Genomic DNA, 106,397 nt, shown 5'->3' with positions numbered 1-106,397 from the left:
AATTGCACCTTTTAAGCAGTTATCATGCGATATCTACTGTTATGCGGTATTAGCTATCGTTTCCAATAGTTATCCCCCGCTACCAGGCAGGTTACCTACGCGTTACTCACCCGTTCGCAACTCATCCGGAAAGAGCAAGCTCCTTCCTTCAGCGTTCTACTTGCATGTATTAGGCACGCCGCCAGCGTTCGTCCTGAGCCAGGATCAAACTCTCATTAAAAGTTTGAGTTCTCACTCATTTCTGTCACTGACAGATTTATTGTTTATTCATTGTTCAGTACTATAACCTTAGTTATAGTGCCCTGCACATTGGTTCGTCTTGTTCAGTTTTCAAAGGTCTTTGTCTCTCACGCCTCTCGTGAGCGACAACTATATTAGTATATCACAGCTTCCAATCCTTGTCAATAGCTTTTTCAAACTTTTTTCATCTTCTACTGCAACACACTCATAGTCCGTACGGGATTCGAACCCGTGTTACCGCCGTGAAAAGGCGGTGTCTTAACCCCTTGACCAACGGACCCGAGCTTTTTGACTCTTTCTATTATACCTACTTTTTTTGCCTTGTCAAGAACTTAGGTTTATTTTTTTAATTTTTATATTTCTCTTAATACAATATATTTAAAAAAGAGAGGATTAACGATTTCCTCTCTTTTTATATAGAAAAATTTTTATTGTTCTTCAGCCATTTTTGATTTTACTTCATCATATGATAATGCACGTGACTCTTCTTCTACTGATTCAGGCATTTTACCTGTTTCGTAAAGAGATTTGATTTGTGTACTATCTAATGTTTCATATTTCAATAAGGCTTCTGCGATTAATTTGTGCGTTTCACGGTTTGATTGAATAATCTCAGCAGCTTTATTACGGGCTTCATTCAACAATGAACGAACTTCTTCATCAATTTCGTAAGCTGTACGCTCTGAAATTGTTTTTTGTGGGGATTGAGCACCAAACATAGCATGATTACCTTCGTACTGAACTGGACCAAGTTTTTCACTCATACCATACTCAGTAACCATAGCACGCGCCATCTGTGTAGCTTGTTCAAAATCGTTGGATGCGCCTGTTGTTTGGACATTGAAGATGATTTCCTCTGCTACACGTCCACCCATTAAACCAGCTAATTGTTCTTTCATGTCTTCTTTAGATAGCAACATTTGATCCTCTTTTGGAAGAGCAATCATGTAACCACCTGCACGACCACGAGGAACAATTGTTACCTTATGAACTACACGCGCATTTGATAATACTAACCCCACGATAGTGTGTCCGGCTTCGTGATAAGCAACCATTTCACGTTCTTTTTGAGAAACAGTTTTATCTTTCTTAGAAGGTCCAGCAATAACACGATCTTCTGCTTCATCAATGTCAGAAGCATCAATCACTGATTTATTACGACGAGCAGCAACTAATGCCGCTTCGTTCAATACATTTTCTAAATCAGCACCAACAAATCCTGGTGTTTGTTGAGCAACTAATTTTAAGTCGACATCTTCAGCTAATGGTTTATTTCTAGCATGAACTTTTAGAATCGCTTCACGTCCCTTAACGTCTGGACGACCAACCAATACTTTTCTATCAAAACGACCTGGACGAAGAAGCGCTGGATCTAATACGTCAGAACGGTTTGTTGCCGCAATAACAATAATTCCTTCATTTCCTTCAAAACCATCCATCTCAATCAGCAATTGGTTCAAGGTTTGTTCACGTTCATCATTACCCCCACCAAGACCAACACCACGTTGTCGACCGACAGCATCAATTTCATCAATAAAGATAATTGCAGGGGCTGCTTTTTTAGCATCCTCAAAGAGAGAACGTACACGGCTTGCACCGACACCGACGAACATTTCTACGAAGTCAGATCCTGAAATACTAAAGAATGGTACGCCAGCTTCTCCTGCAACTGCTTTAGCAAGTAATGTTTTACCAGTTCCTGGAGGACCCTCTAAGAGAACACCAGCTGGGATACGGGCTCCCAGTTTTGTAAAGCGTTTTGGATCTTTTAAAAATTCAACAACTTCAACAAGTTCTTGTTTTTCTTCTTCAGCACCAGCAACATCTGAAAAGCGAACTTTGATATCTTCTTTATTTGCTGCTCTAGCTTTATTTCGTCCAAAGCTCATTGGGTTTCTTCCATTATTCCCTCCTACATTTCCCATCATAGAAAATAAGAAGAAAAATAGGATTGCAAATGGCACAACTGAGACTAGTATGTTAATCCACATACCACTTGAACTCTCATGTTTTACTTCAATTTGCGTCTGATGTTCACTTGCAAGTTTTTGTAAATCAGCTACAGTAGTATCTGACGGAAGAAGAATACTTGTAAATTTTTCTACTTTAGCAGAAGGAGGTGTGAAGAAACGTATACCAGTTTCTTTTTTTTCTGTTTTAGCAGTTTTATATACACCAGATACTTCAATAACACTACCACTTGGTTGATAGGTCATTTCCTTAACGTTATCATTAGTAATTTCCTGCACTAATTCTGAGTACTTAATTTCTTGACTTCTACCTGCAACTCTCCCAGCAAAAAAGTACTGGAATCCTGTTACAAGCAAAAAGATTATCAACAAATAAAGAAATGGATTTTTTATGAAACCATTATTTTGTTTTTGCATTCAACAACTTACCCTTCTATTTTGAGTAAACTTCCTCTTTTAATACACCTACATAAGGAAGATTACGGTAATTTTCATTATAGTCTAAACCATAACCTACAACAAATTCATTTGGAATTGTAAAACAAGTGTAATCTGCTTCAATCTCTACAGTACGACCTTCTGGTTTATCTAGCATAGTAACAATTTTAACAGAAGCCGCTTCTCTCGCAGTAAACATATCTCTCAAACTTTTTAAAGTCTGACCAGTATCAATAATGTCTTCTACAAAAACAATATGTCTACCTTTAATTTCTTGAGTTACATCTTGTTTAATATTGATTACCCCGCTACTCACAGTTCCACCATGATAGCTAGAAACCATCATAAAGTCCATCTCAAGATGTGTATCAATATATTTCACCAATTCTGCCATAAAAGGAATAGATCCTTTTAAAATACCAACCAGAATCGGATTTTTCCCTTCATAATCTTTTGTTAATTGAGCGCCTAATTTTTTTGCCGCTTCTGTGATTTCATCTTGAGAAATCATAATCTTCTTGATATCTTGTTCTAACATGATTTTACCTATCTATTTTTTCTATATAAAGTACAGTGTTCATTATATCATTTTTAGTTTTTTTACTCAAATCACTGATTTCAATTCCTAAAACTGAACAAATTTGTCCAAATTGCTCAATGACAATCACATTTTCCCTTTTTTCTAAAGAAATTTTCAAATCTATAAAGAGTCGTCTCAGTTTCTTTCGATGTCCATTTTTTATCAGATAGTCCCCTACTTCTCTATGTCGTAAAACGATAGATGTTTCACGGGAAACATTGATTTTTTGAACATTATCTCCTTCTAATGGAATGCCAAATGAAAAGAGATAACCTTCATAAGAGACTTGATTTAGATAGTCTAACACACATTTACTACTTATTTCATCCGACTTTGGTCTGATTTTACGAATTTGAAAGTAATTGTATTCTTTAACTAATTCATAGCCATTTTTCAAGCTATGGTGGTATTGACTTTTAGTCTTTAGAATATGATGAATTTCTTGGAATTGTTCTCTAGTTACATTTAAATTAGCAAAGCGACCCAGATACTGTTGCAATAAAACTCGTTGTGTCTCTTCTGAAAAAGCTAAAAACTGAGTTAAGTTTTCTACATCAACAGCCTGAGATAATTCATTAATGGCTGTTTGATAATCAGAAATTTCTTTTCCAAATTCTAGTATAGCTTTTCGAACTTCAGGATTTTCTTTCTCCAATTGCGGTAAATAGAGATTACGAACACGATTTCGAAAATAATGATTTTCTTGATTTGAAACATCTTCAAAATGATTTATTTCAGGAAAATCACTTTTATAGAAGCTTAGTAAGGGACGAATTAATTCACATCTATCAAACTTTTGTTTTTCTTTTATAGCTGATAAATGGTGTAATCTAACACCTCTAATCAGTCGCATAAAAATCGTCTCGACCTGATCATCTGCATGATGAGCTGTTACAAGTGCAGTTGCAGATGTTTCTCTCATTACTTCTCTAAAAAAGTCATAGCGAAATTGGCGAGCACTTGCCTCTGTAAAACGCCCAGTGAAATAATCTACATAAAATGGAGTTCCATTTTGTCTAGCTAGTTTTCTTAATGCGTCTTCTTCTTCATCAGATTCTGGTCTTTGTTTGTGGTTCACATGGGCCACAACAAGTTCAATATTAAGTTCATCTTTATAAGTAGACAAAAGGTGAAATAGAAACATCGAATCAAGTCCACCAGATAAAGCTACAACTACTTTTGAATGATTTTTGAAATAACCTTTTTTAAGAAAATGATTCAAAAAATCCCGGTCTGTCATTTTAAGACCTCATAGACATCCTTAGCAATTTTAGAAATTGTATCGTAATCTGAATTTTTGGTAAAGATAGAAATGATAAATGGTGATTCTGTATAAACAACTCCAGTATCATGTTTGAATTCATCTGCATCTCCAATTTTGTGAGCCACACTAACAGAAATATTTTTAGCAATTCTCTGGTTGTCATACGAAGTTTTTGAAAGTGATTCAAGTACAAAACCATTTTGGTTATAAATAGACTCCATGACTTGGCCAGCCATTTTTGCAGAAGCCAATTTATCTGTAACATCCCAGTTTTCGCCAGTAAGAGCTGTCATCTGCTGTTTAAATGTTTCATCAGATTTGTTTGTAATATAATAACCAAGGATATTATGTGCTACATTATCTGACTCTTTTGCTGTTTTTTCGATTAAATCTTTAACACTGTACTCTTTGTTGTCTGCTTTTTTTGGAATACTTCCACTTCCTTCAGGTTTATAGGAACCAGGATATTCATTCACTTCTGGAATATACTTAAGAGCTGTGTCTAGTTGAATATCTCCTTGATTTATCTTTTCCTGAACATAATAGAGATAAGGCAATTTCATGATACTAGCAGCGTACATTCTTTGGTTTTCATTAATACCAGCTTCTTTACCTGTGCTTAACTGTTTAACATAAATTGAAAACTGTTCATTTTGATAATTTGAAGATAATAATTCCTGTACTTTTTCAATACGGTTATCCTCTTCAGAAATATCTTCCAGCGAAATCCAACCACCTTGTTTAAGACGTAAAAACTCTCTACCTTCAGCAAACACTAACATATCCCCTTCAATCTTTTGATAAGGTGATAAAGTATGTGTTTTTTCTGTTTGATCATAAGGACTGTTATAGATCATAAACCCAGGTTTTAACCATACCTGTTTAATGGTACTATTTACAGTTGATTCATCATACACGAATCTTTTATCTGCAGCGACAAATTGGTTATTAGATAATTTAAACACTGCAATTCCTTGACTATTTAATCGCCACTCTAATACAGTTAATTTAGTTTCTGAATTAGCTTTTCCTGATTCTTTTATCAAATCTTCTGTAGAATAAAGGGGAGTTTCACCATAAAATTTTGGAGATTCAATGGCATCTTGATAATAAAAATCATATGAACCATGGGTTAGTGAATAGATTTCTTGTTTTGGAATGATAACCGGATTCTCAGTGCTAACTACTTGGACACTTTTAAAGAAAATTGGAAGTAGTAATATCACTAAAAATTTACGCATTCTTTTTTTCCTCTTCTTCCTGCAATCGCAACAGATGATTCTTCTGGGCTAATTCTTCTAATTTTTCATCTGATAAATTTAAAAATTGCTCAACTATATCTAATATATTTTCCATCTCATATTACCTAGGAAGTAAGTCCGGAATAGTATAGACTTCCTCCCACGATTTCGAATAATAATATTTTGCACGAGAATATTTAGCTGCGTACGACTCATCTTTCAACTTAGTAGCAAAACTAGCTTCTTTATCCTTTTCGTCACTCAATTCTTGGTATTGTTTTTTCAACTCAGCTAGTTGTTGACGACGTGACAGTAGTTGTTGATAACTCTGCGCTAAATTGTAAGTTGGTAAAATAAACAACAACATAATTAAAATCAAAACCCAACCCATAAAACGATTGCGTCTTTGTCGTTCTTCCATCAAGTATCTACGACGTTGATGTTCATTTTGAATAAAAGAGTTATTCATTTGGACTATTTTTTTATACATCGGCTTCTACCCTTGTTTCACTGATAATCTCAAACATTCCTGCTGCATCTTCTTTTTTAGTGCTATCTTTCATTTCCAACACTTTTACAAGCAACAATTTATTTCCAAAGCGAATTTCAACCTGATCGTTGACTTTTAAATCTGTTGAACTCTTAGCAAGGATTCCATTTACCTTAATTCGTCCCTTATCTGCTACTTCCTTAGCCACTGTGCGGCGTTTAATAATTCGTGATACTTTTAAATATTTATCTAATCTCATCTTATAATACCTCAAATTATTATTGTACCATTTTTATCCCTTTTATAGAAGAAAAAAGGTAATTCCTAATGTAACTCTTTTGAATCTTTTATCTTCGCTAATGATTCTCCAAAAGTTAAGAGTCCTTCTAAAATCTCATAATCTTTTTTATTTCGAATATCAAACACAACTTCGATTAACCCTTGGTTTTCTGAAATATTAGCCTTCAAATTTGTCTGAGAAAGAGCTTGGAAATAATCTTGAGTTAAGAATAGTTGTTTCGATATTTTTTCAAATTGAATGACAAGCTTGTTATTTCTTCTTTCAACACGACTGACAAAGACTTTATCAAGATAAGCTTTAGCTAATCCAATTTCTAAGAGATAGGCAACTACATCTGGATACTCTCCAAAGCGATCTATCAACTCATCTTGCAATTCTTCATAATTGACACGATTGTCAATCTGACGAATTCTCTTGTAAATCTCAATTTTATGTCTCTCGTCCGAAATATACTCATCTGGAAGATAGGCATCAATTTGTAGAATTAACTCAGCATTACCTTTTTCACGTTTCTTAGCAGTTCCATTTTTCTTAGCAATTGCTTCTTCCAGTAACTGAGAATACAGTTCAAAACCGACTGAATCAATAAAACCGGACTGAGAACTTCCCAAAAGATTACCCGCTCCACGGATGGACAAATCACGCATGGCAATTTTGAAACCAGAACCCAATTCGGTAAAACCTTTGATGGCTTCTAATCTCTTTTCTGAAACTTCTGTCAATGATTTATCTGGTCGATACATGAGATAGGCATAAGCGATTCGATTGCTTCGACCAACTCGACCTCTTAATTGATACAAGGTAGACAGACCCATGTGATCCGCATTTTCGATAAACAAGGTATTGGCATTTGGAATGTCTACTCCTGTTTCTATGATTGTCGTAGTTACTAAAATATCATATTCTCCTTCAATGAAATCAAGTAATGTGTTCTCCAAACGAATTTCACTCATTTGACCATGAACAAAACCAATAGAAGCTTCTGGAATCAGTTCTTGTAACTCTGAAACCTTCTTTTCAATCGTGTCAACTTTGTTATAAAGATAGTAAACCTGACCACCACGATCCATTTCTCTCAAAACAGCATCTCGAATGACACGATCATTTTGTTCAAGGACATAGGTTTGTACAGGATATCGATTGGTTGGGGGTGTTTCGATGACAGATAAATCTCGGATACCTAGCATAGACATATGGAGAGTTCGAGGAATTGGTGTAGCTGTCAAAGTTAAGACATCAACCTTCTTTTTTAATTCCTTCAAAGCTTCCTTATGTTTAACACCAAAACGTTGTTCCTCATCGATGATGATCAATCCTAAATCTGCAAATTCAACATCTTTAGACAAAACTCGATGGGTCCCTATCAAGATGTCTACTTGACCTTTTTTCAATTTTTCAAGTGTTTCAGTCTGTTCTTTTTTACTTCTAAAACGACTCAAAACATCTACATTTACAGCAAACTGTTCAAATCTTTCCTTGAAATTACTGTAATGTTGCTGCGCCAAAACTGTAGTAGGTACTAAAACAACAACCTGTTTATGATCGTTGACAGCCTTAAAAGCAGCTCGCATTGCTACTTCTGTCTTACCAAAACCAACATCTCCAACTAAAAGTCGATCCATTGGTTGAGAAGCCTGCATATCCTTTTTAATTTCATCTATGCTTCGAACTTGATCCTCGGTTTCAACATAAGGGAAAGCCGCATCAAAAGCAACTTGATTTTCATCATCTTTTGAAAATGCAAAACCTTCAAGTTGACTTCTCTCTGCATATAACTTAATTAAATCATCTGCAATATCTTCAACTTGAGTTTTGACTTTTTGTTTAGCTTTTTTAAAACGTCCATCGTTTAATTTGTTTAACTTTGGTGCCTTGCCATCACTAGAAACATACTTAGAAAGAGTCTGTATCTGCTCAACAGGGATAGAAATTCGATCTCCATTTTGATATTGGATACTCACATAATCTCGATGAATTCCTTTGAGTTCAATCGTTTCGATTCCTAAATATTGACCAATCCCATGAATTTGATGAACAACATAATCTCCTTTTTGGAGCTCATTATAGTCCTTTAATCTCTCAGCATTGCTAATATTTTGTCTTCTATATTTGCGTTTAATCTTCTTCTTAAAAATTTCATATTCAGTTATAAATACAAGATTCTCATCCACAAAATGAAAACCATGACGAAGGTTTCCTTCAACAAGATTGACAGTTCCTTTACAGATTTCACTTTGATTACTATTGTCAATTTTAATGTTATATTCATCAAGAATCGTTGACAATTTCTTTAGTTCTGTTTGGTTACTTGATTGAAGAACAATCGTATATTTTAATTTTTTATAGCGTTCAATTTCTTCTTTCAGAAAAGAAAACTGATTGAAGAATTCTTGCATAGGATACTGATTAAATTGATAAAGATGATCAAATTTTAGATTTCCAAGTCCCTTTTGAAAATTAGAAAAGAAGCTAGCTGGTAAATATTTTTTAAACTGACTTTCTACATCAGCAAAATATTGTAAACTTGATACAGCTTTACTATTATGTAAATCCTCTGTAAAGTAGCCAGCTGTTTCCTTATCAAAAATATCATACTGATTCATGATTTTTTGAAAATCATCAAAGATAATAGGCGCTTGGTTCAAATAGTCAATCAAGGTCCACTGTTTTTTATAAAAAACAGACAAAAATTTACGAATATCAGCATGAAGAACTTGCTCTTTCGCACAACTAAAAACTTCTTCTAGGTAAGACTTTACAGTTGGTGACAATGTCTTGTCAATCTCTTTTTCTAAAAATTCCTGACCACGATGATAATCTTCAGCCGTTAATAAAATATCACTAGCTGGATAAATTAAGACTTGAGACTGACTATCTTTTGATAATTGCGTTTCAGCATCAAATTCTCTTATACCATCAATTTCATCACCAAAAAATTCAATTCGATTGGGATATATTTGTGAAGTTTCAAATATATCTAAAATATCTCCTCGAAGACTAAATTCACCTTGACTTTGAACTTGCGTAACTTTTTTATAACCTAGAGAAATCAATTGATTTTTTAGTTCACTTTGTTCACATTCTTGCCCAATTTCAAGCTTTAAAATACTGTTATCAAAAACTTGAGGATCTGGTAAAAATAAACGGCTAGCTGCTAGGTTACAAACTAAAATTCCTTTTTGAGACTTATCTCTTAAAAAACGCAAGGCTTCAACTCGAGAAAAAATCTTCTCTTGGGACGATACTAAAAATTCTACCATAGGTGAGTCATCTACCAAGAATGGATAGACCATATCTGAACCCAGGATAGAGATTAAATCATTGACCAGACGTTCAGCCTCTCCATAAGTAGACGTCATCACTAAAATCTTGTTCTGGCTTTTTACACTACTTGCAATAACTAAAGACTTTGCTGAACCAGAAAGACCGAGTAATAATTGTCTTTTTTTAAGATCTAAGTGCTCATGCCAGGATTGTATCTGCTTATTTTCAATAAAGAAATCTATTAATGTCATTTCCTTACCCATTGTATTTCTGCATTGTTTTTTCAAAGTTTTTCTCTTGTAAATAGTAATTTACAGCATCGTTAACCTTGTCAATAGACTGTAAAATACCGATGTAATCTTCTTGATCAAACTTACTCAAAACATGACTAACGACTGACATTCCTTTTTTAGGTCTACCGATACCAATCTTTACACGATTGAAAACCTGGGTACCAATATGTTGGATAATCGACTTGATACCATTATGACCGCCAGCTGATCCTTTAGCGCGAAGTCGAATTTTTCCTACTTCCATGTCAAGATCATCATAAATAATCAGTAAATCTTCGATATCTAAACCATAGTAGGTTAATAAAGCATGAACTGCTTTCCCACTTTCATTCATAAAAGTTGTTGGTTTCACAAGATAAATTTTTTCACCATTGTGGAAAAATGAAGCTAAATCAGCTTGAAAAATTTTATCATGTGTAAAGGTGATATTCTGTTTTTTAGCTAGTTGGTCAATCAACATAAAACCAACATTATGCTTTGTCTCAAAATATTTATCTCCTGGATTTCCTAATCCTACAATTAATTTAGTCATGTATTTTTCCTTTCAAAAGCCAAAAGGGTTGGAATTTTTTTCCAACCTAATTGACACTATTTAAAATGTTAATTAAACGTTAAAGCGGAATTCCATGATATCGCCATCTTGAACGACATAGTCTTTTCCTTCTTCACGCAAACGTCCAGCTTCTTTTACAGCCTTTTCAGATCCGTATTTAATCAAATCATCATAAGACATAGTCACTGCACGAATAAAGCCTTTTTCGAAGTCAGAGTGGATGATACCAGCTGCTTGTGGAGCTTTCATGCCACGTTTAAAAGTCCAAGCACGAACCTCTTTTTCACCAGCTGTGAAATAAGTCCCAAGTCCAAGTAAATGGTAAGCTGCACGAGTCAACTTATCCACACCTGATTCTGTCAACCCAATGGCTTCAAGAAACTCTTTTTTATCTTCATCGTCTAATTCAGAAATTTCTTCTTCAGCACGCGCTGAAATAACTACTACTTCAGCATTTTCTGTTGCTGCGAATTCACGAATTTGTTTCACATATTCGATAGAGTCTGGCTCTCCAACGACATCCTCATCAACGTTAGCTACATAGAGAACTGGTTTAGTTGTCAAGAGGAAGAGTCCTTTGACTACTTTTTGCTCTTCATCTGTAAATTCAATAGTACGAGCTGATTTCCCATCTTCAAGGACTGGTTTAATTTTTTGAAGAACGTTAAATTCTGCAACTGATTCCTTATCTTTTTGCGTACGTGCCATCTTTTCCACACGCGCATAACGTTTATTAACAGATTCTAGGTCAGCAAGAATCAATTCTAGGTTAATGGTATCAATATCTGCTAATGGGTCTACAAAAGCATCTTCACGTCCTTGCTCACGCATGACATTCTCATCATCAAAGGCACGAACCACATGGACAATGGCATCAACTTCACGGATATTGGCCAAGAATTTATTTCCCAAACCTTCTCCTCTTGATGCTCCTTTTACAATCCCTGCAATATCTGTAAATTCAAAGGTTGTTGGAACTGTCTTCTTAGGAGTAATCATTTCAGTTAATTTTTGTAGGCGTTCATCTGGAACTTCTACCATCCCGACGTTTGGGTCGATAGTTGCAAATGGATAGTTTGCAGCCTCTGCTCCTGCTTTTGTAATTGCATTAAATAGGGTTGATTTACCAACATTTGGTAAGCCAACAATACCTGCTGTTAAAGCCATAGTTTCTCATTCTCCGTTCACATTTCAATCTTCAATATTATAACACAAAAAGGGAAAACTTGCTAACCCTCCAATTAAGTGTTACTAATCGATGATTTTACTCATTTTTCTTTCAAAATCATAACGACTCATCATGACTACATGGTCACAGTTACTGCATTTAATTTTAATATCTGCCCCTAAACGTGTTATTTCCCAACGATTTGCTTTTTTACCAGTTGACTTGATTGTACAAGCATGTGGTTTTTTCATTTCAACAAAATTTCCAACTTGATACATACTACTCTCCTTTTCATATTTCTGATTATATCATAAAAGAGGTGAGCTAGGCTCAACCTCTTTCCATTAATTTGTACGAACTGGTGTAATCAGCTGCATGAAATCTTCATCTGTATCAGCTGGTACCAAAGTAAAGGGACGAACTGCTGAGATAAAGCTGATTGTGACCTTTTCACTATTCAAGGCTTTTAGCGCTTCAATCAAGTAGGTTGGGTTAAAGCTAATGGTCAAATCTTCACCTGTTACATTTTCTGTATCGATTTCTTCGTTTACTTTACCAACTTCTGGAGAATTTACATGTGCTGTAACCACTCCTTGTTTGATTTCTAATTTTACAGTTCCGTTTTGAGTAGCACTTGATAAAAGACGTGCACGTTCCATAGATTGACGTAGATTCACAACATCAAACGTCACTGTCGTATTAAAATCTGTAGGAATTAAGCGATCTGTGTCAGGATAATTACCTTCTAAGAGGCGTGTGTAGAAGCTAATATTTTCGCTTCTAAAGAGAATTTGATTATTTGCAAAGAAAATCTCCACTGTTTCAATATCATCCGTAAAAACAGCTGAAAATTCGCGTAGAGAGCGACTTGGGATGACAACATCAAAATTATCACTATTTTTCTCAAGAGTTAACTTTTTCTGGCTGAGACGATGAGAGTCTGTTGCAACTGTTTTTAATTCTTGATGATTACTCAAAACAAAGTGAACACCAGTCAAAATAGGACGGCTTTCTTGTACACTAGCAGCAAAAGCAGTTTCATTGATAATTTTCTTAAGAAGTTTTGTTTCAAGAACTAGAGGATTACTTGCTGCAATTTCCTGAATACGTGGATACTGTTCGCTGTCTTTTCCTTTCAGAGTAATTTCTGATTTTCCACTTGTTAGTACAATTTGATGTTGTTCAATTTCTTTAAAATCAAGAGTCACATCTGGAAGACTAGAAACAACATTGATAAAGAAAGAAGCTTCTAAAAGAATTGATCCTAAAGAGTTAATCAAAAGACCTGCATTTTCATCTTTTTGAGAAATGAAATTCTCAATTGAAATTTGACCATTTGATCCAATTAATGTAATCCCTTCGTTAGTCACATCAATTTTAATAGTTGATAAAACAGGAATAGCATTTTTTGAACTAATAGCACGTTTAGTAATATTTAATGATTGCAAGAATAAATTTTTATTAATAGAAAAATGAATCATAGAATCTCCTTTATTTATTTTTATTATTAGAAGGTTAATAGTAATAGTAGGCTGTGTGAAATCTGTGGAAAACCAAGTTTAGTTTAGAAAAATCAAGAAGTTATACTTGTTTAAAAGATGTGTATAAATTAGTAAAAATTTTAACACTTATCCACAAGCTATTTAATTTTCTTTTTGATGGTTTCGATTTCTATACGTAATTTATCATCAGTTTCAATCATAGATTTGATTTTTGCATGAGCATGAATGACGGTTGTATGATCTTTTCCACCAAATTCTTTCCCGATTTTAGGAAGGCTGTTATCAGTCAATTCTCTAGCAAGATACATAGCAACTTGACGAGCTAGAACAATACTCTGAACACGTCTAGTTCCCTTCATCTCTTTAACGCTAACATCATAAAATTTTCCGACTTCCTCTTGGATTTTTTCAATTGGAATGACGATCATGGTGCTAACGCTTTGTTTTCTGGCACGTATAGCCTCAGATGCAATATCCACAGTTATAGTGTTGATTTGCTTAACTTTAGCCATGAGACTAATATCTTTAAGGGCACCTTCTAATTCACGTACATTTGAATCAAACTGTCCAGCCAAATATTCGATTGTGTCAGGTTGAAAATGATAATCTAAATCCTCTGTTTTACTATTTAGGATAGCGATACGAGTTTCGAAATCAGGTGGAGTAATATCCGTTGTTAATCCCCATGAGAAGCGCGTGACAAGACGCTCAGGTAGATTTTCCAGTTGTTCTGGCCTGCGGTCACTCGTTAAAACAATCTGTTTATTATTACTGTGAAGTTTGTTAAATGTATTGAAAAATTCATCCTGAGTTTGTACTTTATTTCCACTGAGAGATTGAATATCATCAATAAGTAGGAGATCTAGGCTTCGATAGGTTTTTTTAAAATTCTCCATATCATTGAGTCTTAGATGATCTAAAAATTCATTAATAAAGCTTTCTGCAGGAATGTATTTTACACGCGCATTAGGATTTTTTTTGAGAATTTCATTCCCCAAAGCATTGAGTAAGTGAGTTTTTCCTAGACCAGGACCACCATAAATAAACAGAGGATTATAAGTTAGTCCAGGATCTTCCGAGACGGCTAAAGCTGCAGACTTGGCCCAAATATTTCCATCACCTTGGATGAAATTATCAAAAGTATAGATGTCTCTTAATCCTGTTTCTGAATAAGGAATAGACTTTTCAGTTTGTCCCTGTTGATGATTATTGTTTTCAACATTGTTTGATATATCGAAGATATTAGAATCTTCTTTAGTCAATACATACTGAGCTTTTATTTCAGTATCATAAACTTGGAAACCTACAGCTACAATAATATCATTGAGTTTTGTGCTCCAAACCATTTCCATTTCAGATCTTGGTAAAAATATTGTCGCTACATTTCCCTCGACCTTTATTAATTCAGCAGGTGTTGCATAGAAATCAAACATTGATCGTGTCAATCTTTCTTTAGCCAATTCTAAAATCTGATTCCAAAACTGTTTCTCTTTCAACTACCAACTCCTCCTCTCCTAAAAGGTATAATCTTAAACACTATTTTATCATATAGCAAGTATTTTTTCCACAACTTGTGAAAAACAATCCACAATGTTTAAAAGATTTATCCACAAGTTGTGGATAAAATATCTTATTTTTGATTTAATCGACTTTTTCCATACTAATCCAGTGGATAACTATGTTAGTTAAGAAAAATAAAATAACAGCCTTATTTCAGGCTGTTAATAAAACGTTGATACTCTTCTTGATTATGGAAGGAAATAGTTATTTTTCCAGCATCTTTTTTTTGAAGTTTAATGTCGACATCTAACCCTAGTATTTTTTTCAAAGACTCTTCTTCTTCTTTTATGAAGTGATCTTTTTCTTTAAGTGTTTTTTTCTTTTTTTCCTGAAGTAATCGTTCTACTTGTCTTACTGATAAATCTTCTGATTGAATTCTACCAAGTAATTTCTTCTGTTCTTGATTGGATAGTTGAATTAGGAGCCTAGCATGTGCCTGTGATAATCTACCATTTTCAATTTCAGTTAAAATATCATCTGGTAAGCTTAGTAATCGAACAAGATTTGTAATATAAGGTCGAGATTTCCCCATTTTTTCAGCAATTTCTGCATGAGTGAACCCTTTATCAATCAAAGACTGGTAGGATTTGGCTTCCTCAACAGGATTTAAATCCTCTCGTTGCAAATTTTCAATGATTGAATGAAGCATCATATCTTGATCAGATAAATTTTTGACAATTACTGGGACTTCTGAGAGTCCAGCCAGAATGGATGCACGATAACGTCTTTCTCCAGCCAAAATTTCATAACCGATGACTGGAGATTGACGAACAATAATGGGTTGAATCAAGCCGTTTTCTTTAATAGATTGAGCAAGTTCCTTTATTTTTTCTTCAGGAAAATCTTTACGGGGTTGATAGGGATTTTTTTGAATATCTTTTATATGAATTACTTTTAATTCTTCCATATTTCTACAGTATCACAACTTCGATATTCTGTAAAGTAGCTTTACATTCATGTAAACTAATAATTTAAATCATTTGTACTCTTATCTAATTTGATTGTTGTTGTCTCTTCTTTACCATTACGATAGTAAGTTATCGTTATTTCATCTCCAACAGAGTGACTGTAAAGCGCATTTTGCAATTCTGTAGCAGATGCAATAGGATTACCGTCGACTTTAGTGATGACATCATATTTTTCTAAGTGTCCGTTTGCTGGCATATTAGGTTGAACAGAACGAACAGCTACTCCAGAAGTAATATTATCAGGGAGTTTTAATTTTTGAAGGTCAGTTGTGCTTAGATTTGATAAGTTGACCATTTGGATTCCAAGAGCTGGTCGAGTTACTTTTCCGTTTTTCTCCAACTGTTCTATGATTTTGATAGCATCATTTGAAGGGATAGCAAATCCTAGACCTTCTACAGAAGTTCCACCATTGGTAGCAATTTTACTTGATGTAATTCCAATAACTTGTCCTTGAATATTGATTAAAGGACCACCTGAGTTACCAGGGTTGATAGCTGTATCAGTTTGTATAGCTTTAGTAGAAATAGCTTGACCATCTTCAGATTTTAAAGAAACAGTTCTATTCAAACTAGATACAATTCCTTGAGTAACAGTATTTGCATACTCTGAACCTAAAGGACTACCGATTGCGATAGCTGTCTCTCCAACAGTTAATTGACTTGAGTCTCCGAATTCAGCTACTGCAGAAACCTTTTCTGAAGAAATTTTAACAACGGCTATATCAGAATAAGTATCAGTTCCTACAATTTCTCCTGGTACTTTTGTTCCGTCAGCCAAACGAATATCAACTTTGTTAGCTCCATTAATAACGTGAGTATTAGTAACGATATAGGCGTATTCTCCATCTTTTTTATAGATAACACCAGATCCTTGACTGGAAACTTGTTCAGTATTTGTGTCTGTATCAGATTCACCATATCCAAACAGACTATTTTGAGAGTTTGCTGAGTAGGTGATAATCGATACCACAGCATCTTTAACTTTATCTACTGCCTTAGTAGTTGAATTCTCATTTTTAACTGAAGTTTGAGTGATTGTTGTACTATTCTGTGTATTAGTTTCCTGTTTTTGGTTTAGCTGAAGAATAGTCAAACTACCCAATACACCACTAAAAAAGCTAATGAGAATAATTAGTAAAAGTTGTCCGATTTTTTTTGAAACATTTTGTATTGTTTTCATATATTCCTCCATATTTTAATCATTGTTTAAAGTATAAAATTGTTAACTTAATTCAAACTTAAAAAAAATTATATTTTCAACAATCTGTGGATAACTGTGGGAAATATGTGAATTTCTTGAAGATTTTAGTTCTTTTACTTGTGTATAAGATGTGAAATATGATTTGAATGTGGTAGAATATAAGAATGAAAATTAAAATTGTAACAGTAGGAAAACTGAAAGAAAAATACCTTAAAGACGGGATTGCTGAATATTCAAAAAGACTTTCGCGATTTGCGAATTTAGAAATGATTGAACTTGCTGATGAAAAAACACCAGATCGTGCAAGTGATTCTGAAAATCAGAAGATTTTAGAGTTAGAAGGAACTAGAATTCTTTCTAAAATTGGTGAGCGAGATTTTGTTATTGTACTAGCTATAGAAGGGAAAACTCTCTCTTCAGAAGAGTTTAGTAAACAATTGGAACAAGCACCTATCAATGGTTTTTCTACTTTAACCTTTGTCATTGGTGGGAGTTTAGGTCTCTCTCCTCAAGTAAAAAAGCGTGCTAATCTATCTATTAGCTTTGGCCGTTTGACTCTTCCCCATCAATTAATGAGATTAGTCTTGGTTGAACAAATTTACCGTGCCTTTACTATCCAGCAAGGCTCTCCCTATCATAAATAGGATTGACTAACCTAGATTTTTCTGATAATATAGACTAGTGAGGTCTCATAGCTCAGCTGGATAGAGCATTCGCCTTCTAAGCGAACGGTCGCAGGTTCGAATCCTGCTGGGATCAATACATACAATTTTAAGCTGGGTTTTCCCAGCTTTTTTTGTAAAAAATACATTTCAGGCACAAAAAAGTGCAGTTGAGAATGAATGGTTCTAAAATAGAATTCATTTTGTATAATAGATTTGTAAGTTCATTTACAAGTAAAAATAGAAAACATTATAGGGAGATATAATGGATTTATTGAAAATACTTATAGTTATTCTTCATATTCTTATTCTGTCAAATAGCTATGAACTCATTTGTAAGGCAACAAAAAAAGAAAAATATCTGTTTGTTTTTGGAGTATTTATAGCACAGTCTATAGTTGAAATTCTATTCTATTTCTTTTCCTTTCATGGATTAGGAATGGAAAAAATTTCATTTACTTGTATGATATTTGTTTATCTAATAGGATTCAAGAAATATCATAAGTACAAGGCTATTTTTATCGGCCTACTACTGTCTTTACTATATCAAAGCACTCATACTTTTATAGCAGTAATCATATCCTCTATAACAGGTGTTTCTTTCGTAACCAAATATGAAGATTTCTTTTTTGTAGTAGTTTTATTACTGACTTATTTTGTAGTAAAAAAAATTATTATTTATTTCCACTTGGAGCTCAATTATTTTGATAAAGATTACCTCTATTCATTTTTTAAAAAGGTCATCTTTGCTTTCTTTGCTTTACATATTCTACTATTCATTTCAGATATGGTGAATATTCATGAACATTTTAATAGTTTTAGTAGTATTCTAGCAACAATTGTCTTTATTTGTTTATTACTAATTTTCTTTGCAATGAATGCCAATAAGGTTCAAGTTGAGAGGGAAATTGCTCTAAATCAGAAAAAATTTGAACAGGAATATTTACAGAATTATACTGATGAAATTGTTTCACTTTACAATGAGATTCGAGGGTTTAGACATGACTATGCAGGAATGATGGTTAGTATGCAAACTGCAATTGACAGTAAAGATTTACAAGAAATTGACAGGATTTACAACGAAGTATTTGTTAAAGCCAACCATAAACTTAGATCAGATAAGTATACTTATTTTGATCTAAATAATCTTGAAGATTCTGCTCTTAGAAGTGTAATTGCTCAGTCTATTGCCAATGCAAGAGTTCATGATATAGAGTATACTCTGGAGGTAAAAGATATCATTTCACCACTAGCAATGGAATTATTAGATTTAGTTCGTGTCATGAGTATTTTACTTAATAATGCTGTTGAAGGTGCACTAGAAAGCTATAGAAAACAAATGGAAGTAGCTGTCATTAAATTAGACTCTGAAATATTGATTGTTATCCAAAATTCTCGCAAAAATAGATCAATCAAGCCGGAAGAAATATTTAACATTGGATATTCTACAAAAGGTATAAATAGAGGAATAGGTCTTAATAATGTTAAGGAAATACTAGAAAAATATGACGATGTTATTTTAGAAACAGAAATTGATGATGAACGATTTAAACAAATTATTAGATTTAAGAGGAATATAATATGAAAGTATTAATTTTAGAAGACATTATAGAACATCAGGTAAGATTGGAAAAAACTTTGAATGAGATTTCCAAAGAAATGAATATTCCTATATCATATAAAACAACAGGAAAAGTTAGAGAATTTATGGAATATGTTGAAAACGAAGAAGTGAATCAGCTGTATTTTTTAGATATCGATATTAATGGAATTGAGAAAAAAGGATTTGAAGTAGCCCAGTTTATTCGTCATCGTAACCCTTATGCGATTATCGTTTTTATAACGAGTCGCTCTGAATTTGCAACACTAACTTACAAATACAAAGTATCTGCTTTAGATTTTATTGATAAGGACATCAATGATCGTTTATTTAAAGAACGAGTTGCGGAGTGTATTGTGTATACTAAAAGTACACTATTAGAGAATCAATCCGTAGTTGATTATTTTGAATATAGTTTTAAAGGAAATGACATTTGTCTTCCTTACCATGATATTTTATATATCGAAACAACCGGGACTTCCCATAAATTAAGGATTATTGGTAAGAATTTTTCAAAAGAGTTTTATGGAACAATAACAGATATTCAAGAAAAAGATAAGGAATCTCAACGTTTCTATTTAGCTCATAAATCATTTTTAGTGAATGTTGGAAATATTAAAGATATAGATCGTAAGACTATGGAAGTTGTTTTTTACGAAGAACATCGTTGTCCTATTTCACGTTTAAAAACGAAAAAACTCAAACAGATTTTAACTGAAAAGACTAAAAAATAATTGACAATTTTTCATTTATTGATATAATGGTTATATCTGTTAAAGATAAATGGTCCGTTGGTCAAGGGGTTAAGACACCGCCTTTTCACGGCGGTAACACGGGTTCGAATCCCGTACGGACTATTTTATCCGCCATAGCTCAGTTGGTAGTAGCGCATGACTGTTAATCATGATGTCGTAGGTTCGAGTCCTACTGGCGGAGTTAAACAAAAAGAACACCATTGGTGTTCTTTTTTTGTCTCTAATTTGCATCTCCCAACATTTTCATAAGAAAGTTTGTCATTTCTTGAGGACTTTCTTTTTTTCCATGAGCAATCCAGGTTTGGCATACACCAAATAGTGCGTTTGTTAGATAAATACTGCTATACTCTAACTCAATATTGTTTAAATTTAATTGCATAAAGCGTTTTTGGAGGTCAGTGCTAAGCATAATGTGAAGTTTATTTCTCAGGAAGTTTTGTATCTCTTTTGTACCATTTTCAGATAGAAGAGCAGCTAGTAAAGGTTCAGACTCTAAGTATTCAAACACTTCTAGAATAGCATCTCTTTTATGATTTGCGTGTTTTTGAAAAATGTACTCAAAAGTATGAAATAGCTTACTTTGGTAGTGTTCAATCATGTCATACTTATCTTTGTAATGAGTATAAAAACTAGAACGACTAATTCCGGCTTTTTCTGCCAGTTTAATGGTGCTAATTTGATCAAATGGTTGTTCCATTAATAATTGAACCATGGCGTTCTCGATAGTACGTTTGGTTTTTAAGCGTTTGTTGCTCTCTTTCATAGTTCCTCCTTTTGAACAAAAATAGACGTAGTGTCTAAAAATGATGATTTTGACTTGTAAATCAGATTTTTTAATGTATAATCTATTATATCAAAATTTTAGACAATATGTTTAAAAAAGGAGACAATATGTTTAAAGAATGGAAAGCAATTTTTAAAAAACCAACCTTTATCATTGTAATGATAGGGATTTCTCTTATTCCTGCCTTATACAACATCATATTTTTATCATCTATGTGGGATCCATATGGCCAATTATCTGAGTTGCCTGTAGCGGTCGTTAATAATGATAAAGAAGCGTCTTACAATGGAAATACAATGAGCATTGGAAAAGACATGGTGTCTAATTTAGAAAACAATAAATCCTTGGATTTTCATTTTGTAAATGAGGAAGAAGGAAAAAAAGGACTAGAGAATGGCGATTACTATATGGTAGTGACTTTGCCAAGTGATTTGTCTGAAAAGGCTGCTTCTATTTTAACAGATCACCCAGAACAAATGAATATTGACTATCAAACTTCTAGTGGACATAGCTTCATTGCAAGTAAGATGAGTGATTCTGCCATGACACAGTTGAAACAGAATGTTTCTGCTAATGTAACCGAATCCTATACGAAAGCTTTATTTCAAAAGATGGGTGATTTAAAATCCGGTTTAACGAAGGCAGCCGATGGAAGTGAACAATTGGCTAACGGGGCCAGTCAGTTAGCTGTAGGAAGTCAGACATTGACTACTAACCTACACTCTTTAGCAGATTCAAGTTTAACATTTTCAAATGGAACGGAGCAGTTTACTAAAGGATTATCCTCTTATGTTTCTGGTGTTGAACAACTTCATCTTAGCTTAGGGACTTTTAATAGTGGTTTAGTTACATATACTGGTGCAGTAAGTAAATTAGATAGCGGATTAGGTCAATTAGCTTCTAAAAGTCCTGAATTAGTAGGAGGAATCAATCAATTATATACTGGTGTAGAGGCCTATACTGGCGGTGTTTCTCAGCTCAATACTGGTCTTAATCAATTTTCATCTGGTGTTAGTGCCTATACAAATGGAGTGGAAAATCTTGCAACAGGTGCAAATCAGTTATCTAGTCAATCAGCTACACTTCGAATGGGTGTGGAGCAATTAAGTGAAGGGATTCAACAACTTTCTAGCAAGTTAGATACTTCGTCTGAGCAAAAAGATCAAATTAATCAATTATCTTCTGGTCTAAATCAGTTAAATCAAGCCATTCAAAATATTGATGTTGGAGATACAGAACAATTATCTTCTGTTTTATCAAGTATGGTTTCTCTTTCTAATCAAATGCTAGCAAGTGCTCAGTCTGAAAAAGCAACTACATTAGCCAATATTCAATCGACAGCAGCTTATCAATCATTGACAAGTGAGCAACAAGCTGAGATAAGCGCTTCTGTATCTCAAAATTCGACTGATAGTATTCAATCGGCTCAGTCAATTATAGCTTTAGTACAAGGTTTACAGGGAAGTTTAGAAAACTTACAAAATCAATCTTCAAATCTTTCGACATTAAAAAATCAAGCCAATCAAGTATTACCGCTTGCTTCTAGTTCTTTGACAGGATTGTCAAGTGGATTAACAGAAATGCAGGGAGCAGTGACGAGTAAATTAGTTCCTGCTAGTCAGTCTATTGCATCAGGTGTAAATGCATATACTGCAGGTGTTGATAAAGTTTCTCAGGGCGCAAGTCAACTAAGTGAAAAAAATTCCACCTTGACAGGTAGTTTGGATCAACTAGTTTCAGGCTCAACTACCTTGACACAAAAATCTTCTAGCTTGACAGCAGGAGTTGGTCAATTAGTTGAAAAAACTCCAGAATTAGTATCTGGTATTGAAAAATTATCAACTGGCTCTAACCAATTGAATCAAAAGAGTCAAGAATTAATGGCAGGAGTTGATAAATTACAATCAGGATCTGGTCAATTAGCAGACAAATCCAGTCAGTTACTTTCAGGTGCTTCTCAATTAGAGAATGGAGCTAATAAATTGGCAGATGGATCTGAGAAACTTGCAGAAGGTGGAACAAAGTTAACTTCTGGATTGGAAGATTTACAGGCAGGAGTTGCTTCTTTAGGACAAGGACTAGCTAATGCTAGTGATCAACTCAAATCAGCATCAACAGAGTCAAAAAATGCAGAAACATTAGCGGAACCCTTAAGTCTTTCAAAGACAGATAATGATCAGGTTCCTGTAAATGGGATTGCAATGGCTCCTTACATGATATCAGTTGCACTTTTTGTTGCAGCATTATCAACAAATATGATTTTTGCTAAGTTACCTTCAGGTCGTCATCCTGAAAGTCGCTGGGCTTGGTTCAAATCTCGCTTTGAGATAAATGGAGTTATAGCTGTTTTAGCCGCTGTCTTAGTCTATGGTGGCGTTCATCTTATTGGTCTAACAGCAAATCATGAAATGAGAACCTTGTTCTTAATTATTATCGCAAGCTTAACATTTATGTCTATGGTAACTGCATTAACAACATGGAATAGTCGTTTGGGTGCTTTCTTCTCTCTAATATTGCTATTATTACAATTAGCTTCGAGTGCAGGAACCTATCCACTTGCTTTGACAAATGATTTCTTTAAAGCTGTTAATCCTTGGTTACCAATGAGTTATTCAGTTTCAGGATTGAGACAAACCATTTCTATGACAGGAAATATTCATCATCAGATAATTTTCCTTCTCGTAACTTTGGTTTTATTCATAGGATTAGGCATGCTAGCTTATCAACCTAAAAAAATGGATGAAGATTAAAAAAATCGACCAATTTGGTCGATTTTTTATGTGCATGAATCTTGTCAAGAATTTATAAATCTAATAATAGAATGTTTCACGTGAAACAATGAATATGTTGAATAGAATCAGATTGACAGAACTATCAACTAAAAATTCATAAGAAATAAAAAAACTCAGTTGGGAGCCCAACTGAGTTTTTTTAAATTCTACCTAATCTTTCCAAAGTTCTTTGACTTTTGCTTGAACTTCAGCATTTTCTAAGAATTCATCATAGGTTTCATCAATACGATCGATGACGCCGTTTTTAGATAAGACAATAATGTGGTTAGCCAAAGTTTGAATAAACTCATGGTCGTGACTGGCAAAGATGATGGACTCTTTAAAGTTTTTCAATCCATCGTTCAAGCTTGAGATTGATTCCAAGTCTAAGTGATTTGTAGGATCGTCAAGTACAAGAACGTTTGATTTTAAAAGCATGAGTTTTGAGAGCATCACGCGCACTTTTTCTCCCCCTGACAAGACGTTTACAGGTTTGTTAACTTCGTCTCCAGAGAAGAGCATACGGCCTAGGAAACCACGTAGGAAGGTATTGTCATCTTCTTCTTTACTTGCAAATTGACGTAACCAGTCAAGGATAGATTCACTGCCAGCAAAATCAGCTGAATTGTCTTTTGGCAAGTAAGAGCGACTAGTTGTAACTCCCCACTTGACAGTCCCTTCATAGTCAATTTCACCCATAATGGCGCGGATCAAAGCAGTGGTTTGGATGTCGTTTTGTCCGATAAGAGCTGTTTTATCACCTGGACGCAAGATAAAGCTGATGTTGTCAAGAATAGTTTCACCGTCAATCTTTACAGATAAGTTCTCTACTGTCAAGAGATCATTACCAATTTCACGTTCTGCTTTAAAGTTGATAAATGGATATTTACGACTTGACGGAATAATTTCTTCTAAGACAATCTTGTCAAGCATCTTTTTACGTGAAGTAGCCTGTTTAGATTTAGATGCGTTAGCAGAGAACCGAGCAACGAATTCTTGGAGTTGTTTAATTTTCTCTTCTGCTTTAGCATTTCTGTCTGCTAGCAATTTAGCAGCGAGCTCAGAAGATTCCTTCCAGAAGTCGTAGTTTCCGACATAGAGTTTAATTTTACCAAAGTCAAGGTCAGCCATGTGGGTACATACTTTATTTAAGAAGTGACGGTCATGGGATACGACAATAACTGTGTTATCAAAATCAATTAGGAAATCTTCTAGCCAGGTAATAGATTGAATATCAAGACCGTTGGTTGGCTCGTCCAAAAGAAGGACGTCTGGTTTACCAAATAGGGCTTTAGCAAGGAGAACCTTCACCTTGTCACCATTAGTAAGTTCGCTCATATTTTGGTAATGAAGTTCTTCTGGGATGTTAAGGTTTTGTAGGAGTTGTGAAGCTTCACTTTCTGCTTCCCAACCCCCTAGTTCAGCAAATTCTCCCTCAAGTTCAGCTGCGCGTACTCCATCTTCATCGGAAAAATCTTCCTTCATGTAGATAGCATCTTTTTCTTTCATAATGTTGTATAGTTTTTCATTTCCCATGATAACAACATCAATCGCACGCTCATCTTCGTAGTCGAAGTGGTTCTGACGAAGAACTGAGAGACGTTCGTTTGGTCCAAGAGAGATATGACCTGTTGTTGGTTCGATATCACCAGCTAAGATTTTTAAAAATGTTGATTTTCCCGCACCGTTAGCACCGATCAAACCATATGTATTTCCCTCTGTAAATTTGATGTTGACATCATCAAAAAGTTTGCGGTCACTAAAACGTAGTGAGACATTCGATACTGTAAGCAATGTTTTTCTCCTATAATATGTAATATATTTATTCTACTAGAAAAGGGAGAAATATTCAAATTTTTGTTTGTCAATTTTATGTCAATTAAGTTTACAGATTCATTGACACAAACCTAGTTGTTTGATTTTAAAATTTATCTGTCTTTTTATTAAAAAAATGCTATAATTGAAAGGACCATATCAAAGGAGAATAAGATGAATAAACCCATTATTTTAACAGGAGATCGACCAACTGGGAGATTACATATTGGGCACTACGTTGGGAGCTTAAAGAACCGTGTCTTACTACAAGAAGAAAATAAATATGACATGTTTGTATTTTTAGCTGATCAGCAAGCTTTAACTGACCATGCAAAGGATCCACAAACAATTGTAGAGTCTATTGGGAATGTGGCCTTGGACTATCTTGCAGTGGGATTAGATCCTAAGAAATCAACAATTTTTATTCAGAGTCAGATACCAGAATTAGCAGAACTTTCTATGTATTATATGAATTTGGTGTCTTTAGCTCGTTTGGAACGAAACCCAACCGTCAAGACTGAAATTGCTCAGAAAGGCTTTGGAGAAAGTATTCCAACTGGATTTTTAGTTTATCCAGTTGCGCAAGCAGCAGATATTACAGCATTTAAGGCTAACTTGGTTCCAGTAGGGAATGATCAAAAGCCGATGATTGAACAAACACGTGAAATTGTGCGTTCTTTCAACCATGCCTATAACTGTGATGTTTTAGTAGAACCAGAAGGAATTTACCCTGAGCACGAAGGTGCGGGACGTTTACCAGGTCTTGATGGTAATGCCAAAATGTCGAAATCACTTAATAATGGAATTTATCTAGCTGATGATGCAGATACTTTGCGTAAAAAAGTAATGAGTATGTATACAGATCCAGACCATATTCGTGTTGAGGATCCAGGTAAGATTGAAGGAAATATGGTTTTCCATTACTTGGACGTATTCGGTCGACCTGAGGATGCTCAAGAAATTGCTGAAATGAAGGAACATTATCAACGTGGAGGCCTTGGTGATGTTAAGACTAAACGTTACCTACTTGAAATCCTAGAACGTGAACTTGGTCCAATCCGTGAACGTCGCCTAGAATATGCTAAAGATATGGGTGAGGTTTATAGTATGCTCCAAAAAGGTAGTGAAAAAGCTCGAGAAGTTGCTGGGCAAACACTATCAGAAGTAAAAGCTGCAATGGGTCTAAATTACTTTCACTAATGGATAAAATATGAATTATAAAACTATTTCTTCTTTAAAATAAGAGGGATAGTTTTTTATTTATTCTCTTATAAATTTAATTGACAAATTTTCATAGAATGGTATGATAGATACAATACAAAAAGCGTCTAGCTCAATAAAGAAAGAAAAGAGGAAACTTCAATGTCTAATTGGGACACTAAATTTTTGAAAAAAGGTTTTACCTTTGATGATGTATTGCTAATTCCAGCAGAGAGTCATGTGTTGCCTAATGATGCGGATTTAACAACAAAATTAGCAGATAATTTGACTTTAAATATCCCAATTATTACAGCTGCAATGGACACTGTAACAGAAAGCCAAATGGCCATTGCAATCGCGCGTGCAGGTGGACTCGGAGTTATCCATAAAAATATGTCTATCGAACAACAGGCAGATGAAGTTCGTAAGGTAAAACGTTCTGAAAATGGTGTTATCATTGATCCATTCTTCTTGACTCCGAAACATACAATCGCTGAAGCAGATGAACTCATGGGCCGTTACCGTATCAGTGGTGTTCCAGTGGTTGAAACTCTTGAAAATCGTAAGTTAATTGGTATTTTGACCAACCGAGATCTGCGTTTTATTTCTGACTACAATCAACCAATTTCAAAACACATGACTAGTGAAAACTTAGTTACTGCTCCGGTTGGTACAGACTTAAAAACTGCAGAGAGTATTCTTCAAGAACACCGTATTGAGAAATTACCTCTAGTTGATGATGAAGGACGTCTATCAGGTTTAATCACCATTAAAGATATTGAAAAAGTGATTGAGTTCCCAAATGCGGCAAAAGATGAATTCGGTCGTCTTTTAGTTGCTGGTGCGGTAGGTGTTACTTCTGACACATTTGAACGTGCAGAAGCCCTCTTTGAAGCAGGGGCGGATGCCATTGTCATCGATACAGCACACGGACACTCTGCAGGGGTTCTCCGTAAAATCGCTGAAATTCGTGCGCACTTTCCAGACCGTACATTGATTGCTGGGAACATCGCTACTGCTGAAGGAGCACGTGCTCTTTATGATGCAGGTGTTGACGTTGTTAAAGTCGGTATTGGCCCAGGTTCAATCTGTACAACTCGTGTTATTGCTGGTGTAGGAGTTCCTCAAGTAACAGCAATTTACGATGCAGCAGCAGTTGCGCGTGAATACGGAAAAACTATCATTGCTGACGGTGGTATTAAGTATTCTGGAGATATTGTAAAAGCTCTTGCGGCTGGCGGCAATGCAGTTATGCTAGGTTCAATGTTTGCAGGAACTGATGAAGCTCCTGGTGAGACTGAAATTTATCAGGGACGTAAGTTCAAGACATACCGTGGTATGGGTTCAATTGCAGCTATGAAAAAAGGGTCAAGTGATCGCTACTTCCAAGGTGCTGTAAATGAAGCTAACAAACTAGTTCCAGAAGGAATTGAAGGTCGTGTTGCTTATAAAGGTGCAGCAGCTGACATCGTCTTCCAAATGGTTGGTGGTATTCGCTCTGGTATGGGCTATTGTGGTGCAGCAAACCTTAAGGAGTTACATGACAATGCTCAGTTTATCGAAATGTCAGGGGCTGGCCTCAAAGAAAGTCATCCACATGATGTTCAAATTACTAATGAGGCACCAAATTACTCGTTATAGTAAAAAATTAAAAAATCTCCTAACTAAAATAGGAGATTTTTTGTTTATTTACAGATATGTAAATTTTAATTTACAGAGACTTGACCATTATTTACTTTAAAGATGCTAAGGTTGTCAGGTAAATTTTGAAGATGCTCTAAACTAGTAGTGGTAATAAAGGTTTGAATGTTGTGTGAAATGGTTTCTAATAATTTAAGTTGACGGTTGTTGTCAAGTTCGCTCATGACATCGTCAAGTAATAAAATAGGAGATTCCTGAGTGATACTTTCCATTAGTTCAATTTCTGCAAGTTTGATGGAAAGAACAAGACTACGGTGTTGTCCTTGACTACCGAAACTTGCTTCCATTCTATTAATGAAAAAAATCATGTCATCTCTATGAGGACCAACCCCAGTGTTCTTTTTAAAGATATCCCTTGATCTACTTTTCTTCAAACTTGATGTAAAACTGTCAACTAAGTCCACCTTGTCAATAAAGTTTACAGAAGATTGATACTTGATTGACAACTCTTCTAGCTGGTCTGATATTTCAAAATGTTTTTTTCGACCAAATGATTCAAGCTTTTTGATAAAGTCTAATCGATGAAGCATCACGCGACAACCATATTCTACTAACTGATCATCAAGAACTGATAGAAAGGTTTCGTCAATATTTTGTGTTGATTTTAAATAAGTATTTCTCTGTTTAAGTACATGATTATAACTTGACAAGTCTGACAAGTATATCGGTTTGATTTGACCCAGCTCCATATCTATAAATCTACGTCTAATGGCTGGTGCTCCTTTTACAAGCTGTAAATCTTCTGGTGCAAATAAGACAACATTCATATGTCCGATATAATCAGAAAGACGAGCTTGTTTTAAGTGATTCACTTTAGTGATGCGTCCTTTTGGAGTTAAGTCAATTTCAAGTGGTACTGTTGTAGTCCTTTTTTGTAGGATTCCAGACACCTGAAGATTCTCTTCTTCAAATTGGATGAGATTTTTGTCTGAATTGGTTCGATGACTACGTGTCAGGGATAGGAAGTAAATACTTTCAAGAAGATTCGTTTTTCCTTGAGCGTTTCGACCAACAAAAACGTTTAATTTAGGGTTAAACTCTATATTGGTATTATTGTAATTTCTAAATTGTTTGATGGATAAGTTTTTGAGCCACATACTTATCTACCTGGGAAACGTGGAGCAGTTTTATTTTGGGTTGGGTTAGTCTTTTTCGTTTTGACCTTCTTGTTCATTTCTTTGACAAGTTTAGCTACACGTTCTTTCTCAAGTTTTTCTAGTTTATACTCTTCTATTTCATCAATGCTAGGTTGGACTATACTGATGTGGAGTTGCATTTTGGGAATCTCGATAGAATCTCCAATTCGTATTTTTTTCCCTCGACGATTTTCTAATTCTCCGTTAAAATAAACGATATTCTCAGCTAAAAAGGATTTAATAGCCCCGCCACTTTGTATAATACCAAGCTCTTTCAAAAGTGCTTGGAGAGTGATAAATTCTTCAAATAATTTGTATTCCATAGTACACCTCGATCTTTGGTATTATATCATATTTTACTATAAATAACAGAGCGTGACCTTTTCTAAATTGAAATGGAATTTTATTGAAAAAGAAATAAAGAGAATAAGAAAATTTTCCTGTTTCGTGGTATAATAGAACTCTATGTATAAGGAGGTAAAATATGGAGTTGGTTCCAGGAATTGCAGTGCGTTTTATCCAATCTAAACAATTTAAAACTAATAAAATAACAGTGCGTTTCACAGCTCCATTGTCTCTTGAAACAATTTCAAGTCGCATGTTAATTGCAAGCATGTTGGAAACTGCCAATAAGTCTTTTCCAACTGCTCAACTTTTTAGAAAACATTTAGCAGGCTTGTATGGAACAGATTTGTCTTCTCATGCATACAGGAGAGGACAAAGTCATCTTGTAGATGTTAGTTTCACTTATGTAAGGGATGAATTTTTAAGCAAGAAAAATGTCTTAACTTCACAAATTTTAGATTTATTAAGTCAGATTCTATTTTCTCCCTTGACAGACGATGAAGGATTTGAAAAAAACACATTTGAGATTGAGAAAAAGCAGGTTTTAGCTAGATTAGAGTCAGAATTTGAAGATCCATTTTTCTTTGCTCACAAAGAACTAGATCATTTATATTTTGAAGATCCTTCTATGCAATTAGTTCCTGAGGATTTGATTACTAGAATATCAGAAGAATCTCCAAACACGAGTTTTACTAGCTTTCAAAAGATGCTTCAAGAAGATCGAATTGATATTTTCTTCTTAGGTGATTTTAATGAAATTGAGATTTTAGAATATATAAAACAAACACCCTTTACAGATCGTCAACGAACTGTAAATATTCAGTACCAGCAACCTTATTCGAACGTGATAAAAGAGAATCTTGTTCGAAAAAGTTTAGGACAATCAATCATAGAAATGGCTTATCATTGTTCTGTAGGGTACGGGGATGAACAACAGATGGCTATGATTGTTGTTAATGGTTTACTAGGAGCTTTTCCTCATTCTAAAATGTTTACGGTGATTCGAGAAAAAGAGGCTCTAGCTTATACTATTTCTAGCCATATAGATTTTTTTAGTGGATGTTTACGTTTATATGCTGGAATTGATCGTAATAATCGAAACAGAGTAAGAAAACTGATGAACCAACAATTGCAAGATATTAAAAATGGGAAATTTACAGATTTAGAGATTGATCAAACGAAAAAAATGATTAAGCGATCTTTGATGTTGGCTCAAGACAATCAAGATTCAATTTTAGATCGCACCTATTTGCGTCATTATTTTGGGAAAAAAGCTTTGGATATCCCTACCATGCTAGAGAAATTAGAGTTGATCGGAAAAAATGAGATTTGTGAGGCTGCAAGTAATCTAAAATTACAGGCCATTTACTTTATGGAAGGAGTAGAATGACAAAAGTTGAGTTTAACAAAAAATACTACCCTGCTATTAAGGAGACTCTATATCAAGTAACTTTAGAAAATGGATTGACAGTTTCTTTGTTACCTAAGAAGGATTACAAAGAGATTTACGGCGTTGTAAATGTTCATGTCGGATCGATTGACACAGAGTTTACAACACCTAGTAAAGAGTTTAAAACTTTTCCTCACGGAGTTGCACATTTTTTAGAGCACAAGTTATTTGAAAGAGAAAATGCGGGAGATATTATGGCGGCATTTACAGCATTGGGAGCTGAAAGCAACGCCTTTACAAGTTTTACACATACAAGTTATTTATTTTCTGCTACTGATCATGTTATTGAGTGTTTGGAATTACTCAAGGAGCTTGTAACTAAAATTAATATATCTGAAGAATCTGTTGAGCGAGAGAAAGATATTATTGAGCAAGAAAGAGAAATGTATTTAGATGATCCTGACTCATGTTTATTCTTTAGAACTTTGGCAAATCTTTATCCAGAAACACCTTTAGCAGCTGATATAGTTGGTACGGAAATGTCTATTCAGGAAATTTCGGTAAGTGATTTAGAGGAAAATTTCAGGTGGTTTTACACCCCTGTAAATACAAATATTTTTCTGGTAGGTAATTTTGAACTTGAAATCTTGAAAGAATATTTTCTTAAAAATTATAGAACTAGTGAAAGATTTGAAAAGATTGTTAAAAACAAGGTTGCTTTACACCCTGTAAATAAGATCGACAGCATTCGAATGGATGTTACCTCTCCAAAATTAGCAATTGGGCTACGTAGCAATTTAGATTTTGACAATAAAGATTGTTATCGTTATAGTATCTTGTTGAGAGCTCTATTTACAATGATGTTTGGCTGGACTTCACAAAGGTACCAAAATTTATATGAAACTGGTAAGATCGATTCGTCTTTATCTTTAGAAATTGAGATTAATAAACGTTTTAACTTCCTAATATTAACTATGGAAACCAAGGAACCTCTCGCCCTTTCTCATCTTTTTCGTAAAGCTATTCAGGAATTTGAAAGAGATAATGATATCTCAGAGGATCATTTAGATTTAGTTAAAAGTGAATTATATGGGGAATTTATTCATAATTTAAACTCTTTAGATTTTATTGCGACTCAGTATCAACCTTCTAAAGAGGGTTCAACCCTATTTGATTTACCTAAAATTATACAAGAAATGACTTTGGAAGATGTTCTTGAGGTTGGGCATCATTTTATTGATAATAGTGATATGGTAGATTTTACAATTTTACCATTATAGTAAACAATAAGAATATACTTGAAAGTAGGAGTGTTAAGTATGAGAAAAAAAACGATTGGTGAAGTCTTGCGGTTAGCTAGAATTAGCCAAGGTTTGAGTTTAGAGGAATTACAAAGAAAGACAGATATTCAACTAGATTTGTTAGAGGCATTGGAAACAGATAATTTTGATAAGTTACCAAATCTTTTTTATACGCGATCATTTTTAAGGAAATATGCTTGGGCTGTTGAACTTGACGAAAATATTATTCTAGATGCCTATGATTCTGGTAGCATGATTACATATGAAGAAGTCGATGTTGATGAGATTGAACTTTCAGGACGTAGACGTTCAAATCGAAAAAAACAATCTTATCTTCCTTTGTTCTATTTCCTTGTCTTTTCATTATCTATAATAGCTTTTGTGGTCTATTATGTCTGGAATTACATCCAAACACAACCCATAAAAACATCTGAAGCTAGTTATAGTGTTATTACAACGACTGTACCTGATTCTACTAGTGAAGTGACAAGTAGTAGTCAATCTACTACTGAAACAAGTGTTAATAAAACGTCTGCAGTGACGGTTTCTGGAGAAGGTGATACAATCTCAGTAGTATATAAAACTTCTAAAGAAACTGCCGAGCTTCAACTTTCTGTAAAAGATACTCAAAGTTGGGTGAGTGTTTCGGATACTGACTTGGCAGGAGGTGTTACTCTTGCTCCAGGTAACCAGACAGCCACAACTACAATTTCTAAAAAAACTCCCGTAACAATAACTTTAGGTGTTGTTAAAGGAGTAAGCTTGAAAATAGATAATCAAGAAATAGATACATCAAAATTAACCGGACAGACAGGATGGATAAGTTTGACTATTAGTCCAAATTAAGAAAGGTAAACATGAAAAAAGAGAATATTTCTAACATACTTACGATAGGTAGAATTTTATTTATACCCATTTTTATTCTTCTTCTATCATTTGGTGAGTCTCATTTATTACATGGAATAGCGGCCATTATTTTTTCAATCGCGAGTATAACGGATTATTTAGATGGGTATTTGGCTAGAAAATGGGGAGTTGTTAGCAATTTTGGCAAGTTTGCGGATCCTATGGCTGATAAATTATTGGTGATGTCTGCATTTATCATGTTGGTTGGTTTAAATATGGCTCCTGCTTGGGTTGTTGCTATAATTATTTGTCGAGAGCTTGCAGTTACAGGACTACGCTTGCTGCTGGTCGAGACAGGTGGTACAGTTCTAGCTGCTGCAATGCCAGGTAAAATTAAGACATTTAGTCAGATGTTTGCGATTATTTTCTTATTGTTTCATTGGAATTTTCTAGGGCAACTGACGCTGTATATAGCACTATTCTTTACAATCTATTCAGGATATGATTACTTTAAAGGAAGTGCCTATTTATTTAAAGGAACCTTTCGTTAAAAATGGAAAACATTATTGAAATTAAAGATTTAGCTTTTCGTTACCAAACGAACCAAGATTATTATGATGTTAATCATATATCGTTTCACGTGAAACGTGGAGAGTGGCTATCTATTGTTGGTCACAATGGAAGCGGGAAGTCGACAACAGTTCGCTTGATTGATGGCTTACTCGAGTCTGAATCAGGAGAGATTTGGATAGACGGGGATCTTTTAACTCCTGAAAATGTTTGGGAAAAGAGACGTAAAATTGGGATGGTTTTTCAAAATCCAGATAACCAATTTGTTGGAGCTACCGTGGAAGACGACGTTGCTTTTGGATTGGAAAATCAAGGAATCCCGCTAGACCAAATGAAAGAGCGAGTAACAGAGGCGCTTTCTTTAGTAGGAATGGAAGAATTTCATAAAAAAGAACCTGCTCGTTTGTCTGGTGGGCAAAAACAAAGAGTAGCGATTGCTGGTGTGGTAGCTTTACGCCCTGATATATTGATTTTAGATGAATCAACAAGTATGCTTGATCCAGAGGGTCGATTAGAACTAATCAAAATCGTCCAAGAAATTCGAAATGATCATCAAATGACTGTCATTTCTATTACTCATGATTTGGAAGAAGTCGCCATGAGCGATCGTGTTCTGGTTATGAAAAAGGGTCAAGTCGAGTCAACAAGTAGCCCGAGAGAATTGTTTTCTCGAAGTGATATTGACAAAATTGGCTTAGATCAACCGTTTGTGAACCAATTGAGACAGTCATTACGCGAGAGCGGCTTGAATTTACCCGATTCGTACATGACTGAGGATGAGCTAGAGGAGGCGTTATGGGAATTACTCTAGAAAATGTTAGTTATATTTATCAGAATGGAACGCCGTTTGCCTCTACAGCTCTATCTGATGTTAGTTTAACAATCAAGGATGGTTCTTACACGGCCCTGATTGGACATACAGGGAGTGGAAAGTCGACAATACTACAATTACTGAACGGTTTGTTAGTTCCAACAGATGGGGAAGTTCGTGTCTTTGATACGCTGATTACCCCCACATCGGTAAATAAAGAAATTCGACAAATTCGTAAGCAAGTTGGCTTAGTTTTTCAGTTTGCTGAAAACCAAATTTTTGAAGAGACTGTTCTCAAAGATGTGGCCTTTGGCCCTCAAAACTTTGGAGTTTCTAGAGAAGAAGCAGAGACTATTGCGCGTGAAAAATTAGCCTTGGTCGGGATTGATGAATCCCTCTTTGAACGTAGTCCCTTTGAATTATCAGGTGGACAGATGAGACGTGTAGCAATTGCTGGAATTTTGGCTATGGAGCCTAGAATCTTAGTGTTGGATGAGCCAACAGCGGGACTGGATCCTATAGGTAGAAAAGAGTTGATGAACTTGTTTAAAAAACTCCATCTAGATGGAATAACAATCGTCTTGGTGACACATCTTATGGATGATGTGGCAGAATATGCTGATCAAGTTTATGTAATGGAAAAAGGAAGATTAGTCAAAAGTGGAGAACCAAGCTTTGTTTTTCAAGATATTAATTTTATGGAGAAAATACAGTTAGGTGTTCCCAAAATCACAAGATTTGCACAAAAATTAATTAAACGAGGTGCTACTTTTAAGCAATTACCTATAACGATAGAGGAGTTCAAGGAGTTCATAAATGGATAATATGATTTTAGGTCGATACATACCTGGGGACTCGATTATTCATCGTTTGGATCCTCGAAGTAAGTTATTGGCAATGTTTTTGCTGATTGTTATAAGTTTTTGGGCTAATAATCCTATTACAAATTTGATTCTGTTTGTTGTTACTGGCATTTTTGTTAGTTTATCAGGAGTACCTTTGTCCTTTTTTATAAAAGGTTTGCGTTCAATGTTCTTTCTGATAGCTTTCACAACTATTTTCCAGTTGTTCTTCATATCAGGTGGTCAGGTATTATGGGAAATAGGTTTTATTAAGATTACCAGTCAAGGAGTTGAACAAGCAGGAGTAATCTTTTGTAGGTTTGTATTGATTATCTTTTTCTCGACTTTACTAACCTTGACTACTATGCCACTAAGCTTAGCAACGGCTGTTGAATCCTTGTTAAGTCCTTTGAAGAGATTCAAAGTCCCAGTTCATGAGATAGGGCTCATGCTGTCAATGAGCTTGCGTTTTGTACCAACCTTGATGGATGATACTATTCGAATCATGAATGCTCAAAAGGCGCGTGGAGTTGATTTTGGTGAAGGAAGTATTATTCAAAAGGTAAAAGCAATGATTCCTATTTTGATTCCATTGTTTGCAACTAGTTTGAAACGTGCAGATTCTCTAGCGACTGCTATGGAGGCTAGAGGCTATCAGGGTGGTGTTGGAAGAAGTCAATATCGACAATTAAGTTGGATGAGAAAAGATAGTATTGCCCTCATTTTGATAAGTCTATTGGGAATATTATTATTTATATTAAAATCCTGAAGTAAAGTAAAAAATATAAGGTAGATGTATGAATCGTTTTAAAAAATCAAAGTATATCATCGTCCTATTTTCCGTAGTGATAATTGTTGGAGTATTTTTAGTAACAACAAAATCAAGTACATTTGTGACAAAAGCGAGTGATGGCCTTTCGCTTATTGACAGAATAGTGGAAAAACCATTTCAGTGGTTGTCTTCTGTAAAATCTGATTTAGGACATTTAACAAGAACCTACAATGAAAATGAGACTCTCAAAAGCGAATTCTATCGTATGAAAAAAGAGTCTAATGAATCAGAAAGTCTAAAAGAAGAGAATGAGCAACTACGCCAATTGTTAGAAATGAAGTCAAAATTAAATGCCACCAAGTTGATTGCTACGGATGTGATTATGAGAACTCCCGCTACTTGGAAGCAAGAATTGACAGTTGACGCAGGATCTACAACAGGCGTTACTAACAATATGCTTGTTGTAGCTGGCGGTGGACTTATTGGGAGTGTTGAGAAGGTTGAAGAACATTCAACCATCGTCAATTTATTAACCAATGCTGAAAACACTGAGAAAATTTCAGTAAAAATTCAGCATGAATCTAGTAGCATTTACGGAATTATCGTTGGCTATGATAAGGAAAACGAGTTGCTTAAGATTAGCCAGCTAAATAGCAGTGGTGATATTAGTCAAGGGGACAAGGTAACGACCAGTGGCTTAGGCAACTTTAATGCAGCAGACATTCCTGTTGGGGAAGTAGTTTCTGTGACTCATAGTAGCGATTTTCTAACAAGAGAAGTTATGGTTAAGCTTTATGCTGACTCAATGAATGTGAAGGCTGTAGAGCTAGTGGGGAACCTATCATGAGACAGTTAAAACAGATAGGGATGTTTATTCTTTTACCCCTCATTTTGTTAATAGATAGTCATTTAGGACAATTTGTGAACAGTTTTTTCCCTCATTTTCATATTATTAGTCACTTTATTTTTATATTTCTGTTATTTGAAACGATTGAAGTCTCTGAGTATTTATTTTTGGCCTACTGTTTGGTTCTCGGTGTCATATACGATATTTATTTCTTTCATTTAATAGGATTAGCAAGTCTTCTTTTTATTATTGTAGGTGCTATAGTTTATAAAAATAATTCTGTCATATTGGCAAATAGATGGACTAGAATGTTAGCAATACTAGTGATGACTTTCTTATTTGAATTTGGTGGCTTTATGCTTGCGCAGGCTATTGGATTAACTGCTGAAAGTCTACCATTTTTTATGATCTATAGCTTGGTGCCGACCATGATCTTAAATTTTATTTGGATGTTAGTTTTTCAATTTATTTTTGAAAAAATATATCTATAATAAAGAAATAAAACTGTAATAAAGGCGTAATATTTATTAAGCCTTTTTTTGATATACTAGTAATGTCTTAAAAGAAGGAGTATATACCAATATGAAGAAAAAAATCTTAGCGTCACTTTTATTAAGTACAGTTTTAGTTTCACAAGGAGCAATCCTTTCAACAGTAAAAGCTGACAATACAGATGATAAAATTGCTGCTCAAGATAGCAAAATTAGTTCTTTAACAGCGCAACAAGCAGAAGCCCAAAAGCAAGTTGATCAAATTCAAGAGCAAGTTTCAGCAATTCAAACTGAACAAGAAAAATTACAAGCTGAAAATGAAACTCTACAAGCAGAATCTAAGCAACTTGAAGGAGAAATCACTGAGTTATCAAAAAATATCGTAGCTCGCAATGCTTCTCTTGAAAACCAAGCTCGTAGCGCACAAACTAATGGAACTGCTACAAGTTATATCAACACAATTATTAACTCAAACTCAATCACAGAAGCTATTTCTCGTGTTGCTGCAATGAGTGAAATTGTATCTGCTAACAACAAAATGTTGGAACAACAAAAAGAAGATAAAAAAGCTATTGCTGAAAAACAAGTGGCAAACAACGAAGCCATCAATACAGTTATTGCTAACCAACAAACACTTGCTGACGATGCTCAAGTTTTGACAACAAAACAAGCAGAACTAAAAGTTGCTGAATTGAACCTTGCAGCTGAGAAAGCAACAGCCGAGAGTGAAAAAGCTAGTCTCTTAGAGAAAAAAGCAGCGGCAGAAGCTGAAGCAAAAGCAGCAGCTGAAGCAGAAGCGGCTTACAAAGCTCAACAAGCTAGTCAACGTCAATCTGTAGTCGCGTCTGCTAATACTACACTAGTAGCACAAGTACAAGCTACAGCGGTATCTTCTTCGTCTGCATCATCTGAGGAAGAAGCACCAACACCTGTTGCAACACCAGCACCAGCAAAACAACGTCCTACGTACAGCACCAACGCTTCAAGCTATCCAGTTGGAGAATGTACATGGGGAGCTAAAACATTAGCCCCTTGGGCTGGAGACTACTGGGGTAACGGAGGACAGTGGGCTGCAAGTGCAGCAGCTGCAGGCTTCCGTACAGGTTCTACACCGCAAGTAGGAGCTATCGCTTGTTGGAATGATGGTGGTTATGGACACGTTGCAGTCGTTACAGCTGTCGAATCTGCATCACGTATCCAAGTATCAGAATCAAACTACGGTGGAAACCGTACAATCGGAAATCACCGTGGATGGTTTAATCCAGGTGCAGTAACATACATCTATCCAAACTAAAAAATACTGAGACTCGTATTGAGTCTCTTTTTTATTTTTATCTGGCAAAGATGACCATATTAATAGAAAATAATCTAAAAAACTTGAAAAATAGGATAAACTATGGTAGAATGAAACTTGTCGTGTAAACGATAATACTCATTCTTGATGAATTGTGAAACTGTTGCCTTTGGGTTGTTTTGCAAGTTGAAATCGAGGAGAGGAAAAAAACAAAAAAGGAGAAATACTCATGGCAGTAATTTCAATGAAACAACTTCTTGAGGCTGGTGTACACTTTGGTCACCAAACTCGTCGCTGGAACCCTAAGATGGCTAAGTACATCTTCACTGAACGTAACGGAATCCACGTTATCGACTTGCAACAAACTGTAAAATATGCTGACCAAGCATACGACTTTATGCGTGATGCTGCAGCTAACGATGCAGTTGTATTGTTTGTTGGTACTAAGAAACAAGCCGCTGATGCAGTTGCAGAAGAAGCTGTTCGTGCTGGTCAATACTTCATCAACCACCGTTGGTTGGGTGGAACTCTTACAAACTGGGGAACAATCCAAAAACGTATCGCTCGTTTGAAAGAAATCAAACGTATGGAAGAAGAAGGAATCTTTGATGTTCTTCCTAAGAAAGAAGTTGCACTTCTTAACAAACAACGTGCACGTCTTGAAAAATTCTTGGGAGGTATCGAAGACATGCCTCGTATCCCAGACGTAATGTACGTAGTTGACCCACATAAAGAGCAAATCGCTGTTAAAGAAGCTAAAAAATTGGGTATCCCAGTTGTTGCGATGGTTGACACAAACACTGATCCAGACGATATCGATGTAATCATCCCAGCTAACGATGATGCTATCCGCGCAGTTAAGTTGATTACAGCTAAATTGGCAGACGCTATCATCGAAGGTCGTCAAGGTGAAGATGCTGTAGCAGCAGTTGAAGCGGAATTTGCAGCTTCAGAAGCTCAAGCAGACTCAATCGAAGAAATCGTTGAAGTTGTTGAAGGCGACAACGCTTAATTTAGATAAATAGTAATTACCTAGGAGGGCGGGGCTTAGCCCGGCTCTCCTATTTTTAAAAAATATAGGAGAATCAAAATGGCAGAAATTACAGCTAAACTTGTTAAAGAGTTGCGTGAAAAATCTGGTGCTGGTGTTATGGACGCTAAAAAAGCATTGGTTGAAGTGGAAGGCGATATCGAAAAAGCGATTGAATTGCTTCGAGAAAAAGGTATGGCAAAAGCAGCTAAGAAAGCTGACCGTGTTGCTGCAGAAGGTTTGACTGGTGTTTATGTTGACGGTAACGTTGCAGCAGTTGTTGAAGTAAATGCTGAAACTGACTTCGTTGCGAAAAACGCTCAATTCGTTGAATTGGTAAATGTAACTGCAAAAGTAATTGCTGAAGGAAAACCAGCTAACAACGAAGAGGCTCTTGCTTTGACAATGCCTTCAGGTGAAACTCTTGAAGCAGCTTATGTGTCTGCAACAGCAACTATCGGAGAAAAAATCTCATTCCGCCGCTTTGCTTTGATTGAAAAAACAGATGCACAACACTTCGGTGCTTACCAACACAACGGCGGACGTATCGGTGTTATCTCTGTAATCGAAGGTGGAGACGAAGCACTTGCTAAACAAATCTCAATGCATATTGCTGCAATGAAACCAACAGTTCTTTCATACAAAGAATTGGATCCTCAATTCGTTAAAGATGAGTTGGCACAATTGAACCACGTAATCGATCAAGATAACGAAAGCCGCGCTATGGTTAACAAACCAGCACTTCCACACTTGGCATATGGATCTAAAGCTCAATTGACTGATGAAGTTATTGCTAAAGCTGAAGAAGATATCAAAGCTGAGTTGGCTGCAGAAGGTAAACCAGAAAAAATCTGGGATAAAATCATTCCAGGTAAAATGGATCGCTTCATGCTTGACAACACTAAAGTTGACCAAGCATACACACTTCTTGCACAAGTCTACATCATGGATGACAGCAAGACAGTTGAAGCATACCTTGAATCAGTTAACGCTTCAGTAGTTGAGTTCGCTCGCTTTGAAGTTGGTGAAGGTATCGAGAAAGCTGCAAATGACTTTGAAGCTGAAGTTGCAGCTACGATGGCAGCAGCTTTGAATAACTAATAATAAAAAGAGGAAGCAGATTTGCTTCCTTTTTCTTTTATAAAAAAATTAAAAAGCCCTTTAACAAGGGCTTGGTGTATTTAGGAGACTAGACTTCAAACTCATAGAGTGCTGTAGATAGGTAACGCTCTCCATTATCTGGTGCAAGTGCTAGAACTTTTTTACCTGCCCCAAGTTTTTTAGCAACTTCGATTGCTGCATAGATAGCTGCGGCAGAAGAAATACCTACCAAGAAACCTTCTTTTCCACCGATTTCACGGCCAAGGGCTAAAGCATTGTCTGATGTTACGCGAACGATACCATCGTAAGCTTTCGTATCAAGTGTTTCTGGAATGAATCCTGCAGATATACCTTGAATTTTGTGAGGTCCTGGTTTTTCACCTGATAAGATTGCTGACTCGTCTGCCTCAACTGCAAAAACTTGAATGTCTGAATTAGCCGATTTAAGAGCATGGGAGACACCAGAAATAGTTCCTCCAGTACCAACACCAGCAACAAAGGCATCTAAACCATCACCTCCGAAAGCAGCTAGAATTTCAGCTCCTGTTGTTCTTTCGTGGACAGCTGGATTAGCTGGGTTGTTAAATTGTAACGGAAGGAAACCATCGCGCTCAGCAGCAATTTCCTGTGCTTTTGCAATCGCACCTTTCATTCCTTCGCTACCTGGAGTGAGGACTAGTTCAGCACCATAAGCTTGGATGATTTTACGGCGTTCAACACTCATTGTTTCAGGCATAACGATGACAACTTTGTAACCTTTAGCAGCACCGACCCATGAAAGACCGATACCAGTGTTACCACTTGTTGCTTCCACAATGGTAGAACCTGGTTTGAGTTTACCCTCTTGTTCTGCTTTTTCAATCATGCTAAGAGCAATGCGGTCTTTAACTGAGGAACCAGGATTAAAGGCCTCCAGTTTTACATAAACATCTGCAGCGCCTTCTGGTACGATATGATTTAGTTTGACAATAGGAGTCTGTCCCACTAGTTCAGTAATATTATTGTATATAGCCATGTGAATACCTCTTTTTGTAAGTTGTACCTAGTATAACCCTATCTAGACTATTTGTAAAATATAGAAATCCTATCGAAGTGATAGGATTTTTTTATATCAATGATCTAAACCGTTAATTCTCAGACGGTTTTGGTAAGCTAGTTCTAACAAATAAGTATAGAGTGGAACAAGATCGGATTTCTTTGGAAATTCAAATTTGAGAGAGTTCGAGTGCTCACGATGAGCTTTTAGGAAGACGTTTTCTAGATAAGTAATAGTCATTTCACTGTCATCGATCCCAACACCAGCGGTTTCCAATTCAACATTGACAATGTTCATGAGGAAGATGGATTTGACAGATACTTTTTTCCCAGTAGCACCCTGTTTGTCTGTAAAAATAATACGAATGTTTGTAAAGATGATTGCATCACGAATGAGCTTATACCCAATCTGGATTTCTTCATTTTCTAGTAGATATTGACCATACTCTTTCGTTAGAGTTTCTTTGTTTTGTTCGCTAAAATTTCCAGCAAGTCCATTGATTAATTTTCCGAATACCATATTTTTCTCCTTTTTAAGCTAAGTCAACAGGAACTTCGATTTCTCGTAAACCTTGGTCAGTTAAGGTGACTTTTCCATTGAAAAACTCGATAAGGGCAACTTTGATGCCTTCTTTCTCTTCTTTATCAACAAAAATTATCGTTTCAACTTGATCCGTAAAGCTTGTCTCCAGCTCCATAAGGTTATGTTCTTTAAGAAAATTTCCATATTCTTGATATTGAGCATAAGTCATTTGAATCTGAATTCCTGCTTGCTCTTTGATTTCAATGATGCTAATTTCTTTGACAGCCAAGGCGACACTTCCTGCATAAGCGCGAATGAGGCCTCCGGCACCCAACTTAATACCACCAAAATATCGGGTAACAACTACACAGATATTAGTAAGATTGTGGTTTTCTAGAACTCCTAGCATAGGGACACCGGCAGTGCCGCTTGGTTCTCCGTCGTCACTGGTTCGTTTGATTTCACTTCGTTCGCCGATTATAAAGGCAGAGCAGTTATGAGTAGCCTTGTAGTGTTCTTTTTTGATAGCAGTAATAAAGTCACGCGCCTCTTCCTCACTATAGACACGCTTTGCATGGCAAATAAAGCGAGACTTTTTGATTTCTTCTTGGACTTGTCCGTCCTCTTTAATTGTTCTAAATTCCATGGTTTTATTGTACTAAAAAATAGTATAAATCGCTAGTTTTTCCGAACATATAAGTATGAAAGTTAATCCAAATTACCTTGGTCGTCTATTTACTGAACAAGAATTGAGTATCGAAGAGCGGCAACTGGCTAGACTGCTTCCTTCTATGAGAAGAGAGAAAGGACAACTAGTTTGTCAGCGTTGTGGCAGCATGGTTGAGGAAGAGTGGCATCTGCCTGTTGGAGCCTTTTATTGTCGAGAGTGTTTGATTATGAAGAGAGTTAGAAGTGATGAGTCCCTTTATTATTTCCCTCAAGAAGATTTTCCGAGACAAGATGTTCTCAACTGGTCTGGACAATTAACGCCTTTTCAAGAACAGGTGTCAAAGGGTTTGCTCCAAGCAGTAGATAAGAAGGAACCTAGCTTAGTTCATGCAGTTACGGGCGCTGGAAAGACAGAGATGATCTACCAAGTTGTTGCTAAAGTAATTAATAGGGGTGGAGCAGTCTGTCTGGCAAGTCCAAGAATAGATGTCTGCTTGGAGTTATATAAGCGGCTACAGAGTGATTTTACCTGTAAAATTTCTCTACTACATGGTGAATCAGAGCCCTACTTTCGGACTCCCTTAGTGGTTGCTACAACACATCAGTTACTAAAATTCTATCAAGCTTTTGATTTATTAATAGTTGATGAAGTGGATGCTTTTCCTTATGTAGACAATCCCATACTGTATCATGCTGTCAATAACTGTGTAAAAGAGAGTGGTTTGAAAATTTTTTTGACGGCTACTTCTACAGATGAGTTGGATAAGAAGGTCAAGCAAGGGGAATTAAAGCGTCTTAGTCTACCACGCCGTTTTCATGGCAATCCTTTAGTTATTCCAAAGCCAGTTTGGTTATCTAACTTCGATAAACATTTACAAAAAAATCGTTTAGTATCCAAATTAAGGCGTTATATTGAGAAACAAAGAGAGACGGCTTATCCTTTACTGATTTTTGCATCAGAGATTGAAAAAGGAGAAAGGCTAAAGGAAATCTTACAGCGTGCCTTTCCCAATGAGAAAATTGGTTTTGTTTCTTCTGCTACAGAGGACCGTTTGCAACAAGTACAAGCCTTTCGAGATAGAGAGCTGACTATTTTGATAAGTACAACCATCCTAGAACGCGGGGTTACTTTCCCGTGTGTGGATGTTTTTGTAGTAGAAGCTAATCACCAACTCTTTACCAAGTCTAGTTTAATCCAAATTGGAGGACGAGTGGGGAGAAGTATGGATCGTCCTACAGGTCAACTTATCTTCTTTCATGATGGGATAAATAGATCTATCAAGAAAGCTATAAAGGAAGTCAAAGAGATGAATCAGGAGGCAAGTCTATGAAATGTCTAATATGTGGAAAAGATTTAGAAACTGAGTTATCATTCACAAGTTTATTGCTTCTCAAAAAAGAAGAGACATATACCTGCTCCGCTTGTTTTAATCATTTTGAAAGAATTAGTCCTGAACACTGCCCAACGTGTTTTAAGGAGGGGGAGACAAGTCCCTGTCAGGATTGTCAGTATTGGTATAAAGAAGGGACTCAAGTAGAGCATGAAGCTGTTTTTACCTATAATGAAGCCATGAAGGATTATTTTCATAGATATAAATTTGATGGAGATTATCTATTAAGGAAGGTATTTACAAAAGTTCTTTACCAAAAATTTCAAAAATATAAAGATTATCAGCTTGTGCTTATTCCTCTAAGCAAGGAGAGATTACAGCAAAGGGGGTTTAATCAAGTAGAAGGTTTAATTGAGGGAACAGGGCTTTCTTATTACAATATTATTGACAAAAAAGAAGTTAAAGCCAGTTCATCTATGAACCGAGCAGACCGTTTGCAAGTAGAAAACCCCTTTGTAATCAAAGAGGGAGTAAAGATTCCAGAAAAGATTTTATTATTTGATGATATTTATACAACAGGTGCTACAATAAATCGTATTAAAAAAATGTTGATAGAAGCTGGTTGTCAGAAAATTAAAACATTTTCCCTCGTAAGATGAGGAAAAAGATTGCAAAAAAAATATGAAAGCGTTATAATAAATGTAGAAAAACAAATATGTTTAGAAAGAAGGTACTTATATGATTAAATATAGTATCCGTGGTGAAAACCTAGAAGTAACTGAAGCAATTCGTGATTATGTAGTTTCTAAACTCGAAAAGATCGAAAAATACTTCCAAGCAGATCAAGAATTAGATGCGCGTGTCAACTTGAAAGTCTATCGTGAAAAAACTGCTAAGGTAGAAGTAACGATTCCACTTGGTTCTATTACCCTTCGTGCAGAAGATGTTTCTCAGGATATGTATGGATCTATCGACCTAGTGACAGATAAGATTGAACGTCAAATCCGTAAAAACAAAACAAAGATTGAGCGTAAAAACAGAAATAAAGTATCTACAAGCCAACTCTTCACAGATGCCTTGGTTGAAGATACAGATACATCACAACCAAAAGTTGTTCGTTCAAAACAAATTGATTTGAAACCAATGGACTTAGAAGAAGCCATTCTACAAATGGACTTGCTAGGGCATGATTTCTTCATCTACGTAGATGTTGAAGATGAATCAACAAATGTAATCTATCGTCGTGAAGATGGAGATATCGGTCTTCTCGAAGTAAAAGAATCATAAGATATTATCGTGTAAATATATAAGTGGGCTGTTGAAAACAGCCCACTTATTTGATTTTACAAAGATATAAGTTAGAGTATTAACTCAACTTATAGGGACATTTACTTTAATTAAGTAGACAAAAGAAAGCGCTTTAAGTTAAAATAGTCATGTCAACAAATATTGAGCGCAAAAATGTAAGCGCTCTAAAATTAATTTATTACAAAGGAGTCCACAGATGGCAACTAAAGAAGAAATCTTGCGCGAATTATATCCAGAGGATCTATTCCACTATGCAGATGGTTTAACATTGGGAGAAGCAGAAGTTTTACAAGAAACTCGTCGTTTGATTGAAAAACACCTTCGTCCTGTAATTAATGAATATTGGGAAGCACCTGATTTCCCATTCGAACAATTTTACGCTGTAGCAAAAGGCGCACAAATCATGAACAACCCTAAATTGTTCGAAGGAAGAGAAGGAAGCTACAAACCATCAGAACTTTACATCGCATTCTTGTACCTTGAATTAGGTCGTTTCGATGCTTCTATGGCAACATTCTTCACAGTACATGGTGGACTTTGCTACAACACAATCTTGCTTGGTGGTGATGAGCGTCAACAAAAAGAATTCCTTCCTAAATTGGCTGCATTTGACTGGCAAGGATGTTTCGCTTTGACTGAGCCATTGTCAGGTTCTGACATCGCTGGTGGTCTTGCTACAACAGCTGAGCGCGTTGGAGATAAATGGATCTTGAACGGTGAAAAACGTTGGATCGGTGGATCAGACACAGCTGACGTTGTTCCAGTATTCGCTCGCGACGTTGAAGATGGACGCGTGAAATGTTTCATCGTTCGTAAAGGTGCTCCAGGATACCACGCTGAGCCAATTCCTCACAAAGCTGCTCTTCGTTGCGTACGTAATGGTCACATTACTATGAAGAATGTTGAAGTTCCAGATTCAGACCGTTTGGTAAACATTAACGGTTTTGCTGATGTAGCTCGTATCTTGACATTTACTCGTGCTGACGTTGCTCACATTGCAACTGCAATCACTTGTGGTTCATTTGTTGCAGCTCTTAAATATGCTAAAGACCGTCAACAATTCAAACGTCCAATCGCTTCATTCCAGATCGTTCAAGAAAAATTGGCTAGAATGCAAGCTAACGCTGTAGCAGCACTTTCTTACTCAGCACGTATCGCAGAAATGCAAGAAGCTGGTAACGAATTGATGCTTAACTCTGCACTTGCTAAAATGCATAACTCATTGGTAATGCGTGAAACAGTTGCTCTTGCACGTGAAACATGTGGTGGTAACGGAATCACTCTTGAAACTGACGTAGCTCGCTTCTTCGCAGATGCTGAAGCAATTTACACTTACGAAGGTTCTCACGAAGTGAACGCATTGATCGTTGGTCGTGAACTCACTGGTATCGGTGCATTCGTATAATTCGTATAATAATGAATTTGGAACGGTTGCTTAGCATTTGCTGAAAGACCGTTCCGATTCTTTCTTTATAAACTTTATATATTAAAATTAAGAGGAGAAAATAATGAGTATTTCTAAAGTAATGATCATTGGTTCTGGTCAAATGGGAGGCGGAATCGCGCAAGTATTCGCTCAATCTGGTTTTACAGTATACCTTAATGACATTAAAGAAGAATTTGTACAAAGAGGGATTGATAACATCTCTAAACAATTGGCTCGTTCAGTAGAAAAAGGACGTATGTCAGAAGAAGAAAAAGGAAAAATCTTGGGTAACTTGATCCCTTCAACTTCTTACGAAGATGCTAAAAACGTTCAATTGGTTATTGAAGCAGCTACAGAAAACAGAGATATCAAACTCAGCATCTTTAAACAATTGGATGAAATCACTGCTCCTGAAACAATTTTGGCTTCTAACACATCATCTCTATCTATTACTGATATTGCTGCGGCTACAGTTCATCAAGAACGTGTAATTGGTATGCACTTCTTCAACCCAGCACCAGTTATGAAGTTGGTTGAAGTCATTCGTGCTCTTCAAACTTCAGATGAAGTTGTAAAAGCAGTTCGTGAATTGACTGAAAAAATTGGTAAAACTGCAGTTGATGTTAAAGACTCTTATGGATTCGTTGTTAACCGTGTGTTGATCCCAATGATTAATGAAGCTATCTTTATCCTTGGTGAAGGTGTTGCTTCTGCAGAAGAAATTGATGAAGCTATGAAATTGGGTGCAAACCATCCAATTGGCCCATTGGCACTTGCTGACTTGATCGGATTGGATGTATGTTTGGCAATCATGGGAGTATTGAATAACGGCTTCGGTGATCCTAAATACCGTCCAGCACCACTATTGAAGAAAATGGTTGAAGCTGGTAAACTAGGTCGTAAGACTAAAGAAGGATTCTTTAAATACTAAGATTATAAGGAGCAAATAATGAAAGAAGCAGTTATTGTTGCAGCGGTTCGTACACCTCTAGGTGCTTTCGGTGGAAGCTTGAAAGATGTTTCTGCTGTTGATCTAGGAAGTTTAGTTATCAAAAGCGCAATCGAAAGAGCTAACTTGAAACCAGAACAAGTTGATGAAGTTATCATGGGTAACGTTCTTGGCGCAGGCCTTGGACAAAACGTTGCACGTCAAATGAGTGTTAACGCGGGTATCCCAGTTGCTTCTCCAGCATTCACTATTAACAAAGTTTGTGGATCTGGTTTGAAAGCAGTTCAGTTGGCAGCTCAAGCAGTATTGTGCGGAGATGCAGATATTGTTGTAGCCGGTGGTGCAGAAAACATGAGTCAAGCTCCTTACGTTGTTCAAAACCAACGTTGGGGATCTCGTATGGGAGACTCTAAAGTAGTAGATACTATGCTTCGCGATGGTTTGACAGATGGTTTCGAAGGTTTCCACATGGGTATTACAGCTGAAAACGTTGCTGAACAATACGGAATCACTCGTGAAGATCAAGATAACTTTGCTGTACAATCACAACAACGTGCAGTTGCTGCAATCGAAGCTGGACGCTTTAAAGAAGAAATCGTTCCAGTTGAAATTCCACAACGCCGTGGAGAGCCTATTGTATTTGATACAGATGAGTTCCCAAGAAAAGACGCTTCATTTGAAGGGCTTTCTAAACTTCGTCCAGTATTCAAGAAAGATGGTACTGTAACAGCTGGTAATGCTTCAGGTATCAATGATGGTGCAGCAGCAGTCGTAGTTATGAGTGCTGAAAAAGCTAAAGAATTGGGAGTTCCAGTATTGGCAACTATCAAATCTTACGCAAGCGCTGGTCTTGATCCAAAAGTTATGGGTTGTGGTCCAATCTATGCATCTCGTAAAGCACTTGAAAAAGGTGGATTTACAGTTGCAGATCTTGACTTGGTAGAATCAAACGAAGCATTTGCGGCTCAAGCATGTGCAGTTGGTAAAGAACTAGGTCTTGACCCAGAAAAAGTAAACGTTAACGGTGGAGCTATCGCTCTTGGACACCCAATCGGTGCTTCAGGATGCCGTATCTTGGTTACTCTTCTTCACGAAATGGAAAAACGTGATGCAAAACGTGGTCTTGCTACACTTTGTATCGGTGGAGGAATGGGTACTGCAGTTATCGTAGAACGTTAATTCCTACTTTATTCGATTGACTAAAATGTATTATATCTTACCTGAAATCTCCTCGGAGAATTTCGGGTAAGATATTTTTTATTCTAAATAATTAGAAGTCTAAAGTATCAAAATAAAAGCGCTTTCCTATAAGATAAACTTATAGTTCCAAGCATAAATACTAAGTGGACGGTTGTTAATAAATAAGGTATTATTATAATGTAAGCACTTACATTGGTATCAGTATTTGTTGACGCAGTACTCTATACTCAAAATAACTTAAAGTAGGAGGAGAATAATGAGTAATACAGTTTTATTAGAGGTTAAAGATGGTATCGGTTATATCACCATTAACCGCCCAGCAGCTTTGAACGCGTTGAGTTCAGAGGTTTTGACGGATTTAAATCTTGTTTTGGATGAAGTAGAAAAACATGAAGACATCCGTGTTGTTATTTTGACTGGCCAAGGTGATAAAGCATTTGTTGCAGGGGCTGATATTAAGGAAATGGACCAAATGTCTCCAATTCAAGCCTTCGAATACATGACATATGCCAATGATACATTTACCCGTCTGTCTGATCTTACTCAACCGACTATTGCAGTTCTTAATGGATATGCTTTGGGAGGCGGTTTGGAGCTTGCACTCTCAACGGATATTAGAATTGGCTTTGAAAAGACGATGGTAGGATTCCCTGAAGTTGGCTTGGGTATCATTCCTGGTTTCGCAGGAACACAAAGAATGTCTCGTTTGATCGGTACTAGCAAGACAAAAGAATTGATCTACACTGCTAGAATCGTCAAAGGAAATGAAGCCTATGACCTAGGAATTTTGAACAAACTTGTTCCAGCTGAGGAATTATTGTCATCTGCTGAAGAACTAGCTAAAAGTATCATGAAAAATGCTCCGTTGGCTGTTGAAAAAGCTAAGCATGTCATTCAAGTTGGTTCAGAACTTCCTCTTAAGAATGCAATTCGTTTAGAGACAGAAGCTGAAGCTCTTCTCTTCTCTACTGAAGACAAAGTTGAAGGAATGCGTGCTTTTGTTGAAAAACGTAAAGCCGTGTTCAACCGTAAATAAAAATTGAGGTGTTAGTATGAAAGCTGTTTTATCATTACAAGAAGCTATTTCTAAAGTAAAACCTGGTGATGTCGTAGGGATTTCAGGATTCCTTGCTGTTGGTGAACCTTTGGAGTTAATCGAAGAGTTGGTTAGACAAAATCAACAAGATTTGACTTTGGTTTCAGTTGTTACTTCACATCCAGGTAAAGAAGTGGGTGTTGGACGCCTTTGTGAAAACCACCAAGTTAAAAAATATATTGCTGCCCACGTTGGTACATCTCCTGCTGCTCAAAAAGCATACTTTAGTGGAGAAATGGAAGTGGAATTCACTCCAATGGGTACTGTTGTTGAACGTCTTCACGCTGGTGGAGCAGGTCTTGGAGGAGTTTTGACACCGACAGGAGTTGGTACTATTTTAGAAAATGAACATGAAAAAGTAGTTCGCAATGGTCGCGAGTACCTCATTTATGACCCGCTAAAACTTGACGTAGCATTGATTAAAGCTACAAAAGCTGATAAGTACGGAAACTTGTACATTGATGGTACAACTAAGAACATTTCATTGCAACTAGCTCTTGCAGCAGATACAGTTATCGTTGAAACAAATGAAATTGTTGAAGTTGGTGAAATTAAACCGGATGACATCTATATTCCAGGTATCCTTGTTGACTATGTAGTCCAAGGCTTAACTCCAGAAGAACACCACAAGATGATGGGTGACCTCTGGACAGAGACTAATAAATTAGCGGGGGTAAAGTAATATGAAACCAAAAGAAATTATTGCAAGACGTGTTGCTCTTGAATTTAAAGATGGTGATGTTGTAAACCTTGGATTTGGTATTCCAAATGCTTCTGCAGACTTCATCCCAGAAGGTGTTAACGTAATCCTTCAAGCAGAAAATGGTGCCCTTCGCTTTGGTGAAACACCAACTAAAGATAATTACAATCCAAACCTAGCAAACTCAGGTGGTGCGCCAATTACTCTCCTTCCAGGTGCTGCTTTGTTTGATTTGCAAACATCATTTGCAATTATTCGTGGTGGTCACGTTGATGCGACTGTCCTTGGAGCTCTTGAAGTAAGCCAAGACGGAAGCATTGCAAACTGGATTATCCCAGGAAAATTTGCACCAGGTATGGGTGGAGCGATGGACCTTTTGGTAGGTGCTAAACGCGTTATTGGAGCAATCCAACATACTACAGGTGGCGAATCTAAACTTTTGAAAGAGTGCACATTGCCTCTATCAGCTAAAGGAGTTTTAGATCTTGTCATTACAGAACTAGCTGTTTTTGGATTCAAAGATGGTAAATTCTTGTTGAAAGAAGTTGCACCAGGTGTAACTGTAGAAGAAGTTCTTGAAAAAACAGCCGGTGACGTTATTGTTGCAGAAGATGTGAAGACAATGCCTATCTAGGCTAATATTGGCTATTTTCTTCTGAACATGATATTATATATGTAAACGATACTATCGCCTTTTTAGGCGGTAGTATCAATTGGTATCTAAGTGAAAAAATAAATGGAAGTAGGGTGATAGCTAAGTGGATATTATACAAATGAACTATTTCATTAATATAGTCGAATGTGGTTGCAATCTATCGATTGCAGCAAAGAAGATCCATATTAGTCAGTCAGCCTTAAGTCAATTTGTAACAAATTTTGAAGCAGCTGAGGGGATCCAATTATTCAATCGAAAGAATGGTAGATTGGAAAGTTTGACTGAGGCAGGACGAAAGATTTATCGTTTTGCCACAGAAATTGTTAATCGTCACGAAGAGATGCTTTCAATGATTCATATTGAATCACAAAAGCAGAGAGGGACTATTAATCTTGGTATTCCTTCTTTGATATTAAGAACGTTCTTCTCAAACGCTCTACCGCATTTTTTGAGAAACAACCCTCACATCTATATTCAAGTTATAGAGGGTGGAGGGAAAGAAATTCACCAAAAAATGAGTGACGGTGATTTAAACCTAGCATTTTTAATTGAGCCAACGAACTTAGATGCACAAAAATTTGAACAACATATTATTCATTTAGACGAGTATGTTGCTTATATGGATAAACATCATCCATTAGCACAGAAAGAAGCGCTAGATTGGTCTGATCTTGCTGATTATGATTTAGCAATCTTTAATAAAACATTTACGACTTATGATTTGGTGGTTGAGAAACTTCGTTCACAACGCATAAATACTAAATTTGCTTATTTATCATCTACTTGGGACTTTTTAATTGAGTCTACTTATCAAACAGATTTGATTACAATTTTACCAAAATCTGTTGAAACTCTTGTAGATAGTAGTCGCTTCCAAACTGTTCGATTTAATGACCCGATTCCTTTTAATGTTTGGTTCTGTAGACCGTACAAGGATTCCTACAACGAGGTCGAATCCTATGTGTATGAAGAATTGTTAAAAGGGTATTATCAACCCTTGTCTGAGAATTAGCTTGGGGTGAAGAGTGATGGTCTACAATGATAACCTTGCTAAAAGGTATAATGCAGAAATAAGCAGTCTAATTGCAAGCTATTTTGAGCATAGAACAGATAAAAATCAATTTCCAAGAGAATTGTTCGATAAGTTTATTGAATCTTTTGATATATTTTCATCCATCGTAAGGGATGAAGATTCGATTTTAAGTGAAGAATTCATGACTTTTATTCGTATAATCTCAAAAGAATTTGCTGCTTTTTCGACAGTTTTATTAACGCAGGCTTGCTATGGGATTTATCCTATTAATCGATACGGTAGTCCCAAACAAAAAAGTCTATATCTTGAAAAATTAATTAAAGGAGAGATATTGGCTGGTCTAGGTTTTTCTGAGGGATATCTTGGCGAAAATCTAGAATTAGTGAATACAACTGCGACTAAAACAAGTAATGGATGGCGTCTTTCAGGTAAGAAATCGATTGTTTCAAATTGCCGTTTTACGGATATACTTTTTATATTTGCCAAAGTAGAAAATGATGAAAAGAAACCGTCGTTTGGATTTTTTATCGTAGACACTAAGGATCCAGGTGTTTATTTTGGAGAAGATATCCCTAAACAAGGACTAAAAGGTTTACCAATCAGTTCAGTTACTTTTGATAATATTGAATTATCAGAGGATAGTTTATTAGGGATGACTTTAGCTGGTCAAGAACAGTTAAGTGACTTTGTTCGAAAGCTTCAATTAGGTTTAAGCGCAGTTTCTATTGGAATTTCCGAAGGAGCTTTTGAAAAAGGTTTATCTTTTCTAAAGGTGAAACGTGGTTTTGGTAAGAGGTTGATTGATGCGACGATTTATCAACATCAATTTGCTGATTTATATACAAAACTATGTGCAGCAGAAGCGTATTTTAATTCATATAAAAATCAAATGTTAGATGATTCTTTGTATGTTTCACAGATTAAATTATTTACTACAAAAGTAGCTATTGAAATTTCTGAAGAGATTATCAGATTAATAGGTCCGCTACAAGCACAGGATAAAACCCCGATTGATCGTTATTTAAAAGATGCTAAAACTATTGAAAGTTACGGGAAATCTGGAGACTCAATTCGAAAAAGAATAGCACACCAGTGGCTAAAGGAGTAATAAAATGACAGAACTCAAGTTGCAAGAGTATCAATTTCACGATATGAAATTGACATGGCTACGAGGAGCTGATAAATTAACTGATGCAGGGACATTATTTGGTCCTGTTCCAAAAGTTGTGTGGTCACGTTACTACCCAACTAATGAAGCGAATATGATGTCAGAGTTGACAGATCCAATCCTCATTCAATATCAAGGGAAGAATTACCTGATGGATGCAAGTTTCGATACGGCAAAATTGTCTGAGAAACAAAGACGCAATCTTGGAATTTTATCTGAAAGTAAAATTGAAGAGAGTTTAGAGCTTTTAGGCTTGTCTCCAGAGAAGATTGATTATGTATTGATGACACATATGCACCATGACCATTCAGGTGGTTTGACACGCGTTAATTCTGAGGGCAATCTTGTTTCTAAGTTTCCTAATGCAAAGATTATTGTCAATGATATAGAATGGTACGAGATGAGAAATCCTAACAATCGTACTCGTGGAACTTATCTGAAAGAGAATTGGGAACCAATTCAGGACCAAGTTACAACTTTCTCTGATTCTGTTGAGATTATTCCAGAAATTCAAATGATTCATACAAGCGGACATAGTAATGGTCACTGTATTATTTTGCTTAAACAAGGTGAAGATACAATGATTCACATGGGTGATTTGATGTTAACACACGCTCATCGAAATCCACTGTGGGTTCCGGCTGTAGATGATTATCCAATGAAGTCTATTTCAGCAAAAGAAAAATGGCTTAAGCAAGCCTTTGAAAATGGTTATAAGTTCTTCTTCTATCATGATCAATTTTTTGCAGTTGCAGAATTTGATAAAGAAGGTAAAGAATTTGTGAACTATGTTTTACGCTCACGTCCACCAGTGATTCCATTTACAGAACAGCAAGATCGTAGACCAGACTTTTTATAATAGTTGCGTATAAGGAGACAAATGACTAAATTCTCTTGTTTGATAGATACAGGAAAATAGCCTGTTGAATTTCAAACAAAACTGAACCGAAAATAAAGGAGTAAACATATGTCTATTACTAAACTTTTGCAAATTAAATACCCTATTTTCCAAGGAGCTATGGCTCAAATTTCTCACTATCAACTTGCTGCTGCTGTTTCAGAAGCTGGAGGACTAGGAATTATTGCCTCTGGTGGTATGACAGGAGAACAACTTCGCGAAGAAATTCGTGAATTGAGAAAATTAACTGACAAACCTTTTGGTGTTAATATCATGTTAATGATGAAAAACATCAAGGATATTGTAACAGTTATTATCGAAGAAAAAGTTCCGGTTGTTACTACTGGTGCAGGAACTCCAAAACATATCATGCCATATTTGAAAGAAGCTGGCGTTAAAGTGATTCCTGTGGTTGCTAGTGTAAAACATGCTCAAAAAATGCAAGAACTTGGGGTTGATGCAGTTGTTGCTGAAGGTTCAGAAGCCGGAGGACACATTGGTGACACCAACACTATGGCTTTGATTCCACAAATTGTAGACGCTGTTGATATTCCTGTTATCGCTGCGGGTGGTATTGCTGATGGTCGTGGATTGGCTGCTGCCTTTACACTTGGAGCTCAAGGTGTACAAATGGGTACTATCTTCTTGGCTTCAAACGAATGTCCAATTGCTGATGCTTATAAAGAAGCTGTCCTTGCAGCAAATGATACAGCAACTGCTGTTACTGGACGTATTGCAGGAGCTCCTGTTCGTTGTATTCGCAATGAAATGACAGACCACTACATCGAATTAGAACAAAAAGGTACAAACCGTGAAGAGCTTGAGGAAATTACTATCGGTTCACTTTCTAAAGCTGTTTACGAAGGTGATACTGTGCATGGTTCAATGATGAGTGGACAAATAGCAGGTATGGTAAAAGAAATTAAACCATGTAAAGAAATCATCGAAACAATTGTGGCAGAAGCACAAGAACGTCTTAAACAGGTTGAAATCTCAGTAGGCGAATAATCTATTTTACAGAATAAATTCATAAGGCAAATATAGAAGTATATCTATAGGAGGGCGACTTAATCGCCCTCCTTTTTCTTTAAAAGCTTGATGCAACACTTGTCTAGCATGTCTATAAACTTCCTTAAGTTCGCTTTTTGCCTCTATTTATGGTATAATAATGCGCAAGAGGTTTCGAATGAAAAAAAATGAAAAAAATCCCTTTTTAATATACCTATTTGCTATGACGGCATTTTTAGTCGTGTCTGTATTGGTTATTTTCTTGAAAGATGATTTTGTCACAATAGCAAGCCTATTTTTCTTTATTGTAGCATTTTTAGTGTTATTTAATTTTCAGAGAAAATGCTATCAGAAAACTGAAATTGAGCAAATTCAATATGTAAACCACCAAGCTGAAGATAGTCTAAGTACACTATTAGAACGGATGCCGGTTGGAGTAATCAAACTCAACATGGATAGTATTGAAATTGAATGGTTTAATCCCTATGCCGAGCTAATTCTAACAACTGAAGATGGGGAGATTGATATTTCCCAAGTTCAAGAAATCATAAAAGCGTCTATATCTTCTCCTGGTGTTTATGCCAATATTGGAGAGAAGCGTTACGCTGTTCATCTTGACAGAAATTCTGGAGTTTTATACTTTTTTGATGTGTCAGGAGAGTATGAAGCGACAGTTGAACTGGCTACTAGTCGTCCAGTTATTGGTGTTATCTCAGTTGACAACTATGATGATTTAGAAAATGAAACGTCTGAATCTGATATCAGCCAGATCAATAGCTTTGTTGCCAATTTTGTTGAGGAATTTACAAGACAGCATAAGATGTTTTCACGCCGCGTTGGCATGGATCGCTTTTACCTGTTTACAGACTATATCGTTCTTGAACATTTGATGAAGGATAAGTTCTCTGTCATTGATACCTTCCGTGAGGAAGCTAAACAAAGGAATCTACCTTTAACGATTAGTATGGGACTTTCATATGGAGACGGTGATCACGAGAGCATTGGTAAGGTTGCTTTATCCAACCTTAACTTAGCTGAAGTTCGTGGCGGAGATCAGGTTGTCGTACGAGAAAATGATGAGACTAAGAATCCAGTCTACTTTGGTGGAGGCTCTGTTGCGTCTGTTAAACGTACAAGAACTCGTACGAGAGCAATGATGACTGCAATTTCTGAAAAGCTGAAAAGTGTTGATCGTGTATTCATCGTTGGGCATAAAAACTTAGACATGGATGCTTTAGGTTCGGCTGTCGGTATGCAGTTATTCTCTAGCAATGTAATGGACGAGTCCTATGTTGTTTATGATGCTGAGCAAATGTCTCCTGATATTCATAGAGCTATAGAATTTTTAGAAAACGAGGGAGTGACAAAACTTCTTCCTCTAACTGAAGCAATGGATATGGTGACGACATGTTCATTATTAGTCATGGTTGACCATTCTAAGACAGCTTTGACACTCTCAAAAGAGTTTTATGACTTGTTTACTCAAACCATTGTCATCGACCATCATCGACGAGATCAGGACTTCCCTGACAATGCAGCTATTACCTATATTGAAAGCGGAGCTAGCAGTGCAAGTGAATTAGTGACTGAGTTAATTCAGTTCCAAAATTCTAAGAAGATTCGATTGAGTCGTATTCAAGCAAGCCTACTGATGGGTGGTATGATGCTTGATACTAAGAATTTCACGTCTCGTGTGACTAGTCGAACTTTTGATGTGGCTAGCTATTTACGAATACGTGGAAGTGATAGTGTTGTAATTCAAGATATATCAGCGACTGATTTTGAAGAGTACCGTTTAGTAAATGAATTAATTTTACAAGGCCAAATGGTGCAACCATCTATTCTGGTAGCCCAAGCTTTAGAGAATAAGGAATATGATACGGTTGTCATTAGTAAAGCGGCAGACGCTATGCTTGCTATGTCAGGTATAGAAGCTAGTTTTGTAGTTGCAAGAAATCTCCAGGGAGATATTTCTATTTCTGCTCGTAGTCGCAGTAAGATTAACGTTCAACGTATTATGGAAGAGTTAGGCGGTGGTGGTCACTTTAACTTAGCAGCAGCGCGTTTGAGTGATATGACCCTACAGGAAGCCGGAGATAAATTAAAGAAAGTAATCTCTAATGATATAACAAATAAGGAGACAGAAGAATGAAGGTAATCTTTTTAGCAGATGTTAAAGGAAAAGGAAAAAAAGGTGAAATTAAGGAAGTTCCTACAGGTTATGCACAAAACTTCTTAATCAAGAAAAATCTTGCGAAAGAAGCAACAGCTCAAGCTATTGGAGAGTTGCGCGGTAAGCAGAAATCAGAAGAAAAAGCGCATGCTGAACTTCTAGCTGAAGCACAAGAAATCAAAGCAAAACTTGAAGCTGAAGAAACGATTGTTGAGTTTGTAGAGAAGGTAGGTCCAGATGGACGTACTTTTGGTTCTATTACCAATAAGAAAATTGCTGAAGAACTCCAAAAACAATTTGGAATTAAAATTGATAAACGTCACATCCAAGTGCAAGCGCCAATTCGAGCAGTTGGTTTGATTGATGTACCTGTAAAGATTTATCAAGATGTAACTAGCGTCATCAATCTTCGTGTAAGAGAAGGTTAAGCTAGATTTGAGTAACGTTTTTGTAAGAGGAAGGAAAGTCTGATGGCAGAAGTAGCAGAACTACGAGTTCAGCCCCAGGATATTTTGGCAGAACAATCTGTGTTGGGAGCTATATTTATTGATGAAAGCAAGCTCGTATTTGTCCGAGAATATATTGATTCTCAGGACTTCTTTAAGTATGCTCACCGTTTGATTTTTCAGGCTATGGTGGATCTGTCTGATCGTGGTGAAGCAATTGATGCAACAACTGTTCGTACCATTTTAGATAATCAGAATGATTTACAAAATATTGGTGGCCTGTCCTACCTTGTTGAAATCATCAACTCTGTTCCAACCTCTGCCAATGCTGAGTATTATGCAAAAATTGTGGCAGAAAAAGCCATGCTTCGTCGCTTGATAGCTAAATTAACAGATTCTGTTAATCAAGCTTATGAAGCATCTAGTCCTGTGGATGAAATTATTGCTCAGGCAGAAAAGGGCTTGATTGATGTTAGCGAAAATGCCAATCGTAGTGGGTTTAGAAATATTCGTGATATCCTAAACCTGAACTTTGGAAATTTGGAAACTCGCTCACAACAAACATCGGATATTACAGGAATTGCTACTGGTTATCAAGATTTGGATCATATGACTACAGGTTTACACGAGGAAGAGTTGATTATTATAGCAGCTCGTCCTGCTGTTGGTAAGACGGCCTTTGCTTTAAATATTGCTCAAAACATTGGAACCAAGTTAGATAAAACAGTTGCTATCTTCTCGCTAGAGATGGGGGCAGAGAGCTTAGTCGACCGTATGTTGGCTGCTGAAGGTTTGGTAGAGTCTCACTCTATCCGTACAGGGCAATTGACTGAGGAAGAGTGGCGCAAATATACGATTGCTCAAGGTAATCTTGCAAAAGCAAGTATCTATATCGATGATACACCAGGGATTCGAATCACAGAGATTCGTTCTCGTGCGAGAAAATTGTCACAGGAAACAGGTAATCTTGGTTTAATTTTGATTGACTACCTACAGCTAATCACAGGAACTGGTCGAGAAAATCGACAGCAAGAAGTTTCTGAAATTTCTCGTCAGTTGAAGATTCTAGCAAAGGAACTCAAAGTTCCAGTCATTGCCCTTAGTCAGTTATCTCGTGGAGTTGAGCAACGCCAAGATAAAAGACCAGTTTTATCCGATATTCGTGAATCGGGATCTATCGAGCAAGATGCGGATATTGTAGCCTTTCTTTACCGTGAAGACTACTATGATAGAACTGGTGGAGAAGAGGAAGGTCTTCCGAATAATAAGGTAGAAGTCATTATTGAGAAAAACCGTAGCGGTGCTCGTGGGACAGTTGAGTTGATTTTCCAAAAAGAATATAACAAATTTTCAAGTATTTCAAAGAGAGAGGAACAAAGATGACAGATGCATTTACAGATGTAGCTAAGATGAAAAAAATCAAAGAAGAAATCAAGGCGCATGAAGGACAAGTCGTTGAGATGACCCTAGAAAATGGTCGTAAACGTCAAAAAAATAAGTTAGGAAAATTGATAGAAGTGTATCCGTCACTCTTTATCGTTGAGTTTGGTAATGTTGAAGGAGATAAACAAGCTAATGTCTATGTTGAATCCTTTACTTACTCAGATATCTTAACTGAAAAGAATTTGATTCGATACTTGGACGAGGAATAATTATCTAAAAGTGGGAAATTTCCCACTTTTTTCTTTTTCTCCCGAATAAGTTATTTGAGGATAACCTCAAAAATTTATATCACTAAAGGAGAATGAATGACATTTACTAAAGCAGGAAATAAAAAGGCTATTACTCTAAAAAAAGCTACTGTAGGAACAGCTTCCCTATTGCTGGCAGGTGCTTTTTTATTTGGAGCTGGATCTGTTCAGGCTGATCAATTGGCTCAAGCCTCTAGAGCACGAGGGGATGATTACCCTCATTACTATAAAAATGGAAGCCAAGATATTGACAAATGGCGTCTATACTCTAGACAATGCACTTCTTTCGCTGCTTTTCGTTTAAGTAACGCCAATGGATTTGAGCTACCTCCAGCATACGGAAATGCTAGGGAGTGGGGCTATCGTGCTCAACGAGAAGGTTATCGTGTGGATAAGACTCCGACAATTGGTTCAATTGCTTGGGACGGAAGCGGAGACTATGGCCACGTTGCATGGGTTTCAAATGTTTTTGGTGATATGATTGAAATTGAAGAATACAACTATGGATATACAGGTAAGTATAATCGTCGAACGATAAAAGCAAGTTCTATGACAGGCTTCATTCACTTTAAGGATCTGGGAGTTACGAGTAAAGCTCCTATTGTACCTGTAACTCCATCCCTTGGGACTCCTGGGACTCATTTGTTTACAGAAAAAGCTGCTATTATGAACCAGCCATCACAACAGGCTGCGATTATTGACTATTATTACCCTGGAGAAAGTGTTCATTACGATCAGACTCTTGAAAAAGATGGCTATAAATGGCTTTCTTATCTATCCCGAACTGGTAGTAGAAGATATGTCCAGCTAACTAAAATAGCCGCCTCTAAGAGTGGATGGGAAAAACAGGGGACAACTTGGTACTATTATGAAAATGGGAAAGTCGCTCTTGGTTGGAAAAAGATAAACGGCAGTTGGTACTATTTCCAAACAAGTGGTGCCATGAGAACAGGTTGGCTAAAAGACGGTTCCAAGTGGTATTACCTGAAATCGTCTGGAGAAATGCAGACGGGTTGGTTGAAGGACAAAGGCATTTGGTATTATTTTGAAAGCTCAGGAGCTATGAAAACAGATCAGTGGTTCCAGGTTTCAGGGAAATATTATTACGTGAATGCATCTGGAGAATTGGCAGTAGATACGACAATCGATGGATTCCAAGTTGATAGCAATGGTGCGCGAGTTGAAAAAACATCCCAATAAGCCTTCTCCTTTAATCTAACTCTTAGCAATGGTATTTTTCCCTGCTTTCCTATATAATGGGTGTATGGACAAGAAAAAATTATTATTGATTGATGGTTCTTCGGTTGCTTTCCGAGCATTCTTTGCACTTTATCAGCAACTGGATCGTTTTAAAAATGACAATGGACTTCATACCAATGCAATCTACGGATTTCATCTGATGCTAAATCACCTATTGGAACGTGTCCAACCGAGTCATATCTTGGTTGCTTTTGATGCAGGAAAGACAACTTTCCGTACAGAGATGTATGCAGATTATAAGGGTGGTCGTGCCAAGACTCCAGATGAGTTTCGTGAGCAATTTCCTTTTATACGTGAGTTGCTAGATCATCTTGGAATTCGTCATTATGAGTTGGCCCAGTATGAGGCGGATGATATCATTGGTACCCTGGGCCGCTTGGCTGAGAAAGAGTCTTTTGATGTGACCATTGTCAGCGGAGACAAGGACTTGATCCAGTTGACAGATGAGCATACCGTGGTTGAGATTTCTAAGAAAGGTGTGACTGAGTTTGAGGCCTTTACACCAGAATATCTCATGGAAAAGATGGGAATCACACCAGCTCAGTTTATTGACCTCAAGGCACTCATGGGGGATAAGTCAGATAATATCCCTGGGGTCACTAAGATTGGTGAGAAGACTGGTATCAAGCTTTTGTTAGAATACGGATCGCTGGAAGGCATTTATGAAAATATTGATAGCATGAAGGCCTCTAAGATGAAGGAAAATCTTGTCAATGATAAGGAACAAGCCTTCCTGTCAAAAACACTAGCTACCATCGACACGAAAGCGCCAATCGAGATAGGTCTAGATGATTTGGTCTATAGTGGACCAAATGTGGAAAACCTTGGGAAATTCTACGATGAGATGGGCTTTAAACAGCTCAAGCAAGCCTTGAATGCTTCTCAGACTAACCAAGCTGAGACTTTGAATTTCACTATGGTGGATAAAGTGAGTCAAGATATGCTGAGTGAAGACTCCATCTTCCACTTTGAACTTTTTGGAGAAAACTATCATATAGATGATTTAGTTGGCTTTGCCTGGTCTTGTGGAGACAAACTCTACGCTACAGATAAGCTGGAACTTCTGCAGAATCCGATTTTTAAGGATTTTCTAGAAAAAACACCTCTGAAAGTGTATGACTTTAAGAAAGCAAAAGTCCTTTTAAATCGCTTTGGTTTGAATTTGCAGGCTCCTGCTTTTGACAGTCGTTTAGCTAAGTATCTTCTCTCAACAGTAGAGAATAATGAAATTTCAACCATTGCTAGTCTCTATGGCCAAACTTACCTAGTCGATGATGAAACTTTCTATGGTAAGGGTGTCAAGAAAGCTATCCCTGAGCGAGAGAAATTCTTGGAACACTTAGCTCGTAAGGTTGCTGTATTGGTTGAGACAGAGCCTGTATTGCTTGAAAAGTTAAGTGAAAACGGTCAATTAGACCTCCTCTATGAGATGGAGCAGCCTTTGGCCTTTGTTCTTGCTAAGATGGAAATCGCTGGGATTAAGGTTAAAAAAGAAACTCTACTCGAGATGCAAGCTGAAAATGAGCTTGTCATTGAGAAACTGACTCAAGAGATTTATGAATTGGCTGGTGAGGAATTTAATATCAACTCGCCTAAACAACTTGGTGAATTGCTTTTTGAAAAGCTAGGTCTCCCTCTCGAATACACTAAGAAAACCAAGACCGGTTACTCGACAGCAGTAGATGTCTTGGAGCGTCTAGCTCCTATTGCACCAATCGTCAAGAAAATTCTCGATTACCGTCAGATTGCTAAGATTCAATCCACTTACGTGATTGGCTTACAGGACTGGATTTTAGCGGATGGTAAGATTCACACGCGCTATGTGCAAGATTTGACTCAGACAGGGCGTCTGTCTAGTGTAGATCCAAACTTGCAAAATATCCCTGTTCGATTGGAACAAGGGCGCCTCATTCGTAAGGCTTTTGTACCAGAATGGGAGGATAGTGTCCTTCTCAGCTCGGATTACTCACAGATTGAATTGCGCGTTTTGGCGCATATCTCTAAGGATGAGCACTTGATTAAGGCCTTCCAAGAAGGGGCAGATATCCATACCTCGACAGCCATGCGTGTCTTTGGGATTGAACGTCCTGAGGATGTGACGCCAAACGACCGTCGCAATGCCAAGGCTGTCAACTTTGGAGTGGTTTACGGAATTTCAGACTTTGGTTTATCCAATAATCTAGGTATCAGCCGTAAAGAAGCGAAGGCTTACATCGACACCTACTTTGAACGCTTCCCAGGTATTAAAAACTACATGGATGAAGTGGTTCGTGAGGCGCGTGATAAGGGTTACGTAGAGACTCTCTTCAAACGTCGTCGTGAGTTGCCAGATATCAATTCGCGTAACTTTAACATTCGTGGTTTTGCAGAGCGTACAGCGATCAATTCACCTATCCAAGGTTCGGCAGCAGATATTCTCAAAATCGCTATGATTCAGCTGGATAAAGCATTGGTAGAAGGTGGTTATCAAACCAAGATGCTTTTACAAGTGCACGATGAAATTGTTCTTGAAGTGCCTAAATCAGAATTAGTTGCTATCAAAAAACTCGTCAAACAAACCATGGAAGAAGCCATTCAACTCAGTGTGCCATTGATTGCTGATGAGAATGAAGGTGTGACTTGGTATGAAGCCAAGTAAAAAATACATTAGTAGACAAAAAAATCCCCTTGAACGTTACTGTTCAAGGGGATTTTTGCTGAGAAAACTCTTTCAAGCAAAGATAAAATCAATTTTATCTAGCTAGTAGTAGACTTACTTGATTTGTTTCTTTTGTTCTTTTTTGGCAAGTACTGGTAGAATCACACCTAATCCAATCAGAATAATTGGAGTCAAGATGTTTGTAAGAAGAGAGAATTGCCAAGCAGTTGGATTTTCAGCATAGCTAATTTTTGGAACCATACCAAGGATACAAGCAAAAGCAGTGAAGAGGAAGCACCAAGTACCGATAACAAAGCCAAGCTTAGGATTGTTAACAAACTTGTATTCGGCATTTTTGTATGTTTTCCAAGCACGGTTGAGCATCATATAGGCAAGGAATACCCAGAGATAACGCATTGGCATTACGATAGAATTGAGGTTGGTCATCCATTTTACAAGTCCGTCAATTTCTTGAATACCAAAAATTGGAAGGATGATGATAAGGCTAACGAGGACGCCTGTAAGGAGGTAACCGTTAATGAGGACACCTTTTTCAGTACGTTTACGAAGCCAGCTTGGGATGTAGTTTTCGTCAGCGTTATTGAGTAGGATTTGTAATGGTGCATCAATAGAGAAGGCAAGTGCCGCGATTTGTCCGACCATATTTGTAAGAGCGTAAATCACAACGAAAAGGTTTCCAACTCCCCAAGAATTTCCTAACATCTGGAAGGCTTGGTAGGCACCATTACGCATGAGGTCTTCAGGGATATTATTGCCATCAAATAGCATTCCCATTGCAACTGATCCGAGGATAGCAGAGAGCCCAACCATGATTGCCATTACAATCATACCTTTTGGAAATTCTTTTGCAGGGTTGCGAGTTTGATTCACATAAGGGGAAATTTTTTCACAACCACCAACTGCAAAGACTAGTAGTGAAATCGTTGTAAAATAAGAAAAATCAAAGTTTGGAATGTAGGTGCTCAGTTGATCCATGTGTGGTGTCGCAAATTGGATGTCTGGTTTAATGAAAGGCAGACCGACAGCCAAAAGCACAAAGAGTAAAGACATAATCAGCATAGCACTTCCTGCCAAGCTACCGATGACTTTTAGAGTTGTCAATCCCTTTGTAGAAAGGTAGAGGAAAAGTCCAAAGATCAGTAAGCAGAGAATAACAATCCAGTGGATGTCGATTTGTTTAAGAAATTGTCCGTTACCTTGTAAGGCCCAACCAAGCGGAATTAGAATTCCTTGAGGTTTTTGTGCGAGATAAGGGATATGCACAACCCAGTAGGTCCAAGCAGCAAAGTAGGCGAGACGTTTGGTTGATGTTTTTTCAACCCAGTCACTAACACCACTTCCGCTTTCCTTAAAGGTAGAACCTAGTTGTCCGACAATGAGGGAATAAGGGATGAAGTAGAGTGCGAGGATTAAAACCCAAGATACGACGACGGAAATTCCCTGTTGAGAATAGTTGTTGACGACGTTTCCTAGCCCCCAAACCATGTTGAAAGCGATCAGAGAAACCATCAGCCAATTAAGTTGGTGTTGATCTTTTTTCATAATGTCTCCTTTTCTGATAATTTCAGTATATCATGTTTTTTTGAAAGCGCCTAACAAAATTTGAAATTTACTATAAAAAAAAGTAAAACCTAGCTAACGGATAGAGAGTGGAGCTTGTTGGTTAAGAAAAAGGTTATCCACAACTTGTGGATAACTCGACACTAGCCTATTATAAATATTTTTATAGCTATCGTTTGTAAAGGGGACAAGAAATTTAGGAATTATAAGATAAGATAAACTAGTATAAATCCTGATAGGACAAGGATTCTAACAGAATTTCTATTGTAAATCATAGATACTTGGATTGGAAATATGTTTTGGAAAATCTTGAAAATATTTTCCGAAGAAAAGTTGAAGGTTATTCACAGTTTGTGGATAACATTGTAGAAATAAAAAGCCCCTTTGCACGTGACAAAGGGGTTAGGTTATTAATGCTTTGGTAACCAACTGAGATTAAAGTCAAGGGTTTGAGCATTAAGCAGTTCCTGATGACTGATGGTTTGTTTTTCTTTCCCGTCCAATCGACAGTCTTGGACAAAGTGGAAGTGTTCATGATTTTGCTGAGTACGAATATCCAACCACTGTTCTTTTTCTGCAAGATAGACACGAAGGTGGTCAAAGAGTGGAATTCCAAGGTCATAGTTTGCTTTTCCTGGGCAGGTCGGGTAAAGCCCAAGAGCAGACCAGACATACCAAGCTGATAGACTACCGTTATCCTCATCTCCTGGATAAGCATCCCAGTCAGATCGAAAGGCTTTTTGACGAAGGGTCTTGATTAAGAGACTGGTATACTGAGGATAATTACTATATCGGAAAAGATAAGGGATATGGAAACTTGGTTGGTTTGAAATGGCTAGTTGACCAAATGACGCTGTTGCCATTTCGCTCATCTCATGGATTTCATAACCATAGCCGGTCGTTTCAAAGAGTGGGAGACTTTGGCAAGTTTTCAAAAGATAGTCGCTAAAGGCTTCTTTTCCCCCCATTAGTTGGCTCAGCCCAGAAATGTCATGTAAGACACCGAGACTGGCTTGAATAGCTGAGCATTCGGCATAGTCCCGCCCCCAACTATAAGGAGAAAAGTCAGGACGGAAGTTGCCATCTACATCACGCGCCCTCATGTAGCCTGTTTCAGGGTCAAATAGATTTTGATAATTCTTAGAATAGTGAGCATAGGTTTGGGCTAGCTCTTCTTGACCTAATTTTGCTGCGCAAGTAGAGATACAAAAATCACTGTAAGCATAGTCTAGGGTATGGCTGACACTTTCATGATAATCTGTGGATAGGTAGCCAAGTTCTTGATATTGGGCTAGGCCGTGTCGCCCGTTGATAGCTTTTGGATCTGCCTTAGTAGCAGTTTCAATCATGGCTTTGAGAAATTCTTCTTCAAACTCAGGCGCCATGCCTTTACAAGCACTATCAGCAATAAGGCCATCAATCAAGGTGCCAGGCATCATGCCTCGTTCGTCAGGAGCCAGCCATTTAGGGAGATAACCAGTATCTCGATAGCTATTAAGGAAGCCCTCAAGAAATTGGCGATAGTATTCCGGAATAATCAAGGCAAAGAGTGGGAATGAAGTGCGGAAGGTATCCCAAAAACCATTATTGGTAAAGAGTAGACCAGGCTTGATCGTTCCTGAAGCAAGGTCTATATGAATAGTCTCGCCTTGCTCACTTACCTCATAGAAGGTTTGTGGGAAAAGAAAGAGTCTATAAAGACAGTGATCAAAAAATGTTCGGTCTACAGAGCCAGTTTCCACGACATCAAAACGACCTAGAAGGTTTTCCCAACTTGCTTTAGCCTCTAATTTCGTTTCTTCAAAGTCTTTTCTAGGCAGATTAAAGAGGGCCTGTTCTTTAGAAATAAAAGAAGTAGCTAGTTGAACTAGAGCTTCTGCTCCAGCCAAGTCGATCCGCCAGTCTTGCCCCTCTTGATTGATAGATTCAATATCCGTAGAGAATGCGAGAGCAGTAAACATGACGAGAGGACTTTTATTGGTTTCGGTTTCGCCTGTTTGTCTCAGGACAAGAGTTCGCTTATCGACTAGTTCGACTGTCAGTTCATCAGATGCATGAACATAGAGCGAGAGGTTCTTGCCTTGAGTTTGTCTTAGTTGAACAGAAGCTCCATAGCAAGTAGGACTCAACTGGGTTTCAATCTGATAGCGCAAAGAGAAAATCTTTAGAAAATGAGGATTAAAAATAGCACAATCAAGGTTATAGGAGGACTGACGGTGGAAGAGAGTATCGCCGCTGATTTCTCCTGTAATTGGTGTCAGTAAGAGCCAGGAGTAATCACCAATCCAAGGACTAGGCTGGTGGGTTAGTCGAACACCCTGAAAGATAGGAAGATGGGGATCAAAAAACCAAGATCCTTCCTGGTCACTAGTTTGTGGAACAAAGTAATTCATCCCAAAAGGAACCCCCGTGTAAGGTAGGGTATTCCCCCGAGAAAAGGCATGCTTGCTAGCGGTGCCAAAGCGGGTATCGATGGTTTCAAGTATCGGTTTCATAGAATATCCTTTAGCTGTTTTCTACATTATATCAGAAAAAATGGTCTTTAGAAAAGGAGTTTCAAATATAACAATTTTGTAGAAAAATGACTATCATTTGTGTATATATTTTCTGGGCTAAAAGCTATATACTGAAAATGAATCTTGTTTGAATGAGGTAAAAGTTTATGGTATATTCTAAAGAAATTGTTAGAGAATGGCTAGATGAAGTAGCAGAACGTGCCAAGGAACATCCTGAATGGGTTGATGTCTTTGAACGTTGCTACACAGATACTTTAGACAATACAGTTGAAATCTTAGAAGACGGCTCAACTTTTGTACTAACTGGAGATATCCCAGCTATGTGGCTCCGTGATTCAACTGCTCAGCTGAGACCATATCTTCATGTGGCAAAAAGAGACCCTCGTTTGCGCCAGACCATTGCTGGTTTGGTTAAACGTCAGATGACCTTGATTCTCAAGGATCCCTATGCCAACTCTTTCAATATTGAGGAGAACTGGAAGGGTCATCACGAGACAGACCATACAGACCTCAATGGCTGGATTTGGGAGCGTAAGTATGAAGTGGATTCGCTTTGCTACCCCTTGCAGTTGGCTTATCTCCTTTGGAAAGAAACTGGTGAGACTAGCCAGTTTGATGAGACTTTTGTTACAGCGACCAAGGAAATCCTCCATCTCTGGACAGTGGAACAAGACCACAACAATTCACCTTATCGCTTTGTTCGTGACACCGATCGTAAGGAAGACACTCTGGTGAATGATGGCTTTGGTCCTGACTTTGCCGTTACAGGAATGACCTGGTCAGCCTTCCGTCCAAGCGATGACTGCTGTCAGTATAGCTACTTGATTCCATCCAATATGTTTGCAGTGGTTGTTTTGAGTTATGTTCAAGAAATATTTGCAACACTAGACTTAGCTGATAGCGAGAGTATTATTGCTGATGCCAAACGTCTCCAAGCCGAGATTCAAGAAGGAATCGAAAACTATGCCTACACTACCAACAGCAAGGGTGAAAAAATTTATGCCTTCGAAGTAGACGGTTTAGGAAATGCTAGCATCATGGACGACCCTAACGTACCAAGTTTGTTAGCTGCTCCATATCTTGGTTACTGTGATGTCAATGACGAAGTGTATCAAGCAACTCGTCGCACCATTCTCAGCCCTGAAAATCCCTACTTCTATGAAGGAGAGTACGCAAGTGGGCTTGGAAGTTCTCATACCTTCTATCGTTATATCTGGCCGATTGCTCTATCTATCCAAGGCTTAACTGCTACAGATAAAGCTGAGAAAAAATACTTGCTAGACCAGCTAGTTGCCTGCGATGGCGGAACAGGTGTGATGCATGAAAGCTTCCACGTAGATGACCCGACTCTCTACTCTCGTGAATGGTTCTCATGGGCCAATATGATGTTCTGTGAGTTGGTCTTGGACTACTTGGATATTCGATAATGAGTTTTAGCTCGATAGATTCTTGTACAGAATCACAAATATATTTTTAAATTTAAGTTAGAATGAGGTTTTACTTCATGGAAAATGTTGTTGTACATATCATCTCTCACAGTCACTGGGATCGTGAGTGGTATCTACCTTTTGAAAGTCACCGCATGCAATTGGTGGAACTTTTTGACAATCTTTTTGATCTTTTTGAAAATGATCCTGAGTTCAAGAGTTTCCACCTAGATGGACAAACCATTGTCCTCGATGACTATTTAGAAATTCGCCCTGAAAATCGTGACAAGGTGCAGCGTTATATCGATGAAGGGAAACTCAAGATTGGTCCTTTCTACATCTTGCAGGATGATTACTTAATCTCCAGTGAAGCCAATGTCCGCAATACCTTGATTGGCCAAGCTGAATGTGCTAAATGGGGCAAATCTACTCAAATCGGTTACTTCCCTGATACCTTTGGGAATATGGGACAAGCTCCTCAAATCCTTCAAAAATCAGGCATTCACGTAGCGGCCTTTGGTCGTGGTGTCAAACCAATTGGATTTGACAACCAAGTCCTCGAAGATGAGCAATTTACCTCTCAATTTTCTGAGATGTACTGGCAGGGTGCGGATGGTAGCCGTGTACTCGGCATTCTCTTTGCTAACTGGTACAGTAACGGGAACGAGATTCCAGTGGATAAAGATGAAGCCTTGACCTTCTGGAAACAAAAATTGGCAGACGTTCGTGACTATGCATCGACCAACCAATGGTTGATGATGAACGGCTGTGACCATCAGCCTGTACAGAGAAATATTAGCGAAGCGATTCGTGTGGCAAACGAACTCTTCCCAGACGTGACCTTTATTCATAGCTCCTTTGACGAATATGTGCAAGCAGTGGAAAGTGCGCTTCCTGAACATCTATCAACGGTCACAGGTGAGTTGACTAGTCAAGAAACAGATGGTTGGTACACCCTTGCCAATACCTCTTCTTCACGTATTTACCTCAAACAAGCCTTCCAAGAAAATAGCAACTTGTTAGAGCAGGTCGTGGAACCGTTGACCATTATCACTGGAGGACATAACCACAAAGATCAATTGACCTATGCTTGGAAGGTACTTCTGCAAAATGCACCTCACGATAGCATCTGTGGATGTAGTATCGACGAAGTTCACCGTGAAATGGAAACTCGTTTTGCCAAGGTCAACCAGGTTGGGAACTTTGTCAAGACCAACCTTCTTAATGAATGGAAGGGGAAATTGGCAACTCAAAATGCTGAGAGTGATCACCTCTTTACTGTCATCAACACGAGTCTGCATGACAAGGTAGATACTGTTAGCACGGTACTCGACGTCGTTACTTGTGAGTTCAAAGAATTACACCCAACTGAAGGCTACAAAAAGATGGCAGCCTTGACCTTGCCAACCTACCATGTAAAAGATTTGGATGGCCGTGTGGTCGAAGCTAAAATTGAAGACTTGGGAGCAAACTTTGAGTATGACCTTCCAAAAGACAAATTCCGTCAACCTCGTATCGCTCGTCAAGTGCGCGTGACACTTCCAGTTCACCTAGCCGCTCTTTCTTGGGCAAGCTTCCAGTTGGTTGAAGGCGAGAGAGAAGGCCACGATGGTATCTACCAAAACGGTGTGATTGACACACCATTTGTAACTGTCAGTGTAGACCAAGGAATCATTGTCTATGACAAGACGACCCATGAAGCATACGAAGACTTCATCCAATTTGAGGACCGTGGAGATATTGGTAACGAATATATCTACTTCCAGCCAAAAGGAACTGAGCCAATCTACGCTCAACTGAAAGGCTATGAAGTCTTAGAAAACAATGCTCGCTATGCCAAAGTACTTCTCAAACATGACTTGACTATTCCAGTCAGTGCAGATGAACAATTGGATGCGGAGCAAAGAGGAATCATCGAGTTTATGAAACGTGATGCAGGTCGTTCAGAAGAATTGACAGCTATTTCTCTTGAAACTGAGATGACTGTCTTTGTGGACAATCCACAGATTCGTTTCAAGACTCGCTTTACCAATACTGCCAAAGACCACCGCATCCGTCTCTTGGTTAAAACCCACAATACTCGACCAAGCAATGATTCTGAAAGTATTTATGAGGTTGTGACACGACCAAACAAACCAGCAGCTTCTTGGGAAAATCCTGAAAACCCGCAACACCAACAAGCCTTTGTCAGCCTTTATGATGATGAAAAAGGTGTAACTGTAGCCAACAAAGGATTGCACGAGTATGAAATCCTTGGAGATGACACCATTGCAGTGACTCTTCTTCGTGCTTCAGGTGAACTTGGAGACTGGGGCTACTTCCCTACTCCAGAAGCCCAGTGCTTGCGTGATGTAGAGGTTGAGTTTGCAGTAGAGTGCCACCAAGCAGGCGAACGCTTCTCGGTCTTTCGCCGTGCCAAGGCCTTCCAAGTGCCATTTACAGCCCTTCAAGTTACAAAACAAGAAGGAAGTGTTGCAGCTACGGGTAGTCTCTTCAACCATCCGGCTTTGAGCTTGCCACAAGTCTGCCCGACAGCCTTTAAGGTGGCTGAAAATGAAGAAGGCTATGTCCTTCGTTACTACAATATGAGTCAAGAAAATGTCCGCATATCTGAAAAACAACAGACCATTCTTGACTTGCTGGAACGCCCATATCCAGTTCACTCAGGATTATTGGCACCACATGAAATTCGTACAGAATTGATTAAAAAAGAAGAAATCTGATTTCAAAAAGTAAACATAAACAGAAAGGAGGAGCGAAAAAGTAAGAATCAACTACTGACTCGCTCCTTTTTACAGGTGAAAGCCATGACCCTTGCAACCATTGATATCGGAGGAACTGGGATTAAGTTTGCTAGTCTAACTCCTGATGGAAAGATTTTGGATAAGACCAGTACTCCAACTCCGGAGACTCTGGAAGAGTTACTAGCTTGGTTGGACCAACGCTTGTCAGAAAAGGACTACAGCGGGATTGCCATGAGTGTACCAGGTGCAGTTAATCAAGAGACAGGTGTTATTGAGGGAATTAGTGCTATTCCTTATATTCATGGATTTTCTTGGTATGAAGCTCTTGCTCATCATCAACTCCCTATCCATCTAGAAAATGATGCTAACTGTGTTGGGCTCAGTGAACTGCTAGCTCACCCAGAGATTGAAAATGCAGCTTGTGTCGTGATTGGGACTGGAATCGGCGGTGCCATGATTATCAATGGGAAACTTCACAGAGGTCGTCATGGCTTGGGAGGAGAGTTTGGTTATATGACAACCATTGAACCCGCAGAAAAACTCAACAACTGGTCGCTACTAGCTTCTACAGGAAATATGGTTCGTTATGTGATTGAAAAATCAGGTCAGTCTGACTGGGATGGCCGTAAGATTTATCAAGAGGCTGCGGCAGGAAATGCCCTTTGCCAAGAAGCCATTGAACGCATGAATCGTAACTTAGCTCAAGGCCTGCTCAATATCCAGTACCTCATCGACCCAGATGTCATTAGCCTAGGTGGCTCTATCAGTCAGAACCCTGATTTTATCAAAGGTGTGCAAAAAGCGGTGGATGCCTTTGTAGAAACTTATGAAGAATATACAATTGCTCCAGTTATTCAAGCTTGCACTTATCACGCAGATGCTAATCTCTACGGTGCCCTTGTCAACTGGTTACAGGAGGAAAACCTATGGTAATTTCTACAGGACTTAGTTCCAAACAAGCGCAAGCTATCGAAGTATTAAAAAATCACATTTCCCTACCGGATGTAGAAGTGGCAGTTGCTCAATCTGACCAAGCGTCTATCTCTATCAAGGGTGAGAGTGGACAGTATCATTTGACCTACCGCCAACCTCATCAACTTTACCGTGCCTTATCCGTGCTAGCAACAGCTTTAGCAGAAGGTGATAAGGTCGAGATTGAAGAACAAGCTGCCTATGAAGATTTAGCTTACATGGCAGACTGTTCGCGAAATGCCGTGATCAATGTAGCGTCTGCTAAGCAGATGATTGAACTTCTGGCTCTCATGGGCTACTCAACCTTTGAGCTCTATATGGAGGACACCTATCAGATTGAGGGGCAGCCATACTTTGGCTATTTCCGTGGGGCTTATGCTGCTGAAGAGTTACAAGAAATTGAAGCCTACGCCCAGCAGTTTGACATGACCTTTGTGCCATGTATCCAAACTTTGGCTCACTTATCAGCCTTTGTCAAATGGGGCGTCAAAGAAGTACAAGAACTCCGTGATGTAGAAGACATTCTCCTCATTGGCGAAGAAAAAGTCTATGACCTGATTGATGGCATGTTTGCGACGTTGTCTAAACTACAAACTCGCAAGGTCAATATCGGAATGGACGAAGCCCACTTGGTTGGTTTGGGACGTTACCTTATCCTAAACGGTGTGGTGGATCGTAGTCTTCTCATGTGCCAACACTTGGAGCGCGTGCTGGATATTGCGGACAAGTATGGTTTCCACTGCCAGATGTGGAGCGATATGTTCTTCAAGCTCATGTCAGCAGATGGCCAGTACGACCGTGAGGTAGAAATTCCAGAAGAAACTCGTGTTTACTTAGACAGTCTAAAAGACCGTGTGACCTTGGTTTACTGGGATTATTACCAAGATAGCGAGGAAAAATACAACCGAAACTTCCGTAATCACCACAAGATTAGTCAGGATATCGCCTTTGCAGGTGGTGCTTGGAAATGGATTGGTTTTACACCACACAACCATTTCAGTCGTCTCATTGCAGTAGAAGCCAATAAAGCTTGCCGTGCCAACCAGATCAAGGAAGTCATCGTGACGGGTTGGGGGGACAATGGTGGTGAAACAGCCCAGTTCTCGATTTTACCAAGTTTGCAAATCTGGGCAGAGCTCAGCTATCGCAATGATTTAGAACGTTTATCTGCCCATTTCAAGACCAATACAGGCCTATCCGTTGAGGACTTTATGCAGCTGGATCTGGCCAATCTCTTGCCAGACCTACCAGACAATCTTAGTGGTATCAATCCCAATCGCTATGTCTTTTATCAGGATGTTCTTTGCCCAATTCTTGACAAGCACATGACTCCTGAACAGGATAGACCTCACTTTGCCCAAGCAGCTGAGACTCTTGCTACTATTAAAGAAAAAGCAGGCGCTTATGCTTATCTTTTTGAAACTCAGGCACAGTTGAATGTCATTTTAAGTGATAAAGTTGATGTAGGCCGACGCATTCGTCAAGCCTATCAAGCAGATGATAAAGAAAGCTTGCAACAAATTGCCAGAGAGGAATTACCAAAACTCAGAAGTGAGATTGAACACTTCCACAAGCTCTTTAGCCAGCAATGGCTGAAAGAAAACAAGGTCTTTGGCTTGGATACCGTGGATATCCGCATGGGTGGACTCTTACAACGTATCAAGCGAGCAGAAAATCGTATTGAAAACTACCTAGCAGGTGACATTTCTCGTATTGATGAACTAGAAGTAGACATCTTGCCATTTAATGATTTCTATGCAGATAAGGACTTCGCAGCGACGACTGCCAACCAATGGCATACCATTGCAACAGCTTCGACAATCTATACAACATAAAGATTAGAACACCCTGCATGAATCAGAGCGTTTCTCGTGAAACATACTTTTATAAACAAAATTTCTCCACAAAAAATAATTTGTGGAGTTTTTTCTATAATTTGTAGTTTAAACTGTCCTAAAAATAAGAGTATACTATTTTTGTAAACGTTATCAAGTTTAAAATGTGAGATTTTGAAGTTTTAGAAAATAAAAAGGGAGGAAATTATGAACAAGTTTTCAAAAACTTTAAGAGATAATTGGATTTTTCTCTTAATGGTTCTACCAGGAACAATTTGGTTGATTTTATTCTTCTACATTCCAGTTTTTGGGAATGTGGTTGCCTTCAAAGACTACCATATGACTGGTGAAGGATTCGTCCACAGTATTATAAATAGTAGATGGGTCGGACTAGATAACTTTAAATTCTTGTTTAGTTCCAAGGATGCCTTTGTAATCACTCGAAACACTGTCCTTTACAACCTTGGATTTATCTTTATCGGTTTAATTGTATCAGTTGGTATCGCCATTATCCTTAGTGAACTTCGCTCTAAGCAAATGGTTAAAATATTCCAGACTTCTATGCTATTCCCTTACTTCCTATCATGGGTTATCATCAGTTTCTTTACAGATGCTTTCCTTAACATCGATAAAGGGGTCATCAACCGATTCTTGCAAACTATCGGTATGAAGGGAATTAACTTCTACGCTGACTTAGGCATCTGGCCATATCTCCTACTTTTCCTAGGTATCTGGAAAGGTTTTGGATATAGTAGTGTTATGTACTACGCAACCATTATGGGGATTGACCCAACCTATTACGAGGCGGCGACAGTGGACGGGGCTAGCAAATGGCAACGTATCCGTAACGTAACCATTCCTCAGTTGACACCGCTTGTGACAGTATTGACCATTCTGGCAGTCGGAAACATCTTCCGTGCAGACTTCGGTCTCTTCTATCAAATTCCTCACAACGCTGGACAGCTTTATAGTGTAACAAACGTATTAGACGTCTATGTCTTTAACGGATTGACTCAAACAGCAGATATCGGTATGGCTTCAGCAGCTGGTCTCTATCAGTCAGTTGTAGGTTTGATTCTGGTTATCCTATCAAACTTACTTGCAAGACGTGTTGATCCTAACTCGGCACTATTCTAGAAAGGAGGAGCATATGGCAAAAAACATTCAAAAAGGAAAAATTGATAATGTCGGCATACACTCCTTCGGAAAAAAAGCAAACATATTCTTCAGTATTATATCAGGTTTGCTGGCCTTCTCTTGTATATTGCCCTTTATCTTCGTAATCATTATCTCGATTACGGATGAAACCAGTATCATCCAAAACGGATACAGTTTCTTCCCTTCTAAATTTGGGTTAGATGGGTTTGAGTTTTTGACTCAGTTTCAAGATAAGATTTTACAAGCGCTCTTTATCTCTGTCTTTGTAACGGTCGTTGGTACATTGACAAACGTCTTCATCACAACAACTTATGCCTATGCCATCTCACGTTCAACATTTAAGTATCGTAAATTCTTTACAATCTTCGCTCTTCTTAGTATGTTGTTCAATGCTGGTTTGGTACCAGGCTACATCGTGGTGACTCAATTGCTTCACCTTGGTGATACCATTTGGGCTTTGATTATTCCAATGCTGCTATCTCCATTCAACATCATGTTGATGCGTTCCTTCTTCAAGAAGACTATCCCAGAAGCAATTCTCGAATCAGCTCGTATCGATGGTGCCAGCGAGGCTCGGATCTTCTTCCAGATCTGTTTGCCGCTTTCATTACCAGGTATAGCAACCATCACGCTTCTGACAGCTCTTGGCTTTTGGAATGACTGGTTTAACGCTCTTCTTTACATCAAGAGTGACAACTTGTATCCATTGCAATATTTGCTCATGCAGATTCAACAAAATATGGACTACATTGCTAAGTCAGTTGGTTTGTCAGGTCAACTTGCAGTTGCCCTTCCAAAAGAGACAGGACGTATGGCAATGGTTGTAGTTGCAACCCTTCCTATTGCGATTTTATATCCATTCTTCCAACGCTACTTTGTAAAAGGTTTGACCATCGGTGGTGTTAAAGAATAGTGCTAGTTGAGAAATACAGTTTCTCTATCTCTAACTTCGTCATTGTGATAGAAGTTAAATATCATTACATTGTTTATAATTAAAAATAAAAAAAGGAGTTTTTATCATGAAAAACTGGAAAAAATATGCTTTTACTTCAGCTAGCCTTCTAGCTTTGGCTGCTGGACTTGCAGCTTGTGGTAACCTTAAAGGAAACAACCAAAAAGCTGCTGAATCATCATCATCGTCATCAGGTGATAAGACTGTTATCAAAATGTACCAAATCGGTGACAAACCAGATAACTTGGATGAATTGCTAGAAAATGCAAACAAAATCATCGGAGAAAAAGTTGGTGCTAAATTGGATATCCAATACCTTGGATGGGGTGACTACGGTAAGAAAATGTCAGTTATCACATCATCAGGTGAAAACTATGATATCGCATTTGCAGATAACTACATTGTAAACGCTCAAAAAGGTGCTTATGCTGACTTGACAGAATTGTACAAGAAAGAAGGAGCAGAACTCTACAAAGCGCTTGATCCAGCTTACATCAAAGGTAATACTGTAAACGGCAAGATCTATGCAGTTCCAGTTGCAGCTAACGTTGCATCTTCACAAAACTTTGCTTTCAACGGCACTCTTCTTGAAAAATATGGAATCGACATCTCAGGTGTAACTTCATACGAAACACTTGAACCAGTCTTGAAACAAATTAAAGAAAAAGCTCCAGATGTAGTTCCATTTGCAGTTACTAAGAACTTTATCCCATCTGAAAACTTCGACTACCCAGTAGCAAACGGTCTTCCATTCGTAATCGACCTTGAAGGAGATACTACTAAGATCGTTAACCGTTACGAAGTTCCTCGTTTCGTAGAGCATTTGAAGACTCTTCACAAATTCTACGAAGAAGGATACATTCCAAAAGACGTAGCAACAAGCGATACTTCATTTGACCTTCAACAAGATACTTGGTTCGTACGTGAAGAAACAGTAGGACCAGCTGACTACGGTAACAGCTTGCTTTCTCGTGTTGCTAACAAAGACATCCAAATCAAACCATTTACTAACTTCATCAAGAAAAACCAAACAACTCAAGTTGCTAACTTTGTAATCTCAAACAACTCTAAGAACAAAGAAAAAGCTATGGAAGTGTTGAACCTCTTGAACACTAACCCAGAACTCTTGAACGGTCTTGTTTACGGTCCAGAAGGCAAGAACTGGGAGAAAATTCAAGGTAAAGAAAACCGTGTTCGTGTCCTTGATGGATACAAAGGAAACACTCACATGGGTGGATGGAACACTGGTAACAACTGGATCCTTTACATCAACGAAAACGTAACAGACGAGCAAATTGCACAATCTAAGAAAGACTTGGAAACTGCAAAAGAATCTCCAGCGCTTGGATTCATCTTTAACACTGACAGCGTGAAATCTGAAATCTCAGCAATCACTAATACTATGCAACAATTCGATACAGCTATCAACACTGGTACTGTAGACCCAGAAAAAGCTATTCCAGAATTGATGGAAAAACTTAAATCTGAAGGTGCATACCAAAAAGTATTGGATGAAATGCAAAAACAATACGATGAATTCTTGAAAAACAAATAATTCATAAATCCTCATTGATTTCGTGTATTCATTCCTAAAAAGAGCAATCACTATCTTGTCTGGGTATTTCCAGATGGGGTAGTGATTTTTTTTGTATTTGGTGCGAAAAGGCTAAAGAGAGCAACTAGAAAAGCTTTTTAAATACAATATGATAGTATATGAATAGGGCTTAATTGAGCTAATACCCCTATTAGTTTAATTAAGTAGCTTTTTGATATAAAGTAGATTATAATAAGAGTGTAAGACAATGAAAGCGCTTAACATTGTGAAAATTACTTTATTTGCTTGGTGATTTCTAGACTAGCTATCTAGGCTGAGTAAATGAAAAATCGACAATTTTTGTCAACAATTCCCTTTGGGGATAAGAATTTTACATGAGGTTATTCATATGAAAAAAACACCCAATCGTTGGTTAATTTTGGCAGCAGCCATTTTAACGAATCTCTCTCTAGGTGCTGGTTACGCCTGGTCAGTCTTTCAAAAGGCACTGCTAGAAACCAATGCTAGTCAAGGATGGGTTCAAGCCCAAACTTCTTTGGCCTTTAGTATTTCTTTTGCAATGGTACCTGTTGGTATGATTATTTTTGGTCCTAAAATCGATTCAGAAGGACCTAAGAAATTTGTATTCCTAGGTGGTATTCTCTTCGGTGCTGGTATGTTCGCTACTGGATTTGCTACCACTCTTCCAGTCCTTTATCTCACTTACGGGGTTGTCCTAGGACTTGGTATTGGTTCAGCTTATGGAGCATCTACTTCAGTTGCTACTAAGTGGTTCCCAGATAAAAAAGGTCTAGCTGGTGGTTTGACAGCAGCAGGTTTCGGGTTAGGTCCCCTTATTATCGGTCCAGTTGCCAAATCTTTGATTGCTTCTATGGGTGTTTACTCAACATTCAAAGTATTAGGTATCATTCTTCTAATTGTTATTTGTACTTCTTCATTGGTAATGGAGAAAGCTCCTGCAGCTGCACCGGCAGCTGGAGCATCTCAACCAGAAGGTAAAACTTACAAAGAAATGCTTCGTGACGGAAATTACTGGCTTCTATGGTTGATTTACGTTCTTGGTGCTACTGGTGGAATGATGATCATCGGTACTGCAGCATCAATTTCTGACCAGTATCAACTTGTAGGAGAAGCTACACTCTTCGTTATGTTAGTATCTATCGCTAATACATTTGGACGTATCTTCTGGGGTTCAGTATCTGATAAGATTGGTCGCTACCCTACAGTTATCGCTATGTTTGGAGCAATTGCTGTTGGATTATTGCTTACAGCCTTGTTCAAAGGTCCAGGAAGCATCTTGGCTATCCTTGGAGTTATGATGGTTGCCTTGTCATTCGGTGGATTCCTAGGTTTATTCCCAGGTATCACTGCTGAAAACTGGGGAGTAACTTATGTAGGAACAAACTACGGTTGGATGTTTACTGCATACGGTGTGGCTGCGATTGCTGGTCCACAGCTTGGTTCACGTCTTGCACAAGCAAACCAAGGAGACTACACAATGGCCTTCTTCATCGTTATCGGTATGGCTATCGTTGGTATTCTTCTCCAACTCTTCTACATGTCTAAAGCTAAAAAAGCATAAACATTAATCCTTGGAATTTTCCAAGGATTTTTTTATTATTTTGAATTAGATGTAGGATTGCAAATCAAAACTAGCTCCTGCCAGAGGAGGTTAATTTTCAGTCAAATAAATTGCAATCGCTTTTCTTTATCGGTATACTAATATAGTTAGATGAAAAATTCTGAAAATTTAAGAATAGAAAAGAGAACAAATCTTATGGCAAAAGATATTCGTGTCTTACTTTACTACCTCTATACTCCAATTGAGAATGCGGAACAATTCGCTGCAGATCATTTGGCCTTCTGTAAATCTATCGGTCTAAAAGGTCGTATCCTTGTGGCTGATGAGGGTATTAACGGAACAGTTTCAGGTGACTACGAAACAACACAAAAATATATGGACTATGTTCACAGTCTCCCAGGAATGGAGAACTTATGGTTCAAGATTGATGAAGAAAACGAGCAAGCCTTCAAGAAGATGTTTGTTCGCTACAAAAAAGAAATTGTTCACCTTGGTCTTGAGGACAATGACTTTGATAGCGACATTAATCCATTAGAAACAACTGGTGCTTACCTATCTCCAAAAGAGTTTAAAGAAGCCCTTCTTGACGAAGATACTGTTGTCTTAGATACACGTAACGACTATGAATATGATCTAGGTCATTTCCGAGGAGCTATCCGTCCAGAAATCCGTAACTTCCGCGAGTTACCACAATGGGTTCGTGACAATAAGGAAAAATTCATGGATAAACGTGTCGTGGTTTACTGTACAGGTGGAGTACGTTGTGAAAAATTCTCTGGTTGGATGGTTCGTGAAGGTTATAAAGATGTTGGTCAATTGCACGGAGGTATTGCAACATACGGTAAAGACCCAGAAGTTCAAGGTGAGCTTTGGGATGGGAAAATGTATGTTTTTGATGAGCGTATCGCAGTGGATATCAACCATGTGAATCCAACCGTTGTTGGTAAGGACTGGTTTGATGGAACACCATGTGAGCGCTACGTTAACTGTGGCAATCCATTCTGTAACCGTCGTATCTTAACGTCAGAAGAAAATGAAGATAAATACCTTCGCGGGTGCTCACATGAGTGCCGTGTTCATCCACGCAATCGTTATGTCTTAGAACATGAATTAACAGAAGCTGATGTAATTGAGCGTTTAGCAGTACTTGGTGAGAGTTTAGATCCAGCTACAGCAGTATAAAAAGCAAACAGTCCTGACGGGCTGTTTTTCTATGCTTTTTACCCAAAAATCTAAAATTTGTTTCTGCATCTTTCAGGAAAATAGTGTATACTATATGTAAACGATTTCAAAGGAGCCCATGTATGGTGAAAGCATTTTTTATTCCAAATAAACAAAGTGTCCTGGGACAACAGGAGATTTTAACAGCAAAATCAATCTTAGCCCTTGTAGATGGCTTGGAATCTCATAGTTATGACGCTATCTATCTCCGTCAGCCTCTCAATCGTCTTGAGTATATCGAGTGTGCTGTTGTGGGTAAGTCTCAATTTCTCTTTAAAGTTAGCTATGAAGATAGCAAGAAAGGCTATCAAGTTGTTATTCCCGATTTTATCACAAGAGCTGACTGGGAAATTGTAGCAGATCTTTTGCGAGCATTGTCTAGTAAGATAGGAGAAGCAGTTGAAGGTTTTGAGGACTTTGACTTAAATGCTTATTTCCAAGAAACAGTTAAGAACTATCTGGCTGATAAAGCTGCTAGCCTATATTTCTGTCAAGGAATTCTTTCACCTATTTATTTTAATAAGACGGATTTGGAAGCTTTCTTAGAACAAGATGGTTTGACACGTTTTGAAACTCTGGTCAAAAAGGTTCAAGAGTCTGATGCTTATCTTGCAACCCTCAGATTTTACCCAGATGGCCAAGGCAAGATTCACGGCATCTACCATTTAGCCCAGGGAGTTAAGACTATCTTACCGAAGGGGCCTGTTGTTCCTGCTCCTTACATTGAGCAGTTGGCAGGTAAAGATGTTATCTGGGAGATTGACTTGGTGAAAATATCTGGAGATGGTTCTAAGCCTGAAGACTATGAAGCAGTAGCCAGATTAGATTACAAAGCCTTTTTAGAAGCTCTTCCAAAAGAACTTTATCAGGACTTGGATGCTAATCAAATAGTGGTAGGACCTGTTTTAGGGGAAGATTTTGAAGCATTAGTAAATAGTGAACTAGAGAAATAAACGAAAGATAGTAGTTCTAAAAATAAGAAAAGGCAGATTTTTGGTCTGCTTTTTGTGTACAAAAAATCCTGTCAGAGTGACAGGATTTTATCTTACATAAAGGCTAGGATTCGAAGATAATCGAAAACCAGTGCCATTTCTGCTAGGAAAAAGAGAAATAGGATGCTTCCGTTGACTAGAAAGGCCAAGAGAAGGCGATAGAAGGGGTCGGTTTGACTATCTTTACTAGGTTTTGAGATGATGTAGAGGTTAGCAAGAAGTACCAGACCAATGCTAATGAGGCAAAGAAGAGCTGCAAAACGTAGACTATTAAAGAAGGCAAAGAAACTCGCAATACCCGTGAGCAGGATAGGAAGAGCGAAGAGTCTGCTATACTCTTGCAAGGCTTTTTCTAGTGTCCAGTTACGGTCTTGGTCGACAAAGCGTTTGACTACAAATCCACCCATGAGGATTGAAAAGAAGAAGAGACTTGTTGCTACCAAGATGGAGAAGATAGAAAAGAGATTTAGTGAAGGGAGATGCTGGAGAGCTTTAGAGTCGATGGCTGCCATATGGCCGTAGTAGGATTGCTTGGCGTGATAAACTGTAAAGAGGAAACTCGTAGCAGAAAAGATAGTTAGGAGCGCAAAGGCGTTATAACTATGTTTTTTATCTGTATCAATGCTTGCTGTTGGCTCTTTGAGAGCACCTTGTAACCAGATCCAAAAATCAGCCAATTCTTCTTTGAAGATTGCAGTTTTTGTAGGGACAGGGTCTGGGACAAATGGACTTTCTAAGGATTTGTTGGTCAAAGGTTTGCTTGTCTGAGAAACTTCTTTAACAGGTTCTTCTGACTTGTCTATCTTTTCTGTATTTTCCACGATCTCTTCGTGTTCGCCATTCTCTACTTTTTCTAGGTCAGTTTCTTGTTCTTCAGGATTGACCTGAAGATTTTCTTCAGCCACTGGCGCCTCTTCTTTTTCTTTCAGTTCTTCCTCGGGAATGACTGGATCAGATGGGTTTTCTTTTTTCTCATTGTTGGCTGTTTTCTCAAAATCAGCACTTTCGAACCATTCTTGAGTCATGATGAGACCTCCTTTTTTTGATTAATTTTTGAGTAGTAACTACTAGTTATCTTTATTCATGATTTCTATAAGAAAGCAAGCGATCTTATTATGGGAAATAGATACTTTGATTCGATTTTGCGACGAGGAGATCTTGCGTATCTTTTTTTTCTGTTTTGTAAGGGTTCGCTAATGCTTCACCTTTACTACCTCCCGTATGTATGTCACGTCTGTCTCGATGCCAGCGATAGATATCACCATGTTCAGCAGAAAACTCAACATTGATTCGCTCAAGTTCCTTTTGGGATAACTCGAGTGAGATATCTTTTCTTGCCTCGAATTCTACCTTACCGTGCACTTGGATGTCGTCAGCAGAGATATGTTGATGTTCTGCTTGGATACGGCTATCTGTTAGACTGGTTTCAAATACATTGACGATTCCAGCTGTGGTCAGTTGGCTATTTTTAATCTCGCTATCAGTGATACGAAGGAGATAGCCATTTGACTGAATCTTGGCATTGCTGAGTTTTACATCGGCAATCGAAAGGACACCGTGGTCGACCTGGGCGGTTAGATCTTTTAATTCTCTTCTTTTTGGCAACGATAGAACGACCTCATCATTGCGGCTGGAAATTCCGCTTGCGATAAAGAGGATACCTTCGATACTAGAACCTACAAAGCGGTGTGTCGTTGACTTGGTGTCAGAAATCTCAAGAGTTTTTTCTTTGATAGAATGCTGGAGGTTTTCTTTTTCAGAGATGGTCGGGTGATACTGAAGGTGAATCTTGTCATCGCTAGATTCTCTAATGACTAACGAATGTTCTGTTAGTGACATGTTAAGATTTTCAATATCTTGATCAAAAACGAGCTCTTCCATTCGGCTCTCAAAGACTGGTTTTTGTGACATTGCAAGGAGGCCTCTGACACCGTCTGTTTGGATGCCGATAATCATCATTGAAAAACCGATGATACTGGTAACAACACCAAAGATAAGAAATCCTTTTGTCCATTTACGCATGTCTTTCACCTCTCTTTCCTCTATTAAGGATCCATTGGATAAGTCGAAGGACTAGTAATCCAAAGAAACGTGCTACATAGGAAGTTGCTAGTAAGACTAGAGACGAAGCTCCGATAGCTAGTAAGCCTCCACCAAAAATCAGTATAAAAGCAGATGTCGATTCAGCCAGAACGTAGAAGCTTTCAAATAGGAGAACGCCTCCTAGGATTAGTCCAGCTACAGATACAGCAAAGAAGGCTATAAGTACGCTGACAGCAGCGATAAAAATCCCGATGATAGCCATGAGAAGAGCAATTCCGACTGGAATTCCGATAGGAGCTGCAAGAAGGGCTAGTAGAGCGATGCGTAAAATATGGCGGTCGTTCTTGCTGGAATTTTCTTCGTTGATTTTCTTGTCAAGAAGTGTAGTCAGGACATCATGGGCAGCTTCTTTTGGACTTCCCAGGCTAGCGATAAGCTCCTCCTCACCTTCTGGACCCGCATCATCAAAGAGTTCTTTGAAGTAATCCATGGCTTCAATGCGATCAGATTGAGGCAGTTTCATCAGATAGGCTTCAAGCTGATTCAAATATTCAGTTCTTGTCATGGCGAATGCTCCCTTCTATGATGCCATTGATAGTGTCAGTGTAGAGTGTCCATTCTTCTCTGAGTACAAATAGTTGCTCCTCCCCAATCTCTGTTAAGGAGTAGTATTTCCGCATCCGACCTTGGTATTCGCGAGAGTATGTAGTCAGATAGCGGTTGGTATCCAGTTTTTTCAAGATGGGGTAAAGGGTAGATTCCTTGATTTTGGCAATGAGTTTAATGGTTTGACTAATTTCATAACCATAGGAATCCCCTTGTTCTAGGATGGCCAAGATGAGAAATTCAATCAAGGCCGCTGATGTTGGAAAATACATGGGGCACCTCCTTTATAGTATGTAAAAATTTTATATATAATTATTCTACACATACATCATACATCTAAATGTAAGCCCTGTCAAGTAATATGTATAAAATTTTTACATATAAAAAATCTTCTAGTAAAAACTAGAAGATTAGAGGATTTTATCCGATCTATCAACCATAAAGAGTGAGATCGTCATGATGATATCAATAACTAGAAGAGCCAGTACAGCTGGGATCCACGAATGGAAAAAGTTAAAACTATAACCAAAGAGAGTTGGTCCGATAGCTGCCAGAATGTAGCCTCCGGTCTGGGCAAGCCCAGACAATTGGGCTGTCTTTTCAGGGGAGCTAGTTTTGACGGAGAAGCAAACCATGAGATAAGGGAAAAGAGCGCTACAGGCAGTACCAATCAAGAGATGCGCTACTAACCAGTAGAGGAAACTCTTGCTCGGGTATAAGAGCATGGCAATTCCAAGCAATCCAGCGATAGAGATGACTGTCAGCATGATTTGACGGTGACGATTGGACAAACGAGTCGTTAAACTTGGAATAGTCATCGAGAAGGGGATACTAGTCAGAGAAAAGATAGAAGCTAAAAGACCGGCATCTGTGTGAGATAAGCCAGCGCTGATTGCCATGGTTGGCAACCAGGTCATACTGGTATAGAAGAGTAAGGACTGAAGTCCACCGAATACAATAATAGCCCAAACTTTCTTGTTTTTTAGGATATTCTCTTTCTCTTGTTTTTCCTCATTTTCTTTTAGAAAATGATTGTGACTATAGTTGGGGAACCAGACCACTAAAGTTAGTAGGCAGACCAAGGATAGGCAGAGGATCAAGCCTTTCCAAGATGTCGCCTGAGTAATGGATACAGAGAGATAGGAAGCAAGAGCCGTTGTAATCCCCATAGAGGTCACATAGATGGTTGTTAGAAAGCCAATCTTTTGTGGGTGATTGGCCTGAATGGCGCTAGGAAGAAGCACGTTAAAGATTGCAATGCTTGCTCCGATGAGTAGGGTTCCCAGATAAAGTAATGGGAGATTAAAGATACGAATCACGGAGCCTACAGTCAATACGATAAGACTATAGGTGAAAAGGTGCTCGAGTCCAATCTTTTGAGCTAAACGAGTCGCAAAAGAGGAGAAGAGGGCAAACATCAAGAGAGGGAGACTGGTCAAAATACCAAGTGAACTAACTTCCACGCCTAAACCTTGAGCAATATCTCCCAAAACAGTTGGTAAAGCTGTGAAAGGAGCTCTTAAGACCGCTCCGATTAAGATAATTCCTAGAATAAAAAAGAGTGATCGTTTTTTCATGTGAACCTCAATAAGACGATTTTAATAACAGCTTATTTTAAATTTTTTTCCTATAGATGTCAAGATAAGGGACAAAAAGCTATGCTATGAAAGGATTCAGCTACTCCCAAAAACTAGATTAGCTTTACTAGTTTTTTTCTGGCATTCAAATAAAAATAGGAAAAGTCAGAGAAATTGTGATAAAATAGTGAAAGAAAATCTATAAATTGGAGAAAAACTGTGTCAGAAAATCGGAAATTTAGTGTCTTGATGTCAGTCTACGTAAAAGAAAATCCAGTCTTTTTAGAAGAGGCAGTAGAGAGCATCTTAAACCAGACGCTTAAACCTAGCGAAGTCATTCTCGTAGAGGATGGTCCACTGACACCTGAACTGTATCAAGTTTTGGAGAAATTGGAAGCACAGTCAAGTATTCCAATCAAACGTTGTCCACTTGAACAAAATCGCGGCTTAGGTCTAGCGCTTCAGTACGGTGTTTTACAGTGCCAATTTGATGTCATTGCACGTATGGATACAGATGATATTGCTGTTAGAGATCGCTTTGAGCAGCAGTTCAATTTGATGGAAGAAGAAAACTTGGATCTGCTAGGTGGTCATATTGCAGAATTTATCGACCGACCTGATGAGATTGTGTCTTACCGCCGTGTGCCGATTAAGCATGAGGATATTGTTGTCTACCAACGTATGAGAAGTGCCTTTAACCACATGACTGTTATGTTCAAAAAAGAGATGGTGCTCAAGGCTGGTAACTATGAGGATGGTCTTTATATGGAAGACGATCTCCTCTGGCTCAATATGATTAGTGCTGGAGCTCGAACTGGAAATGTGGATCAAATCCTATGTAAGGTGCGCGTGGGAGCGGGAATGTTTGAACGCCGTGGAGGGCTTCGCTATCTCAAGCTCTATCGTCAGGCACGTCAAAGAATGCACGCGCGTGGACAGATTTCCTATGGAGAATATCTGAAAAGTGTCTTAATCCAGGTTGTCGTTGCCCTATGTCCAGGATTTGTGCGACAGTTTATATTTTTAAAACTTCTAAGAAAAAGCAAGTAATTGAAGCCAATTAGATTTTAAAAATTTATCTGAAGATTACTAGAAAATGTGATTTTGCGTAGGAGGATACCATTCACATGAATAAAAAAATGACAGATTATGTAATTGATCTGGTTGAAGTATTAAATAAACAACAAAAACAAGTATTCTGGGGATTTTTTGACATTACCAGTATGGTTTTATCAATCATTGTTTCCTATATCTTGTTCTATGGATTGATTAATCCCACACCAGCAGACTATGTAATTTACACAGCTCTAACCTTCCTTTTCTATCAGATTATGATTGGATTTTGGGGTCTAAATGCAAGTATTAGTCGTTATAGTAAAATTACAGATTTTATGAAGATTTTCTTTGGTGTGACGATTAGTAGTATTTTATCTTACATTATCTGCTATACCTTTCTTCCGCTCTTCTCTGTTCGTTTTATTGTACTCTTTATCTTACTGACAACATTCTTGATTCTACTTCCTCGTATTACTTGGCAGTCGATCTATTCTAGACGTAAGAAGGGGAACGGAGATGGCGAGCATCGTCGAACTTTCTTGATTGGTGCAGGAGATGGTGGAGCTCTTTTTATGGATAGCTACCAACATCCTACTAGTGATTTAGAGTTGGTTGGTATTTTGGATGACGACGAAAAGAAAAAAGGCCAGAAACTTGGGAAGATTCCGGTATTAGGTTCTTACAATGAGCTCCCTGAACTTGCTAAACGTTACAGGGTTGAAAAGGTGATTGTTGCGATTCCTTCCTTGGATCCATCTGAGTACGAACGCATTTTGCAGATGTGTAACCAGCTTAATATCAAATGTTTCAAGATGCCCAAAGTCGAATCTGTCGTACAGGGCCTTCATCCGTCTGTTAGTAGTTTCCAAAAACTGGACCTTGCAGACTTGTTGGGAAGACAGGAAATTCGTTTAGATGAGTCACGTATCGGAGACGAGATACATGGTAAGACGATTTTAGTTACTGGTGCAGGCGGATCAATCGGTTCGGAAATTTGCCGTCAGGTTAGTCGTTTCAATCCAGAGCGAGTTGTCTTGCTTGGACATGGAGAAAACTCCATTTATTTGATTTATCATGAATTAATTCGTAGTTTCCAAGGAATTGATTATGTTCCTGTCATTGCGGATATTCAAGATTATGAGCGCTTGCTTCAAGTTTTTGAACAGTATGAACCAGCCATTGTTTACCATGCCGCAGCCCACAAACATGTTCCTATGATGGAGCGTAATCCAAAAGAGGCCTTTAAGAATAATATCCTTGGGACTTATAATGTTGCTAAGGCAGTTGACGTTGCTCGAGTTCCAAAAATGGTCATGATTTCAACTGATAAGGCCGTCAATCCACCAAACGTAATGGGAGCAACTAAACGTGTGGCTGAGTTGATTGTCACTGGATTTAATCAACGTAGCCAATCTACCTACTGTGCGGTTCGTTTCGGTAACGTACTCGGTAGCCGTGGTAGTGTAATTCCTGTCTTTGAACGCCAGATTGCTGAAGGTGGGCCTGTAACGGTGACGGATTTCCGAATGACTCGTTACTTTATGACCATTCCAGAAGCTAGTCGCTTGGTGATTCATGCGGGCGCTTATGCAAAGGATGGAGAAGTCTTTATCCTTGATATGGGCAAACCAGTACGCATTTACGATTTGGCTAAGAAAATGGTTCTACTCAGTGGTCATACTGAAAATGAAATTCCAATCGTAGAAGTTGGAATTAGACCAGGTGAGAAGCTTTATGAAGAGTTGCTTGTATCTACTGAGTTAGTTGAAAACCAAGTTATGGATAAGATTTTTGTTGGTAAGGTTAATGTTATGCCTCTAGACAGAATCGATCAAAAAATTGAGGAATTCCGAGCTTTACGCGGTGCGGAATTGAAGAGAGCTATTATTAGCTTTGCTAACGAAACGACACATGTTGATTAAGATGAACTGCACTCTTAAAAAGAGTGCAGTTTTTATGTGAGTATTATCCTATGTAGTCGCTTTATTTATTCTCAATTATGGACAGACTTGTCAATAATGACTATGTGTGATAAACTGATACTAAATAAAAAATATATAGGGAGTCTATTATGATTAACGCTTATAAAAATTTCTTTAAAGGCTATGTAGATTTTGCAGGCCGTTCAACACGTTCCGACTATTGGTGGGTTTTTCTTGGAAATATGATTCTTTGTATTCCTTTCTATTTAGCATACGGGAATGCTCTGGCTAACTCGCGAAACGAGGGTGCTCTTATAACTTTGGGCTTTATCGCTATTATCTATTTTATTTTTGGCCTAGCACTTTTCTTGCCGTCACTTGCTTTGATGGTCCGTCGCCTTCGTGATGCTGGTTTCCACTGGGCGCTCATCTTCGTTGGATTTGTTCCATTTGTTGGAAGTATCGCTCTTTTGGTACTTCTAGCTATGCCGACTAAGGAAGAAGCAACTCCTGCAATTAGTGAGGCTCAAGAAGTTCGAGTTGAAGAAGTTATCGAAGCTTCACCTTTTGAAGAGACAGACAATAAATAAAGGTAACTAAGCTCTATTGTCATATCTTATTTACTAGTCTCTTAATCCTGGTAAACAAGTCTAAAAGACTCCCAAATCTTCATTTGGGAGTCTTTTTATTAGTTTTTCTTCTGAAGATGAGATAAAAGGTCTGTTGACTGACGGGCAACCCAATCAGGTTGGTAGCTTATCAACTCTTCTTCTTCACCGAATCCCCAGGTTACGGCCAATGTTTTTATCCCTGTTTCCTGGGCTCCAATCATATCATATTTGGTATCTCCAATAATGACAACTCTATCTGGGGCTAGGTTATGAGTTTGCAGAGCTTGGCGAATGACATCCGCCTTGTGTAAAGCCTGAGGACTTGAACCATAGATGCCGTCAAAGAAGTGGTCAATACCAAAATTACGAACCATATTTTCTGCTATTGGAGTGTTTTTGGTAGTTGTTATATAGAGGGGATAATCCTTAGCTAATTCTGAGAGTACACTTTTGATGTTTGGGAAAAGCTTAGCTTCGTAAACTCCCTTATCCTTATAGTAGAAACGATAAAGCTGGACAGCTAGTTCGATCTGATTCTTTGGTAAACAACTAGCAAAACTTGTTTCAAGTGGAGGTCCCATAAAACCTCTGATAGTCTTGGCATCTGGACTAGGGACTCCCAGTTGTTCGAAAGTATAGGTGAACCCATTGTGAATACCGATTGAGCTGTCTACAAGGGTTCCATCTAGATCAAAAAAAATGGCTGATAGGGATGACATTGATTCTCCTAGTAATCTTGAAATTATTCACCGAAGATTTCTTTTTGAAGGCGACGACCTGTCGGTGTGGCAGCGAGCCCTCCCTCTGCAGTTTCACGGAAGGCAGTTGGAAGACTAGATCCTACTTGGTACATGGCATCAATGACTTCATCAACTGGGATTTTTGATTCGATACCAGCCAGAGCCATATCGGCTGCGATGAAGGCAAAGCTTGCTCCCATAGCGTTACGCTTGACACAAGGAACTTCAACCAAGCCTGCAACTGGGTCACAGATAAGACCCAGCATATTTTTAATAACAAAGGCCAAGGCTTGACTCGCTTGATAAGGGGTCCCTCCAGCAGCTAAGGTTAGAGCAGCAGCACTCATGGCAGAGGCAGAACCGACCTCGGCTTGACACCCTCCTTCAGCCCCTGAAATAGAGGCATTATTGGCAATGACGAGACCAAAAGCTCCTGCTGCAAATAGAAAATCTAGTTGTTGTTCATGCGTTAAATCTAACTTTTGAATTGCAGAAGTGAGAACTGCTGGGAGGCAACCTGCACTTCCTGCAGTAGGTGTTGCACAGACGAGGCCCATCTTGGCATTGTGTTCATTAACTGCAATAGCGTTACGAGCAGCAGATAAGACTGTTAGGTCCGATAGCGTATTTCCTTTTTGGATATAGTGATCAAGCTTAGCTGCGTCACCACCTGTCAAACCACTACGAGATTTCTTTTCACTGAGACCGAGCACGACAGAAGCTTTCATGACCTCGAGATTGCGTTCCATGAGGAGGAGAACTTCTTCGCGCTCTCTTCCCGTTAGCTCATACTCAGTCGTAATCATGAGTTCAGCAACATTTCCTTGGAAGTCAAGTTCGGCTTGTTCGACTAATTCTTTGATAGAGTAAAACATATTTTCTCCTATTGAAAGAAATTGACATTGTGCAGATGAGGAATTTTACGAATTTCTTCGATAGATTCTTCACAGTTACGACTATCAACTTCGATAATCATGATGGCTTTTTCACCGGCCTTTTCTCGGGTCACATTCATTTGGGCGATGTTAATGTCAAAGCGAGAAAGTGCTTCTGTCACATGAGCAATCATACCAGGAACATCCTGATGGACGATAATGATGGTAGGGGTGTTCATATTAAGGGATACTGCAAAACCATTAAGCTCTGTTACCTGGATATTTCCACCACCGATAGAAATACCAGTAACACTAATGCTCTTATGAGCATTTTTAACAGTAATTTTAGTGGTGTTAGGGTGAGGGGCGTTACTGTCCTTTTGAATCGTCCAAACAATCTTAATCCCACGCTTATGAGCAATTTCTAAGCTGTTTGGAATTTCCGGATCATCTGTATCCATTCCTAGGATCCCAGCTACGAGGGCAAGGTCAGTCCCGTGTCCACGATAGGTTTTTGCAAAAGAGTTAAAAAGCTGGAATTCGACTTCGGTTGGAGTATCATCAAAGATAGAAGAGACGATTTTACCGATACGAACAGCTCCGGCCGTGTGACTACTAGATGGCCCAATCATGACTGGTCCAATGATATCAAAGACAGATTGAAAACGAAGTGATTGCATCTGTTTCCCCTTAAAAAGATTCTTGCTTCTATTATATCAAAGATTGCTTTCCTTAGCTTGAATCCATCACGAAATATCTTTTCCTCACTTAAATGGTGTAAATTAGGGCCTTTTGTGACAAAAAATGTCTTTTAGGGGTAAATAAAACACAGTCTTGTAACATTTCTACACAAAAATGTTAAGAAATAGTAATATTTCTAGAGTATCATAGAATTATAAGAAAGAAGGAGAAACTTTTTTAAATGAAATCAAATATTAGAACAAAATTTGCTGGATTAGCAGTTGTACTTGCTTTCCTTGCACCATCACTAACTTTTGCACAAGAAACAAAAACTTATGTTGTTAAACCTGGAGATACTCTTTCAGAGATTGCTGAAACTCACAACACAACAGTTGAAAAATTGGCTAAATTGAACAACATTAAAAACATTCACCTCATCTATGTTGACCAAGTATTGGTTATTGACGGCGAAGCTCCAGTAGTTGCTGCAACACCAGCGACGACAAAACCAGCAGCACCTGCTACAACTGAGGCATCTGCTACTACTGAAGCAGTTGCTGCTACTGAAGCTCCAGCCCCAGCAGCTACAACAGCAGCTCCAGCAGTAGAAGAGACTCCTGCACCCGCAGCTGCAACACCAGCGCCTGCAGTAGAAGAGAGCGCACCAGCAGCAACTGTGAGCGGCTCTGAAGCAGAAGCGAAAGAATGGATTGCTCAAAAAGAATCAGGTGGTAGCTACACAGCTACAAACGGACGTTACATCGGACGTTATCAATTGACAGATTCTTACTTGAACGGTGACTACTCAGCTGAAAACCAAGAACGTGTAGCAGACGCTTATGTTGCTGGACGTTACGGTTCATGGACAGCTGCTAAGAACTTCTGGCTTAACAACGGTTGGTACTAAGAAATAAAAAAAGAGTCTTGAAAGACTCTTTTTTTTTTTAACTTTTATTTGATGACAGATACTTTTTAAAGATTAGTGATAGCAAATTTATTAAGGTTGATGATTTAAATGAATTGTTCCACCTAACTTAGTAAGATGAACTACTTGTATGCAAACTTCAACCTATTCACTATGGCTATTAGCCTCTGGCTGAGAACCTGAAGAATCAGCAACTTGATTGCCTGAACTGCCAGCACTATCAGATGAATGTTGCTCAGCTGCAGGTGCTTGGGAGTTATTTATGCTTTCATATGATTCAGTATAGGCTGGAATGTAGTTGCTATCTTCGGAATTGTAGGCTTCTACTCTCTGAACGCTAGTAGTTGTTTCTGTTTGGTTAGATTTTTGTTCCTCTTTTTTGGCCAAGTCTTCAACTTGTTTTTGGAATTTAGAGATTAGTTCTTGAATCGGTCTTATTTTTTCTTCGATAGAGATTTGTTGGTTAGCAGAGTTGATAGTTTCGATGATTCCTAGTATTTTTTGTAAGGAAGCGATGGCTGTTTCAAGTGCTTGTTTATCTTGAAACTGGCTATCAGAATCCTTTATATCTAATTTCAAAGCTTTTTCACTATAGTGGTTTGCGACTTTAGTAATAAAGTCTGCTAGTGTCTTTTTGCCCGCATCAGTGGTTGGTTTCAATTCCTGAATCTTTTTCCAATCGTCTAAAACGGTTTCAGAATCGATATTGAAATCTTTGATAGCGTTTTTTACTTGTTCAACATCTTGTTGATTTTGTTGTTGTTTGATGAGAGCGATACTTCCTCTCTCTGCTTGAACACGTTCTTGATGAATGACTAAGCCTGCCAAAAGTCCAAAACCTGCAACAATTATAATAGCAAAAATAGTATTTTTTGATTTTAGTATGTCTTTGTAGTTGTTCACAATAGTTCTACGCACATGGGTAATGGTATATGTAAGGAATCATGTGCGCATTCCTCCTTATTACAGTATATCATTTTTAGTTGATTTTAAAAATAAGTTTTTAAAGAGAATAGAGGTTTAGGGATGAATTAATTTCTTTTGTATTCTATCTTCATGTATTTATGGAAGATCTTGATAGATTATCAGCCTCTTTCTTGTCTTCTCTATTTAAGCATGTTATAATGAAAACTGCTCAAACGACCTTCAATCGTAGTAGCAAACACGACCTTCAATCGTGAATAAACGAATAGATGGGAGAACTACCATGAGTGATAACTCTAAAACACGTGTTGTCGTGGGGATGAGTGGTGGTGTTGATTCGTCGGTGACGGCTCTCTTGCTTAAAGAGCAGGGCTACGACGTAATTGGGATCTTCATGAAGAACTGGGATGATACAGATGAAAACGGCGTCTGTACGGCGACCGAAGATTACAAGGACGTGGCTGCAGTGGCAGACCAACTGGGCATTCCTTACTACTCTGTCAACTTTGAAAAAGAGTATTGGGACCGCGTTTTTGAGTATTTCCTAGCGGAATACCGTGCAGGACGTACACCAAATCCCGATGTTATGTGCAACAAGGAAATCAAGTTTAAGGCCTTTTTGGACTATGCTATGACCTTAGGCGCAGACTATGTAGCGACTGGGCACTATGCCCGTGTGGCGCGTGATGAGGATGGCATCGTTCATATGCTTCGTGGCGTGGACAATGGCAAGGACCAGACCTATTTCCTCAGTCAACTTTCGCAAGAACAACTTCAAAAAACCATGTTCCCATTGGGACATTTGGAAAAGCCTGAGGTTCGCCGTCTAGCTGAAGAAGCAGGTCTTGCGACTGCTAAGAAGAAAGACTCGACAGGGATTTGCTTTATCGGAGAAAAGAACTTTAAAGAATTTCTCAGCAACTACCTACCAGCCCAACCTGGTCGTATGATGACTGTAGATGGTCGCGATATGGGTGAGCATGCAGGTCTTATGTATTATACGATTGGTCAGCGTGGAGGACTCGGTATCGGTGGTCAACACGGTGGCGACAATGCACCTTGGTTCGTTGTTGGAAAAGATTTGAGCCAAAATATCCTCTATGTAGGACAAGGTTTCTATCATGAAGCGCTCATGTCAACAAGCTTGGAAGCTAGCCAGGTTCACTTTACTCGTGACATGCCAGAGGAATTTACGCTCGAATGTACGGCAAAATTCCGCTACCGTCAGCCTGATTCTAAGGTGGCAGTGCATGTCAAAGGAGACAAGGCGGAGGTCATTTTCGCGGAACCGCAACGCGCCATTACACCAGGACAGGCAGTTGTCTTTTATGATGGCGAAGAATGTCTCGGTGGTGGTTTGATTGACAATGCCTACCGTGATGGCAAGGTTTGTCAGTACATTTAGATTGACAAATGTTCTCAATTTGCTACAATAATAAAAGCAATAGAAATGATGGTCAAAGCTCATGGATGTTGCAGGCTTTTTTGTCCTGCACTTCTTTGGAGTTTTGACTGTTTTTGTGTCGTTTAAAGGAAAGGGCAAAAATGACTCAACAAGACTTTCGGACAAAAGTGGGAAATACTGTTTTTGGTGTTCGGGCGACAGCCTTGATTCTCCAAAATCGTAAGCTTCTAGTCACCAAAGATAAGGACAAGTATTACACCATCGGCGGTGCGATTCAAGTCAACGAAAGAACAGAAGATGCGGTAGTCCGTGAGGTGAGGGAAGAACTGGGTGTCAAAGCTCAAGTTGGACAGCTAGCTTTCGTGGTTGAAAATCGTTTTGAAGAAGACGGTGTTCACTATCACAATATCGAGTTTCATTATTTGGTGGACTTACTTGAGGATGCCCCATTGACCATGCAGGAAGACGAAAAAACGCAGCCCTGTGAGTGGATTGACTTGGACAAGCTTGGGGATATTCAGCTGGTTCCAGCCTTTTTAAAGACAGCCCTACCAGATTGGGACGGCCGACTAAGACACATTCATCTTGAGGAATAGGAGAGAAAATGATGGTTAAGCTTATTGCCCATGTGCTTGTTCATAGTGGTGGTGATTTTTTGCTTATTCAGCGTTCGGAAATTAAAAGAGGACAACCCAACGTTTATCCAACTTACTGGGATATTCCTGGTGGTGGGGTTGAAAAGGGTGAACTTCCGCGAGATGGAGCTCTTAGAGAATGTGTTGAAGAAGCGGGAGTTAGGCTAGATAGAGGTTCGCTCAAACTTCTTTACGAAGATAGTCAACTGGATACCTCTAAGGATACTGTCTTTACTCGCTTAGTTTATAAAGCAGAGTGGGTTGGAGAGAAGCCGATTATCATATTAGATTCTGAAGAGCATACGCACTTTAAATGGGTTACTATGGATCAAGCTCTAGAGGAGGAGAAGTTGGTTCCTTATTTGCAAGAAATTTTTGAAAGGTTAAGAAATGACTTATAATTTTACAGAAGAATACGATATTATTGTAATTGGTGCTGGGCATGCCGGGGTGGAAGCTTCCCTAGCTGCTAGCCGTATGGGTTGCAAGGTCTTGCTTGCGACTATTAACATTGAAATGTTGGCTTTCATGCCTTGTAATCCCTCTATCGGTGGTTCTGCCAAGGGGATTGTCGTGCGTGAAGTGGATGCCCTTGGTGGCGAAATGGCCAAGACCATTGATAAGACTTACATCCAGATGAAGATGCTTAACACTGGGAAAGGTCCAGCTGTTCGTGCCCTTCGTGCGCAAGCTGACAAGGATCTCTACTCTAAGGAAATGCGCAAGACAGTTGAAAATCAAGAAAATCTGACCCTTCGTCAAACCATGATTGATGAGATTCTGGTAGAAGATGACAAGGTAGTTGGTGTGCGTACTGCGACTCATCAAGAGTATGCTGCAAAGGCTGTTATTGTGACTACAGGAACGGCTCTCCGTGGGGAAATCATCATCGGAGACCTCAAGTACTCGTCAGGCCCTAACCACAGCCTAGCTTCGATTAACCTAGCTGATAATCTCAAAGAACTGGGCCTCGAAATCGGTCGTTTTAAGACAGGAACGCCTCCACGTGTTAAGGCTTCCTCTATCAACTATGATGTGACAGAGATTCAGCCAGGAGATGAAACACCAAATCACTTCTCTTACACTTCACGTGATGAGGACTATGTCAAGGATCAAGTGCCGTGCTGGTTGACCTACACAAATGGTACCAGTCATGAGATTATCCAAAACAACCTCCATCGTGCGCCTATGTTTACAGGTGTGGTTAAGGGAGTGGGACCTCGCTATTGTCCGTCAATTGAGGACAAGATTGTGCGTTTTGCAGACAAGGAACGTCACCAGCTTTTCCTTGAGCCAGAAGGACGAAACACAGAAGAAGTTTATGTCCAAGGACTTTCAACCAGTCTTCCTGAGGATGTCCAGCGTGATCTGGTTCATTCTATCAAAGGTTTGGAAAATGCAGAGATGATGCGTACAGGTTATGCTATTGAGTATGACATGATTTTGCCTCATCAGTTGCGTGCAACTCTGGAAACCAAGAAAATCTCAGGGCTTTTCACAGCTGGTCAGACAAATGGAACGTCAGGTTACGAAGAAGCTGCTGGTCAAGGGATTATTGCTGGTATCAATGCGGCTCTGAAAATCCAAGGTAAGCCTGAGTTGATTTTGAAACGAAGTGACGGTTATATCGGGGTGATGATTGACGACTTGGTGACCAAGGGAACCATTGAACCCTACCGTCTCTTGACCAGTCGTGCTGAATACCGCCTCATCCTTCGTCATGACAATGCTGATATGCGTTTGACTGAGATGGGACGTGAGATTGGTCTTGTGGATGATGAACGCTGGTCTCGTTTTGAAATCAAGAAAAATCAATTTGAAAATGAAATGAAGCGTTTAGACAGCATCAAACTTAAGCCAATCAAGGAAACAAATGCTAAGGTTGAGGAGATGGGGTTCAAGCCCTTGACAGATGCGGTGACAGCCAAGGAATTCCTTCGTCGCCCAGAAGTCTCTTACCAAGATGTGGTGGCTTTCATCGGACCTGCTGCTGAAGAGTTAGATGACAAGATTATCGAATTGATTGAAACAGAAATCAAGTACGAAGGCTACATTTCAAAAGCCATGGATCAGGTTGCCAAGATGAAACGCATGGAAGAAAAACGTATTCCAGCCAACATCGACTGGGATGACATTGACTCTATTGCGACAGAAGCTCGCCAGAAGTTCAAACTCATCAATCCAGAAACCATCGGCCAAGCCAGCCGTATCTCTGGGGTAAATCCAGCAGATATCTCCATTCTGATGGTGTATCTGGAAGGTAAAAATCGAAGCATTTCAAAAAATTTAGAAAAGAAAGCTGACTAAAAATAAAAAGCTGAATTCTCTATTGAGAGATTCAGCTTTTTTAGTTTTTTCTTCATTTTTCGAATTAAGAGAAAAGGGGAAATGACTATGCTAACAGTAGAAGAAAAAAATTTTTTAGACCGCTATAAAAGAGTTTCATATCATCGTTTTTATGAGATTGAACGCTTTGTCTATCTATGTGATAAGCTGAACAAGTGTCAACCACAAGCTGACAAGCACTAGAGTTTTTGATATACTAGAACAAATCAGATTGTAGGAGAGAGAAAATGAATGTACATGATAACTTAGAAGATACTCCGACACCGTCTTGGGCAGAAGTGGAGGATTATCAAGGAGAAGAAGTGGTGGGATTAGAGGGAAATTCACAACAATCATCTCCGATTCCATATTTAAGAATTATTATCTGGACTACCTTGATTACTCTTTTGTCAGCAATTGCTCCAGTGCTATTAGGGGTAACAAGCCTGCAGTATTCAGCTGACTCATACGTTGGCTGGGCTTTGCATCAAGGTGGGGATATTTACACAGACTTTTTTGGAACTGAAGGTTTGTTATATTACTTGCTCCAGTATATTGTTAAAGGCAGTATAGTATTTGCTGCCCTCTACTGGTTGGCTTTGCTGGGTTCGGGCATCTTCCTTTTCAGAGCAGCAACAGCTATATCTAAGAGAGATAAACAGGTCCATCAATTGTTAGTAGGATTCTACCTTCTTGCAGGAGGTTTGAGTTTTGGTGGGGGCTATGCAACTATTCTTGCCTTGCCATTCTTGTTTTTTGGGCTTGATTTGGCTCTAGCTTATATGGTAGATTCCGAAAATGACAAAGGTTTTTTACGAATTGGGATGAGCATGGCTCTAGCATTTTTCTTAGCTCCTTTGCCAACCGCTTTGTATTCTTTGGTCCTATTTTTGGCTTTATCAGCCTTCAATATTGTTCGCCGTCGCTTAAGTCACGGTATTTATCAATTTTTGGCTGCTGGGCTTGGATTTTCACTTTTCTTCTACCCAATTGGCTACTATACAGTTTACAAGGGAAGTTTTGGGAGTGCCATTAGTCAAATTCTCTATCCAATAGATAGTTTGAATATATTTTCAAACCTTGCTTTATTAGATAACCTTTTCTTTTATGGTTTACTAACACTTTCTCTCGGTACTTTAGTACTTATTTTTACAGGATTTTTCCAGTCTAAGCCGGTTGAAATAGAATATGTTGCTATCTTTTCAGGTATTGCGTTAATACTCCTGGTTGTTTTATTGATATTCTCTACAGAACCGATTCATGGGAGTCGTTTAGTAGTGTATCTGCCCTTTATGACAATCCTCCTATTAGCAAGAATCGGAGAGAAGGAATTAAAGGGAGCAGATCGCCGTAGAAGATATAGAAGAGAATCGACTCTGTTGGGAGACTTTCTTAGAATTAATGCCTATTTACCGATTTTTGCCCTCATTTATTTAGTGGTTGCCCCCCTTGTTGGTCGATATGTCCTCCATCAAGATCTTTATCAAGAACGTGGACGTATAGAATCAATAGTGAAAGAACAAACTAAGGTAAGTGATTCTATTTATATTTGGGACAATCAGATTGATATGTATCAGTCTAGTGAGCGTCTATCAGCCAGTCATTTGTTGGCCCCGAATCTACATACAAGTCTAGCTGAGAATCAGACCATACTTCTTAATGATCTGCGTGAAAATAAGCCGAAGATGATTGTAGTCAATACAAAACTGAATCTTTGGAAAGAAGTAGAGCAGTTGTTGACTCAAAATTATCAGCAGGTTCAAAGTGATTTTACAGACTTCAAACTTTATAAATTGAAATAAAATAATCAATATCTTGTGTAAAAAAATCATTTTTTCAAAAAAACACACAAGATATTGATTTTTATTTTTTAAGTGATATAATACTTCTTAGATATTACATTTTAGAAAAGAGTCTGGATATGATTGTATTGGAAGAAAAAACTGCTCCTAGTCCGACTTTATTTGTAGAAAAGCGTGACGGGAGACGAGTAGTCTTTGATGTAGAAAAAATAGATAAGGCACTTCGTAAGGCTGCAGAAAAGGTTATGGATGTGACTCCCTTGGTAGAAAAGCGTTTGAATAGCTTGGTTGAACGGATTGTTGCTGAGATTCATAGCCGTTTTCCCAAAGATGTTAAAATCTATGAAATTCAAAATATCGTAGAACATGAATTGCTTGAGGCTAGAGAGTATGCTCTGGCAGAGGAGTATATTACCTATCGGACCCAAAGGGATTTTGAGCGCTCAAAAGCGACAGATATCAACTTCAGCATTCATAAGCTTCTCAGTAAAGATCAGGCGGTTGTCAATGAAAATGCCAACAAGGATAGTAATGTTTTTAACACGCAACGTGACTTGACTGCGGGGATTGTTGGGAAGTCGATTGGACTCCAAATGCTTCCTAAACATGTGGCTAATGCCCATCAAAAAGGTGAGATTCATTATCATGATTTGGATTATAGCCCCTACACACCAATGACCAACTGTTGTTTGATTGATTTCAAGGGCATGTTGAAAAATGGCTTTAAGATTGGGAATGCGGAGGTAGAGAGTCCTAAGTCTATCCAAACAGCGACGGCGCAGATTTCGCAAATCATCGCCAATGTTGCATCGAGTCAGTATGGAGGCTGTTCAGCAGACCGTATTGATGAAGTTCTGGCTCCTTACGCAGAGAAAAATTACCAAAAGCACCTCAAAGATGCGGAGGAATGGGTTCTGCCTGATAAACGCGAAGAATATGCCTGGAAGAAAACCCAAAAAGATATCTACGATGCTATGCAATCCCTTGAGTATGAAATAAATACGCTCTTTACATCAAATGGGCAAACGCCATTTACCTCTCTTGGTTTCGGTCTAGGTACCAGTCGTTTTGAACGCGAAATTCAAAAGGCAATCCTGAACATTCGTATCAAGGGGCTTGGATCAGAACACCGTACAGCAATCTTTCCTAAACTCATTTTCACCCTTAAAAGAGGTCTTAACTTAGAGGAAGGCTCTCCTAACTACGACATTAAGCAATTGGCTCTCGAATGCGCAACTAAACGGATGTACCCAGATGTCTTGTCTTATGATAAGATTGTCGAGTTGACAGGTTCTTTCAAGGTACCGATGGGATGCCGTTCATTCCTTCAAGGATGGAAGGATGAAAATGGAGTAGAAGTCAATTCGGGCCGTATGAACCTAGGAGTTGTGACAGTCAATCTTCCTCGTATCGCTCTTGAATCTGAAGGCGACCTGAACAAGTTCTGGGAAATCTTCAATGAGCGTATGAATATCGCAGAAGATGCACTGGTTTACCGTGTGGAAAGAACCAAGGAAGCCACTCCAGCTAATGCACCAATTCTTTATCAATATGGAGCCTTCGGACGCCGTCTTGGAAAAGAAGAAAGTGTTGATCAACTCTTTAAGAATCGTCGTGCAACTATTTCTCTGGGCTATATCGGCTTGTATGAAGTGGCGACTGTCTTCTTTGGTAATCATTGGGAACGCAATCCAGAAGCCAAAGAGTTCACCCTTGATATTATTCGCGATATGAAACGTCGTGTAGAAGAGTGGTCTGACCAATATGGTTATCACTTTTCTATCTACTCTACACCGTCTGAAAGTTTGACAGACCGTTTCTGTCGTTTGGATACAGAGAAATTCGGTTCTATTCCAGACATCACAGATAAGGAATACTACACAAATTCCTTCCATTATGATGTCCGTAAAAATCCAACTCCTTTTGAAAAATTGGACTTCGAGAAGGTTTATCCAGAAGCGGGAGCATCAGGTGGATTTATCCACTACTGTGAGTATCCGGTTCTTCAACAAAATCCCAAGGCCTTGGAAGCTGTTTGGGATTATGCTTATGATCGTGTAGGTTATCTAGGGACTAATACTCCGATTGATCGTTGCTACAAGTGTGATTTCGAAGGAGACTTTGATCCAACTGAGAGAGGATTTGCGTGTCCTAACTGTGGCAATAGTGACCCTAAAACAGTCGATGTTGTTAAACGGACCTGTGGCTATCTTGGAAATCCGCAAGCGCGTCCGATGGTGAATGGTCGTCACAAGGAAATTGCTGCGCGTGTCAAACACATGAACGGTTCAACCATTAAAACAGCAGGGCATGAAGTAACAAATTAGAAAGAGATAGCATGGGAAAATATCAATTAGACGATAAGGGGAAGGCCTTGGTTCAACGATTCCACGAAAAGCATTCAAAGGGTGGAGTCAATAAAAAAGATCGAGTAGCCAGCCTTAGAGAACAATTTTTAAATAAGAACAAGAAAAAGTGAGAGTCCCCTCTCACTTTTCTCATAGCGGGAGGTAAAGATGATATTACGCAGACCAACATTGGCAGATAAAGAAACAGTTTTGGAGATGATGGCAGAGTTTGAACAGACTCAATCAGCCCACGATGGTGGCTTTTGGAATGCTGAGGGTTTTATTTACGAAGAGTGGTTGGAAAGTAACCAGAATCATGAAATGGGAATTAATTTGCCTGAAGGGTGGGTGCCTGATATTCAGTTAGTTGCTTTTGCAAAAGATGGTAAAGCAGTTGGATTCCTCAACCTTCGATTGCGTCTCAATGACTTCTTATTGGAAGAAGGTGGTCATATTGGCTATTCCATCCGACCGTCTGAAAGAGGCAAAGGTTATGCTAAGGAAGCTCTCCGTCAGGGCTTGCAAGTTGCTAAGGAAAAGAACATCCATCGTGCTCTGGTGACTTGTAGCACGGAAAATCCAGCCAGCCGAGCTGTTATCTTAGCTAATGGTGGGGAGTTGGAGGATGTTCGGAATGGAACGGAGCGCTATTGGATAGAGTTGGAGTAGAAAGCATGACATGGAATACACCAAAACCAGGCGAGTGGAAGAGCGAAGAGCTTAGTCAGGGACGTATCATTGACTACAAAGCTTTTAATTTTGTGGATGGAGAAGGGGTGCGCAACTCCCTTTACGTAGCAGGTTGTATGTTTCACTGTGAGGGCTGTTACAATGTAGCGACCTGGGCCTTTAATGCCGGGATTCCTTATACGCTAGAATTAGAAGAACAAATCATGGCAGACTTGGCTCAGCCTTATGTTCAAGGTTTGACTCTACTCGGTGGAGAGCCATTCCTCAATACAGGTATTCTTTTGCCCCTAGTCAAACGCATTCGAAAAGAATTGCCAGATAAAGATATCTGGTCTTGGACAGGATATACCTGGGAAGAAATGCTGTTAGAAACTCCAGATAAACTAGAACTTTTATCCATGATTGATATCTTAGTCGATGGTCGGTATGACAAAAGCAAGCGTAATCTCATGCTCCAGTTCCGCGGCTCTTCCAATCAACGAATTATCGATGTACAAAAATCCCTCAAAAGTGGGCAAGTGGTGATTTGGGACAAGCTTAATGACGGAAAAGAAAGCTATGAACAGGTCAAGAGAGAATGAAGAAAAAAGACTTAATAGAGCAACTGGTCTCAAAAATAGACTCAGGAAGAATTAGGACGCTAGGGATCTACGGTCATGGTGCTTCAGGTAAATCAACTTTTGCCCAAGACTTATACCAAGTACTGGATGCTGAAAAGGTAAATTTACTAGAAACAGATCCCTATATTACATCTGAACGTCATCTGGTAGTACCAAAGCAAGCGCCAGACCAAAAGGTAACAGCCTGTTTGCCAGTGGCGCATGAACTGGCAAGTTTACAGAGAGATATTCTGGCCCTGCAGGCAGGTATGGATGTCTTGACAATCGAAGAACCTTGGAAGGCTAGTGAGGTCTTATCGGGGGCAAAACCAATTCTGATAGTCGAAGGGATGTCTGTGGGTTTTCTTCCAAAGGAACTCTTTGACAAAACCATTTGTTTCTACACGGATGAAGAGACAGAATTAAAGAGGCGTCTAGCTCGAGATACGGCTGTGAGAAATGGCGATGCATCCTTTATATTGGCTAGTAAGCAAATGAGACGAGAGCAGTATCTGCAATACTATAAAGAAACCGAGTCAAAAGCGGATATCTTGATAAATCAATCAAATGATAAATTTCAGATCAAAACAAATATTATGAATATTATATAGAAGCAAAATCAAAAATTAATACTTTTGAATAGGTTTGCCTTAGTAATTGAATCGAGGAAAACAGTTTCATTCGAAAAATTTAAAAAATCCTGTCAAATCCCTTGCAATCGCAGGGGCTTTGTGTTATTCTATTATGGTGCTGTAAATTACAGCCTTAGCTTTGATGCAAGAGGTTGCGACACGCTCGGTTGCATTGCCACGCAACGCGCGTCGGTTTTCTTGTGGAGCTAGCCTATTATCTTAAATAGACGAAAAGGAGAAAAAGATGGCAAACAAAAAAATCCGTATCCGTTTGAAAGCTTACGAACACCGTACGCTTGACACAGCGGCTGCAAAAATCGTAGAATCAGCTACTCGTACAGGTGCACAAGTTGCGGGTCCAATCCCACTTCCAACTGAGCGTAGCCTCTACACAATCATTCGTGCGACTCACAAATATAAAGATTCTCGCGAACAATTCGAAATGCGTACACACAAACGTTTGATCGATATCATCAATCCAACTCAAAAAACAGTTGACGCTTTGATGAAATTGGATCTTCCAAGTGGTGTAAACGTAGAAATCAAACTTTAATCTAAAGTTTGAAACCTTGAGCATAAAAAACGCTCGTTAAAAACTTTTTGAATAAAAAAATATAGAAAAGGAACTATTTTCTCATGACAAAAGGAATCTTAGGGAAAAAAGTGGGAATGACTCAAATCTTCACTGAAGCTGGCGAATTGATCCCTGTAACAGTTATCGAAGCAACTCCAAACGTTGTTCTTCAAGTTAAAACTGTTGAAACAGATGGTTACAACGCTATTCAAGTTGGTTTCGATGACAAACGCGAAGTATTGAGCAACAAACCTGCTAAAGGACATGTAGCAAAAGCTAACACGGCTCCTAAGCGCTTCATTCGTGAATTCAAAAACGTTGAAGGCTTGGAAGTTGGTGCTGAAATCACAGTTGAAACTTTCGCAGCTGGAGACATTGTTGATGTAACTGGTACATCTAAAGGTAAAGGCTTCCAAGGTGTTATCAAACGCCACGGACAATCACGTGGACCTATGGCTCACGGTTCTCGTTACCACCGTCGTCCAGGTTCTATGGGACCTGTTGCACCTAACCGCGTATTCAAAGGTAAAAACCTTGCAGGACGTATGGGTGGTGACCGCGTAACAATTCAAAACCTTGAAGTTGTAC

General features: G+C 38.2%; 97 protein-coding genes, 4 tRNA genes and 1 rRNA gene. 67 read left to right on the top strand and 35 right to left on the bottom strand.

Translation table 11 applies throughout. The annotated features are described in order from the left end of the window. The 17 genes from PAN07_RS10365 to PAN07_RS10285 all read right to left on the bottom strand — a co-directional run. Positions 1-220: ribosomal RNA gene (locus tag PAN07_RS10365) — 16S ribosomal RNA — on the bottom strand; the annotation flags it as partial. Between the two features lie 228 nt (positions 221-448). Beyond that, positions 449-520 (bottom strand) — tRNA-Glu (locus PAN07_RS10360). A 148-nt stretch (positions 521-668) separates the two neighbouring features. Beyond that, positions 669-2,627 carry an ATP-dependent zinc metalloprotease FtsH gene (gene ftsH / locus PAN07_RS10355; RefSeq protein WP_269797910.1) on the bottom strand — a complete coding sequence of 653 codons (1,959 nt, stop codon included), beginning with the start codon at positions 2,625-2,627 and terminating at the stop codon, positions 669-671. 16 nt (positions 2,628-2,643) lie between these two features. Continuing rightward, complete coding sequence (gene hpt / locus PAN07_RS10350) at positions 2,644-3,186, bottom strand: hypoxanthine phosphoribosyltransferase (protein WP_269797909.1); 543 nt, start codon at positions 3,184-3,186, stop codon at positions 2,644-2,646. 4 nt (positions 3,187-3,190) lie between these two features. Next, entirely contained in the window at positions 3,191-4,468 is a 1,278-nt protein-coding gene (tilS, locus tag PAN07_RS10345; RefSeq protein WP_269797908.1) for a tRNA lysidine(34) synthetase TilS, read from the bottom strand. After that, entirely contained in the window at positions 4,465-5,733 is a 1,269-nt protein-coding gene (locus PAN07_RS10340; RefSeq protein WP_269797907.1) for a serine hydrolase, read from the bottom strand. The genes tilS and PAN07_RS10340 overlap by 4 nt, the downstream gene beginning before the upstream one ends. Continuing rightward, positions 5,726-5,848, bottom strand: a complete 123-nt coding sequence (locus tag PAN07_RS10335; RefSeq protein ID WP_262362248.1) for an SP_0009 family protein — start codon at positions 5,846-5,848, stop codon at positions 5,726-5,728. The genes PAN07_RS10340 and PAN07_RS10335 overlap by 8 nt, the downstream gene beginning before the upstream one ends. 6 nt (positions 5,849-5,854) lie before the next feature. Then, positions 5,855-6,223, bottom strand: coding sequence for a septum formation initiator family protein (locus tag PAN07_RS10330; RefSeq protein ID WP_269797906.1), 369 nt, complete (start codon positions 6,221-6,223; stop codon positions 5,855-5,857). After that, on the bottom strand, positions 6,216-6,482 hold the full coding sequence (locus PAN07_RS10325; protein WP_269797905.1) for an RNA-binding S4 domain-containing protein: 267 nt from the start codon (positions 6,480-6,482) through the stop codon (positions 6,216-6,218). Before PAN07_RS10325 ends, PAN07_RS10330 begins: the two co-directional genes overlap by 8 nt. Positions 6,483-6,547: 65 nt before the next feature. After that, the gene (gene mfd, locus PAN07_RS10320) at positions 6,548-10,051 is read right to left on the bottom strand and encodes a transcription-repair coupling factor (RefSeq protein WP_269797904.1); all 3,504 of its coding nucleotides are present in this window, start codon (positions 10,049-10,051) and stop codon (positions 6,548-6,550) included. Further along, positions 10,044-10,613 (bottom strand): aminoacyl-tRNA hydrolase, encoded by a 570-nt coding sequence (pth, locus tag PAN07_RS10315; RefSeq protein WP_269797903.1) that lies wholly within the window; start codon positions 10,611-10,613, stop codon positions 10,044-10,046. Before pth ends, mfd begins: the two co-directional genes overlap by 8 nt. Positions 10,614-10,685: 72 nt before the next feature. Beyond that, positions 10,686-11,801, bottom strand: coding sequence for a redox-regulated ATPase YchF (gene ychF, locus PAN07_RS10310; RefSeq protein ID WP_269797902.1), 1,116 nt, complete (start codon positions 11,799-11,801; stop codon positions 10,686-10,688). Positions 11,802-11,885: 84 nt separating this feature from the next. Next, positions 11,886-12,080 carry a DUF951 family protein gene (locus tag PAN07_RS10305; RefSeq protein ID WP_004250933.1) on the bottom strand — a complete coding sequence of 65 codons (195 nt, stop codon included), beginning with the start codon at positions 12,078-12,080 and terminating at the stop codon, positions 11,886-11,888. Between the two features lie 66 nt (positions 12,081-12,146). Further along, on the bottom strand, positions 12,147-13,283 hold the full coding sequence (gene dnaN, locus PAN07_RS10300) for a DNA polymerase III subunit beta (protein WP_269797901.1): 1,137 nt from the start codon (positions 13,281-13,283) through the stop codon (positions 12,147-12,149). A gap of 158 nt (positions 13,284-13,441) precedes the next feature. Then, complete coding sequence (gene dnaA, locus PAN07_RS10295) at positions 13,442-14,800, bottom strand: chromosomal replication initiator protein DnaA (protein WP_269797900.1); 1,359 nt, start codon at positions 14,798-14,800, stop codon at positions 13,442-13,444. 212 nt (positions 14,801-15,012) lie between these two features. Beyond that, a complete protein-coding gene (locus PAN07_RS10290; RefSeq protein WP_269797899.1) occupies positions 15,013-15,771 on the bottom strand; it encodes a ParB/RepB/Spo0J family partition protein in 759 nt (252 codons plus the stop codon). Positions 15,772-15,827: 56 nt separating this feature from the next. After that, positions 15,828-17,012: a trypsin-like peptidase domain-containing protein gene (locus PAN07_RS10285; protein ID WP_269797898.1), complete on the bottom strand. Its 1,185-nt coding sequence runs from the start codon at positions 17,010-17,012 to the stop codon at positions 15,828-15,830. Positions 17,013-17,197: 185 nt separating this feature from the next. Between PAN07_RS10285 and rlmH the strand changes: the two genes are divergently transcribed. The 6 genes from rlmH to PAN07_RS10255 all read left to right on the top strand — a co-directional run bounded on the left by rlmH (position 17,198) and on the right by PAN07_RS10255 (position 20,231). Continuing rightward, a complete protein-coding gene (rlmH, locus tag PAN07_RS10280; RefSeq protein ID WP_269797897.1) occupies positions 17,198-17,677 on the top strand; it encodes a 23S rRNA (pseudouridine(1915)-N(3))-methyltransferase RlmH in 480 nt (159 codons plus the stop codon). A gap of 41 nt (positions 17,678-17,718) precedes the next feature. Next, positions 17,719-17,792: transfer RNA gene (locus tag PAN07_RS10275), tRNA-Arg, on the top strand. Positions 17,793-17,960: 168 nt separating this feature from the next. Continuing rightward, the gene (locus PAN07_RS10270; RefSeq protein WP_269797896.1) at positions 17,961-19,280 is read left to right on the top strand and encodes a GHKL domain-containing protein; all 1,320 of its coding nucleotides are present in this window, start codon (positions 17,961-17,963) and stop codon (positions 19,278-19,280) included. Further along, positions 19,277-20,029: a competence system response regulator transcription factor ComE gene (comE, locus tag PAN07_RS10265; protein ID WP_075565225.1), complete on the top strand. Its 753-nt coding sequence runs from the start codon at positions 19,277-19,279 to the stop codon at positions 20,027-20,029. Before PAN07_RS10270 ends, comE begins: the two co-directional genes overlap by 4 nt. A gap of 51 nt (positions 20,030-20,080) precedes the next feature. Beyond that, positions 20,081-20,152: transfer RNA gene (locus PAN07_RS10260), tRNA-Glu, on the top strand. Positions 20,153-20,157: 5 nt separating this feature from the next. Then, a tRNA-Asn gene (locus tag PAN07_RS10255) sits at positions 20,158-20,231 on the top strand. 39 nt (positions 20,232-20,270) lie between these two features. On the opposite strand, the gene PAN07_RS10250 is transcribed toward PAN07_RS10255, so the two are convergent. After that, positions 20,271-20,813, bottom strand: a complete 543-nt coding sequence (locus PAN07_RS10250; protein WP_269797895.1) for a TetR/AcrR family transcriptional regulator — start codon at positions 20,811-20,813, stop codon at positions 20,271-20,273. A gap of 128 nt (positions 20,814-20,941) precedes the next feature. Here PAN07_RS10250 and PAN07_RS10245 point away from each other — a divergent pair, with 128 nt between their 5' ends. Continuing rightward, the gene (locus tag PAN07_RS10245; RefSeq protein ID WP_269797894.1) at positions 20,942-23,584 is read left to right on the top strand and encodes a YhgE/Pip domain-containing protein; all 2,643 of its coding nucleotides are present in this window, start codon (positions 20,942-20,944) and stop codon (positions 23,582-23,584) included. A gap of 192 nt (positions 23,585-23,776) precedes the next feature. Here the strand turns inward: PAN07_RS10245 and PAN07_RS10240 are convergent, their stop codons facing one another. Further along, the gene (locus PAN07_RS10240) at positions 23,777-25,399 is read right to left on the bottom strand and encodes an ATP-binding cassette domain-containing protein (RefSeq protein WP_269797893.1); all 1,623 of its coding nucleotides are present in this window, start codon (positions 25,397-25,399) and stop codon (positions 23,777-23,779) included. A gap of 195 nt (positions 25,400-25,594) precedes the next feature. Here PAN07_RS10240 and trpS point away from each other — a divergent pair, with 195 nt between their 5' ends. Both trpS and guaB read left to right on the top strand, forming a co-directional pair. Continuing rightward, positions 25,595-26,620: a tryptophan--tRNA ligase gene (gene trpS, locus PAN07_RS10235; protein WP_269797892.1), complete on the top strand. Its 1,026-nt coding sequence runs from the start codon at positions 25,595-25,597 to the stop codon at positions 26,618-26,620. A 162-nt stretch (positions 26,621-26,782) separates the two neighbouring features. Beyond that, positions 26,783-28,261, top strand: coding sequence for an IMP dehydrogenase (gene guaB, locus PAN07_RS10230; protein WP_269797891.1), 1,479 nt, complete (start codon positions 26,783-26,785; stop codon positions 28,259-28,261). Positions 28,262-28,326: 65 nt separating this feature from the next. Here guaB and recF read toward each other — a convergent pair whose 3' ends face one another. Together recF and yaaA are read right to left on the bottom strand one after the other, a co-directional pair. After that, complete coding sequence (gene recF, locus PAN07_RS10225; RefSeq protein ID WP_269797890.1) at positions 28,327-29,418, bottom strand: DNA replication/repair protein RecF; 1,092 nt, start codon at positions 29,416-29,418, stop codon at positions 28,327-28,329. Positions 29,419-29,420: 2 nt separating this feature from the next. Further along, a complete protein-coding gene (yaaA, locus tag PAN07_RS10220; RefSeq protein ID WP_269797889.1) occupies positions 29,421-29,780 on the bottom strand; it encodes a S4 domain-containing protein YaaA in 360 nt (119 codons plus the stop codon). A gap of 161 nt (positions 29,781-29,941) precedes the next feature. On the opposite strand from yaaA, the gene PAN07_RS10215 reads away from it, so the two are divergent. The 12 genes from PAN07_RS10215 (at position 29,942) to tsf (ending at position 41,097) form a co-directional block, all read left to right on the top strand. Continuing rightward, positions 29,942-31,192: a pitrilysin family protein gene (locus PAN07_RS10215; protein ID WP_269797888.1), complete on the top strand. Its 1,251-nt coding sequence runs from the start codon at positions 29,942-29,944 to the stop codon at positions 31,190-31,192. Next, positions 31,189-32,472 (top strand): pitrilysin family protein, encoded by a 1,284-nt coding sequence (locus PAN07_RS10210; RefSeq protein ID WP_269797887.1) that lies wholly within the window; start codon positions 31,189-31,191, stop codon positions 32,470-32,472. Before PAN07_RS10215 ends, PAN07_RS10210 begins: the two co-directional genes overlap by 4 nt. A gap of 39 nt (positions 32,473-32,511) precedes the next feature. Then, a complete protein-coding gene (gene rodZ / locus PAN07_RS10205; protein WP_269797886.1) occupies positions 32,512-33,339 on the top strand; it encodes a cytoskeleton protein RodZ in 828 nt (275 codons plus the stop codon). Between the two features lie 11 nt (positions 33,340-33,350). After that, positions 33,351-33,890: a CDP-diacylglycerol--glycerol-3-phosphate 3-phosphatidyltransferase gene (pgsA, locus tag PAN07_RS10200; protein WP_269797885.1), complete on the top strand. Its 540-nt coding sequence runs from the start codon at positions 33,351-33,353 to the stop codon at positions 33,888-33,890. 2 nt (positions 33,891-33,892) lie between these two features. Beyond that, positions 33,893-34,720, top strand: coding sequence for an energy-coupling factor ABC transporter ATP-binding protein (locus tag PAN07_RS10195; RefSeq protein WP_269797884.1), 828 nt, complete (start codon positions 33,893-33,895; stop codon positions 34,718-34,720). Beyond that, the gene (locus tag PAN07_RS10190) at positions 34,705-35,544 is read left to right on the top strand and encodes an energy-coupling factor transporter ATPase (protein WP_269797883.1); all 840 of its coding nucleotides are present in this window, start codon (positions 34,705-34,707) and stop codon (positions 35,542-35,544) included. The genes PAN07_RS10195 and PAN07_RS10190 overlap by 16 nt, the downstream gene beginning before the upstream one ends. Next, entirely contained in the window at positions 35,537-36,331 is a 795-nt protein-coding gene (locus tag PAN07_RS10185) for an energy-coupling factor transporter transmembrane component T (RefSeq protein WP_269797882.1), read from the top strand. The genes PAN07_RS10190 and PAN07_RS10185 overlap by 8 nt, the downstream gene beginning before the upstream one ends. Before the next feature lie 28 nt (positions 36,332-36,359). Continuing rightward, positions 36,360-37,181, top strand: a complete 822-nt coding sequence (gene mreC, locus PAN07_RS10180) for a rod shape-determining protein MreC (protein WP_269797881.1) — start codon at positions 36,360-36,362, stop codon at positions 37,179-37,181. Further along, a complete protein-coding gene (gene mreD / locus PAN07_RS10175; protein ID WP_269797880.1) occupies positions 37,178-37,672 on the top strand; it encodes a rod shape-determining protein MreD in 495 nt (164 codons plus the stop codon). Before mreC ends, mreD begins: the two co-directional genes overlap by 4 nt. Positions 37,673-37,763: 91 nt before the next feature. Beyond that, positions 37,764-38,966: a CHAP domain-containing protein gene (locus PAN07_RS10170; protein ID WP_269797879.1), complete on the top strand. Its 1,203-nt coding sequence runs from the start codon at positions 37,764-37,766 to the stop codon at positions 38,964-38,966. 229 nt (positions 38,967-39,195) lie between these two features. Then, a complete protein-coding gene (rpsB, locus tag PAN07_RS10165; protein ID WP_269797878.1) occupies positions 39,196-39,978 on the top strand; it encodes a 30S ribosomal protein S2 in 783 nt (260 codons plus the stop codon). A gap of 78 nt (positions 39,979-40,056) precedes the next feature. After that, a complete protein-coding gene (gene tsf, locus PAN07_RS10160) occupies positions 40,057-41,097 on the top strand; it encodes a translation elongation factor Ts (RefSeq protein ID WP_269797877.1) in 1,041 nt (346 codons plus the stop codon). 88 nt (positions 41,098-41,185) lie between these two features. Here tsf and cysK read toward each other — a convergent pair whose 3' ends face one another. The 3 genes from cysK to PAN07_RS10145 all read right to left on the bottom strand — a co-directional run bounded on the left by cysK (position 41,186) and on the right by PAN07_RS10145 (position 43,301). Continuing rightward, the gene (gene cysK / locus PAN07_RS10155) at positions 41,186-42,112 is read right to left on the bottom strand and encodes a cysteine synthase A (RefSeq protein WP_269797876.1); all 927 of its coding nucleotides are present in this window, start codon (positions 42,110-42,112) and stop codon (positions 41,186-41,188) included. A 96-nt stretch (positions 42,113-42,208) separates the two neighbouring features. Continuing rightward, positions 42,209-42,652, bottom strand: coding sequence for a PH domain-containing protein (locus PAN07_RS10150; RefSeq protein WP_250307860.1), 444 nt, complete (start codon positions 42,650-42,652; stop codon positions 42,209-42,211). A gap of 13 nt (positions 42,653-42,665) precedes the next feature. After that, entirely contained in the window at positions 42,666-43,301 is a 636-nt protein-coding gene (locus PAN07_RS10145) for a YigZ family protein (protein WP_269797875.1), read from the bottom strand. 55 nt (positions 43,302-43,356) lie between these two features. Between PAN07_RS10145 and PAN07_RS10140 the strand changes: the two genes are divergently transcribed. From PAN07_RS10140 to polA, 19 genes are all read left to right on the top strand, one after another. Then, on the top strand, positions 43,357-44,655 hold the full coding sequence (locus PAN07_RS10140; protein ID WP_269797874.1) for a DEAD/DEAH box helicase: 1,299 nt from the start codon (positions 43,357-43,359) through the stop codon (positions 44,653-44,655). Beyond that, positions 44,652-45,314 carry a ComF family protein gene (locus PAN07_RS10135; protein ID WP_269797873.1) on the top strand — a complete coding sequence of 221 codons (663 nt, stop codon included), beginning with the start codon at positions 44,652-44,654 and terminating at the stop codon, positions 45,312-45,314. The genes PAN07_RS10140 and PAN07_RS10135 overlap by 4 nt, the downstream gene beginning before the upstream one ends. A 79-nt stretch (positions 45,315-45,393) precedes the next feature. Continuing rightward, positions 45,394-45,942 carry a ribosome-associated translation inhibitor RaiA gene (gene raiA / locus PAN07_RS10130; protein WP_269797872.1) on the top strand — a complete coding sequence of 183 codons (549 nt, stop codon included), beginning with the start codon at positions 45,394-45,396 and terminating at the stop codon, positions 45,940-45,942. 217 nt (positions 45,943-46,159) lie between these two features. Next, positions 46,160-47,368, top strand: coding sequence for an acyl-CoA dehydrogenase family protein (locus PAN07_RS10125; protein WP_269797871.1), 1,209 nt, complete (start codon positions 46,160-46,162; stop codon positions 47,366-47,368). 103 nt (positions 47,369-47,471) lie between these two features. Further along, positions 47,472-48,320: a 3-hydroxybutyryl-CoA dehydrogenase gene (locus PAN07_RS10120; protein ID WP_075565162.1), complete on the top strand. Its 849-nt coding sequence runs from the start codon at positions 47,472-47,474 to the stop codon at positions 48,318-48,320. 18 nt (positions 48,321-48,338) lie between these two features. Further along, entirely contained in the window at positions 48,339-49,517 is a 1,179-nt protein-coding gene (locus PAN07_RS10115) for an acetyl-CoA C-acetyltransferase (protein WP_269797870.1), read from the top strand. Positions 49,518-49,794: 277 nt separating this feature from the next. Next, positions 49,795-50,574: an enoyl-CoA hydratase-related protein gene (locus tag PAN07_RS10110; protein WP_269797869.1), complete on the top strand. Its 780-nt coding sequence runs from the start codon at positions 49,795-49,797 to the stop codon at positions 50,572-50,574. 16 nt (positions 50,575-50,590) lie between these two features. Next, positions 50,591-51,316, top strand: coding sequence for a 3-oxoacid CoA-transferase subunit A (locus PAN07_RS10105; RefSeq protein WP_269797868.1), 726 nt, complete (start codon positions 50,591-50,593; stop codon positions 51,314-51,316). 1 nt (position 51,317) lies between these two features. Then, positions 51,318-51,968 carry a 3-oxoacid CoA-transferase subunit B gene (locus tag PAN07_RS10100; RefSeq protein WP_075565155.1) on the top strand — a complete coding sequence of 217 codons (651 nt, stop codon included), beginning with the start codon at positions 51,318-51,320 and terminating at the stop codon, positions 51,966-51,968. A 124-nt stretch (positions 51,969-52,092) separates the two neighbouring features. Next, positions 52,093-53,001 (top strand): LysR family transcriptional regulator, encoded by a 909-nt coding sequence (locus PAN07_RS10095; RefSeq protein ID WP_269797867.1) that lies wholly within the window; start codon positions 52,093-52,095, stop codon positions 52,999-53,001. A 16-nt stretch (positions 53,002-53,017) separates the two neighbouring features. Continuing rightward, positions 53,018-54,130, top strand: a complete 1,113-nt coding sequence (locus PAN07_RS10090) for an acyl-CoA dehydrogenase (protein WP_269797866.1) — start codon at positions 53,018-53,020, stop codon at positions 54,128-54,130. Between the two features lie 4 nt (positions 54,131-54,134). Next, a complete protein-coding gene (locus tag PAN07_RS10085; protein ID WP_269797865.1) occupies positions 54,135-55,049 on the top strand; it encodes an MBL fold metallo-hydrolase in 915 nt (304 codons plus the stop codon). Between the two features lie 108 nt (positions 55,050-55,157). Next, positions 55,158-56,096, top strand: a complete 939-nt coding sequence (locus PAN07_RS10080) for a DUF561 domain-containing protein (RefSeq protein ID WP_269797864.1) — start codon at positions 55,158-55,160, stop codon at positions 56,094-56,096. A gap of 178 nt (positions 56,097-56,274) precedes the next feature. Then, positions 56,275-58,248, top strand: coding sequence for a DHH family phosphoesterase (locus PAN07_RS10075; protein ID WP_269797863.1), 1,974 nt, complete (start codon positions 56,275-56,277; stop codon positions 58,246-58,248). Continuing rightward, positions 58,245-58,697: a 50S ribosomal protein L9 gene (gene rplI, locus PAN07_RS10070; protein WP_269797862.1), complete on the top strand. Its 453-nt coding sequence runs from the start codon at positions 58,245-58,247 to the stop codon at positions 58,695-58,697. Before PAN07_RS10075 ends, rplI begins: the two co-directional genes overlap by 4 nt. Before the next feature lie 42 nt (positions 58,698-58,739). Then, positions 58,740-60,098, top strand: coding sequence for a replicative DNA helicase (dnaB, locus tag PAN07_RS10065; protein ID WP_269797861.1), 1,359 nt, complete (start codon positions 58,740-58,742; stop codon positions 60,096-60,098). Beyond that, positions 60,095-60,367 carry a Veg family protein gene (locus PAN07_RS10060; RefSeq protein ID WP_075565140.1) on the top strand — a complete coding sequence of 91 codons (273 nt, stop codon included), beginning with the start codon at positions 60,095-60,097 and terminating at the stop codon, positions 60,365-60,367. Before dnaB ends, PAN07_RS10060 begins: the two co-directional genes overlap by 4 nt. A 96-nt stretch (positions 60,368-60,463) precedes the next feature. Next, positions 60,464-61,606, top strand: a complete 1,143-nt coding sequence (locus PAN07_RS10055) for an SH3 domain-containing protein (RefSeq protein ID WP_269797860.1) — start codon at positions 60,464-60,466, stop codon at positions 61,604-61,606. Positions 61,607-61,670: 64 nt separating this feature from the next. Next, the gene (gene polA, locus PAN07_RS10050) at positions 61,671-64,304 is read left to right on the top strand and encodes a DNA polymerase I (RefSeq protein ID WP_269797859.1); all 2,634 of its coding nucleotides are present in this window, start codon (positions 61,671-61,673) and stop codon (positions 64,302-64,304) included. Between the two features lie 114 nt (positions 64,305-64,418). On the opposite strand, the gene PAN07_RS10045 is transcribed toward polA, so the two are convergent. Together PAN07_RS10045 and PAN07_RS10040 are read right to left on the bottom strand one after the other, a co-directional pair. Next, on the bottom strand, positions 64,419-65,867 hold the full coding sequence (locus PAN07_RS10045; RefSeq protein WP_269797858.1) for an amino acid permease: 1,449 nt from the start codon (positions 65,865-65,867) through the stop codon (positions 64,419-64,421). 428 nt (positions 65,868-66,295) lie between these two features. Next, on the bottom strand, positions 66,296-68,380 hold the full coding sequence (locus PAN07_RS10040; protein ID WP_269797857.1) for a GH92 family glycosyl hydrolase: 2,085 nt from the start codon (positions 68,378-68,380) through the stop codon (positions 66,296-66,298). A gap of 167 nt (positions 68,381-68,547) precedes the next feature. Between PAN07_RS10040 and PAN07_RS10035 the strand changes: the two genes are divergently transcribed. The 10 genes from PAN07_RS10035 to PAN07_RS09990 all read left to right on the top strand — a co-directional run bounded on the left by PAN07_RS10035 (position 68,548) and on the right by PAN07_RS09990 (position 82,800). Next, positions 68,548-69,828: a glycoside hydrolase family 125 protein gene (locus PAN07_RS10035; RefSeq protein ID WP_269797856.1), complete on the top strand. Its 1,281-nt coding sequence runs from the start codon at positions 68,548-68,550 to the stop codon at positions 69,826-69,828. A 77-nt stretch (positions 69,829-69,905) separates the two neighbouring features. Beyond that, the gene (locus PAN07_RS10030; protein ID WP_269797855.1) at positions 69,906-72,551 is read left to right on the top strand and encodes an alpha-mannosidase; all 2,646 of its coding nucleotides are present in this window, start codon (positions 69,906-69,908) and stop codon (positions 72,549-72,551) included. 84 nt (positions 72,552-72,635) lie between these two features. After that, positions 72,636-73,505, top strand: a complete 870-nt coding sequence (locus PAN07_RS10025) for an ROK family protein (RefSeq protein ID WP_269797854.1) — start codon at positions 72,636-72,638, stop codon at positions 73,503-73,505. Then, entirely contained in the window at positions 73,499-75,379 is a 1,881-nt protein-coding gene (locus PAN07_RS10020) for a beta-N-acetylhexosaminidase (RefSeq protein WP_269797853.1), read from the top strand. Before PAN07_RS10025 ends, PAN07_RS10020 begins: the two co-directional genes overlap by 7 nt. Before the next feature lie 207 nt (positions 75,380-75,586). After that, positions 75,587-76,516: a sugar ABC transporter permease gene (locus PAN07_RS10015; protein WP_269797852.1), complete on the top strand. Its 930-nt coding sequence runs from the start codon at positions 75,587-75,589 to the stop codon at positions 76,514-76,516. Between the two features lie 13 nt (positions 76,517-76,529). Next, positions 76,530-77,450, top strand: a complete 921-nt coding sequence (locus tag PAN07_RS10010; RefSeq protein WP_269797851.1) for a carbohydrate ABC transporter permease — start codon at positions 76,530-76,532, stop codon at positions 77,448-77,450. Positions 77,451-77,556: 106 nt separating this feature from the next. Beyond that, positions 77,557-79,044, top strand: a complete 1,488-nt coding sequence (locus tag PAN07_RS10005) for an ABC transporter substrate-binding protein (protein WP_269797850.1) — start codon at positions 77,557-77,559, stop codon at positions 79,042-79,044. A 388-nt stretch (positions 79,045-79,432) separates the two neighbouring features. Further along, complete coding sequence (locus tag PAN07_RS10000; RefSeq protein WP_269797849.1) at positions 79,433-80,626, top strand: OFA family MFS transporter; 1,194 nt, start codon at positions 79,433-79,435, stop codon at positions 80,624-80,626. Between the two features lie 195 nt (positions 80,627-80,821). After that, positions 80,822-81,808: a rhodanese-related sulfurtransferase gene (locus PAN07_RS09995; RefSeq protein ID WP_269797848.1), complete on the top strand. Its 987-nt coding sequence runs from the start codon at positions 80,822-80,824 to the stop codon at positions 81,806-81,808. Positions 81,809-81,930: 122 nt separating this feature from the next. Continuing rightward, entirely contained in the window at positions 81,931-82,800 is an 870-nt protein-coding gene (locus PAN07_RS09990; protein ID WP_269797847.1) for a DUF4299 family protein, read from the top strand. Positions 82,801-82,892: 92 nt separating this feature from the next. Here the strand turns inward: PAN07_RS09990 and PAN07_RS09985 are convergent, their stop codons facing one another. From PAN07_RS09985 to PAN07_RS09965, 5 genes are all read right to left on the bottom strand, one after another. After that, positions 82,893-83,864: a DUF6574 domain-containing protein gene (locus tag PAN07_RS09985; RefSeq protein ID WP_269797846.1), complete on the bottom strand. Its 972-nt coding sequence runs from the start codon at positions 83,862-83,864 to the stop codon at positions 82,893-82,895. An 88-nt stretch (positions 83,865-83,952) separates the two neighbouring features. After that, a complete protein-coding gene (locus PAN07_RS09980) occupies positions 83,953-84,861 on the bottom strand; it encodes a DUF4097 family beta strand repeat-containing protein (protein ID WP_269797845.1) in 909 nt (302 codons plus the stop codon). Then, the gene (locus PAN07_RS09975) at positions 84,854-85,447 is read right to left on the bottom strand and encodes a DUF1700 domain-containing protein (protein ID WP_269797844.1); all 594 of its coding nucleotides are present in this window, start codon (positions 85,445-85,447) and stop codon (positions 84,854-84,856) included. Before PAN07_RS09975 ends, PAN07_RS09980 begins: the two co-directional genes overlap by 8 nt. Then, entirely contained in the window at positions 85,434-85,760 is a 327-nt protein-coding gene (locus PAN07_RS09970; RefSeq protein ID WP_006149048.1) for a PadR family transcriptional regulator, read from the bottom strand. The genes PAN07_RS09975 and PAN07_RS09970 overlap by 14 nt, the downstream gene beginning before the upstream one ends. 138 nt (positions 85,761-85,898) lie before the next feature. After that, positions 85,899-87,065: an MFS transporter gene (locus PAN07_RS09965; protein ID WP_269797843.1), complete on the bottom strand. Its 1,167-nt coding sequence runs from the start codon at positions 87,063-87,065 to the stop codon at positions 85,899-85,901. Positions 87,066-87,284: 219 nt separating this feature from the next. Between PAN07_RS09965 and PAN07_RS09960 the strand changes: the two genes are divergently transcribed. From PAN07_RS09960 to PAN07_RS09950, 3 genes are all read left to right on the top strand, one after another. After that, a complete protein-coding gene (locus PAN07_RS09960) occupies positions 87,285-88,115 on the top strand; it encodes a glycosyltransferase (RefSeq protein ID WP_269797842.1) in 831 nt (276 codons plus the stop codon). 77 nt (positions 88,116-88,192) lie between these two features. Then, a complete protein-coding gene (locus PAN07_RS09955) occupies positions 88,193-90,043 on the top strand; it encodes a nucleoside-diphosphate sugar epimerase/dehydratase (RefSeq protein WP_269797841.1) in 1,851 nt (616 codons plus the stop codon). A 149-nt stretch (positions 90,044-90,192) separates the two neighbouring features. Then, entirely contained in the window at positions 90,193-90,633 is a 441-nt protein-coding gene (locus tag PAN07_RS09950; protein ID WP_269797840.1) for a DUF805 domain-containing protein, read from the top strand. A gap of 98 nt (positions 90,634-90,731) precedes the next feature. Here PAN07_RS09950 and PAN07_RS09945 read toward each other — a convergent pair whose 3' ends face one another. Genes PAN07_RS09945 through sdaAB form a run of 3 tightly spaced genes read right to left on the bottom strand, consistent with a single transcriptional unit; the run spans position 90,732 to position 92,949 of the window. Next, the gene (locus PAN07_RS09945; protein ID WP_269797839.1) at positions 90,732-91,373 is read right to left on the bottom strand and encodes an HAD hydrolase-like protein; all 642 of its coding nucleotides are present in this window, start codon (positions 91,371-91,373) and stop codon (positions 90,732-90,734) included. Between the two features lie 23 nt (positions 91,374-91,396). Beyond that, positions 91,397-92,269, bottom strand: a complete 873-nt coding sequence (gene sdaAA, locus PAN07_RS09940) for an L-serine ammonia-lyase, iron-sulfur-dependent, subunit alpha (RefSeq protein ID WP_269797838.1) — start codon at positions 92,267-92,269, stop codon at positions 91,397-91,399. Positions 92,270-92,277: 8 nt separating this feature from the next. Beyond that, on the bottom strand, positions 92,278-92,949 hold the full coding sequence (sdaAB, locus tag PAN07_RS09935; protein ID WP_269797837.1) for an L-serine ammonia-lyase, iron-sulfur-dependent subunit beta: 672 nt from the start codon (positions 92,947-92,949) through the stop codon (positions 92,278-92,280). Between the two features lie 242 nt (positions 92,950-93,191). On the opposite strand from sdaAB, the gene PAN07_RS09930 reads away from it, so the two are divergent. Continuing rightward, complete coding sequence (locus PAN07_RS09930; protein ID WP_269797836.1) at positions 93,192-93,857, top strand: LysM peptidoglycan-binding domain-containing protein; 666 nt, start codon at positions 93,192-93,194, stop codon at positions 93,855-93,857. A gap of 162 nt (positions 93,858-94,019) precedes the next feature. Here the strand turns inward: PAN07_RS09930 and PAN07_RS09925 are convergent, their stop codons facing one another. Next, positions 94,020-94,778 (bottom strand): hypothetical protein, encoded by a 759-nt coding sequence (locus tag PAN07_RS09925; protein ID WP_269797835.1) that lies wholly within the window; start codon positions 94,776-94,778, stop codon positions 94,020-94,022. Positions 94,779-95,082: 304 nt separating this feature from the next. Here PAN07_RS09925 and mnmA point away from each other — a divergent pair, with 304 nt between their 5' ends. From mnmA to rplC, 13 genes are all read left to right on the top strand, one after another. Beyond that, positions 95,083-96,204, top strand: coding sequence for a tRNA 2-thiouridine(34) synthase MnmA (gene mnmA / locus PAN07_RS09920; RefSeq protein WP_269797834.1), 1,122 nt, complete (start codon positions 95,083-95,085; stop codon positions 96,202-96,204). Between the two features lie 140 nt (positions 96,205-96,344). After that, positions 96,345-96,800: an NUDIX hydrolase gene (locus PAN07_RS09915; RefSeq protein ID WP_269797833.1), complete on the top strand. Its 456-nt coding sequence runs from the start codon at positions 96,345-96,347 to the stop codon at positions 96,798-96,800. Positions 96,801-96,808: 8 nt separating this feature from the next. After that, positions 96,809-97,240, top strand: a complete 432-nt coding sequence (locus PAN07_RS09910; protein ID WP_269797832.1) for an NUDIX hydrolase — start codon at positions 96,809-96,811, stop codon at positions 97,238-97,240. Beyond that, complete coding sequence (gene mnmG / locus PAN07_RS09905; protein WP_269797831.1) at positions 97,230-99,146, top strand: tRNA uridine-5-carboxymethylaminomethyl(34) synthesis enzyme MnmG; 1,917 nt, start codon at positions 97,230-97,232, stop codon at positions 99,144-99,146. Before PAN07_RS09910 ends, mnmG begins: the two co-directional genes overlap by 11 nt. An 87-nt stretch (positions 99,147-99,233) precedes the next feature. Further along, the gene (locus PAN07_RS09900) at positions 99,234-99,368 is read left to right on the top strand and encodes a hypothetical protein (RefSeq protein WP_269797830.1); all 135 of its coding nucleotides are present in this window, start codon (positions 99,234-99,236) and stop codon (positions 99,366-99,368) included. A 44-nt stretch (positions 99,369-99,412) separates the two neighbouring features. Further along, complete coding sequence (locus tag PAN07_RS09895) at positions 99,413-100,966, top strand: damage-inducible protein CinA (RefSeq protein ID WP_269797829.1); 1,554 nt, start codon at positions 99,413-99,415, stop codon at positions 100,964-100,966. Positions 100,967-101,085: 119 nt separating this feature from the next. Beyond that, positions 101,086-103,293, top strand: a complete 2,208-nt coding sequence (gene nrdD, locus PAN07_RS09890) for an anaerobic ribonucleoside-triphosphate reductase (protein ID WP_269797828.1) — start codon at positions 101,086-101,088, stop codon at positions 103,291-103,293. An 11-nt stretch (positions 103,294-103,304) separates the two neighbouring features. Then, a complete protein-coding gene (locus PAN07_RS09885; protein WP_000521611.1) occupies positions 103,305-103,445 on the top strand; it encodes a hypothetical protein in 141 nt (46 codons plus the stop codon). A gap of 37 nt (positions 103,446-103,482) precedes the next feature. Continuing rightward, positions 103,483-103,983, top strand: coding sequence for a GNAT family N-acetyltransferase (locus PAN07_RS09880; protein WP_269797827.1), 501 nt, complete (start codon positions 103,483-103,485; stop codon positions 103,981-103,983). Between the two features lie 5 nt (positions 103,984-103,988). Continuing rightward, positions 103,989-104,585, top strand: a complete 597-nt coding sequence (gene nrdG / locus PAN07_RS09875; RefSeq protein ID WP_269797826.1) for an anaerobic ribonucleoside-triphosphate reductase activating protein — start codon at positions 103,989-103,991, stop codon at positions 104,583-104,585. Next, entirely contained in the window at positions 104,582-105,214 is a 633-nt protein-coding gene (locus tag PAN07_RS09870) for a phosphoribulokinase (RefSeq protein ID WP_269797825.1), read from the top strand. The genes nrdG and PAN07_RS09870 overlap by 4 nt, the downstream gene beginning before the upstream one ends. 265 nt (positions 105,215-105,479) lie before the next feature. Beyond that, positions 105,480-105,788, top strand: a complete 309-nt coding sequence (gene rpsJ, locus PAN07_RS09865; protein WP_003009585.1) for a 30S ribosomal protein S10 — start codon at positions 105,480-105,482, stop codon at positions 105,786-105,788. Between the two features lie 83 nt (positions 105,789-105,871). Further along, positions 105,872-106,397 (top strand): 50S ribosomal protein L3 (rplC, locus tag PAN07_RS09860; RefSeq protein WP_269797824.1); only part of this gene is annotated, 526 nt, incomplete at its 3' end.

Source organism: Streptococcus sp. SM5, from assembly GCF_027497975.1.
This window is presented reverse-complemented; position numbering and strand designations above follow the sequence as displayed.

Excerpts from the sequence above, each read along its gene's own strand:
- nrdG (WP_269797826.1), top strand. The coding sequence starts at position 103,989 with ATGACATGGAATACACCAAAACCAGGCGAGTGGAAGAGCGAAGAGCTT.
- PAN07_RS10045 (WP_269797858.1), bottom strand. The coding sequence starts at position 65,867 with ATGAAAAAAGATCAACACCAACTTAATTGGCTGATGGTTTCTCTGATC.
- guaB (WP_269797891.1), top strand. The coding sequence starts at position 26,783 with ATGTCTAATTGGGACACTAAATTTTTGAAAAAAGGTTTTACCTTTGAT.
- rodZ (WP_269797886.1), top strand. The coding sequence starts at position 32,512 with ATGAGAAAAAAAACGATTGGTGAAGTCTTGCGGTTAGCTAGAATTAGC.
- PAN07_RS10305 (WP_004250933.1), bottom strand. The coding sequence starts at position 12,080 with ATGTATCAAGTTGGAAATTTTGTTGAAATGAAAAAACCACATGCTTGT.
- PAN07_RS10105 (WP_269797868.1), top strand. The coding sequence starts at position 50,591 with ATGAAAGCTGTTTTATCATTACAAGAAGCTATTTCTAAAGTAAAACCT.
- PAN07_RS10115 (WP_269797870.1), top strand. The coding sequence starts at position 48,339 with ATGAAAGAAGCAGTTATTGTTGCAGCGGTTCGTACACCTCTAGGTGCT.
- PAN07_RS10325 (WP_269797905.1), bottom strand. The coding sequence starts at position 6,482 with ATGAGATTAGATAAATATTTAAAAGTATCACGAATTATTAAACGCCGC.
- PAN07_RS10100 (WP_075565155.1), top strand. The coding sequence starts at position 51,318 with ATGAAACCAAAAGAAATTATTGCAAGACGTGTTGCTCTTGAATTTAAA.
- PAN07_RS10020 (WP_269797853.1), top strand. The coding sequence starts at position 73,499 with ATGGTAATTTCTACAGGACTTAGTTCCAAACAAGCGCAAGCTATCGAA.
- PAN07_RS10055 (WP_269797860.1), top strand. The coding sequence starts at position 60,464 with ATGACATTTACTAAAGCAGGAAATAAAAAGGCTATTACTCTAAAAAAA.
- comE (WP_075565225.1), top strand. The coding sequence starts at position 19,277 with ATGAAAGTATTAATTTTAGAAGACATTATAGAACATCAGGTAAGATTG.
- sdaAB (WP_269797837.1), bottom strand. The coding sequence starts at position 92,949 with ATGCAATCACTTCGTTTTCAATCTGTCTTTGATATCATTGGACCAGTC.
- PAN07_RS09945 (WP_269797839.1), bottom strand. The coding sequence starts at position 91,373 with ATGTCATCCCTATCAGCCATTTTTTTTGATCTAGATGGAACCCTTGTA.
- PAN07_RS10035 (WP_269797856.1), top strand. The coding sequence starts at position 68,548 with ATGGTATATTCTAAAGAAATTGTTAGAGAATGGCTAGATGAAGTAGCA.
- mfd (WP_269797904.1), bottom strand. The coding sequence starts at position 10,051 with ATGGGTAAGGAAATGACATTAATAGATTTCTTTATTGAAAATAAGCAG.
- tilS (WP_269797908.1), bottom strand. The coding sequence starts at position 4,468 with ATGACAGACCGGGATTTTTTGAATCATTTTCTTAAAAAAGGTTATTTC.
- PAN07_RS10270 (WP_269797896.1), top strand. The coding sequence starts at position 17,961 with ATGGATTTATTGAAAATACTTATAGTTATTCTTCATATTCTTATTCTG.
- PAN07_RS10195 (WP_269797884.1), top strand. The coding sequence starts at position 33,893 with ATGGAAAACATTATTGAAATTAAAGATTTAGCTTTTCGTTACCAAACG.
- PAN07_RS10015 (WP_269797852.1), top strand. The coding sequence starts at position 75,587 with ATGAACAAGTTTTCAAAAACTTTAAGAGATAATTGGATTTTTCTCTTA.
- PAN07_RS10025 (WP_269797854.1), top strand. The coding sequence starts at position 72,636 with ATGACCCTTGCAACCATTGATATCGGAGGAACTGGGATTAAGTTTGCT.
- PAN07_RS10125 (WP_269797871.1), top strand. The coding sequence starts at position 46,160 with ATGGCAACTAAAGAAGAAATCTTGCGCGAATTATATCCAGAGGATCTA.
- PAN07_RS10010 (WP_269797851.1), top strand. The coding sequence starts at position 76,530 with ATGGCAAAAAACATTCAAAAAGGAAAAATTGATAATGTCGGCATACAC.
- PAN07_RS10215 (WP_269797888.1), top strand. The coding sequence starts at position 29,942 with ATGGAGTTGGTTCCAGGAATTGCAGTGCGTTTTATCCAATCTAAACAA.
- PAN07_RS10030 (WP_269797855.1), top strand. The coding sequence starts at position 69,906 with ATGGAAAATGTTGTTGTACATATCATCTCTCACAGTCACTGGGATCGT.
- rlmH (WP_269797897.1), top strand. The coding sequence starts at position 17,198 with ATGAAAATTAAAATTGTAACAGTAGGAAAACTGAAAGAAAAATACCTT.
- PAN07_RS09950 (WP_269797840.1), top strand. The coding sequence starts at position 90,193 with ATGATTAACGCTTATAAAAATTTCTTTAAAGGCTATGTAGATTTTGCA.
- dnaN (WP_269797901.1), bottom strand. The coding sequence starts at position 13,283 with ATGATTCATTTTTCTATTAATAAAAATTTATTCTTGCAATCATTAAAT.
- PAN07_RS10080 (WP_269797864.1), top strand. The coding sequence starts at position 55,158 with ATGTCTATTACTAAACTTTTGCAAATTAAATACCCTATTTTCCAAGGA.
- hpt (WP_269797909.1), bottom strand. The coding sequence starts at position 3,186 with ATGTTAGAACAAGATATCAAGAAGATTATGATTTCTCAAGATGAAATC.
- PAN07_RS09975 (WP_269797844.1), bottom strand. The coding sequence starts at position 85,447 with ATGACAAGAACTGAATATTTGAATCAGCTTGAAGCCTATCTGATGAAA.
- dnaB (WP_269797861.1), top strand. The coding sequence starts at position 58,740 with ATGGCAGAAGTAGCAGAACTACGAGTTCAGCCCCAGGATATTTTGGCA.
- PAN07_RS10135 (WP_269797873.1), top strand. The coding sequence starts at position 44,652 with ATGAAATGTCTAATATGTGGAAAAGATTTAGAAACTGAGTTATCATTC.
- rpsJ (WP_003009585.1), top strand. The coding sequence starts at position 105,480 with ATGGCAAACAAAAAAATCCGTATCCGTTTGAAAGCTTACGAACACCGT.
- PAN07_RS09880 (WP_269797827.1), top strand. The coding sequence starts at position 103,483 with ATGATATTACGCAGACCAACATTGGCAGATAAAGAAACAGTTTTGGAG.
- PAN07_RS09910 (WP_269797832.1), top strand. The coding sequence starts at position 96,809 with ATGATGGTTAAGCTTATTGCCCATGTGCTTGTTCATAGTGGTGGTGAT.
- PAN07_RS10210 (WP_269797887.1), top strand. The coding sequence starts at position 31,189 with ATGACAAAAGTTGAGTTTAACAAAAAATACTACCCTGCTATTAAGGAG.
- PAN07_RS09980 (WP_269797845.1), bottom strand. The coding sequence starts at position 84,861 with ATGCGTAAATGGACAAAAGGATTTCTTATCTTTGGTGTTGTTACCAGT.
- polA (WP_269797859.1), top strand. The coding sequence starts at position 61,671 with ATGGACAAGAAAAAATTATTATTGATTGATGGTTCTTCGGTTGCTTTC.
- cysK (WP_269797876.1), bottom strand. The coding sequence starts at position 42,112 with ATGGCTATATACAATAATATTACTGAACTAGTGGGACAGACTCCTATT.
- pgsA (WP_269797885.1), top strand. The coding sequence starts at position 33,351 with ATGAAAAAAGAGAATATTTCTAACATACTTACGATAGGTAGAATTTTA.
- PAN07_RS10185 (WP_269797882.1), top strand. The coding sequence starts at position 35,537 with ATGGATAATATGATTTTAGGTCGATACATACCTGGGGACTCGATTATT.
- pth (WP_269797903.1), bottom strand. The coding sequence starts at position 10,613 with ATGACTAAATTAATTGTAGGATTAGGAAATCCAGGAGATAAATATTTT.
- PAN07_RS09915 (WP_269797833.1), top strand. The coding sequence starts at position 96,345 with ATGACTCAACAAGACTTTCGGACAAAAGTGGGAAATACTGTTTTTGGT.
- PAN07_RS10090 (WP_269797866.1), top strand. The coding sequence starts at position 53,018 with ATGGTCTACAATGATAACCTTGCTAAAAGGTATAATGCAGAAATAAGC.
- trpS (WP_269797892.1), top strand. The coding sequence starts at position 25,595 with ATGAATAAACCCATTATTTTAACAGGAGATCGACCAACTGGGAGATTA.
- PAN07_RS09990 (WP_269797847.1), top strand. The coding sequence starts at position 81,931 with ATGGTGAAAGCATTTTTTATTCCAAATAAACAAAGTGTCCTGGGACAA.
- PAN07_RS09900 (WP_269797830.1), top strand. The coding sequence starts at position 99,234 with ATGCTAACAGTAGAAGAAAAAAATTTTTTAGACCGCTATAAAAGAGTT.
- PAN07_RS09930 (WP_269797836.1), top strand. The coding sequence starts at position 93,192 with ATGAAATCAAATATTAGAACAAAATTTGCTGGATTAGCAGTTGTACTT.
- nrdD (WP_269797828.1), top strand. The coding sequence starts at position 101,086 with ATGATTGTATTGGAAGAAAAAACTGCTCCTAGTCCGACTTTATTTGTA.
- mnmA (WP_269797834.1), top strand. The coding sequence starts at position 95,083 with ATGAGTGATAACTCTAAAACACGTGTTGTCGTGGGGATGAGTGGTGGT.
- sdaAA (WP_269797838.1), bottom strand. The coding sequence starts at position 92,269 with ATGTTTTACTCTATCAAAGAATTAGTCGAACAAGCCGAACTTGACTTC.
- PAN07_RS10145 (WP_269797875.1), bottom strand. The coding sequence starts at position 43,301 with ATGGAATTTAGAACAATTAAAGAGGACGGACAAGTCCAAGAAGAAATC.
- PAN07_RS09870 (WP_269797825.1), top strand. The coding sequence starts at position 104,582 with ATGAAGAAAAAAGACTTAATAGAGCAACTGGTCTCAAAAATAGACTCA.
- rplI (WP_269797862.1), top strand. The coding sequence starts at position 58,245 with ATGAAGGTAATCTTTTTAGCAGATGTTAAAGGAAAAGGAAAAAAAGGT.
- PAN07_RS09995 (WP_269797848.1), top strand. The coding sequence starts at position 80,822 with ATGGCAAAAGATATTCGTGTCTTACTTTACTACCTCTATACTCCAATT.
- PAN07_RS10170 (WP_269797879.1), top strand. The coding sequence starts at position 37,764 with ATGAAGAAAAAAATCTTAGCGTCACTTTTATTAAGTACAGTTTTAGTT.
- PAN07_RS10335 (WP_262362248.1), bottom strand. The coding sequence starts at position 5,848 with ATGGAAAATATATTAGATATAGTTGAGCAATTTTTAAATTTATCAGAT.
- PAN07_RS10000 (WP_269797849.1), top strand. The coding sequence starts at position 79,433 with ATGAAAAAAACACCCAATCGTTGGTTAATTTTGGCAGCAGCCATTTTA.
- PAN07_RS10285 (WP_269797898.1), bottom strand. The coding sequence starts at position 17,012 with ATGAAAACAATACAAAATGTTTCAAAAAAAATCGGACAACTTTTACTA.
- PAN07_RS10330 (WP_269797906.1), bottom strand. The coding sequence starts at position 6,223 with ATGTATAAAAAAATAGTCCAAATGAATAACTCTTTTATTCAAAATGAA.
- PAN07_RS10120 (WP_075565162.1), top strand. The coding sequence starts at position 47,472 with ATGAGTATTTCTAAAGTAATGATCATTGGTTCTGGTCAAATGGGAGGC.
- PAN07_RS10250 (WP_269797895.1), bottom strand. The coding sequence starts at position 20,813 with ATGAAAGAGAGCAACAAACGCTTAAAAACCAAACGTACTATCGAGAAC.
- PAN07_RS10140 (WP_269797874.1), top strand. The coding sequence starts at position 43,357 with ATGAAAGTTAATCCAAATTACCTTGGTCGTCTATTTACTGAACAAGAA.
- PAN07_RS09895 (WP_269797829.1), top strand. The coding sequence starts at position 99,413 with ATGAATGTACATGATAACTTAGAAGATACTCCGACACCGTCTTGGGCA.
- PAN07_RS10075 (WP_269797863.1), top strand. The coding sequence starts at position 56,275 with ATGAAAAAAAATGAAAAAAATCCCTTTTTAATATACCTATTTGCTATG.
- PAN07_RS09970 (WP_006149048.1), bottom strand. The coding sequence starts at position 85,760 with ATGTATTTTCCAACATCAGCGGCCTTGATTGAATTTCTCATCTTGGCC.
- PAN07_RS09985 (WP_269797846.1), bottom strand. The coding sequence starts at position 83,864 with ATGACTCAAGAATGGTTCGAAAGTGCTGATTTTGAGAAAACAGCCAAC.
- raiA (WP_269797872.1), top strand. The coding sequence starts at position 45,394 with ATGATTAAATATAGTATCCGTGGTGAAAACCTAGAAGTAACTGAAGCA.
- PAN07_RS10085 (WP_269797865.1), top strand. The coding sequence starts at position 54,135 with ATGACAGAACTCAAGTTGCAAGAGTATCAATTTCACGATATGAAATTG.
- PAN07_RS10245 (WP_269797894.1), top strand. The coding sequence starts at position 20,942 with ATGTTTAAAGAATGGAAAGCAATTTTTAAAAAACCAACCTTTATCATT.
- PAN07_RS09955 (WP_269797841.1), top strand. The coding sequence starts at position 88,193 with ATGAATAAAAAAATGACAGATTATGTAATTGATCTGGTTGAAGTATTA.
- mreD (WP_269797880.1), top strand. The coding sequence starts at position 37,178 with ATGAGACAGTTAAAACAGATAGGGATGTTTATTCTTTTACCCCTCATT.
- PAN07_RS10290 (WP_269797899.1), bottom strand. The coding sequence starts at position 15,771 with ATGGAAGAATTAAAAGTAATTCATATAAAAGATATTCAAAAAAATCCC.
- PAN07_RS10190 (WP_269797883.1), top strand. The coding sequence starts at position 34,705 with ATGGGAATTACTCTAGAAAATGTTAGTTATATTTATCAGAATGGAACG.
- PAN07_RS10340 (WP_269797907.1), bottom strand. The coding sequence starts at position 5,733 with ATGCGTAAATTTTTAGTGATATTACTACTTCCAATTTTCTTTAAAAGT.
- PAN07_RS10150 (WP_250307860.1), bottom strand. The coding sequence starts at position 42,652 with ATGGTATTCGGAAAATTAATCAATGGACTTGCTGGAAATTTTAGCGAA.
- rpsB (WP_269797878.1), top strand. The coding sequence starts at position 39,196 with ATGGCAGTAATTTCAATGAAACAACTTCTTGAGGCTGGTGTACACTTT.
- PAN07_RS10110 (WP_269797869.1), top strand. The coding sequence starts at position 49,795 with ATGAGTAATACAGTTTTATTAGAGGTTAAAGATGGTATCGGTTATATC.
- tsf (WP_269797877.1), top strand. The coding sequence starts at position 40,057 with ATGGCAGAAATTACAGCTAAACTTGTTAAAGAGTTGCGTGAAAAATCT.
- yaaA (WP_269797889.1), bottom strand. The coding sequence starts at position 29,780 with ATGGAATACAAATTATTTGAAGAATTTATCACTCTCCAAGCACTTTTG.
- PAN07_RS10005 (WP_269797850.1), top strand. The coding sequence starts at position 77,557 with ATGAAAAACTGGAAAAAATATGCTTTTACTTCAGCTAGCCTTCTAGCT.
- ftsH (WP_269797910.1), bottom strand. The coding sequence starts at position 2,627 with ATGCAAAAACAAAATAATGGTTTCATAAAAAATCCATTTCTTTATTTG.
- mnmG (WP_269797831.1), top strand. The coding sequence starts at position 97,230 with ATGACTTATAATTTTACAGAAGAATACGATATTATTGTAATTGGTGCT.
- PAN07_RS09965 (WP_269797843.1), bottom strand. The coding sequence starts at position 87,065 with ATGAAAAAACGATCACTCTTTTTTATTCTAGGAATTATCTTAATCGGA.
- PAN07_RS10040 (WP_269797857.1), bottom strand. The coding sequence starts at position 68,380 with ATGAAACCGATACTTGAAACCATCGATACCCGCTTTGGCACCGCTAGC.
- mreC (WP_269797881.1), top strand. The coding sequence starts at position 36,360 with ATGAATCGTTTTAAAAAATCAAAGTATATCATCGTCCTATTTTCCGTA.
- recF (WP_269797890.1), bottom strand. The coding sequence starts at position 29,418 with ATGTGGCTCAAAAACTTATCCATCAAACAATTTAGAAATTACAATAAT.
- PAN07_RS10060 (WP_075565140.1), top strand. The coding sequence starts at position 60,095 with ATGACAGATGCATTTACAGATGTAGCTAAGATGAAAAAAATCAAAGAA.
- ychF (WP_269797902.1), bottom strand. The coding sequence starts at position 11,801 with ATGGCTTTAACAGCAGGTATTGTTGGCTTACCAAATGTTGGTAAATCA.
- PAN07_RS09885 (WP_000521611.1), top strand. The coding sequence starts at position 103,305 with ATGGGAAAATATCAATTAGACGATAAGGGGAAGGCCTTGGTTCAACGA.